The organism is Rouxiella badensis (genome assembly GCF_026967515.2).
Classification (GTDB): domain Bacteria; phylum Pseudomonadota; class Gammaproteobacteria; order Enterobacterales; family Enterobacteriaceae; genus Rouxiella; species Rouxiella badensis.
Map to the genome: position 1 here is coordinate 1,830,776 of NZ_CP114062.1, position 115,343 is coordinate 1,946,118.

General features: G+C 52.3%; 113 protein-coding genes (1 of these 113 cut by a window edge). 48 read left to right on the plus strand and 65 right to left on the minus strand.

Features of this window, described 5'->3' with window-relative positions; translation table 11 throughout:
- Window positions 1-163, plus strand: partial view of a hypothetical protein gene (locus O1V65_RS08550; protein ID WP_017493662.1) — the 3' portion only. It extends 260 nt beyond the left edge of the window; 163 of the gene's 423 nt are visible here — the last part of the coding sequence; the start codon falls outside the window, past its left edge; it ends in the stop codon at window positions 161-163.
- 75 nt (window positions 164-238) lie between these two features.
- Here the strand turns inward: O1V65_RS08550 and ycjG are convergent, their stop codons facing one another.
- Window positions 239-1,219, minus strand: a complete 981-nt coding sequence (ycjG, locus tag O1V65_RS08555; RefSeq protein ID WP_017493661.1) for an L-Ala-D/L-Glu epimerase — start codon at window positions 1,217-1,219, stop codon at window positions 239-241.
- A 493-nt stretch (window positions 1,220-1,712) separates the two neighbouring features.
- Here ycjG and tpx point away from each other — a divergent pair, with 493 nt between their 5' ends.
- Complete coding sequence (gene tpx / locus O1V65_RS08560) at window positions 1,713-2,216, plus strand: thiol peroxidase (RefSeq protein WP_017493660.1); 504 nt, start codon at window positions 1,713-1,715, stop codon at window positions 2,214-2,216.
- Between the two features lie 84 nt (window positions 2,217-2,300).
- Here tpx and O1V65_RS08565 read toward each other — a convergent pair whose 3' ends face one another.
- The 10 genes from O1V65_RS08565 to ilvD form a co-directional block, all read right to left on the minus strand.
- The gene (locus tag O1V65_RS08565; protein ID WP_269130424.1) at window positions 2,301-3,989 is read right to left on the minus strand and encodes a thiamine pyrophosphate-binding protein; all 1,689 of its coding nucleotides are present in this window, start codon (window positions 3,987-3,989) and stop codon (window positions 2,301-2,303) included.
- Window positions 3,986-5,053, minus strand: coding sequence for a DUF6421 family protein (locus tag O1V65_RS08570; RefSeq protein WP_017493658.1), 1,068 nt, complete (start codon window positions 5,051-5,053; stop codon window positions 3,986-3,988). The genes O1V65_RS08565 and O1V65_RS08570 overlap by 4 nt, the downstream gene beginning before the upstream one ends.
- Window positions 5,054-5,152: 99 nt before the next feature.
- On the minus strand, window positions 5,153-5,674 hold the full coding sequence (locus tag O1V65_RS08575; RefSeq protein WP_017493657.1) for a gamma-glutamylcyclotransferase family protein: 522 nt from the start codon (window positions 5,672-5,674) through the stop codon (window positions 5,153-5,155).
- Window positions 5,675-5,723: 49 nt separating this feature from the next.
- A complete protein-coding gene (locus O1V65_RS08580; RefSeq protein ID WP_017493656.1) occupies window positions 5,724-5,990 on the minus strand; it encodes an acyl carrier protein in 267 nt (88 codons plus the stop codon).
- 80 nt (window positions 5,991-6,070) lie between these two features.
- Window positions 6,071-6,724 (minus strand): glutathione S-transferase family protein, encoded by a 654-nt coding sequence (locus tag O1V65_RS08585; RefSeq protein WP_084912095.1) that lies wholly within the window; start codon window positions 6,722-6,724, stop codon window positions 6,071-6,073.
- A 132-nt stretch (window positions 6,725-6,856) separates the two neighbouring features.
- Complete coding sequence (locus O1V65_RS08590; protein ID WP_017493654.1) at window positions 6,857-8,017, minus strand: mandelate racemase/muconate lactonizing enzyme family protein; 1,161 nt, start codon at window positions 8,015-8,017, stop codon at window positions 6,857-6,859.
- A 44-nt stretch (window positions 8,018-8,061) separates the two neighbouring features.
- Window positions 8,062-9,255 carry a benzoate/H(+) symporter BenE family transporter gene (locus O1V65_RS08595; protein WP_269130425.1) on the minus strand — a complete coding sequence of 398 codons (1,194 nt, stop codon included), beginning with the start codon at window positions 9,253-9,255 and terminating at the stop codon, window positions 8,062-8,064.
- 140 nt (window positions 9,256-9,395) lie between these two features.
- Entirely contained in the window at window positions 9,396-10,715 is a 1,320-nt protein-coding gene (locus tag O1V65_RS08600; RefSeq protein WP_084912096.1) for an LLM class flavin-dependent oxidoreductase, read from the minus strand.
- 30 nt (window positions 10,716-10,745) lie between these two features.
- The gene (gene metC, locus O1V65_RS08605; protein WP_084912097.1) at window positions 10,746-11,945 is read right to left on the minus strand and encodes a cystathionine beta-lyase; all 1,200 of its coding nucleotides are present in this window, start codon (window positions 11,943-11,945) and stop codon (window positions 10,746-10,748) included.
- Complete coding sequence (ilvD, locus tag O1V65_RS08610; protein WP_026110410.1) at window positions 11,942-13,783, minus strand: dihydroxy-acid dehydratase; 1,842 nt, start codon at window positions 13,781-13,783, stop codon at window positions 11,942-11,944. Before ilvD ends, metC begins: the two co-directional genes overlap by 4 nt.
- A gap of 114 nt (window positions 13,784-13,897) precedes the next feature.
- On the opposite strand from ilvD, the gene O1V65_RS08615 reads away from it, so the two are divergent.
- On the plus strand, window positions 13,898-14,800 hold the full coding sequence (locus O1V65_RS08615) for a LysR family transcriptional regulator (RefSeq protein WP_017491019.1): 903 nt from the start codon (window positions 13,898-13,900) through the stop codon (window positions 14,798-14,800).
- Between the two features lie 422 nt (window positions 14,801-15,222).
- Here O1V65_RS08615 and tyrR read toward each other — a convergent pair whose 3' ends face one another.
- A complete protein-coding gene (gene tyrR, locus O1V65_RS08620; protein WP_192503638.1) occupies window positions 15,223-16,794 on the minus strand; it encodes a transcriptional regulator TyrR in 1,572 nt (523 codons plus the stop codon).
- A 250-nt stretch (window positions 16,795-17,044) separates the two neighbouring features.
- On the opposite strand from tyrR, the gene xthA reads away from it, so the two are divergent.
- Window positions 17,045-17,854 carry an exodeoxyribonuclease III gene (gene xthA, locus O1V65_RS08625; protein ID WP_017491017.1) on the plus strand — a complete coding sequence of 270 codons (810 nt, stop codon included), beginning with the start codon at window positions 17,045-17,047 and terminating at the stop codon, window positions 17,852-17,854.
- Complete coding sequence (locus tag O1V65_RS08630) at window positions 17,851-18,258, plus strand: pyrimidine (deoxy)nucleoside triphosphate diphosphatase (RefSeq protein ID WP_084912098.1); 408 nt, start codon at window positions 17,851-17,853, stop codon at window positions 18,256-18,258. The genes xthA and O1V65_RS08630 overlap by 4 nt, the downstream gene beginning before the upstream one ends.
- 6 nt (window positions 18,259-18,264) lie before the next feature.
- Here the strand turns inward: O1V65_RS08630 and O1V65_RS08635 are convergent, their stop codons facing one another.
- A complete protein-coding gene (locus tag O1V65_RS08635; RefSeq protein WP_017491015.1) occupies window positions 18,265-20,193 on the minus strand; it encodes a DNA topoisomerase III in 1,929 nt (642 codons plus the stop codon).
- Window positions 20,194-20,527: 334 nt separating this feature from the next.
- The gene (locus O1V65_RS08640; protein ID WP_017491014.1) at window positions 20,528-21,079 is read right to left on the minus strand and encodes an NAD(P)H nitroreductase; all 552 of its coding nucleotides are present in this window, start codon (window positions 21,077-21,079) and stop codon (window positions 20,528-20,530) included.
- 185 nt (window positions 21,080-21,264) lie between these two features.
- On the opposite strand from O1V65_RS08640, the gene sppA reads away from it, so the two are divergent.
- From sppA to O1V65_RS08680, 8 genes are all read left to right on the plus strand, one after another.
- A complete protein-coding gene (gene sppA / locus O1V65_RS08645; RefSeq protein ID WP_017491013.1) occupies window positions 21,265-23,121 on the plus strand; it encodes a signal peptide peptidase SppA in 1,857 nt (618 codons plus the stop codon).
- Window positions 23,122-23,284: 163 nt separating this feature from the next.
- Window positions 23,285-24,295: an asparaginase gene (ansA, locus tag O1V65_RS08650; RefSeq protein WP_017491012.1), complete on the plus strand. Its 1,011-nt coding sequence runs from the start codon at window positions 23,285-23,287 to the stop codon at window positions 24,293-24,295.
- Between the two features lie 9 nt (window positions 24,296-24,304).
- Window positions 24,305-24,952 (plus strand): bifunctional nicotinamidase/pyrazinamidase, encoded by a 648-nt coding sequence (pncA, locus tag O1V65_RS08655; protein WP_192503635.1) that lies wholly within the window; start codon window positions 24,305-24,307, stop codon window positions 24,950-24,952.
- A gap of 65 nt (window positions 24,953-25,017) precedes the next feature.
- Window positions 25,018-25,800 (plus strand): type I methionyl aminopeptidase, encoded by a 783-nt coding sequence (map, locus tag O1V65_RS08660; RefSeq protein ID WP_269130426.1) that lies wholly within the window; start codon window positions 25,018-25,020, stop codon window positions 25,798-25,800.
- Between the two features lie 327 nt (window positions 25,801-26,127).
- Window positions 26,128-26,373 carry a hypothetical protein gene (locus tag O1V65_RS08665; protein ID WP_269130427.1) on the plus strand — a complete coding sequence of 82 codons (246 nt, stop codon included), beginning with the start codon at window positions 26,128-26,130 and terminating at the stop codon, window positions 26,371-26,373.
- Between the two features lie 133 nt (window positions 26,374-26,506).
- Window positions 26,507-27,652 carry an efflux RND transporter periplasmic adaptor subunit gene (locus tag O1V65_RS08670; protein ID WP_017491008.1) on the plus strand — a complete coding sequence of 382 codons (1,146 nt, stop codon included), beginning with the start codon at window positions 26,507-26,509 and terminating at the stop codon, window positions 27,650-27,652.
- On the plus strand, window positions 27,649-29,625 hold the full coding sequence (locus tag O1V65_RS08675) for a MacB family efflux pump subunit (protein WP_269130428.1): 1,977 nt from the start codon (window positions 27,649-27,651) through the stop codon (window positions 29,623-29,625). The genes O1V65_RS08670 and O1V65_RS08675 overlap by 4 nt, the downstream gene beginning before the upstream one ends.
- 29 nt (window positions 29,626-29,654) lie before the next feature.
- Entirely contained in the window at window positions 29,655-31,001 is a 1,347-nt protein-coding gene (locus O1V65_RS08680) for an efflux transporter outer membrane subunit (protein ID WP_269130525.1), read from the plus strand.
- A gap of 87 nt (window positions 31,002-31,088) precedes the next feature.
- On the opposite strand, the gene O1V65_RS08685 is transcribed toward O1V65_RS08680, so the two are convergent.
- Window positions 31,089-31,364, minus strand: coding sequence for a YeaC family protein (locus tag O1V65_RS08685; protein WP_017491005.1), 276 nt, complete (start codon window positions 31,362-31,364; stop codon window positions 31,089-31,091).
- Between the two features lie 130 nt (window positions 31,365-31,494).
- Entirely contained in the window at window positions 31,495-31,908 is a 414-nt protein-coding gene (gene msrB, locus O1V65_RS08690) for a peptide-methionine (R)-S-oxide reductase MsrB (RefSeq protein WP_017491004.1), read from the minus strand.
- Between the two features lie 345 nt (window positions 31,909-32,253).
- Here msrB and gapA point away from each other — a divergent pair, with 345 nt between their 5' ends.
- Together gapA and O1V65_RS08700 are read left to right on the plus strand one after the other, a co-directional pair.
- Window positions 32,254-33,252, plus strand: a complete 999-nt coding sequence (gene gapA / locus O1V65_RS08695; protein WP_017491003.1) for a glyceraldehyde-3-phosphate dehydrogenase — start codon at window positions 32,254-32,256, stop codon at window positions 33,250-33,252.
- A 117-nt stretch (window positions 33,253-33,369) separates the two neighbouring features.
- Window positions 33,370-34,236 (plus strand): D-hexose-6-phosphate mutarotase, encoded by an 867-nt coding sequence (locus O1V65_RS08700; RefSeq protein WP_227956085.1) that lies wholly within the window; start codon window positions 33,370-33,372, stop codon window positions 34,234-34,236.
- 61 nt (window positions 34,237-34,297) lie between these two features.
- On the opposite strand, the gene O1V65_RS08705 is transcribed toward O1V65_RS08700, so the two are convergent.
- Together O1V65_RS08705 and O1V65_RS08710 are read right to left on the minus strand one after the other, a co-directional pair.
- Window positions 34,298-35,152: an aldo/keto reductase gene (locus O1V65_RS08705; RefSeq protein ID WP_017491001.1), complete on the minus strand. Its 855-nt coding sequence runs from the start codon at window positions 35,150-35,152 to the stop codon at window positions 34,298-34,300.
- 203 nt (window positions 35,153-35,355) lie between these two features.
- A complete protein-coding gene (locus O1V65_RS08710) occupies window positions 35,356-36,105 on the minus strand; it encodes a MipA/OmpV family protein (protein WP_017490999.1) in 750 nt (249 codons plus the stop codon).
- Window positions 36,106-36,578: 473 nt separating this feature from the next.
- On the opposite strand from O1V65_RS08710, the gene yeaG reads away from it, so the two are divergent.
- From yeaG to O1V65_RS08730, 4 genes are all read left to right on the plus strand, one after another.
- Entirely contained in the window at window positions 36,579-38,513 is a 1,935-nt protein-coding gene (yeaG, locus tag O1V65_RS08715; protein WP_017490998.1) for a protein kinase YeaG, read from the plus strand.
- Between the two features lie 52 nt (window positions 38,514-38,565).
- On the plus strand, window positions 38,566-39,840 hold the full coding sequence (locus O1V65_RS08720; protein WP_017490997.1) for a YeaH/YhbH family protein: 1,275 nt from the start codon (window positions 38,566-38,568) through the stop codon (window positions 39,838-39,840).
- Between the two features lie 290 nt (window positions 39,841-40,130).
- On the plus strand, window positions 40,131-40,463 hold the full coding sequence (locus O1V65_RS08725; protein ID WP_017490996.1) for a hypothetical protein: 333 nt from the start codon (window positions 40,131-40,133) through the stop codon (window positions 40,461-40,463).
- A gap of 897 nt (window positions 40,464-41,360) precedes the next feature.
- Window positions 41,361-41,705: an MFS transporter gene (locus O1V65_RS08730; RefSeq protein WP_139802848.1), complete on the plus strand. Its 345-nt coding sequence runs from the start codon at window positions 41,361-41,363 to the stop codon at window positions 41,703-41,705.
- A gap of 897 nt (window positions 41,706-42,602) precedes the next feature.
- Here O1V65_RS08730 and O1V65_RS08735 read toward each other — a convergent pair.
- Window positions 42,603-43,367 (minus strand): DUF481 domain-containing protein, encoded by a 765-nt coding sequence (locus O1V65_RS08735; RefSeq protein WP_017490993.1) that lies wholly within the window; start codon window positions 43,365-43,367, stop codon window positions 42,603-42,605.
- A 488-nt stretch (window positions 43,368-43,855) separates the two neighbouring features.
- Between O1V65_RS08735 and nadE the strand changes: the two genes are divergently transcribed.
- On the plus strand, window positions 43,856-44,680 hold the full coding sequence (gene nadE / locus O1V65_RS08740; protein ID WP_084913204.1) for an ammonia-dependent NAD(+) synthetase: 825 nt from the start codon (window positions 43,856-43,858) through the stop codon (window positions 44,678-44,680).
- A 153-nt stretch (window positions 44,681-44,833) separates the two neighbouring features.
- Window positions 44,834-46,027 (plus strand): multidrug effflux MFS transporter, encoded by a 1,194-nt coding sequence (locus O1V65_RS08745; protein ID WP_026110408.1) that lies wholly within the window; start codon window positions 44,834-44,836, stop codon window positions 46,025-46,027.
- A gap of 26 nt (window positions 46,028-46,053) precedes the next feature.
- On the opposite strand, the gene dadX is transcribed toward O1V65_RS08745, so the two are convergent.
- The 3 genes from dadX to O1V65_RS08760 all read right to left on the minus strand — a co-directional run bounded on the left by dadX (window position 46,054) and on the right by O1V65_RS08760 (window position 49,915).
- The gene (dadX, locus tag O1V65_RS08750) at window positions 46,054-47,124 is read right to left on the minus strand and encodes a catabolic alanine racemase DadX (protein ID WP_192503632.1); all 1,071 of its coding nucleotides are present in this window, start codon (window positions 47,122-47,124) and stop codon (window positions 46,054-46,056) included.
- A 94-nt stretch (window positions 47,125-47,218) separates the two neighbouring features.
- Complete coding sequence (locus O1V65_RS08755) at window positions 47,219-48,517, minus strand: D-amino acid dehydrogenase (protein WP_017490989.1); 1,299 nt, start codon at window positions 48,515-48,517, stop codon at window positions 47,219-47,221.
- A gap of 429 nt (window positions 48,518-48,946) precedes the next feature.
- Complete coding sequence (locus tag O1V65_RS08760) at window positions 48,947-49,915, minus strand: helix-turn-helix domain-containing protein (protein WP_227956141.1); 969 nt, start codon at window positions 49,913-49,915, stop codon at window positions 48,947-48,949.
- A gap of 114 nt (window positions 49,916-50,029) precedes the next feature.
- Between O1V65_RS08760 and O1V65_RS08765 the strand changes: the two genes are divergently transcribed.
- Both O1V65_RS08765 and O1V65_RS08770 read left to right on the plus strand, forming a co-directional pair.
- Window positions 50,030-51,553 (plus strand): MFS transporter, encoded by a 1,524-nt coding sequence (locus tag O1V65_RS08765; protein ID WP_165429678.1) that lies wholly within the window; start codon window positions 50,030-50,032, stop codon window positions 51,551-51,553.
- Between the two features lie 239 nt (window positions 51,554-51,792).
- On the plus strand, window positions 51,793-53,328 hold the full coding sequence (locus O1V65_RS08770; RefSeq protein ID WP_017490985.1) for a SpoVR family protein: 1,536 nt from the start codon (window positions 51,793-51,795) through the stop codon (window positions 53,326-53,328).
- 78 nt (window positions 53,329-53,406) lie between these two features.
- Here O1V65_RS08770 and fadR read toward each other — a convergent pair whose 3' ends face one another.
- Window positions 53,407-54,126 (minus strand): fatty acid metabolism transcriptional regulator FadR, encoded by a 720-nt coding sequence (fadR, locus tag O1V65_RS08775; protein ID WP_017490984.1) that lies wholly within the window; start codon window positions 54,124-54,126, stop codon window positions 53,407-53,409.
- Window positions 54,127-54,466: 340 nt separating this feature from the next.
- Between fadR and dsbB the strand changes: the two genes are divergently transcribed.
- On the plus strand, window positions 54,467-54,997 hold the full coding sequence (gene dsbB / locus O1V65_RS08780) for a disulfide bond formation protein DsbB (protein WP_017490983.1): 531 nt from the start codon (window positions 54,467-54,469) through the stop codon (window positions 54,995-54,997).
- A 67-nt stretch (window positions 54,998-55,064) separates the two neighbouring features.
- Here dsbB and O1V65_RS08785 read toward each other — a convergent pair whose 3' ends face one another.
- Complete coding sequence (locus O1V65_RS08785) at window positions 55,065-55,661, minus strand: short chain dehydrogenase (protein WP_084913202.1); 597 nt, start codon at window positions 55,659-55,661, stop codon at window positions 55,065-55,067.
- Window positions 55,662-55,759: 98 nt separating this feature from the next.
- Between O1V65_RS08785 and O1V65_RS08790 the strand changes: the two genes are divergently transcribed.
- The 3 genes from O1V65_RS08790 (at window position 55,760) to O1V65_RS08800 (ending at window position 57,402) form a co-directional block, all read left to right on the plus strand.
- A complete protein-coding gene (locus O1V65_RS08790; protein WP_206023959.1) occupies window positions 55,760-56,647 on the plus strand; it encodes a LysR family transcriptional regulator in 888 nt (295 codons plus the stop codon).
- Window positions 56,648-56,875: 228 nt separating this feature from the next.
- A complete protein-coding gene (locus tag O1V65_RS08795; protein WP_017490980.1) occupies window positions 56,876-57,007 on the plus strand; it encodes a hypothetical protein in 132 nt (43 codons plus the stop codon).
- A 203-nt stretch (window positions 57,008-57,210) separates the two neighbouring features.
- Window positions 57,211-57,402, plus strand: coding sequence for a hypothetical protein (locus O1V65_RS08800; protein WP_017490979.1), 192 nt, complete (start codon window positions 57,211-57,213; stop codon window positions 57,400-57,402).
- Between the two features lie 325 nt (window positions 57,403-57,727).
- On the opposite strand, the gene O1V65_RS08805 is transcribed toward O1V65_RS08800, so the two are convergent.
- From O1V65_RS08805 to O1V65_RS08820, 4 genes are read right to left on the minus strand one after another with little or no spacing between them, the layout of a single operon-like run.
- On the minus strand, window positions 57,728-57,934 hold the full coding sequence (locus O1V65_RS08805) for a hypothetical protein (protein ID WP_081601392.1): 207 nt from the start codon (window positions 57,932-57,934) through the stop codon (window positions 57,728-57,730).
- On the minus strand, window positions 57,906-58,172 hold the full coding sequence (locus tag O1V65_RS08810) for a hypothetical protein (protein WP_017490978.1): 267 nt from the start codon (window positions 58,170-58,172) through the stop codon (window positions 57,906-57,908). The genes O1V65_RS08805 and O1V65_RS08810 overlap by 29 nt, the downstream gene beginning before the upstream one ends.
- Window positions 58,173-58,213: 41 nt before the next feature.
- Window positions 58,214-58,408 carry a helix-turn-helix domain-containing protein gene (locus O1V65_RS08815; RefSeq protein WP_017490977.1) on the minus strand — a complete coding sequence of 65 codons (195 nt, stop codon included), beginning with the start codon at window positions 58,406-58,408 and terminating at the stop codon, window positions 58,214-58,216.
- Between the two features lie 12 nt (window positions 58,409-58,420).
- Window positions 58,421-58,579: a hypothetical protein gene (locus O1V65_RS08820; protein WP_017490976.1), complete on the minus strand. Its 159-nt coding sequence runs from the start codon at window positions 58,577-58,579 to the stop codon at window positions 58,421-58,423.
- A gap of 326 nt (window positions 58,580-58,905) precedes the next feature.
- Here O1V65_RS08820 and O1V65_RS08825 point away from each other — a divergent pair, with 326 nt between their 5' ends.
- The 6 genes from O1V65_RS08825 (at window position 58,906) to O1V65_RS08850 (ending at window position 61,532) form a co-directional block, all read left to right on the plus strand.
- The gene (locus tag O1V65_RS08825; RefSeq protein WP_084913180.1) at window positions 58,906-59,586 is read left to right on the plus strand and encodes a LexA family protein; all 681 of its coding nucleotides are present in this window, start codon (window positions 58,906-58,908) and stop codon (window positions 59,584-59,586) included.
- Window positions 59,587-59,970: 384 nt separating this feature from the next.
- Window positions 59,971-60,237: a transcriptional antitermination N peptide gene (locus O1V65_RS08830; RefSeq protein ID WP_017490974.1), complete on the plus strand. Its 267-nt coding sequence runs from the start codon at window positions 59,971-59,973 to the stop codon at window positions 60,235-60,237.
- Window positions 60,238-60,346: 109 nt separating this feature from the next.
- Entirely contained in the window at window positions 60,347-60,583 is a 237-nt protein-coding gene (locus O1V65_RS08835; protein WP_017490973.1) for a hypothetical protein, read from the plus strand.
- A 60-nt stretch (window positions 60,584-60,643) separates the two neighbouring features.
- Window positions 60,644-60,841, plus strand: a complete 198-nt coding sequence (locus tag O1V65_RS08840) for a hypothetical protein (protein ID WP_017490972.1) — start codon at window positions 60,644-60,646, stop codon at window positions 60,839-60,841.
- Entirely contained in the window at window positions 60,834-61,049 is a 216-nt protein-coding gene (locus O1V65_RS08845) for a hypothetical protein (protein WP_017490971.1), read from the plus strand. Before O1V65_RS08840 ends, O1V65_RS08845 begins: the two co-directional genes overlap by 8 nt.
- 273 nt (window positions 61,050-61,322) lie before the next feature.
- Window positions 61,323-61,532 carry a hypothetical protein gene (locus O1V65_RS08850; protein ID WP_017490970.1) on the plus strand — a complete coding sequence of 70 codons (210 nt, stop codon included), beginning with the start codon at window positions 61,323-61,325 and terminating at the stop codon, window positions 61,530-61,532.
- Between the two features lie 775 nt (window positions 61,533-62,307).
- Here the strand turns inward: O1V65_RS08850 and O1V65_RS08855 are convergent.
- A complete protein-coding gene (locus O1V65_RS08855) occupies window positions 62,308-62,469 on the minus strand; it encodes an Arc family DNA-binding protein (protein WP_081601391.1) in 162 nt (53 codons plus the stop codon).
- 6 nt (window positions 62,470-62,475) lie between these two features.
- On the opposite strand from O1V65_RS08855, the gene O1V65_RS08860 reads away from it, so the two are divergent.
- Entirely contained in the window at window positions 62,476-62,799 is a 324-nt protein-coding gene (locus O1V65_RS08860) for an Arc family DNA-binding protein (RefSeq protein WP_227953452.1), read from the plus strand.
- Window positions 62,800-63,150: 351 nt separating this feature from the next.
- Here O1V65_RS08860 and cspE read toward each other — a convergent pair whose 3' ends face one another.
- The 5 genes from cspE to O1V65_RS08885 all read right to left on the minus strand — a co-directional run bounded on the left by cspE (window position 63,151) and on the right by O1V65_RS08885 (window position 67,868).
- Window positions 63,151-63,363 carry a transcription antiterminator/RNA stability regulator CspE gene (gene cspE, locus O1V65_RS08865; RefSeq protein WP_017490967.1) on the minus strand — a complete coding sequence of 71 codons (213 nt, stop codon included), beginning with the start codon at window positions 63,361-63,363 and terminating at the stop codon, window positions 63,151-63,153.
- Window positions 63,364-65,071: 1,708 nt separating this feature from the next.
- Entirely contained in the window at window positions 65,072-65,521 is a 450-nt protein-coding gene (locus O1V65_RS08870) for a YcgN family cysteine cluster protein (RefSeq protein WP_017490966.1), read from the minus strand.
- Between the two features lie 122 nt (window positions 65,522-65,643).
- Window positions 65,644-66,300: a fumarylacetoacetate hydrolase family protein gene (locus O1V65_RS08875; protein ID WP_017490965.1), complete on the minus strand. Its 657-nt coding sequence runs from the start codon at window positions 66,298-66,300 to the stop codon at window positions 65,644-65,646.
- A gap of 48 nt (window positions 66,301-66,348) precedes the next feature.
- Window positions 66,349-67,431 (minus strand): lytic murein transglycosylase, encoded by a 1,083-nt coding sequence (locus O1V65_RS08880; RefSeq protein WP_017490964.1) that lies wholly within the window; start codon window positions 67,429-67,431, stop codon window positions 66,349-66,351.
- Between the two features lie 164 nt (window positions 67,432-67,595).
- The gene (locus tag O1V65_RS08885; protein WP_017490963.1) at window positions 67,596-67,868 is read right to left on the minus strand and encodes a YcgL domain-containing protein; all 273 of its coding nucleotides are present in this window, start codon (window positions 67,866-67,868) and stop codon (window positions 67,596-67,598) included.
- Window positions 67,869-68,004: 136 nt separating this feature from the next.
- Here O1V65_RS08885 and minC point away from each other — a divergent pair, with 136 nt between their 5' ends.
- From minC to minE, 3 genes are all read left to right on the plus strand, one after another.
- Window positions 68,005-68,700: a septum site-determining protein MinC gene (gene minC, locus O1V65_RS08890; RefSeq protein WP_017490962.1), complete on the plus strand. Its 696-nt coding sequence runs from the start codon at window positions 68,005-68,007 to the stop codon at window positions 68,698-68,700.
- A gap of 61 nt (window positions 68,701-68,761) precedes the next feature.
- The gene (gene minD / locus O1V65_RS08895; RefSeq protein ID WP_017490961.1) at window positions 68,762-69,574 is read left to right on the plus strand and encodes a septum site-determining protein MinD; all 813 of its coding nucleotides are present in this window, start codon (window positions 68,762-68,764) and stop codon (window positions 69,572-69,574) included.
- Window positions 69,575-69,577: 3 nt separating this feature from the next.
- Window positions 69,578-69,853 (plus strand): cell division topological specificity factor MinE, encoded by a 276-nt coding sequence (gene minE / locus O1V65_RS08900; RefSeq protein WP_017490960.1) that lies wholly within the window; start codon window positions 69,578-69,580, stop codon window positions 69,851-69,853.
- 302 nt (window positions 69,854-70,155) lie between these two features.
- Here minE and O1V65_RS08905 read toward each other — a convergent pair whose 3' ends face one another.
- The 5 genes from O1V65_RS08905 to O1V65_RS08925 form a co-directional block, all read right to left on the minus strand.
- Window positions 70,156-70,413: an immunity protein gene (locus tag O1V65_RS08905; RefSeq protein ID WP_269130429.1), complete on the minus strand. Its 258-nt coding sequence runs from the start codon at window positions 70,411-70,413 to the stop codon at window positions 70,156-70,158.
- A gap of 4 nt (window positions 70,414-70,417) precedes the next feature.
- The gene (locus tag O1V65_RS08910; protein WP_269130430.1) at window positions 70,418-70,618 is read right to left on the minus strand and encodes a hypothetical protein; all 201 of its coding nucleotides are present in this window, start codon (window positions 70,616-70,618) and stop codon (window positions 70,418-70,420) included.
- An 85-nt stretch (window positions 70,619-70,703) separates the two neighbouring features.
- Window positions 70,704-72,059 (minus strand): carbohydrate porin, encoded by a 1,356-nt coding sequence (locus O1V65_RS08915; protein ID WP_084913006.1) that lies wholly within the window; start codon window positions 72,057-72,059, stop codon window positions 70,704-70,706.
- Window positions 72,060-72,145: 86 nt separating this feature from the next.
- Complete coding sequence (locus tag O1V65_RS08920; RefSeq protein WP_084913023.1) at window positions 72,146-73,573, minus strand: glycoside hydrolase family 32 protein; 1,428 nt, start codon at window positions 73,571-73,573, stop codon at window positions 72,146-72,148.
- 21 nt (window positions 73,574-73,594) lie between these two features.
- The gene (locus O1V65_RS08925; protein ID WP_269130431.1) at window positions 73,595-74,836 is read right to left on the minus strand and encodes an MFS transporter; all 1,242 of its coding nucleotides are present in this window, start codon (window positions 74,834-74,836) and stop codon (window positions 73,595-73,597) included.
- Window positions 74,837-75,111: 275 nt separating this feature from the next.
- Here O1V65_RS08925 and O1V65_RS08930 point away from each other — a divergent pair, with 275 nt between their 5' ends.
- Window positions 75,112-76,107, plus strand: a complete 996-nt coding sequence (locus tag O1V65_RS08930) for a LacI family DNA-binding transcriptional regulator (protein ID WP_017492879.1) — start codon at window positions 75,112-75,114, stop codon at window positions 76,105-76,107.
- 7 nt (window positions 76,108-76,114) lie between these two features.
- Here the strand turns inward: O1V65_RS08930 and O1V65_RS08935 are convergent, their stop codons facing one another.
- The 7 genes from O1V65_RS08935 to O1V65_RS08965 form a co-directional block, all read right to left on the minus strand.
- On the minus strand, window positions 76,115-77,794 hold the full coding sequence (locus O1V65_RS08935) for a glycoside hydrolase family 13 protein (protein ID WP_227977876.1): 1,680 nt from the start codon (window positions 77,792-77,794) through the stop codon (window positions 76,115-76,117).
- Window positions 77,794-79,449, minus strand: a complete 1,656-nt coding sequence (locus tag O1V65_RS08940) for a glycoside hydrolase family 13 protein (RefSeq protein WP_084913010.1) — start codon at window positions 79,447-79,449, stop codon at window positions 77,794-77,796. The genes O1V65_RS08935 and O1V65_RS08940 overlap by 1 nt, the downstream gene beginning before the upstream one ends.
- Window positions 79,446-80,582, minus strand: coding sequence for an ABC transporter ATP-binding protein (locus O1V65_RS08945; RefSeq protein WP_051040084.1), 1,137 nt, complete (start codon window positions 80,580-80,582; stop codon window positions 79,446-79,448). Before O1V65_RS08945 ends, O1V65_RS08940 begins: the two co-directional genes overlap by 4 nt.
- A 65-nt stretch (window positions 80,583-80,647) precedes the next feature.
- Window positions 80,648-82,009 (minus strand): family 4 glycosyl hydrolase, encoded by a 1,362-nt coding sequence (locus tag O1V65_RS08950; protein ID WP_017492876.1) that lies wholly within the window; start codon window positions 82,007-82,009, stop codon window positions 80,648-80,650.
- Window positions 82,010-82,046: 37 nt separating this feature from the next.
- The gene (locus O1V65_RS08955) at window positions 82,047-82,892 is read right to left on the minus strand and encodes a carbohydrate ABC transporter permease (RefSeq protein ID WP_017492875.1); all 846 of its coding nucleotides are present in this window, start codon (window positions 82,890-82,892) and stop codon (window positions 82,047-82,049) included.
- The gene (locus O1V65_RS08960) at window positions 82,892-83,875 is read right to left on the minus strand and encodes a carbohydrate ABC transporter permease (protein ID WP_017492874.1); all 984 of its coding nucleotides are present in this window, start codon (window positions 83,873-83,875) and stop codon (window positions 82,892-82,894) included. Before O1V65_RS08960 ends, O1V65_RS08955 begins: the two co-directional genes overlap by 1 nt.
- A 44-nt stretch (window positions 83,876-83,919) precedes the next feature.
- Window positions 83,920-85,185 carry an ABC transporter substrate-binding protein gene (locus tag O1V65_RS08965; protein ID WP_269130432.1) on the minus strand — a complete coding sequence of 422 codons (1,266 nt, stop codon included), beginning with the start codon at window positions 85,183-85,185 and terminating at the stop codon, window positions 83,920-83,922.
- Between O1V65_RS08965 and O1V65_RS08970 the strand changes: the two genes are divergently transcribed.
- From O1V65_RS08970 to O1V65_RS08980, 3 genes are all read left to right on the plus strand, one after another.
- Entirely contained in the window at window positions 85,184-85,321 is a 138-nt protein-coding gene (locus tag O1V65_RS08970) for a hypothetical protein (RefSeq protein ID WP_192504487.1), read from the plus strand. The two genes, O1V65_RS08965 and O1V65_RS08970, sit on opposite strands and share 2 nt — an antisense overlap.
- Window positions 85,308-86,243 carry a LysR family transcriptional regulator gene (locus O1V65_RS08975; protein ID WP_017492872.1) on the plus strand — a complete coding sequence of 312 codons (936 nt, stop codon included), beginning with the start codon at window positions 85,308-85,310 and terminating at the stop codon, window positions 86,241-86,243. The genes O1V65_RS08970 and O1V65_RS08975 overlap by 14 nt, the downstream gene beginning before the upstream one ends.
- A gap of 88 nt (window positions 86,244-86,331) precedes the next feature.
- Window positions 86,332-87,465: an endo-1,4-beta-xylanase gene (locus O1V65_RS08980; protein WP_269130433.1), complete on the plus strand. Its 1,134-nt coding sequence runs from the start codon at window positions 86,332-86,334 to the stop codon at window positions 87,463-87,465.
- On the opposite strand, the gene O1V65_RS08985 is transcribed toward O1V65_RS08980, so the two are convergent.
- Complete coding sequence (locus O1V65_RS08985; RefSeq protein WP_269130434.1) at window positions 87,462-88,118, minus strand: O-methyltransferase; 657 nt, start codon at window positions 88,116-88,118, stop codon at window positions 87,462-87,464. The genes O1V65_RS08980 and O1V65_RS08985 overlap by 4 nt on opposite strands.
- A 125-nt stretch (window positions 88,119-88,243) precedes the next feature.
- On the opposite strand from O1V65_RS08985, the gene O1V65_RS08990 reads away from it, so the two are divergent.
- Complete coding sequence (locus tag O1V65_RS08990; protein WP_084913014.1) at window positions 88,244-88,876, plus strand: TetR/AcrR family transcriptional regulator; 633 nt, start codon at window positions 88,244-88,246, stop codon at window positions 88,874-88,876.
- A gap of 177 nt (window positions 88,877-89,053) precedes the next feature.
- Complete coding sequence (locus O1V65_RS08995; protein WP_269130435.1) at window positions 89,054-89,983, plus strand: FUSC family protein; 930 nt, start codon at window positions 89,054-89,056, stop codon at window positions 89,981-89,983.
- Window positions 89,984-90,073: 90 nt separating this feature from the next.
- On the opposite strand, the gene rnd is transcribed toward O1V65_RS08995, so the two are convergent.
- The 6 genes from rnd to O1V65_RS09025 form a co-directional block, all read right to left on the minus strand.
- The gene (gene rnd / locus O1V65_RS09000; RefSeq protein ID WP_227977865.1) at window positions 90,074-91,195 is read right to left on the minus strand and encodes a ribonuclease D; all 1,122 of its coding nucleotides are present in this window, start codon (window positions 91,193-91,195) and stop codon (window positions 90,074-90,076) included.
- Window positions 91,196-91,368: 173 nt separating this feature from the next.
- Window positions 91,369-93,066, minus strand: a complete 1,698-nt coding sequence (gene fadD / locus O1V65_RS09005) for a long-chain-fatty-acid--CoA ligase FadD (RefSeq protein WP_017492866.1) — start codon at window positions 93,064-93,066, stop codon at window positions 91,369-91,371.
- Window positions 93,067-93,589: 523 nt separating this feature from the next.
- Window positions 93,590-93,859 (minus strand): hypothetical protein, encoded by a 270-nt coding sequence (locus O1V65_RS09010; RefSeq protein ID WP_017492865.1) that lies wholly within the window; start codon window positions 93,857-93,859, stop codon window positions 93,590-93,592.
- A gap of 308 nt (window positions 93,860-94,167) precedes the next feature.
- Window positions 94,168-94,770: a Slp family lipoprotein gene (locus tag O1V65_RS09015; protein WP_084913016.1), complete on the minus strand. Its 603-nt coding sequence runs from the start codon at window positions 94,768-94,770 to the stop codon at window positions 94,168-94,170.
- Window positions 94,771-94,831: 61 nt separating this feature from the next.
- Window positions 94,832-95,548, minus strand: a complete 717-nt coding sequence (gene tsaB / locus O1V65_RS09020; RefSeq protein WP_227977864.1) for a tRNA (adenosine(37)-N6)-threonylcarbamoyltransferase complex dimerization subunit type 1 TsaB — start codon at window positions 95,546-95,548, stop codon at window positions 94,832-94,834.
- A 131-nt stretch (window positions 95,549-95,679) separates the two neighbouring features.
- Complete coding sequence (locus tag O1V65_RS09025) at window positions 95,680-97,581, minus strand: DNA repair helicase YoaA (RefSeq protein ID WP_017491109.1); 1,902 nt, start codon at window positions 97,579-97,581, stop codon at window positions 95,680-95,682.
- A 143-nt stretch (window positions 97,582-97,724) separates the two neighbouring features.
- Here O1V65_RS09025 and O1V65_RS09030 point away from each other — a divergent pair, with 143 nt between their 5' ends.
- Complete coding sequence (locus O1V65_RS09030; protein WP_017491108.1) at window positions 97,725-98,069, plus strand: RidA family protein; 345 nt, start codon at window positions 97,725-97,727, stop codon at window positions 98,067-98,069.
- Window positions 98,070-98,145: 76 nt separating this feature from the next.
- Here the strand turns inward: O1V65_RS09030 and O1V65_RS09035 are convergent, their stop codons facing one another.
- From O1V65_RS09035 to zwf, 3 genes are read right to left on the minus strand one after another with little or no spacing between them, the layout of a single operon-like run.
- A complete protein-coding gene (locus O1V65_RS09035) occupies window positions 98,146-98,787 on the minus strand; it encodes a bifunctional 4-hydroxy-2-oxoglutarate aldolase/2-dehydro-3-deoxy-phosphogluconate aldolase (RefSeq protein WP_269130436.1) in 642 nt (213 codons plus the stop codon).
- A 20-nt stretch (window positions 98,788-98,807) separates the two neighbouring features.
- A complete protein-coding gene (pgl, locus tag O1V65_RS09040) occupies window positions 98,808-99,503 on the minus strand; it encodes a 6-phosphogluconolactonase (protein WP_017491106.1) in 696 nt (231 codons plus the stop codon).
- 40 nt (window positions 99,504-99,543) lie between these two features.
- A complete protein-coding gene (zwf, locus tag O1V65_RS09045) occupies window positions 99,544-101,019 on the minus strand; it encodes a glucose-6-phosphate dehydrogenase (RefSeq protein WP_017491105.1) in 1,476 nt (491 codons plus the stop codon).
- 426 nt (window positions 101,020-101,445) lie between these two features.
- On the opposite strand from zwf, the gene O1V65_RS09050 reads away from it, so the two are divergent.
- Window positions 101,446-102,315, plus strand: coding sequence for a MurR/RpiR family transcriptional regulator (locus O1V65_RS09050; protein WP_269130437.1), 870 nt, complete (start codon window positions 101,446-101,448; stop codon window positions 102,313-102,315).
- Between the two features lie 297 nt (window positions 102,316-102,612).
- Window positions 102,613-104,055, plus strand: coding sequence for a pyruvate kinase (gene pyk, locus O1V65_RS09055; RefSeq protein ID WP_017491103.1), 1,443 nt, complete (start codon window positions 102,613-102,615; stop codon window positions 104,053-104,055).
- Between the two features lie 88 nt (window positions 104,056-104,143).
- On the opposite strand, the gene lpxM is transcribed toward pyk, so the two are convergent.
- The 9 genes from lpxM to aspS form a co-directional block, all read right to left on the minus strand.
- Window positions 104,144-105,118 (minus strand): lauroyl-Kdo(2)-lipid IV(A) myristoyltransferase, encoded by a 975-nt coding sequence (lpxM, locus tag O1V65_RS09060; protein ID WP_017491102.1) that lies wholly within the window; start codon window positions 105,116-105,118, stop codon window positions 104,144-104,146.
- Window positions 105,119-105,278: 160 nt separating this feature from the next.
- Entirely contained in the window at window positions 105,279-106,613 is a 1,335-nt protein-coding gene (gene mepM, locus O1V65_RS09065) for a murein DD-endopeptidase MepM (protein ID WP_084913017.1), read from the minus strand.
- A gap of 19 nt (window positions 106,614-106,632) precedes the next feature.
- A complete protein-coding gene (gene znuA, locus O1V65_RS09070; protein ID WP_376783505.1) occupies window positions 106,633-107,571 on the minus strand; it encodes a zinc ABC transporter substrate-binding protein ZnuA in 939 nt (312 codons plus the stop codon).
- A 428-nt stretch (window positions 107,572-107,999) separates the two neighbouring features.
- Complete coding sequence (gene ruvB, locus O1V65_RS09075) at window positions 108,000-109,004, minus strand: Holliday junction branch migration DNA helicase RuvB (RefSeq protein WP_017491099.1); 1,005 nt, start codon at window positions 109,002-109,004, stop codon at window positions 108,000-108,002.
- A gap of 8 nt (window positions 109,005-109,012) precedes the next feature.
- The gene (gene ruvA, locus O1V65_RS09080) at window positions 109,013-109,627 is read right to left on the minus strand and encodes a Holliday junction branch migration protein RuvA (RefSeq protein ID WP_269130438.1); all 615 of its coding nucleotides are present in this window, start codon (window positions 109,625-109,627) and stop codon (window positions 109,013-109,015) included.
- A gap of 104 nt (window positions 109,628-109,731) precedes the next feature.
- A complete protein-coding gene (ruvC, locus tag O1V65_RS09085; protein ID WP_017491097.1) occupies window positions 109,732-110,253 on the minus strand; it encodes a crossover junction endodeoxyribonuclease RuvC in 522 nt (173 codons plus the stop codon).
- Window positions 110,254-110,433: 180 nt separating this feature from the next.
- On the minus strand, window positions 110,434-111,177 hold the full coding sequence (locus O1V65_RS09090) for a YebC/PmpR family DNA-binding transcriptional regulator (protein ID WP_017491096.1): 744 nt from the start codon (window positions 111,175-111,177) through the stop codon (window positions 110,434-110,436).
- Window positions 111,178-111,264: 87 nt separating this feature from the next.
- The gene (nudB, locus tag O1V65_RS09095; protein ID WP_017491095.1) at window positions 111,265-111,702 is read right to left on the minus strand and encodes a dihydroneopterin triphosphate diphosphatase; all 438 of its coding nucleotides are present in this window, start codon (window positions 111,700-111,702) and stop codon (window positions 111,265-111,267) included.
- Window positions 111,702-113,495 (minus strand): aspartate--tRNA ligase, encoded by a 1,794-nt coding sequence (gene aspS, locus O1V65_RS09100; RefSeq protein ID WP_017491094.1) that lies wholly within the window; start codon window positions 113,493-113,495, stop codon window positions 111,702-111,704. The genes nudB and aspS overlap by 1 nt, the downstream gene beginning before the upstream one ends.
- Window positions 113,496-113,787: 292 nt before the next feature.
- Here aspS and O1V65_RS09105 point away from each other — a divergent pair, with 292 nt between their 5' ends.
- Together O1V65_RS09105 and O1V65_RS09110 are read left to right on the plus strand one after the other, a co-directional pair.
- A complete protein-coding gene (locus O1V65_RS09105) occupies window positions 113,788-114,363 on the plus strand; it encodes a hydrolase (protein WP_017491093.1) in 576 nt (191 codons plus the stop codon).
- A gap of 81 nt (window positions 114,364-114,444) precedes the next feature.
- Window positions 114,445-115,263 carry a DUF72 domain-containing protein gene (locus O1V65_RS09110; protein WP_192503618.1) on the plus strand — a complete coding sequence of 273 codons (819 nt, stop codon included), beginning with the start codon at window positions 114,445-114,447 and terminating at the stop codon, window positions 115,261-115,263.
- The last annotated feature ends 80 nt before the right edge of the window (window positions 115,264-115,343 follow it).

Here is a 115,343-nt window from a genome sequence, read left to right on the forward strand (position 1 = left end):
GGACACTAAAACTTTCACGCCAGACCCGTCAAATACCACCATCCTGTTCGGTATTGACGAGGCGCCAGCGGGTACCAGCGGTGCCGAGCTCTATCATTTGACGATGGCTGGCCAGCAGTATAACTGTACCGCCTATACGGTCTTTAACCCGCTAGAGAAATAATCCCCTTCTCTGGACGCGTTAATCAAGCCCCTGTAGCCCACCGCTCAGGGGCTTGATTCGTTTTATGGAACCCCGTTAGTCCCCCGTGGCCTGCAAATCAATGACGCCACAGTGAAACGCCAGACCGGGTACCACGTCTTTTTCAAGCCAGGTCGGCCCATCGAGGTCAATAAACTTTGCGCCTGTAGTTAATGGCAGCGCGGCCCGCACCGCTCGCGAGGTGCAAAGCATGCAGCCGAGCATAATCTCCATTCCTCGTTCTTTGGCAGCCGACGCCAGCGCCAATGCCCCGGTAAGTCCCCCCGTTTTGTCCAGCTTGATGTTCACCATTTGATAGCGGCCAACCAGCTGCGGCAGGCTCTCGACGGTATGGCAGCTTTCATCGGCGCAAATCGGCAATGGATGAATAAAATTGGCTAACGCATCGTCTTGTCCCACCGGCAGGGGTTGTTCAAGCATCAATACGCCTAAGTCGGCCAGCAGCTGACAGCGTGCCGCCAGCCCTTCGCTCTGCCACGATTCGTTGGCGTCGACAATCAGCGAAACATTCGGTACCGCACTGCGAATCGCCACCATGCGCTCGGTGATGAAATGATCATCGAGCTTAATCTTCAGCAGGGTTGCGCCATTTTGCTGATTGGCGATAGCGGCCTGTGCCATCGCTTCGGGTGTATCAATGCTTAGGGTCTGCGCCATGCTGATGGAAGGCAGCGGCGTGGTGCCAGTGAGCTGCCACAAAGTTTGACCGCTCTGCTGCTGTTCAAGATTCCACAGCGCAGAGTCCAGCGCATTCCGCGCCGCCCCGGCGGGCAGCAGACTTTGCAGTTCCCACCGGCTGGTGCCCTGCTCGATAATCGGCGCAGTGGCACCGAGCTGCGCCATGACCGAAATTTCACTTTCCCCAAAATGCGGATACGGGGTGCATTCACCGACGCCGATCACACCGTTCTCTTCAATTTCAACCACGATGACCCTTGCTTCGCTGCGGCTGCCGCGGGCTATCACAAAGGCCGTATGCAGAGGCCAGGCTTCCGGATAAAAGCGTACACGTCTCATTCACCGCTCCATAAAAGCGCCTTCGGGCAGAATGCAGGGAGGCTGTAGTTATTATAGACAGGGGGGGGCTTTTAATTACAAATAGGCTTTTAATTGCAAATTTTTTGGGGGAAGGTCAAGGACTTTTGGATCAAGAGTGGAAAGCGCCACCTCTTGCCTCTCTGCGCCTTTTATCCATCTTGATACGTGTCGCCGCTCATGTTTGGAGTGCTTTCCAGTGGCACGAAGCGTGGCGTAGGCCGCTGAAACAAACTCATCGGCTGGCAAGACACATGCACCGATAACAAGGCGTGGGGTTCCAAGGGGCCTTGGCTGGTCTGGGTCAGCGCCCAGCGTGCAGGGCACGTGCTTTTGACCCAAAAGCGAATAAGGGCCGCTCTGCCCTCCCCCCGCCCTAATTGAAAAGTTCCCTACCAAACAAATACTTGTTAACTTACACTGTGGAAGTTCGCAAAAACTTAATAACCTGGCTTAATAGCACAAAGGACAAATCATGACTCAGACCGTACATCTTCAGGGTAACCCCGTTAGCGTTGCTGGCCAGCTGCCGCAAAAAGGCGATGTTGCCAAACCTTTCACACTGGTTGCCAAAGACCTTTCCGACGTTGCGCTGAGCAGCTTCGTCGGTAAGCGTAAAGTTCTGAACATCTTCCCAAGCGTTGACACCGGTGTTTGTGCCGCGTCCGTGCGTAAATTCAATGAAGCTGCGGGCCAAATCGACAACACCGTCGTGCTGTGCATCTCTTCCGACCTGCCGTTCGCCCAGTCACGCTTCTGCGGCGCAGAAGGCCTGTCTAACGTCGTTACCCTGTCCACCCTGCGCGGTGACGAGTTCAAACTGACCTACGGCGTTGCTATCACCGACGGTCCTCTGGCTGGCCTGACTTCTCGCGCAGTCGTGGTGCTGGATGAGCAAGACAACGTGCTTTACAGCCAGCTGGTCGGTGAAATCACCGATGAGCCAGACTACGAGTCTGCCCTCGCGGCTCTGAAGTAATTTCGACCAAAAAAGCCCCGTCTGAAAACGGGGCTTTTTCCTGGCAATCGGGCATTGCTGCCGCGGCAATACTGATATCAGCTATCAGCCCGCACTCACGATTATCTCAATTAAGTTAGGCTTCTCGCTGGCAATCGCCGCCTCAATCGCCGGTGCAATATCCTCGGCACGTCGGATCTGCCTGCCGCTCAATCCCATCGACTGCGCCAGCGCCAGATAATCAATACTTGGATTCACAATATCCATCGCGATAAACGTGTTGCTCTGCGACGAAGAGTAATGCGCCTGATTACGCATGAAATTCTTCAAAATATTGTATTCCTGGTTGTTCATGACCACGTAAGTGATCGGCAGGTTCTCGTGTGCCGCAGTCCACATTGCCTGCGGCGAATACAGGGCGGCGCCGTCACCGACCAGACAGACCACGGGTTGCTTGGCCAGACCCAGGGAGTAGCCGATAGCCGCCGGCATTCCCCACCCCAATGCACCGCCGCGCATAAAGGCGTACTGGCCTGAATGATGGCTGTTAAGGAACTTGCGCATCAGCGATGAAACGCACAGTGCCTCGTCGACAATCGCCACGTCTGGCCCAATCGCCCTGACCACCTCATGAGCGGCAACAATCGGAGCTATCACCGGTAACGAGAATTTTTCGGCGACGCTGGCCTCAAGCTGTTCGCGGGCATATTTTCGTTCATCAGCCGCGCGGCTAATCAGCGCAGCGTAACGCGACCGATTTGCCGCCGTGGCCTCTTTTAACGCCGGTATAAGCGCCTTGAGTGAGGCACTGATATCACCGACGATCGACAGCTTCGTCGCATATGAACGCCCCAAATCGTTGACGTCCGCCGACAGTTGATAGACCGTGCAACCCTCAGGAACTGCGGGTCCTTCGCTGTAAAGGATAGTGATTAGCGATTTGCCGCCCAGCGCGAAAATGGCCTCGTAGTTTTTGAGAATTTCGGCGATGCTGGCCGCCGTCGTCGGCATGTTGCCCCGCCACAGCGCATGTGAGGTCGGATAAGGGATACGTGAGGGCCAAGAGGACCCATAAACGTGCGCGCCCAGCAGCTCCGCTACCGCAATGGTTTCCTTCGCCGCCTGACTGTGATGAATTTCGTCACCGGCAATAATCGCCAGCTTGCCGGGCGAGCACTGCGCCAACGCCTGCGCCAGTCGTGGCAGTGAACCGCCTATCGCCTTGCGGTCTATCTCGGAGCGTTCGCCAATATCAACTTCACTGAGTTGGTCCATGATGTCCATCGGCAGTGAAAGAAACACCGGGCCACTCGGTGCGGCGTTGGCATCGTGAAACGCGCGACGCAAAAGTACCGGAAGTTGCGACGCATTGGAGACATCCTGCGCCCATTTGACCGCCGGCTCCGCAATGCTGACCAAATCGTCATACAGCAGCGGATCGCTTATCGAATGGCGGGTATCCTGCTGCCCCGCCGTCACCACCAGCGGCGTTTGCGACACCTTGGCGTTGAGCAGATTGCCCATCCCATGCCCCAGCCCTCCCGCCGTATGCAGGTTGAGGAAACCAGGCTTACCGGAGGCCTGTGCGTAGCCGTCGGCCATTGCTACGGCGCTGGCTTCCTGAAGCGCCAGAATATATTTCAGCGACGGATTACGTAATAGCGCGTCCATCAACGGCAATTCCGTGGTCCCTGGATTACCAAAAATGTACTCGACGCCCTCGCTGTGCAGCGTTTCAAGCAGTACGTCGGCACCCCGTCGATTGTGTAGACTGTTTGCTCGGGTTACAGTCATGACAGTAACTCCCAACGATTATTGTTTTTAGCCAAATCTGGCAACAGGAAGGACAGTTTCTTTTTGCGATCGTCCGCCGGTGACTGACTAATACGATATTCCAGCGCAGTAATCTTGACCAGTATAGATCTCAACGCTTCGCCGAGTCTTGCGTAGCCGCCCACAAAATAGAACCTTCCGCCTTTACGGCCGATCACGCCATGTCGTTGTAAATATTCAAAGAGTGCGACGGATGAACGCGCATCATAGTTCTCTTTCGGCGGTGCCTGCAGGGGATAACGAATCAAACGTTCTGCAAGAATGTACTGAATCGAGGCACGCAACACGGGGTCGTTGGCGTGTAAATCCAGCAGCGCCAAAATGGACAGGATATCCACCCGCAGCTCCTCCGCGCCCGCGCCATTACGAGAGCTTTTTTCTTTGAGATGTTCAGGCAGCGGCAGATAGCCCGTTCGGTGATAATACTCATGCAGGTGCACCCATATCGCACTGGCGCGGGTGAGTAAATCATCGTCGGCGGTGATGACATCGGGAAACGCGGTCGGTGACCACGCCGCCTCGATAGCAGGTCGGGTATAAGATTTAAAGCGGTCGACAAATTTTTCTATCAGGTAATAGGCTTTATGGTAGGGCTTAACCTCGGCATCGCGAAAGTTTTCGGCAAAGATGGCAACCGATAGCGGATTTTTAAACCCATCAGAACAGCAGTGAAGCAATACCGGCAACGCTTCCGATTCAGGAACAATATCTAGCACGTTTTGTGGAATCGCAATGGCTTCAACGAAAGCGGCCTCAAGGAAGGCGTCCGGGTTATAAGGCACCTCAAAAAAGCCCAAAATAAAGTCAGGATCGTCGGTAAACGTTAATTCCAATAAATTATTCGAACCTAATTGATGATTTTCCATATTCTCTAATAAAAGCTTTACGTGCGCGTTATCACTATGTCCCTCAAGGGTTTTCCGTACGCATTGTGCGATACGAACAGGGTCCGAGGATGCGCCCTCCGAGAGAATTTCTAGCCGACAATGATTTATCTCTTCAACTATTTTTATTTTATGCTGCATCTTCTCGTTCCTTGCTGTGAAATTAAAATCATTCATTGCTTTTAAATAGGCCTTTATAAGCCTTGGACTTTGTTTTTTAAGAAGGTGTCGGCCCCTGCGTCACGGAATGTTCATTAGCCGTTCGGGCAATGAATCAAGATGTTGACGCAGGGATAATTTATATCTGCTGGACACTCTTGCATCGTACAATCCCTGAAGCAGCAGGTCGCGATAACGAATACTCGGCGCCGCCTCATCGTTTAACGTGACCAGACCAAAATAGGCAAACGCGGTGGTATCCTGCCCCTCGGTAAGCGTTGTGACACCTACCCGTTGTCGCTTGTAGCGTCCCAGCGGTACACCTTCTCGGGCATCAATAATGTCGAGAAATCGAGTCGGGAGTCGATACAGCGCGCCCTCCACTCGATGACCGTAGTCAGGCCGAATATTGGCGCAACAGACAGGCTCGTTTAATGAAGAATAATTAAATATCAACCGATGATGGGCCAACAGTGCTGGCCCGATAAAATAAGCTTTGGCATCCGTTAATAACGTTTTTGAAAGACTTTCATGGTTCATACAGGAACCATAGGCGAACAATTGGAAATACTCGTCCTTTAGAAAGCAGGAATCATTAGGCATCTCTTTTTTCTCACGGATAGATTCACCAGGATGTGTGTCTCTCTTCGGGCTATGGCCTGTTTAATGACTCCAGCACATAGTTGTCATAAATGGCCCCTACGGTTTTAATCGAATTCAATTCAAAATCGCCAATAGGGATCTCCCGGCTTAATACTTCCTCAAGAAAAATAACAAAATGCACAACCGACAATGAGTCGAGAAAATCATTATCAATCAGGTTAGTATCAACCTCTATGGGGTGACACTCACCCTTGCCGTGCTTAATAAAAAACCCGTTAACGTTGTCGACTAAATTCCCCAGACTGATTAATGCCATAAATCCCCCAGATTTCTTCGGATGATGCGTTTATATGAAATAAATACCTGCACTCAGCCAGCTATGGTCCTGCCCGGGAATTAATTCCCGATGACAATCTCTTCCGTGGCTAGCGCTTTCTGAACGGCAGGACGTTGAAGCATGCGTTGAGTATGAGCAGCCCAATGACTAAACTGATTCATATCAAGCTCTAATAACGTTCCCCACCTGAAGTAAATTAATACCACGGGATCGACTATCGAATACCCCTCCTTTAGCGCCCATTGATTCTCGGCCAGTCGATGATTAATCTGCTCGAAAACCTTGATAACCTCGAGACGCCCGCGCGCCTTAATACCGTTGAAAGATTCGACCTCATCGGTAAAACGCGAAGGATGAAAATTGAGCGCAATAACGCCCGTTAACATGCAACTTAACCAGTTGAGCCACTCAATGGCTCTGGCGGCGCCGACGGGAGTCGGCGGGAGCAGCCCGCTTTCCGGATGAGACAGCGCGAGATAAAGCAAAATAGCCGAGGACTCGGTGAGAATTTCATTCTCGGTGATTAACACCGGGACCTTGCCTTTCGGATTTAGCTTCCTGAAACTTTCCCGCTGAGTATCGCCCGCTTTTATAGAAAGACGAGCAAGTTCGAAAGGCTTGCCCAACTCGTTTAACACGACGTGAGGGGCAAAAGAGAGGTGTCCGGGACAATAATATAAAGTGGGATACTTTTTCGGTTTTATTATATTCATTACAAGGCTGCCTTTTTATTTACGCTATTGCCATTGCCCCCAAAGACCCGCTCATGTCATCCTTGACATATCAATAAAATCCATAATAAAAAACGCCACTTCTGGAGACTTCCGATGAGTTAATTAACTCAATCAGGCTTTACCGTGCCCTAATGAGAATGGACCTTTAGAAAATTCACCGAGCGCTTCCTTGTTGAGTTCAAAACCCAGCCCCGGCGCCGTGGGCAGGGTTAATTTTCCATTGTCCCAATCGGGTAATCCTTTAAAGAGTTTCCGGCAGATATCAATCACCACAACGTGCCACTCGACCATTCCGCCGTTGGCAACTCCGGCGTGCAAATGCATATTTTGGAAAGGGAACGTCCCGCCATTGTCGATGGGAACACCAAAGGACCTTGCGAGGCTTGCGGCACGAAGTCCCGCCGAGTATCCACCGCAGATACAGACATTTGGCTGCAAGATATCGACAGCGCCGCGGGTTAACATGTCGCGAAAACGGAACAGCTGCCCTTCGCTCTGCCCGGCGGCAACGGGGATTGAAATTCTATTGCGCAGATCGGCAAGTTTTAGCGGATCGTTGTCTGCAATCGGCTCTTCAAAAAAGGCGATATTACAATCGGAGATATTCTGTGCCAGACGCAGGGCGTGATAATGATCCAGGCCACAGTTGGCATCGATGTAAATTTCCACCTCATCGCCAACGGCTTCGCGCACCGCACGCACTCGACGGGCATCGTCATGAATAACATCGTCCAGCGAACGGCCCTGGTCGCGCCGCGCCAATGCGTGATAGCCCACCAGCATTTTAAGACGCTTATGCCCCGCTTTTACCAGGCCCGAAGCGGCATGCGCGAGCTGCTCTTGATCAAGAGAGCCAAAACCGAAAGTGGTATATAACGAAACCTCTGAACGCGCCCCGCCCAGCAATTGCCACACCGGCAGCGTGGTCGATTTGCCGATAATATCCCAGATCGCGATATCAATGGCTGAAATGGCATGGCTTGCGTAGCCGGTTTGGCCGCGTGGGGTGAGTAACCAGTAAAGTTTTTCCGAGATGGCCTCACGATTAATGGCGTCCATGCCTAATAAATTCGGTGTCACGACAGAGCGAATAATAGCAGCGATGACTTCTTCATCGGTCACCGCGGTAAAACCGTGTCCGATAATACCGCCAGCCGTTTCAATCTCAACGATAACGCCCGAGAGTTTTCCGGCAATGGTTAATCCCGCAACGTCAACCTCGCCCGGTACAAAAACAGGCGTTGCCTCGATTCGAATGATCTTGTGTAACATACGTCGCTCTCTTATATTTTTTGAATAATTAACGTTTAAAAGATTTAATTGCGCTCAGCGTTAGCTTTAAACAGGTAAAGCATGGCGATCCCCACCAACAGGCCCCAGAACGCACCGCCAATACCGAAAAATGCGTGACCGCCAATGGTTACCAAAAAGGTCACGATTGCAGCATCACGACTATTTTTATCGTTCAGGGAATTAACCAGTGAATTTCCCAGCGCTCCCATTAATGCAAGCCCTGCCACTGCCTCGATAAATACCGGCGGTGAGACGGAAATCAGTTGCGTAGCGGCACCGGCGGCCAGGCCGTAAATAATGTAGGCCGCACCGCATACCACGCCGGCCCAATAGCGCCGGGCAGGATCGTCTCCCGCCTCTTCTCCGGCACAAATCGCTGCCGTGATGGCTGCAAGACCGATAGCCGGGCCACCAAATGGCGCAGCCAGCAGACTACACAGGCCGGTGCTGGTAAATAATGGCGTAGCGTCGGGTTTATAACCATTGACGTTTAGCACCGTGACACCGGGAATATTCTGTGAAGCCATGGTGACAATAAAAAGAGGTATAGCAATGCTCACCAATGAAGAGAGATTAAATACCGGTGATGCCAGCATTAAATGTGGCAAGATACTGCCCCGCGTTATATGGCTCAGGTCTGAGGTCAGATAAATAATTACCAGCGTCGCAATGGCGGCACACGGAATAGCCAGAATCCTCTTCACTTTGAGCATAATTAGCCAAACCAGCAGCACGGGCGCGAAATAAAGCGGGTATTGTGCCATGGCATGAACAGGCGCGACGCAAAGGTTAAGAATAATGCCCGCCAGCATGGCATTGGCCACCGAAGAAGGAATTTTGGAAATTACCCGGCCGAGAGGTTTACATAAACCGGCCAGAGTCAGCATGACCCCGGCCATAATGAGCGCGCCAATGGCAGCAGGAAAGCCTCCTTTGACCGCGCCAATGCCTAATAATAGTGCTGCACCTGGCGTTGACCAAGCCACGCTAACCGGCATTTTATTCTTGATACTTAACGCAATACCCGCGACCCCCATCGCGATAGACACCGCCATGAGTCCTGAGGCCGCTTCTTTCTGAGTCGCGCCGACGTTTACCAGCGCCTGAACGATAAGTGTAAAGGTTGACGCAAAGCCAACAAAAGAAGACAGCAAGCCTGCCCCCGCAGCATGCCATGAAAAATCGGCTTTATTTTTTCTGATTACTATATTCGTCACCGTAGAGACTCCTGAAATAAACTTTGCTTAATCCATTTTCAATAACACTGTCTTTGCCCAGCGATGAATAAGGGGATCCCCCTCATCAAATAACAAGGTAAAGACATAACGCGATATCAGTATTCAAAGGAGGACAGTAATTAGTTATCTAACGGGCTGTTGGGCCTTGGCAAACCGATATTTTCCCTTAGCGTATTCCCGGTATATTCTGTTCGCATCAGGCCGCGACGCTGTAATTCAGGAACAACCATCGTTACAAAGTCGTCATAGCCATCGGGCACGGTGTGAAATACGATAATGAATCCGTCACAGGCACCGGTCATTAACCACTCCTCCATTTGGTCGGCAATCTCACTCGGTGTGCCCACCATTTCGCCGGTCCCCGACTCCGCTGCCCTTTTCGCCAGCTCACGCACGGTGAGTTTTTCCCGGCGTGCGAGAGCCACCCATTCACGCTGATTTCCTTGCCCCTGTTCCGTCACCGGCAGTTCGGGTAAAAGTTTGTCAGGGTCGAATTTGGAGCAATCGACACCGAGACGAATGGAAAGGTTGGGAATATTGCTTTCAACGTGAACCAGGTCATCCATGCTGCGTTTTTTAGCGATTGCCTCTGCGCGGGTATGTCCCACATAAACCTGATTAGCCGGAAGAATTTTAATATGGTCGGGGTTTCGTCCAAACGCCACGGCGCGAGATTTCATGTCCTGATAAAAACTGCGCCCGGTCTCGATACTGCGGGCGTTGCCAAATACCAGGTCTGCCGACTTAGCGGCCATCTGCCGCGCACCTTCCGATGCTCCGGCCAGCGCAACGACCGGCCACCCTTGCACGGGGCGCGCAATATTCAGCGGCCCTTTTACCGAGAAATACTTGCCTTTATGATTAATCGGCCGGATGCGCTCTATGTCTGAAAACACTCCGCTCTCTTTGTCCATTTTCAGCGCATTGTCCGACCAACCGTCCCACAGCTTGGTCACCACCTCAAAAAACTCGTCGGCACGCTCGTACCTTTGTGCATGCCTCAGCGCCGTTTCCAGACCGAAGTTCAGCGCGGCTTCGGGATTCACGGTGGTCACAATATTCCATCCGGCGCGACCGTTACTCAGGTGATCGAGCGAGGCGAAACGCCTTGCCAGCAAATAAGGGTCTTCGTAACTGGTTGACCCGGTCGCTATCAGCCCAATACGGTCGGTGCAGGCCGCAATGGCCGAGAGCATCATCAACGGGTCAAACGAGGTGACCGTCGCGCTTCTCTTTAACGCTTCGGGCGGCATCGGCATCAGGGCAAGATGGTCAGCGGTAAAAATGGCGTCAAAGCAGGCCCGCTCGAGTTTCTGAGCCAAAGACTTGATGACCGGCCAGTTAAAATTGGCGTCAGCGGGGGCTTCGGGATGTCGCCACCACGCCGTGTGTAAGCAAATCGGGCGCATAAAGCCCCCAAGACAAAGTTGTTTTGTCATCTATGTTCATTCTTGTTGGAAATGGAAAGATCAACGCGCATCCCATGCCGCGTTGAAGCGCACAAATCCAGCCTCAAGATCGGCTGTTAAATCATTAACATCCTCAAGACCAATGTAAAAACGCACACAGGGGCCGACGGGTTTTCGTGATGAGGCGCTGCGATAGGCGGTGCAGTCAAAGGGCAGCACCAGGCTTTCAAAACCTCCCCAGGAATAACCCAGGCCGAAATAGCGTAATCCTTCCAGGAAGGCAGACACCGCCTTGTTCGATGCGGGCTGCAGTACTACGGAAAACAGGCTCGAGGCTCCGGTAAAGTCCCTCGCCCACAGGGAATGGCCAGGGTCGCCTTCGAGTGCGGGATACCAAACGCATTGCACCTCGGGTCTGGTGGCTAGCCAGGTGGCAATGCGCAGCGCATTCTCCTGATGCTGGCGAAGGCGTACGCCCAGGGTGCGTAAGCCGCGAAGCGTCAGCCAGGCATCATCCGGGCTGACGCACATACCGATTTCTCGATAGTACTTTTGCAGCTGCGCCAGCGCGCGCGGCGAGGCTGAGACCATGCCAATCATCACATCCGAGTGCCCACAGATATATTTCGTGCCCGCCTGCACCACCAGATCTGCCCCGTGCCCGATAGCATCAAAGAACAGCGGCGTTGCCCAGGTGTTATCCATGATGACCAGAAGATTAAACTCGCGCGCTACCGCCACTATTGCGGCAATGTCAGAGACCTCCATGCTCTGTGAGCCGGGAACCTCCAGATAGATGGCTCGCGTTTCCTGTCGGATTAACCGGCGCAATGCCTCGCCGCTCAGTAAAGGGTCAAAGTAGGTTGTTTCAACGCCACTGCGCCGCAGAACGCCCTCGCAGAGCGTGCGCGCTGGCCGATAGGCTGCGTCCGTCATCAACAAATGATCGCCCGCGGTCAGGCACGACATCAGCGCGGTCGAAATCGCCGCCAGGCCGGAGGGACACAGTACCACTCCGGCACTGTTGTCCAACGAACGCAGGGTTTCCTGCAATGCCACTGTCGTCGGACTGCCGAGGCGGCCATAAACGAAGGGCTGACGATAGCCCAGTAAGTCATCGACCGTCGGCGCAAGGACGGTTGACCCACGGTAAAGCGGCGTATTGACGAACCCCTGATTCGCCGCGGGACAGCGCCCCGCGTGAGTTAGCCGGGAGTCGATGCCCGGCGCAGCGTCCGTTTCTCCCAGGCAACGTTTCATTCATCCTCCTCGATGATGCGTACCGCCCCTTTGGCGGCGCTGGAGGTCATTGCCGCATAGGCTTTGAGCGCAGAGGAAACGCGGCGTTTGCGCGCCCCCGGCTTCCAGGCCTGACGCCCGCGCAGCTCCATTTTTTCACGGCGCAGCGCGAGTTCAGCCTCTGTCACCTTGAGTTGAATCGAGCGGGACGGGATATCGATTTCAATCAGGTCGCCATCCTCAATCAGGGCAATATTGCCGCCCTCGGCGGCTTCTGGCGAAGCATGGCCGATAGAAAGCCCTGAGGATCCGCCCGAAAAACGTCCATCGGTGATCAAGGCGCATTTCTTGTTTAACGCCTTGGACTTCAGATAGCTGGTCGGATACAGCATTTCCTGCATACCCGGTCCGCCGCGAGGCCCCTCGTAGCGGACAATCACCACGTCGCCCGCTTTGACAACGCCGGAAAGAATGCCCTCTACTGCTTCGTCCTGCCCCTCAAATACTTTCGCGGTGCCGGTGAAGCAAATCATGCTTGGATCAACGCTTGCCGTTTTCACAATGCACCCCTCTTCGGCGATGTTGCCAAACAGCACGGCAAGGCCGCCATCGCGGGAGAAGGCGTGCTCTGCATCACGCAGACAGCCGGTGCGTCGGTTGGTGTCCAACGCCGGATAGAAGTTATTTTGGCTAAAGGCCACCTTAGTACGCACACCGCCTGGCGCAGCGCGATAGAACTGCCTTACGCTGTCCGAGGTGGAGGTTTTAATGTCCCACAACTTCAGCGCCTCACCCAGGGTGGCAGAATGCACGGTCGGCAGGTCAGTGTGGAGCAGGCCAGCACGCGCCAGTTCGGCCAGAACGCCCATCACCCCTCCTGCACGGTGTATATCCTCCATGTGTACATTTTCAACCGCCGGTGCGACCTTGCACAGAACCGGCACTTTTCTCGACAGACGATCGATGTCAGCCATCGTGAAATCAACTTTGCCTTCATAGGCGGCGGCCAATAAATGCAGCACGGTATTGGTGGAGCCGCCCATCGCGACATCCAGCGCCATGGCGTTTTCGAAGGCGCTGACACTCGCGATGGCGCGCGGTAACACGCTTTCATCCTTCTGCTCATAGTAGCGGCGGCACAGCTCGACGATTTTACGTCCTGACTCTAAAAACAGTGATTTACGCAGGGCATGCGTCGCCAGCATTGAACCGTTACCCGGCAACGCAAGCCCCATTGCCTCGGTCAGGCAGTTCATCGAGTTGGCGGTAAACATGCCCGAGCAGGATCCGCAGGTTGGACAGGCGGCCTCCTCGACGGCTTTCACCTCTTCGTCGGTCATGCTGTCGTCGGCGGCAACGACCATGGCATCAATCAGATCGAAAGAACGCTTTTCACCGCGCAGCGTCATCTTGCCCGACTCCATCGGCCCTCCTGACACAAAAATAGTGGGAATATTTAAGCGCAACGCCGCCATCAGCATGCCTGGGGTTATTTTGTCGCAGTTGGAAATACAGACCATGGCATCGGCACAGTGTGCGTTAACCATATACTCGACGCTGTCCGCAATCAGTTCACGCGAAGGAAGGCTGTAGAGCATACCGTCATGCCCCATCGCAATCCCGTCATCGATGGCAATCGTATTGAACTCTTTGGCAACGCCACCGGCCTCTTCAATTTCTCTGGCAACCATTTGCCCAAGATCTTTTAAATGCACATGCCCTGGGACGAATTGCGTAAAGGAATTCACGACGGCAATAATTGGCTTGTCAAAGTCGCCATCTGTCATACCTGTGGCTCGCCATAAACTTCTTGCGCCTGCCATATTACGGCCGTGGGTTGAGGTGCGTGAACGATACATTTATAAGTTGCCCTGTCTTAATAATAAAGATTATGTGGAACTCATATTAGAATCGACAAAACTCCCTGTGAAATATATTCTGCTATAGCAATTAAGTTACTGGGGATATTAGTCATGGACACGAGACAGCTGAAACATTTCGTTACCGTCGCCGAGACACTGCATTTCGGTAAGGCCGCCGAACGTCTGAATATGACGCAGCCTCCGCTAAGCCAATCAATAATGGCGCTGGAGAAAGAACTTGGCGACGCACTTTTTTTGCGTACCAAAAGAAATGTCTCGCTGACCCCTTTCGGAGAACAATGGCTATTCCACGTCAAAAGCGTTTTGAATAGTATGAACTCATTGCCTGAGATAGCCGACAGATTGCGTAAGGGTGAATCAGGACAGCTCATGTTATCGTTTATTAGCAGCGCCGGTTACAATATCCTTCCCCAGCTAGTGAGCCATTTCAGAGAGCGATATCCGGCGGTCGAACTGGTATTAACGGAAGCGACCACCGATGTGCAAACCACCGCGATTATCAATGAAAAAATTGATGCCGGGATCATCATCCCGCCCGCTGACAAGCAGTTCCCTGCTATTTTGAGCTACAAAAAAATCATGTCGGAACCGCTGATTGCTGCCGTTCCGGCCTCATGGCTGGCCAAGGATAGAATCCATCTTACCCAGGGTAAGCTGTGTCCTAATATGGTTATAGATTCACCGCTTATTATTTTCCCTCAGCAGGTTGCACCGTCTTTTTACGCCCTGGTCATGAGCTATTACGCCTCGCACGGCGCCCAGCCAAATATCATTCAGCAGGCTATTCAAATGCAAACGATAATAAATCTCGTTGCATCGGGAATAGGTATTGCATTAGTCCCTTGCTCTCTGCGCCATTTAGCCAGAACCGGGGTTGTTTATCTTGATTTACTTGAAACGCCGCCTCAGCTTGAGGTTGGGATAATGTGGCGAGAAAACAATAACTCCGCCATTCTTCAAAACCTGATAAAAATAGCCACTGAAACGGAGTGATTCATAAATATCAAAACTTCGTTTCATTAAAATAATTATTGGGTGCAGGGGTTAATACCGACTCTCGCGTGAAATGCTTTGAAATATTTTATGGGAGAATATCCTATTCCTTATTTAATTAACTGAAACATCAGGAGGGTTTATAAACGCAGGCAGATTATTTTAATCAACTTAGTTCCTATTATCGGGAGATAATTGAAATAACGCTCGTTTCTGCACACTTGCTGTTTCCAGCTTTCCTGACAGGGTCAATCTTATAGAACATTGCTAGCGATGCCCGTGAAACGGCTTTTATGCAAAGAATTTGGCAGATACTGCCAGCCGCCCTTCGTGCTCAAGAGGCCTTATCGATTTCAGATTATGACAGCGCGCACATGATGTGCGCCGGTCACAGGCCTCGTAGTGAAAAGACAAAGGGGGGCTTACTCGTCAGAATCGCCCTCAGGCTTGCGGGTACTCAAGCCGTATTCGCGCAGCTTGTTAGCAATGGCGGTATGCGAGACGCCCAAACGTTTCGCCAGTTTGCGGGTGCTCGGATAAGTGCGATACAGCCGCGTCAAAACCGAACGCTCGAAGCGCTTGCTGATATCGTCGAGCGAACCATTGAGCGCTTCTTCACCCAGCGTAACCTCGACGTCAAAGTCCGGCAGCGCCAGATCCTGCGGGCGAAGCTCATTGCCTTCCAGCTGGGTTAACGCACGATAAATCGCATTCTTCAGTTGGCGCACGTTGCCCGGCCAACCGTAGTGCGTCAGATAGCTGCCCAGCTGCGCGTTCAGCTTCGGACGCGGCATGCCCTGTTCGTCGGCAAAGCGCGCCACAAATAGCTCGGTCAGCGGCATAATATCGGACGGACGTTCGCGCAGCGGCGGCAGTGTCACGGTCAGCACGTTGAGACGGTAATAAAGGTCTTCGCGGAATTCGCCGCGCTGCACCAGTTCGACCAGATTCTTCTGCGTGGCGCAAATGACGCGCACGTCAACCCGCACCTCATGCTCCTCACCCACCCGACGGAAGGTGCCGTCATTGAGGAAACGCAGCAGTTTTATCTGCATTCTTGGCGACATCTCGCCAATCTCGTCGAGCAATACCGAACCGCCGTTGGCCTGCTCGAAGAAGCCTTTCTTGCCTTCAAGCGCGTTCGGATAAGCCCCTGGCGCGTAACCAAACAGCTCACTCTCGACCACGTCGTCAGGCAGCGAGGCGCAGTTGAGACCGAGGAAAGGATTCTTGCCGCGTGAACTGCGCAGGTGACAGGCGCGGGCCAGTAAATCTTTGCCGGTACCGGTATCGCCAACAATCAATAGCGGGGCGTCGAGCATCGCCAGCTTCTTGGCCTGATCCAACACCTGACGCATCTTCGGACTCACCGCCACGATGTGGTCAAACTCGCGTTCGTCGTTGATGGTTAAATCTTGCAGCTGACGACCCATACGCGCCGCCGATTTCAACATCACCACCGCACCAACCACTTCGCTGGCCTGATTCTCGTCATCGAGTTTGATAGGGGTGAGATCCATCAGGAAGTCCTGCCCCTGAATCACCACCCGTTCAGTATGCGGTTTGTCACTGTCGTGATCCAGCCAGCGGGTGAAGTTGTAGCCGCTGATGAGACTTGCCGCGGTATGATTGCGGATTCGTCCTTCATCCAGTTCGAAAAGGCTTTGAGCGGCAGGGTTTGCCTGCTCGACTTTGCCTTTCATATCGATGGAGAAAACCGGTTCTGGCATCGACACCAGCAGCGCACGCAGGGCGCGGTGCTCACGTTCGGAGGGCATAAATGGCACGGTTCGGACGTCGGTCACGCCTTCAATGCGGCGAATTTCGGCCATCAGTGCGCGGAAGGTGTCAAAATCCAGCTGTGAAAAGTTGAGGTAGATACGGCCAATCGACGCAATTTCTATCCCATGCAAATCAATACTGCGCAGCACTAATAAATCGAGCAATTCTCGGGCAAGACCCAGACGGTCCTCACAAAAAACTTCCAGGCGCATCAGTTTTGACCTTATTCAGAAAACGCAAAAATTCTTGCACTTATAATACCCTGTCGCGACCACTGTAAAAAGAGACTGTCACAAAATGTTGACAGAAAATTCTCTGCCTGCCGAATTCGTCACCAAATCAGCGCCATCCCGCCTTGTAAGATGCTGTTAACCTGGGTTCACAGGCCCCTCTTCGAGTGACATCGTTGACAAAACTCTGCTAACATCACTGCCTGATTTCAACGCCAAATGGTTCCCGACTATGAAGTTCGTCTCTTTTAATATCAACGGATTGCGTGCCCGTCCCCATCAGCTTGCCGCGATTATCGAACAACATCAGCCAGACGTCATCGGCCTGCAGGAAACAAAAGTCCACGACGACATGTTCCCGCTCGAAGAGGTCAGCCAGTATGGCTATCACGTCTATTACCACGGTCAAAAGGGTCATTATGGCGTTGCGCTGTTGACCAAAGAAGAGCCGGTAGCGGTGCGTCGCGGTTTCCCAACCGACGAAGAAGACGCGCAGCGCCGTATCATCATGGCCGACATTCAAACGCCACAGGGTCTGTTGACCGTGATCAACGGCTATTTCCCGCAGGGCGAAAGCCGCGACCATCCCACCAAATTCCCGGCCAAACAGCGTTTCTATCAGGATTTGCAGGACTATTTACAGCTGCAAATGTCGGTAGAGAACCCGGTGCTGGTGATGGGCGACGTCAATATCAGTCCGACGGACCTGGATATCGGTATCGGTGAAGACAGTCGCAAACGTTGGTTGCGTACCGGTAAGTGCTCGTTCCTGCCGGAAGAGCGCGAATGGATGGAGCGCCTTAAGGGCTGGGGTCTGGTTGACACGTTCCGTCACGCCAATCCTGAAGTCAACGACCAGTTCTCATGGTTCGACTATCGTTCAAAGGGTTTTGACGACAACCGTGGTCTGCGTATTGATCTGGTGTTAGCAAGCACGCCGCTGGCGGCTCGCTGTAAGGCAACCGGCATCGATTATGCGATTCGCGGAATGGAAAAACCGTCGGATCACGCACCGGTGTGGGCAGAGTTCGACCTGAAGTGAACGGCTTAAAAACGGTCGTTGTGGTCGCCGCGATAATAGAACGCGACGGCCGCATTCTGCTGGCCCGACGCGATGCCCAGAGCAGCCAGGCGGGTATGTGGGAGTTTCCCGGCGGTAAGGTTGAATCGGGTGAAACGCAGCCCGAGGCACTGCGCCGCGAACTGCTTGAAGAGCTGGGCATTGAGGCGGAGATTGACCAGTGGATTGCCAGCAACGACTGGCAACAGGCAGAACGCATCATCGAGCTGCATGCCTGGCGGGTTGGCGACTTTCGGGGTGAGATAACGTTACACTGTCACAGTGACGTGCGTTGGGTCTTGCCGCAGGAGGCGCTCGAGTTTGCACTGGCGCCTGCCGATATTCCTCTGCTCGACGCCTACATCACTCAGCTTTCCTCCCCGTAGTCCTCGCTATTCCCCGGTTTGCGCCGCCTTTGACGGTGGGCGTTTCCGCTTACCTGCCGCCGCAGCTTTCGGCTTCGACGGCAGGCTGCGGAACATCGGCGAGACGCGATTCTGTCTGGCCTGCACGATCAGGTCCTGCAACGTAGTGACCAGCGGCTGCATAAAGTCCTGATAACGGCAGTTTTTCTCACTGATACGCGTCAGCGTTGATTCCCAATCGGCAGTCATGTCGGGTCTGGCGGCAATATCGGGAAGCGAGTGAATCAATGCCCGACCGGTATCACTCGAATGAATGTAACGTCCTTTTTTGTACAGAAACTCGCGGCGGAACAGCAGCTCGATAATCCCGGCGCGCGTCGCCTCAGTGCCCAGCCCATCAGTGGCACGCAGGATCTTCTTCAACGCCTTGTCCTGCACGAAACGTGCAATGCCGGTCATCGCCGACAGCAGCGTGGCGTCGGTAAACGGCCTCGGCGGTTGAGTCTGGCGCTCGACCACTTCACCGCGTTCACATAAAAGCTCATCCCCCTTGGCGACCACCGGCAGCGGCGTCCCTTCGTTTTCCTCGTCACGCTCTTTGCTGCCCAGCAGCGTGCGCCAGCCCGCCTCGGCCAGAAAACGCGCCTTGGCAACGAATTTTCCACCGGCGATTTCCAGGTCGATCACGCATTTGCGAAATACTGCGTCGGCGCAGAATTGCATCAGATATTGACGCGCAATGAGGCCATAAATTCGGCTTTCATCTTCGGTCAAATTCACCTTACTGCTGCGCGCGGTAGGAATAATCGCGTGGTGAGCATCGACCTTTTTGTCGTCCCAGCAGCGGTTGCGTTTATCGACATCGAGTGCGGGCTGCGGCAGCAGATTGGGCTGATGAATACCGATAGCGTTGAGCACCGAATGACGTCCGGCGAAGTGCTCCTCTGGCAGGTAACGGCTGTCGGAACGTGGATAGGTAATCAGCTTATGTGTCTCATACAAACGCTGACAGATATCGAGTATTTTCTGTGCGCTCAAACCGAAGGCTTTTGCGCCTTCGATTTGCAGCGTGGAGAGCGAGTACGGCAGCGGCGCAACTTCAGACTCGCGCTTGTCGTTATAGCCAGTGACGATCGCCGGTTGGCCCCCTATCCGCGCGACAACGTGGTCGGCAAGCGGACGATGCAACAGGCGGCCCTCTTCATCCTGATAAGGTTCACAGGACTCACTCGGCTGCCACAGCGCCACAAAACGCTCGTCGGCGGGGGTTACGATGTGAGCCTTCACCTCGAAGAAATCTTTCGGCACGAAGTTTTCAATCTCTTCGTCACGACGAACCACCAGCCCAAGCACCGGTGTCTGCACACGGCCGACCGACAGCACGCCGTTATAACCGGCGTTGCGACCGAGAATGGTGTAGGCGCGCGTCATATTGATTCCGTAGAGCCAGTCGGCGCGGGAACGCGCCAACGCCGAGACGCAAAGCGGGATGAAATCGCGGTTGTCGCGCATTCTCGAGACCGCACGCTCTACCGCCTGCGGATTAAGGTCATTCACCAGACAACGTTGCACCTGCTGGCGCTTTTGCGGATTCAGCTCAAGGTAGTCGAGCACTTCATCGACCAGCAGCTGCCCTTCTCTGTCAGGGTCGCCTGCGTGCACAACCTCACTGGCTTCAAGCAGCAGCCTCTTTATTACGTTCAGCTGTTTCGCCACCGACGGACGTGGTTGCAGCTGCCATTTTTCAGGGATAATTGGCAGGTCTTCAAGCGCCCAGCGCGCATAGCGGCTGTTATAAGCGTCGGGCTGCGCCTGCTCCAGCAGGTGCCCAACGCACCAGGTCACCACGTCCTGATTGCCACAGGCAATAAAACCGTCTCCGCGCTTATGCGGTTTAGGTAATACATCAGCGATTGCTCTGGCAAGGCTGGGTTTTTCGGCAATAAACAATCGCATCAGGCATGGCTCACAAACAGGGGGCGACAACTTGTCCTTTAGTTTACCTATGTTAGCCGCTAGGCAGAGAATTGATAAGTCGCTATCGCCAATCAGCCGGGACGTTCGCTCACAAAAACGGCGAAAAAGGGAATTATCGGATAAATCAGGCCACGGTAGCGCCTTCGATAAGCGGATAAACCACCGCCGCGATGAGCGCCTACCATGGCCTGTGGTGTTGAAACCGTCTGTTTCCAGACGCGACGCCGCCTTGCTCTCCAGCAGCCCCTGGGGGATTCAAGTTTGATGAGCGTCGCGGCAATGCCGTTTCTTGCTTCCTGAACGGCACGCCTGTTTAGAAGTAGCTGACAAACGCAGCGCTGTCGGCAGGAATAACCTGGGTATTGGATTTCAGCTGTGGCGTACCCAGGTACAGGAAGCCCACAATTTGGTCGTTCTCGGCGCAGCCAAAGGCGTGTCGTACTGCGGCGTGCTCGGTCCACGGGCCAGTTCGCCAGATACCGTTGAAGCCCTGAGCCAGTGCGGCCATCTGCATCGCATGCACGGCACAACCGGCGGAAACGACCTGTTCCCACTTCGGTACTTTCGCACTTTCTTTATAGTCTGCAATGACGGTAATAATCTGCGGGGCGCGCATCGGTGCTAGCGTGGCTTTCTCAATGGCTTTCTCGTCCAACCCGTCTTTCTCGGCGGCGCTTTTCAACAGATGGCTAAAACGCGTCAGGCCGTCGTTCTCGACGATCACGAAGCGCCACGGCTGAAGTGCGCCGTGGTCCGGGGCACGCATACCTGCATTAATGATATTCTGCAAAACCTTGCCAGACGGCGCAGGTGCCGTGAGGCGTGAAGCGGAGCGGCGGTTAAGCAGCAGGTCCAGAGCGTCCATAATTCTCTCCTGATAATGAGTTGTATTCACCTTACGTTAACATAACCCCCTGTATTGTGGCTATCAGACAGGGTTAAGGCTATGGGGTGCCTGAGCCGCCTGCCAAATTATGAAATGATTTAAAGCTGACATTTTTCTGGCAGGTCATTAGGATAGCAGCACTAGTCGCTCTAAATGGAGAGAACATGCGCATACTGTGGCGAATCATCGCCGGATTTCTTAGGTGGACCTGGCGTCTGCTTAATTTTGTCAGAGAATTTATTCTTAATCTTTTCCTGGTGTTGATCATTTTGGTCGCCGTCGGGATTTATTTCGAGCTGCAATCCAAGCCTGTCGAGACACCGACCAAGGGTGCACTGTTGGTGAACCTGAGCGGTTCGGTGGTAGATAAACCCACGGTCAACAACAAGGTTCGCCAGATTGGCCGCGAGTTGCTGGGTACCTCGAGCAATCGCCTGCAGGAAACCTCGCTGTTTGACCTGGTTGACACTATTCGTGCCGCCAAAAACGACAGCAACATCACCGGTATGGTGCTCTCGCTGACCGATTTCACCGGCACCGATCAGGCCTCGCTACAGTATATCGGCAAGGCGCTGCGCGAGTTCCGTGACTCTGGCAAACAGATTTACGCCGTGGGTGATAGCTATGACCAGTCACAGTATTATCTGGCCAGCTTCGCCAACAAGATTTATCTGTCGCCGATGGGGACCGTTGACCTGCACGGTTTCGCCACCAACACGCTTTACTACAAGACGCTGCTCGATAAGCTGAAAGTGACCACCAATATCTTCCGCGTGGGGACTTACAAATCAGCGGTTGAACCGTTAATGCGCGACAACATGTCGCCTGCGGCGCGTGATGCGGATACCCGCTGGGTCACCGGCCTGTGGAACAACTATCTGAATACCGTGTCTGCCAACCGCCAATTGACACCGGAACAGCTGTTCCCGGGCGCGGCGGGCATGCTGACCGGTCTACAGCAGGTGGACGGCGATACTGCCGAATACGCGTTGAAAAACAAGCTGGTTGATGTACTGGCCTCACGCGGCGAAGCTGACGATGCGATGATTAAGGCCTTTGGCTACAACAAGCAGAAGAAAGACTTCAACTACGTGAGCCTTGACGACTACTCGCCAAAACAAAAGCAGGATGATAACGCGCCACAAATCGCGGTTATCTTTGCCAACGGTGCGATTGTAGACGGCGAAGGTCAGGCGGGCGACGTGGGCGGCGATACCACCGCTGAGCAAATTCGTCAGGCGAGACTCGATCCTAAAATCAAAGCCATTGTGTTCCGGGTTAACAGTCCGGGTGGCAGCGTAAGCGCCTCAGAGGTTATCCGTTCCGAACTGGCTGCTGCCAGAGCGGCGGGTAAACCGGTGGTGGTCTCTATGGGCGGAATGGCGGCGTCGGGCGGTTACTGGATCTCCACACCGGCCAACTATATTATCGCCAGTCCGAGCACCCTCACCGGCTCTATCGGCATCTTTGGGGTGATCAATACCTATCAGGACACGCTGGGTCAGTTTGGCGTGCACACCGACGGTGTAGCAACCTCCCCGTTGGCCGATATCGCGACCACCAAAGCGCTGCCTGCGGAGTTCTCGCAGATGATGCAGATGAACATTGAGCACGGCTACAAGACCTTCATTGGCCTGGTTGCCAAGGCGCGCAACAAGACGCCTGAGCAGATTGACCAGATTGGGCAGGGCCACGTGTGGATCGGTACCGATGCTAAAAACAACGGTTTGGTCGATCAACTGGGTGATTTCGATGACGCAGTCAAGAAAGCGGCCGAGCTGGCAAAATTGCCAAAATGGCAGCTTAACTGGTACGTCGATCAGCCAAGCCTGACCGATATGGTGTTCTCGCAGATGAACGCCTCCGTTCATGCGATGCTCCCGGCCGTCGCGCAGGCTTATCTGCCTGCTCCGGTTGCCGACGTGGCGTTGAAAATGAGCTCACAGGCGGACCTGTTCAATAATCTGAACGATCCACAAAATCGCTATGCGATGTGTCTCACCTGCGGTGACGTGAAGTAATTCACCCACGCAATAACGCTTAATTTCTGAACGAAAACCCCAAAATGGCCTCTTTTCTGAGGCCATTTTTTTAATCAATTCGCATTCACATTTTATTCCTGCCCCAGTCGCTTTATAATCGCCCCACCTGGCCTGTCTGGCTGATTAAAAAAGAATTGTTCAAATGACTAAAAAATCGATTTACGTTGCTTACACCGGCGGTACTATCGGCATGCAGCGTTCAGAACAGGGCTACATTCCTGTATCCGGCCATTTACAGCGCCAGCTGGCGTTGATGCCCGAGTTCCACCGTCCTGAAATGCCTGATTTCCATATTCAGGAATATTCACCGCTGATGGATTCGTCGGACATGACGCCGGAAGACTGGCAGCACATCGCCGACGACATTCAGGCGCACTATGACCAGTACGACGGTTTTGTTATCTTGCACGGCACGGATACCATGGCGTTCACCGCCTCTGCGCTGTCTTTCATGCTAGAGAACCTCGACAAGCCGGTAATCGTCACCGGTTCGCAGATCCCGCTTGAGGCTTTGCGCTCGGACGGTCAAATCAACCTGCTCAATTCCCTGTATATTGCCGCTAACCACCCGGTTAACGAAGTCACGCTGTTCTTCAACAATCGCCTGTATCGCGGCAACCGCAGCACCAAGGCGCACGCCGATGGTTTTGATGCCTTTGCGTCTCCGAACATGGCACCGTTGCTCGAGGCCGGGATTCATATTCGCCGTCTCGCTACGCCGTCTATTCCGGCAACCCACGGTCCGCTGCGCGTGCATAACATTACGCCGCAACCGATTGGCGTGGTCACGATTTATCCGGGCATTTCTGCTGAAGTGGTGCGTAACTTCCTGCAGCAGCCGGTGAAAGCGCTTATTCTGCGCTCTTACGGCGTTGGCAATGCGCCGCAGAAAGGCGACCTGCTGAAGGAGCTTAAAGAGGCCTCCGAGCGCGGCATCGTGGTGGTAAACCTGACCCAGTGTATCTCCGGCAAGGTGAACATGGGCGGTTACGCAACCGGTAATGCGCTGGCGCACGCGGGCGTTATCAGTGGTTTTGACATGACCGTGGAAGCCACGCTGACTAAGCTGCACTACCTGCTGAGCCAGCCGCTTTCGCCGGAAGAGATCCGCGAACAGATGCAGCAAGACCTGCGCGGAGAGTTAACTCTTTAAGGGGATAAGATGAAATCTGCGCTGTTGCTTATCGATCTGCAGAACGATTTTTGCCACGGCGGTGCCTTGGCCGTGGCCGAAGGCGATGAAACGGTCAACATCGCCAATCTGGCTATTGCCGCCTGTCGTCATGCCAATATCAAGGTCGTGGCCTCGCAGGACTGGCACCCGGCAGATCATCGCAGTTTTGCCCTAAACTCCTCGGCCGAGCCGTGGACGGTCGGCGAACTCGAAGGCCTGCCGCAGGTATGGTGGCCGGTACACTGCGTGCAGAACACGCCAGGCGCAGACTTTCACCCCCAGCTCAACACTGCCGGACTGGACTACATTGTGCATAAAGGTCAGGACGCAGCGATTGACAGCTACAGCGCCTTTTTCGATAACGGTAAGCGAGCGGCAACCGCGCTGCACCCCTGGCTGCAACGCGAGCAGGTTGAGCAGCTGATTGTTATGGGGCTAGCGACCGATTACTGCGTCAAGTTCAGCGTGCTCGATGCGCTGGCGCTGGGATATCAGGTGACGCTGTTAAGCGACGGCTGTCGCGGCGTTAATCTTCAGCCCGATGACAGCAAGCGGGCAATCGAAGAGATGCAGCAGGCGGGGGCCAAGGTACAAAACCTCTCTCAGCTGGTCAGCAACCTGCACTTTACCCTTTAAAATTCACGACGTCGGGTGACGGCCCTTTCCCGCCCCGATTCACTACCAAAAGAAGTCGATTAACTATGACTGTAAAGATTCATACCCAGCAGGAAATCGAAAAGGCGCGCATCGCCGGTAACACGGCGGCAAAAGTGCTCGAGTTCATCAAGCCTTACGTCAAAGTCGGCATCACAACCAATGAAATTGACCAGCTTTGCCACGACTATATCGTCAACGAGCTGAAGGTAACGCCCGCTAACATCGGCTACCACGGCTACACCAAAACCTCGTGTACCTCGGTGAACCACGTGGTTTGCCACGGCATTCCGGCCGATAAAAAACTGAAGGACGGCGATATCGTTAACATTGACGTAGCCATTATTCAGGACGGGTGGTACGGCGATACCAGCCGCATGTACTACGTCGGCAAACCGACCATTCGCGGGCAGCGTCTGGTTGAGGTGACCTATCAGTCGATGGTGGCAGGGATTAAAGCGGTGCGCCCAGGTGCCACGCTAGGCGACGTCGGCGCAGCGATTCAGCAGATTGCCGAGAGCAACGGTTTCTCTGTGGTGCGCGAATACTGTGGCCATGGCGTGGGCGAGGAATACCATACCGAGCCGCAGGTACTGCACTACGGTCGTCCGGGCGAAGGTCTGGTGCTTGAAGCGGGAATGATTTTCACCATCGAACCGATGATCAACGCAGGCAAAGCGGCAACCAGCGTCCTGTCTGACGGCTGGACCGTCGTCACCAAAGACCGCTCGCTGTCGGCACAGTGGGAGCACACCATTGCCGTCACTGAAACCGGTTATGATCTGCTGACTCCGTGGCCAGAAGGTACCGGCGATTACGACGCCCTGTAACGGCATCGCCATTCTTTCTCCTGCTTAAATAAAAGCAGGAGAAAGAATAATTCATAAATAATACCCCACCCAATATTTATATATATTCAGACTGGAAATACTTAACGAAATAAATAAAAAACCTAACTCATAAAATTACGACGCCGATCAAGTTCTGATTAAAAAAACCAATAAATCACTCACTAAATTCTACGCAATGGGCTAGTTTTGATTTCGCCAAACTTAATAATTATTTTATTTTTGGCATGGTGAGTTAACGACAGGAAATAACCTTCTGCTTACGTTAACTCTGAAATTATTTTCCATTAAGGATTAAGGAAACTTCCATTGAATAAATTCAAATCGCTCGCTGCCGTAGCCGTATTGTTTAGTGCCGTTGGTTTCAGCTCTGCGGCTAACGCCGACCTGCTGCCTATCCCACCGATTACTTCCCCAGATATTTGCTCCACGCTGCACAGCCTGGTGCCGGCGGGCACTCCTGCCGACCAAATAGATGCTGGGGAAATTCTTAAGGCTTTGGGACTATTGCCGGCGGATACCACCGTCGGACAAATATTTGCATGTTATAATTAAATTTCACCCCCCCTCCTGCTTTTGGGAGGGGGGTTATTTATAATCTTCAGCAATATTTCAATATTAATAATTCACCCAATAAATATATAAGCCAGAGTTATTACAAAGCGCACCTTGAAGGATCTTATAAATAATGCCACCGCGCCTACCGCCTAAAAAAAACATAAAATATAAAAAAGAGATTGGCGTAATTATTTTACTGCTGTTGTTAGCCTTTTTATTCTGGGGAGATGGGGAAGCGTTTACCGCGTCTCCTGCTCCGCCGCTGACCGTCAGGGTCACCCGGCAAACGCTCGAACTTACCGTCATGGCCAGCGGCATTCTCCAGCCGATTAAACGCATCGACGTCGGTTCTCAGGCCTCGGGGCAGCTTAAAACCCTAAGCGTCACGCCCGGAGACTTTGTTCATCAAGGTCAAGTGCTCGGCGAGATTGACCCTACCCTGTCCCAGAATACCCTGCAGGATGCCGAGGTTGCGCTCAACAGTTTACTGGCGCAAAAGAGGGCTAATCAGGCGCTGGTGAAGCGCTCTGCCCTGTTGCTCAAACGCCAGCAGGCAATGTATACGCAAAGCGCGGCCTCGCAGCAGGACGTGGAGTCGGCCGAGGCGGATATCGCGGTGCAGCAGGCACAACTCACCTCGATGAATGCACAAATCCACCAGCAGCAAATTCGCGTCGATACCGCCAAGACCAATCTTGGCTACACGCGGATTATCGCGCCGGTTAGCGGCACGGTGGTGTCGGTCAATACCCAAGCTGGCCAGACAGTCGTGGCCTCCTACCAGATACCGGTTATTTTACAGATTGCTGACCTAAGCATCATGACCGTACGCGCGCAGATCCCCGAGGCAGACATCAGCCGGGTAAAACCTGGCCTGCCGGTGTGTTTTACCACCCTTGGAGCCGACACTCGCCCGTTATGTAGCACGCTTCGCACCCTCGAACCCGCGCCGGAGACCATTAACAATGCCGTTTTTTATAATGCCCTGTTTGACGTCGCCAATCCGCAGGGCACGCTTAGGCCTGAGATGACTGCGTTGGTCAGCGTTGTGCTGCAACGCGCCGATAACGTGCTCACGATCCCCGTCACCGCCCTTGGCCCGCAGATTGACGCCAGCCACTATCGGGTCAACCTGATGGGCACCGAGGGGAAAACGGTCGCACGAACCATCCTGACCGGCATTGACGACGGTACGAGGATTGAGGTCAAGGAGGGTTTACAGGACGGGGAGGCGTTGGTGATAGCGAGCCTGCCGCCGAGCGAGACGACGAAATGACGCCGCCACTGCTCTCTCTGACCGCTATTAGTCGCCGTTTTCAGAACGGAAACGCGGAAGTCACGGTGCTCAATAACCTTTCTTTGGATATTCATGCCGGCGAGATGGTGGCGATTATGGGGCCGTCTGGCTCGGGAAAGTCCACGCTGATGAATATCCTTGGCTGCCTGGACCGGCCGAGTGACGGGGCTTATCGCATCGATGGGCGAGACGTTCAGCATTTTGACAGCAACGCCCGCGCGCGCCTGCGCAGAGAGCGGTTCGGGTTTATTTTTCAGCGTTACCATCTGATCCCGTCGCTGTCGGTAGCCGATAACGTCGAGGTCCCTGCTCGTTATGCCCGTCATCCGCGCGCGCTGCGGCGTGATAAAGCCTTGCGTCTCCTGAGTCAGTTGGGTCTGAGCGGCCTGGAGACACGCGGCGTCACTCGCCTTTCTGGCGGCCAGCAGCAGCGTGTCAGTATTGCCCGAGCCCTGATTAACGGCGGGGAGATTATTCTGGCCGATGAGCCGACGGGCGCACTGGACAGCCAAAACGGCCGTGATGTGATGCAATTATTACAGCAGTTACATCGTCAAGGGCATACAGTCATTATCATCACCCATGACATCGAGGTGGCACGCTATGCCGGGCGTATTCTCCGGCTCTGCGATGGACAGCTCTGCTCAGACCAACCCAATCAGGCCGAAAAATCGGAATACGTTGAAAAATCGAAAGACGTTAATGCGCCCCCTTTAGTTACTGGAACCCAGGGAGAGACGCCTCACCGGCGGCTCACTCGCTGGGAAGCCATCACCGATAATCTACTCGGCGCCTGCCGCACGCTCTCGGTTCACAAGATGCGTTCCGGCCTCACGCTGCTGGGCATCGTGATTGGCATTGTTTCCGTCGTCTGTCTCAACGCCGCCGGTGAAGGGGCAAGACGCTACGTTCTGGATACGCTCGCCACGCTGGGCGGCAACGTCATCACGCTGCATCCGGGCAAAGGTTTCGGTGATGATGAGGCCGCAAGCCGACGATCGCTCGGCCCGAGAGATCTCAAGCTACTGCTGGCCCAGCCCTGGGTAAAAGCCGCAACGCCCAACGTCAACGCCAGTCTGCGTATTCGCTGGCAGCGCGCAGACACCAACGCCAGCGTCAACGGCACCAGTGCAGAATTCCTTGAAACCAGCAATCTTGAGACGCTGGCAGGCCGCAGCCTGCTGCCGCGTGACGTGGCGCAAAACGGCTCTGTGGTTATCATCAATCAGGCCTTGCAGCAGAAACTTTTTCCGACGGGTATAGACCCGCTGGGTCAAATTATTCTGGTCGGCACACAGCCGTGCCGTATCGTGGGCGTCATGCGCAGTACTTCAGCCTACAATAACGGGGCGCTAACGCTGTGGATGCCCTGGACCACCGCCAGCAGCCGGCTTCTCGGTCAGAACTGGTTCAGTTCAATAGCCGTTTCATTGGAAAACGGCCTCACGTCAGAATCGGCAAAAAAAGCGATACAAAGCCTCCTGACTCGTCTGCACGGGCGGCAGGACTTTTATATGCAGGACAGCGCGGCTTTCGTGAGTTCTATTGAAAAAACCAGTTTTGCGCTAACGCTGTTTTTATCGCTGATCGCCCTGATTTCACTGCTGGTCGGGGGTATTGGCGTGATGAACATCATGCTGGTCTCAGTCACTGAACGCACCCGAGAAACGGGGGTACGTATGGCGGTCGGTGCGCGTCCGCGCGATATCCAATGGCAATTCCTGACCGAAGCCGTGCTGCTCTGTCTGATAGGTGCCGCGATTGGCGTTACGGTGTCACTCGGCCTCGGCGCTGTGCTGGCGCTGTTTATACCCTCGTGGCAGATGGTATTTTCGTTGAAGGCCATGCTGATTGCCGTGGGCTGTGCGGTCGTGGTCGGCATGCTTTCGGGTTGGCTTCCTGCCTGGCAGGCCGCCCGCTTAGACCCCGCAGAAGCGCTGGCTCGCGAATGAGAAACCTGCGCAGGCTTATGCTGTTGAGTATGTTAATCCCGTTAAGCGGCTGCGGCCTGCTGCGAAGTTCTCCGCCCACGCCGCCGCAGCTCCCCACGCACTGGAGTATGCCGTCCCCTGCGACGAAAGAGCAGACCGATTTTTGGGCCTCTCTGGGTGACGCGGATCTGCCCGCAGTATTGGCGCAGGCGCTGCGTCAAAACGACGATATTAAGCTTAGCGCGCTGCGGGCGAAGCTGGCACAGATTCAGTCGTCATTAAGCGGGCTTTCACGCTGGCCCTCGGATTCACTGGGATTCAATGCCGGCGTCAGTCGCCCAATGAACTCCCCCGAGGGTTTTGCTCCTTCCACTTCGCGCTTTGCGGGGGGAAATTTCACGTTGAGCTATCCGTTGGACATCTGGGGGACAGCGATGGCGCAGCGCGAAGCGGCCGAACTCGATGCACAGGCGAGCGAAAACGACTGGCGGGCGGCACGTCTGGCGATTTGCGTTGCCGTTGCGCAGACGCGTTGGCAGCTTGGTTATTTGCATCGTCTGCGCACCCAGGCGTTCGCCGACCTGCATGACGCGCGCAGTACTCTGGAGCTAACGCAGATTCGCTATCGCGCTGGGGCAATTTCGGGAGGGGATCAGGTATTTGCCCGGCAGTCGGTAGTCAGCCAGCAGGCAACGTTATCGCAGCTTGAGCAGCAAATTGTCGAGACCAGACATGCGTTTGCGCTACTGATGGGCGCGCCACCGGAGTCACCACAGCCCGAGCTTGATGACTTGCCGGACACTGTCTTGCCTGTCCCTGCGGCAGGATTACCGGTGGACCTGCTCTCACGGCGTGCCGATGTTCACGCCGCAGAACTGAGGGTGCGCAGCAGTCTGGCGGATGCCGATGCCACGCGTCTTAGTTTTTACCCTTCCCTGACCTTGACCGGCAGCTATGGCACCTCGAGTCCCACGCTGACGCAGTATCTGGCCAACCCCATAGGGCAGTTGGCCGCCGCGCTCACCCTGCCATTCGTTCAGTTTAATACAGCCCGGCTCAGCAACCAGAGTGCTCGCGTGGCCTATGAAGCCGAGTCGGTCAGTTTCAGAAAAACGCTGTATCGCGCGTTGCAGGAAACAGAAGACGCGCTCTCCGCCCGCATCCGTTTGAGCGAACAGGCACAGTATCTCAATGAAGCGCTGGCCCTGACGCAGGAGGCTGAACGCGTGACCTTCTCACGCTGGCAGCTTGGGCGCACAGACATTCAACCTTGGCTCGACGCAAAAGGCGCTCGTCGACGAGCGACGTTGAACCTGATGCAAAATACGCTGGCGCGCCGAAATAATGCGGTCCAGATCTATGCTGCGCTCGGCGGGGATTATCACCAGCGCCAATGACCTCGCCATGTGAACAATTAAGGGTTGGGACTCGTCCGGTGCCAGCCCCTGTCTCTAGAGATTGGTTAGAGGAACACCGGTTTACTGTCAGGAACCATTCTTAATCTTGATCAAGCTTTCCTGGAGAAACTGGTGCTTAAGCTCTTGCTTACTCTTTGTGACTATCTGACCATCGGTACCCACCGTCATATGCTGGGCGTCAACGTTATGGCGTGCCTGATAGAGCATGACGACCTGAAGGCTGTGCTCTTTTTGCTGCTCGGTCAAACGGACGCCGTCCGGCCATTTGCCCAACTCGACGGCCAAGGCGAGACGTTGGTAAATTTCAGGGGTCATGACGTCGACAAGTTCACGAATTTCCATTCAAAACACTCCCACGCTTCACAGAATTATTCCAGCTTGATGAATAAATGGCTGAATCGATTTTGTTAAATGTTTTTAATATTTCCCTGCGGCAGACCCGGCGCGGAACTTGCCGGGTCTGCCGAAGAAATTAGCCTGCAGTCTTCTCGCCGTTCTCGCCATCAATGAAGCTCATTGACGCGGAATTCACACAGTAACGGTCACCTGTAGGCTCTGGACCATCAGGGAAAACGTGGCCCAAATGCGCGTCACAGTTGGAACAGCGGATCTCTACGCGCTCCATCCCATGAGAATTATCGGTAAGATAGCGAATAGCATCATGCGTCACCGGTTGATAGAAGCTCGGCCATCCACAGCCCGCATCAAACTTGGTGTCCGAGTAAAACAGCGGCGCATTACAGCACAGGCAGTGATAGATGCCGTCACGCGTATTGTGCAGCAATTTTCCGGTGTAGGGGCGCTCCGTGCCGCGCTCTTGCGTCACATAACGTTGAATTTCAGTAAGTTCTGGATTTTGAGGGGTATCTTTGAATTCGTTGGCCATGGGTGCCGTTCTCTTCGAGATGAAAAAATCAACTAAAATAACAGTTAATAATAACAAAAAAGTAACAACGAGTCAGCCGGTTTTGGCTTAAACTCTATGCCATTGGTGCGGGGCGCAGACATGTGTGATGGTGATCACATATTTGATCTGCGGCAGTTTAAACCCCGTAAATACGCCCCAATATGCGTAACAGCTGATAATGAAACGGAACGTACAATAAGCGAACAATAGTAGGTGCAAGGTTTGACTTACCGCAACAATTGTTGCGATTCCGCTTGACGCTCACCAAGGTTTTTGTAATTTTACAATCAACCTTTATTCACTGAAAAATAGCTGGTGGAATATATGACTATCAAAGTAGGTATCAACGGTTTTGGCCGTATCGGCCGTATCGTTTTCCGTGCTGCGCAGGAACGTTCTGACATCGAAATCGTTGCTATCAACGACCTGTTAGACGCTGACTACATGGCATACATGCTGAAATATGACTCTACTCACGGTCGTTTTGACGGCACCGTTGAAGTAAAAGACGGTCATCTGGTTGTTAACGGCAAAACCATCCGCGTTACCGCTGAGCGTGACCCAGCTAACCTGAAATGGAATGAAGTGAACGTTGACGTTGTAGCGGAAGCTACCGGTATCTTCCTGACCGACGAAACCGCACGTAAACACATCGAAGCTGGCGCTAAGAAAGTTGTTCTGACTGGCCCTTCTAAAGATGACACTCCTATGTTCGTGATGGGCGTGAACCACAACTCTTACGATGGTCAGGAAATCGTTTCTAACGCTTCTTGTACCACCAACTGCCTGGCGCCACTGGCTAAAGTTATCAACGACAAGTTCGGTATCGTTGAAGCGCTGATGACCACTGTTCACGCAACGACTGCAACTCAGAAAACCGTTGATGGCCCGTCTCACAAAGACTGGCGCGGCGGCCGCGGCGCATCTCAGAACATCATCCCTTCTTCTACCGGTGCAGCTAAAGCAGTAGGTAAAGTTATTCCTGCTCTGAACGGTAAACTGACCGGTATGGCTTTCCGCGTACCTACCCCTAACGTTTCCGTTGTTGACCTGACTGCGCGTCTGGAAAAACCAGCTTCTTACAAAGAAATTTGTGCAGAACTGAAACGCGCTTCAGAAAACGAGCTGAAAGGTATCCTGGGCTACACTGAAGATGAAGTGGTTTCTACCGATTTCAACGGCGAAAAACTGACTTCTGTATTCGATGCTAAAGCAGGTATCGCTCTGAACGACAACTTTGTGAAACTGGTTTCCTGGTACGACAACGAAACTGGCTACTCAAATAAAGTTCTGGACCTGATCTCTCACATCGCTAACAAATAAGTTAACGTTGTGTTGGACTGACAGAGGGCGACGATAAGTCGCCCTTTTTCGTTTAGCCCAACGTCTGTCAGTTCTTCCCTGTCGTAGTTTTCACTCGATATTGCACAGGACTACACCATGAGCGAACAATTTTTCACGCTTCCCGTGACCAAACAAATCTCTCCTTCTATCAGCCAAAGCCAAATTGCAGACCTGCCATTGCTGGTTATCACGCATCCGAAGGGTCGTGCGGCCATCACGCTTCAGGGCGCACATCTGGTGAGCTGGCAACCGACTGGCCAGAAACCGGTCATCTGGCTGAGCAGCGAAACTGCCTTCGAGCCGGGTGTTGCCATCCGAGGCGGCGTTCCCGTGTGTTGGCCCTGGTTTGGGCCCGCAGGTAAACCCTCTCACGGCTTCGCACGCAACCTACCCTGGCAGTTAACCGCGCACAGCGAGAATGATTCGGTGGTCAACCTGACCCTTACGCTGAAAGACAGTGAAGAGACGCGCAAATATTGGCCGCACGCCTTTACCTTGCATGCACATTTCTCTTTCGGCGATCAATGCTCCATCGAACTCGAGTCGCACGGCGACTTTGAGACCACCAGCGCCCTGCACGCCTACTTCGAGATTGGTGACATTAGCGAGGTGAAGGTAGAAGGTTTAGGCCAGCCTTATATCGATAAGGTGGCCAATGGCGAAACCGCGTTGTTGCAAGGCCCACTGACGTTCAATGGCTTAACGGATCGCATCTTTACCGATCCCGAAAAAGAAAGCCTGATTGTCGATCCGGTGCTCAAACGTACCCTTAGCGTTAAACATCAAGGCAATAGCGACGTGGTGAGCTGGAATCCGGGTGCGGAGAATTCCGCATCGATGAAAGACATGGCCGATGACGGCTATAAAACCATGGTTTGCGTCGAGACCGCGGCTATCTCACATTCCCAGATAAGCACCGCCGCGGCACCCGCGAAACTGGCGATCGTCTTTGGTATTAAATAAAAGCCTTAGGTTTTAAATAAAAGGTAGCGCCAAAAAGGGACGACCTCTGTCGTCCCTTTTTTTAAACGATATCCAGTGGAGTCTTTTGATTCGGAGCGGGGAACGCCTGGTCGATAAGCGCAAGTTCGTGTGCGTTGAGACGCAGGTTAAGTGCGGCGGCATTCTCTTTGACGTGGTCAGGCTGTACGGCTTTCGGAATAGCAATCACGTTATCGAAACGCGTTACCCACGCCAGCGCGATTTGCGCACTGCTGACGTTTCTTGCCCTCGCCAGCTGTTGCATAATGGGATGATGCAACACCTCCTGACGGAGATTACCCGCCTGTGCCAGCGGACAATAAGCCATAATCGGCATCTCATGGTCGCGACACCAGGGCAGAAGTTGGTGTTCAATCCCGCGAGAAGCAGCATGGTAAAGCACCTGATCGGTCATGCACTTCTGTCCCCCCTGCACCTGCCAGAGCTCGTCGAGATCATGGGTGTCAAGATTCGAGACACCCCACTGTCGAATTTTACCGGCTTTTTGCAATAACTCCATGGCAAGCACGGTTTCTTCCAGTGGGATCGATCCACGCCAGTGCAACAGATAGAGGTCGATACAGTCCGTTTTAAGACGGTGCAAGCTCTGTTCACAGGCTTTCACTGCGCGAGCGCCCCCTGCGTTCTGCGGATAGACTTTCGAGACCAGGTAAACTTTATCCCTGCGACCGGCAATCGCCTCACCCACCACTCGTTCAGCCCCACCGTCGGCATACATTTCTGCGGTATCAATCAGGGTCATCCCCAGGTCAATCCCCTGCTGTAAGGCATTGACTTCAGAGCGAAAGGCCGACTCTCGCTCTCCCATAAACCAGGTACCCTGTCCAACGGCGGGTACCCGTGTTCCATTAGGAAATTCTACGGTTTTCGCGTTCATCATTTGCTCCTGTCCAGGTCATTATTATTCGGTGTGAAAAGCGTTAAGAGTGTGCAAAGCCTCTTCACCTTTAATACTGTGAGGCAGTTCTCAAAATCAATGACCACGTCGCCGCTGCCCTCCAGACGTGCAAATGGGGCGAAACGCCCCATTAAGTAGCAAAATAAGCACCAAATTAGTGCACCTTGATGCTTATGCCGTCATTAGAAGGTATAGCTTACTCCGGTCATCAGGACGCCAGTATAAGATTTATCTACCATAGGGCTGTCTTTGATTTCATCAGCCAGGCGGATGTAGCGACCGGTCACGAACGCCTGCCACTGTGGGGCAAAGCTGTAACGTGCTGAAACTTCAACATAGGGGTTAACGCTGTCGCCAGGCTTGTAGCTGTTCAGGCCGCTACGGTGAGACTCGCTACTGTTAATGCCGTAGTAGTATTTGTTCTCGTTAGCACTGTCCCACATCACACCCACGCCAGGGACAACGGCCCATTTGTCGCCATGGAAGGTATAAAGATAAGCCAAATCGCCGACAATGCCATTGCTGTAGTTCAGAGTATCGCCGGTCAGCATGGCACGAAGGGTGCCCCACTCCGCATCATGATTATAGGCTACGCCGGCCATCAGTGTGCCGCGACGACGGTTTAGACGTTTCATCTGGTCGTCGTCACTGTCGCTCGGTTTAAAACCGAAAGGATTATAACCTGCTACCAGACTCAGCTGATTTTGCTTGTCTTTCCACAGATAGTATCCTCCCATCAGCGAATGGAAGTAGAAATTGTCTCCTTCGTAGTCGATAACAGGGATCGGATAAACTTTAGTGTCGTATCCGCGATAAACGCTGGAGCTGCCGAGCGCAGCTGCGCCCAGAGACAGGTCACCCGCATAGGCGGACTGGCAGAGCATTGCTGCAACGGCAGCGAAAGGCAGAGCCTTGAGAAAGACAGTTTTCATTACATTCATCCGTAAGTTTTGAAATCGGCGACAGTGTAAAACATCTGTAACGAAGCGTCAGGGAATTCGCACAAAAACCTAAAGCAACCGAATAATTTATATGCGGATTATGAAATAATTATGACTAAAAAATGCTCATTATTCCTGCACCCCACGTCCTGCAAGGCCTGAAAGCGGTATTCCAATAACTGAGTCCTTGATATGGCTTAAAAAACTAACATTTCGCACAGGAAATTTTTGCAAGGTCAAACTACGCTTATATATAGGAGAAAAAACTTGCTGAGGATGTAACCTGTACGTGTTGCTCATGACTGACCATGACTCTACTTAAATTAAATAGAGCAACAATAAGTTGGCATAAGGGTTGCTAAATCTTTAACAGATAGTCAGTAAGGGGAATTTTCTTCCGGGAGCTGTATCACCGCTTTATTGGCTCTCTTTAACCTGTGCTAAATAACGAAGGACGGGCATCTATGAACATATTTGACCATTATCGCCAGCGCTATGAAGCTGCCAAGGATGAAGAGTTCACACTGCAGGAATTTCTTACCATCGCTCGGCAAGATCGCAGTGCTTATGTTAATGCCGCGGAACGCCTGTTGATGGCAATAGGTGAACCCGTCATGGTCGACACCGCGCTTGAACCACGCCTGTCGCGTTTATTCTCCAACCGTGTTGTCGCACGCTATCCAGCCTTTGAAGAATTCTATGGGATGGAGGAAGCAATCGAGCAAATTGTCTCTTATCTCAAACATGCCGCTCAGGGCCTGGAAGAGAAGAAACAGATCCTCTATTTACTCGGCCCAGTCGGCGGCGGTAAATCATCCCTGGCTGAAAGACTAAAAGCGTTAATGCAAAGGGTTCCGATTTACGTCTTGAGCGCCAACGGTGAACGTAGCCCGGTCAACGACCATCCTCTGTGCCTGTTTAATCCGCAGGAGGATGCCCATATTCTTGAAAAAGAATACAACATTCCAACCCGCTACCTCGGCACTATTATGTCGCCCTGGGCGGCAAAACGTCTGCACGAGTTTGGCGGCGATATCACCAAGTTCAAAGTAGTTAAAGTCTGGCCGTCAATTCTCGAACAGATTGCGATAGCCAAGACCGAACCCGGTGACGAAAACAATCAGGATATTTCGGCGCTGGTGGGTAAGGTCGATATCCGCAAACTTGAAAACCACGCGCAGAACGATCCTGACGCCTACGGCTATTCAGGCGCACTGTGCCGTGCAAACCAGGGTGTGATGGAATTCGTCGAGATGTTCAAGGCGCCAATTAAGGTCTTGCATCCGCTGTTGACCGCGACCCAGGAAGGTAACTATAACGGGACTGAGGGGATCTCTGCCCTGCCGTTTAACGGGATTATCCTGGCACACTCCAACGAATCTGAGTGGGTGACCTTCCGCAACAACAAAAACAACGAAGCCTTCCTTGACCGCGTCTATATTGTGAAGGTGCCTTACTGCCTGCGCGTGTCGGAAGAGATGAAGATTTACGACAAACTGCTTAGCCACAGTGAACTAGTGCATGCACCATGCGCACCGGGAACCCTTGAAACCCTGGCGCGGTTCTCTATCCTTTCACGCCTGAAATCACCTGAGAACTCAAGCATTTTCTCCAAAATGCGGGTTTACGACGGTGAAAGCCTGAAAGATACCGACCCGAAAGCCAAGTCGTATCAGGAATACCGTGACTACGCCGGCGTTGATGAAGGAATGAACGGCCTGTCTACGCGTTTTGCCTTCAAAATTCTGTCTCGCGTATTTAACTTTGACCATGCAGAAGTGGCGGCCAACCCGGTTCACCTGTTCTACGTACTGGAACAGCAGATTGAGCGTGAACAGTTCCCGCAGGACGTGGCAGAGAAATATCTCGAGCACCTGAAAGGCTATCTGATCCCTAAATATGCCGAATTCATCGGTAAAGAGATCCAGACCGCCTACCTTGAGTCGTATTCGGAATACGGACAGAACATTTTCGACCGTTATGTCACCTATGCCGACTTTTGGATCCAGGATCAGGAGTATCGCGACCCGGATACCGGCCAGCTGTTTGACCGTGAGTCCCTGAATGCCGAGCTGGAAAAAATTGAGAAACCGGCAGGTATTAGCAACCCTAAAGATTTCCGTAACGAAATAGTCAACTTCGTTCTGCGAGCCCGTGCTAATAATAGTGGTCGTAATCCGAACTGGACAAGTTACGAGAAGTTACGCACGGTTATTGAGAAAAAAATGTTCTCAAATACCGAAGAGTTGCTGCCAGTTATCTCCTTTAACGCCAAGACGTCGACCGATGAGCAGAAAAAGCACGATGACTTTGTCGACCGAATGATGGAAAAAGGATATACACGTAAACAGGTTCGCCTGCTTTGTGAATGGTATCTGCGCGTGAGGAAATCATCGTAACAAGCACTCGGAGTTAAAGCGGGGATCGTTGGCAACGTTGTTTGGGGGCTATATGACGTACTTTATTGACCGTCGACTGAATGGCAAGAATAAAAGCGCGGTTAACCGCCAGCGCTTTTTGCGCCGCTATAAGTCGCAAATAAAACAGTCGATCGCCGAGGCCATCAATAAGCGTTCGGTTACCGACGTTAGCAGCGGGGAGTCCGTGTCGATCCCCGTTGAAGATATCAACGAACCCATGTTTCATCAGGGCCGCGGTGGGTTACGCCACCGCGTTCATCCTGGCAACGATCACTTCGTGCAGAACGACCGCATTGAGCGCCCTCAGGGCGGAGGCGGTGGCGGCAGTGGTCAAGGCGATGCCAGCCAGGATGGTGAAGGTCAGGACGAATTCTCTTTCCAGATATCGAAAGACGAATATCTCGACCTGCTCTTTGAGGATCTGGCGCTGCCGAACCTGAAGAAAAACCAGTATAAGCAGCTTACTGAATACAAAACGCACCGCTCGGGCTTCACCTCCAACGGGGTTCCGGCCAATATTAGCGTCGTCCGTTCTTTGCAAAACTCGTTGGCGCGCCGGACGGCGATGTCGGCAGGGAAAAAACGAACGCTGCGTGAGCTGGAAAGTAACCTTGCCGAGGTTGAGAACAGCGAACCTGCCCAGCTGTTAGAGGAGGAACGGCTGCGAAAAGAAATTGCAGAGTTGAGGCAGCAAATTGCCAAAGTGCCTTTCATTGACACCTTCGACCTGCGCTACAAGAACTATGAACGTCGCCCCGAGCCTTCGAGTCAGGCGGTGATGTTCTGTTTGATGGACGTATCCGGTTCGATGGATCAGGCCACCAAAGATATGGCTAAGCGTTTCTATATCCTGCTCTATCTGTTCCTGAGCCGTACCTATAAAAACGTCGACGTGGTGTATATACGTCACCATACTCAGGCGAAAGAGGTCGACGAACAAGAGTTCTTCTACTCTCAGGAAACGGGGGGAACCATTGTCTCCAGCGCACTGAAGTTGATGGATGAAGTGATTCAGGAACGCTACGACCCTGCTCAGTGGAACATCTATGCGGCGCAGGCGTCGGACGGCGATAACTGGGCCGATGACTCACCGCTGTGCCACCAGCTTTTGGCGCAGAAAATTCTGCCGATGGTACGTTATTACAGCTATATCGAGATTACGCGTCGTGCGCATCAGACGCTGTGGCGTGAGTACGAGGTTCTGCAGCAGCATTTTGGCAACTTTGCTATGCAGCACATCCGTGAACAGGAAGATATTTATCCTGTATTCCGCGAACTGTTCCACAAGCAGACGACAGAAAACTAATCTTCATTGCTTATTAAAATCACAGCCGGTAATTAACCTTACTGGCTGTTTTTTTGTAATTCAACCTGGAGTGTTACTCTGCCGTCAGTAACTCATAAATATAATAAACGATACAATGTCACACTCAGGGTGTAGTCTATTGATCAGGCTATTTTGGATCATCCCGGTCAGCGCGTCATTCTCATCCCTCTGACAGCATTTGAGGTAAGCACCCTCGTTAGAATGGGAGTTCCCATGGATCCGACAAGGTTTATTTCATTCATTCACGCACACGAGCGCGGTATCAATAAATGAATACTGATCTTACACCAGAAACAGAAGTTTGCCCCTTTTGCCACACAAATTTAGAAGAGAAATCAGACAGATGTAAGCAATGTGGTGCCGAGAGAGTCGTTGGCCACATCAATGCCCAGCAACGTAAAAAGCTCAATTTATTCCGTGCTGCATTATTCATTATTCTCTGCGGGTACTTTTATTTTCAACTGCAGGAACCCGGTAGTATTGTCCTGTTAGTCAGCGTATTTATCGTCGGAATAATACTGATCGTTATTGTTCCACACCTTTATTACAGGTTTAAAAATAAAAATAACATAATCTGGAAAAGGAAAAGCAGCCCGACGTAAACATGATAATGCCTCTTTTGAGGCATGTTTACCCTCTCCCTCTCGTCATACTTCCCTCTTCATCCCTTAAGGTATGTCTCTCTACAGCGTGCGAGCTCTGCGCGCGCCTGCGTGCCTCCTTCAAAACAGGGTCTTAAAAGCCCATCTCGGATTTTTTTTATGTTTTAGGTTTGCTATAAAGCGCGCTGGTGTTCTAAACTATTGACACAATAAGAGTATTTAATTACATAGCTTTACTATTAATAATCATTTTACTCCATGCCAGCGTATGGAATGCTTTTAACAGTTCAAACTTACGACTACGAAGCGGTATAACGAATGAATAATAAACTCAGGTCCGATACTAACACCTGCTCTATTTGTAATACGGAAATGCCTGCAGACGTGACGCATTGTTCAAACTGCAAGGCTCATATGATAAAAGGTTATATTGATGCATCTGCAAGAAAATCGAGGCGGATGGCTGTGATTACTCTTTTAATTGCAAGCGCACTGACTTTCTACTATTTGTATCCTACTACCAGTAATCCTCCGATGCTTTTCCTGGCATTTGCCTTATCTATTGTGCTTTCATTCATATTTCCCTATATCTATTACAGAGTAAAAAATAAAAACAACATTATCTGGAAGCGTAAAGCACTCTAGATAATCAACTCTTCGATGGTACGGGGATGGCGTTGCCTCCCCACGCTCATTGCTTATCTCAAACGCCTCATGCCCGCTGCTTTTTAGGACTAAACCTAAATCACCACCACTTCTCAACCTATTGATTAAAATAATAAAAAATCAAAAAAAAGCACGAATAGAACCCACTTCGTTCAAGTTTAAGCAAAATCCTATGCCGCGGTTGTGAAATACTCATGCCGAGTACTTATACTAATAAATGCGGTAACTTTTATGAACAACATGACGAACGAATCTTTTTCACCAGAGAAAAATCATTGTCCTTTTTGCGAGAGCGAACTTGTTAAACAACAAGACCGCTGCATTCAATGCGGTGCGGAAAGAGTTAAGGGACACGTGAGTGCTTCAGAAAGAAGGAAAATACGCTACCTGAGAATTGTGCTGGTCGCGATTTGGGCGGTCATTTTTTCTGCTTTTTATCCTGCCTCAAGCAACTTTGCGCTTAAAGGGCTACTGTTCATCGTCGCCATTGCGGCGTCGCTGATTATTCCCGCTTTATACTTCAAAATTAAAAATAAAGACAATGTCATCTGGAAAAAGAAAGCCATTCCCTGGTAAAAAAAGAATCCTAGGCATTAGCTAAAGATTTCTTGTAATTTTCGAGAAAGTGACCTGCTGAGACTGATGACTAATGGCGTTAACCCATTATGCTTTATCATCAGGATGCTTAGCAGGTCCTTAGTCGTGTTGCCTTTCCTTACTTATGCTGTTTGGGGTAGATTCGTTTTCAGTGAATGGCGGCATACAAGCCAGCGGCAGCCAGCGACATCCAGAACAAGGTGCACACTGCAAATATCCCTAACCAAACCTTTTCATTGTAAGTCATCATAGTCTTTCCCCCACTTATTGCCTGTTCACAACTTAATCACGCCTCGTTAAATAAATGTTGTCATAATATAGTTATCAAAATAGTGATGAAAATCTCATACTTAAAAAGTGAGAGGACACTAAATGGAGGGGATTTAAAAAAAGGTGATGAAAATCTCATAATTTAGCGTTTGAAATCCCGAATGGATTAATAATCAACCAACCGTTAACCTCTTTTCTAATACTCTGTCCCCTAAAATATTGCACAAAAGGAGTGCAATATTAGCTATCTTCATACTCCATGATTTATATACTGGGCAATTAACAGACTTTGATATCCAACAATATGAATTAAGGTTTAATGACTCGAGGTGATGCCGTACTCTCACTCATATCCATGTTCTTTCCCTCTGTGCTCTGTGATTCATCCACACGATAAAATCAGTTTTTTAATAATTCGATTACAGGATCCTGACATTCCGCCGCTCTACCCCGTGTTACCTTAGAGACGTGCTATCTAAGCATGTATGTGTAAATATTGGATTTTCTTTTAGCTCGCCACCATGGCGGGCTTTTTTTTGGACAGTAGAATGAAGGGTAAAAAAAAAGCCAACCCTGAGGCTGACTTTTTTAATTAAAAACTGAAACTTACAGACCGTAGACCAGGTTAATTGAGGTCACGGTGTCGGTTTTATTAGGCGCGCTTGAAGGCGGCTTGGTGTTGTAAGTCACGTCATAAGCCACTTTCAGAGAGAAGTCCTTGTTAATAGCAACTGACAACGCCGTTTCGGAGTTCACGGTCGTATCGTCTGCCGCTAAAACAGAAACACCTTCGCTAAATTTCGCGGTATCGCTTATCTGGTATGAATAGGTACCAGACGCATAGGCGATAGCTTTAGTGGTATTGCCACCTGCGGTGAATTCATCATGACGAACGCCCGGACCGGCTTCAAGGTTCAGGGTATGAACTGGGCCATTCCAGATCTGACGACCATAACCCAGGGTCGCAGTATCACGCGCGTGATAACCGTTGAAACGGTCAGTCAGCCAGTTAGCCTGACCAAACAGGTAGTTCACATCAGAAAGGTTGTAACGTGTACGCCCCCCCGCCTGATATTTTTCTGAAGAACGAACGCCTGAAGAAGAGGTGTTAACCGCTGAGCCCCAAATACTGTAAGCCGTATTAGGCTGGAACCAGGTCATAGTGGTATTGGCATTGAGGTTATTGCTACTGCTATTCCCCGTTTGCGCGCTATAACCGGCCTGAACGTTACCGTCGAAATTTTTCTTCGCGGTGGCTGGGTTATCTAACGCGGTGAAGACATCAGTATCAGCAAGACTTGAAACACTAAACAGCGCAGCACCACATACGATGGCACAAGCGGGTAAACGACGAACAACCCTGAAAAACATTTGGTTTCCCCAATAGATTTAGGCGAATAAAGGCTAATAGCCAGTGGAATAATTATGCCCATCACTGCATTTGCATATATGCCTTTGCAGTTTCTACTGCTCAGCATTCTGGCATATTACTAAGTCAACAAATATACAACACCAAGCCAGTAATATCCCTGCCACCGCTGGTTTTTTAGAGCATTCTTAGGGTTGTATATTTCCTGAAATATATACATACAAAAACATTACGCTTCGGTTCGTTGATTTCATACTTTCAACGGTTACGCGAAGGAAATACGCGTTGTTTGACTCCGCCCTTCGATCTGCATCTTCACTACTGTCCTTCTCGCCCTCAACAGCGCAGATAAAATGCTGTTGCGTTCGCAATTTCCTGCTAACCCTCGTCGAACCTTGTCCTTTTCTCCGGCGCGGGTTAGTTTTAAACTATGTTTTAAAACATAAGTCTTTGCCGCGGTTTTCGCTGGCAGCCTTCAGGAGGAATGTTCATGGCACTTCAGCAAGAGATAATCCAGGCTCTGCACGTCAAACCACAAATCGACGTGGAGCAGGAAGTTCGCGTCAGCGTCGATTTCCTAAAAAGTTACCTGCGTGCTCACCCTTTTATTAAGTCTTTGGTACTTGGCATAAGCGGCGGGCAGGATTCTACTCTTACCGGCAAACTTTGCCAAACGGCAATTAACGAATTACGCAGCGAATCTCCGGATGCAGGCTATCAGTTTATTGCCGTACGCCTGCCGTATGGCGTTCAGGCAGACGAGTCAGACTGCCTCGACGCTATCAATTTTATCAAGCCTGACAGTGTGTTAACCGTAAATATCAAAAACGCCGTGCTGGCAAGCGAGGCAACGTTACGTGATATTGGCATCGAGTTAAGCGACTTTATTAAAGGTAATGAAAAAGCACGCGAGCGTATGAAAGCGCAGTACAGCATTGCCGGTATGAAATCTGGCGTGGTGGTCGGCACTGATCATGCGGCCGAAGCTGTCACCGGATTCTTTACCAAATACGGTGACGGTGGCACCGATATCAACCCTATCTTCCGCCTAAATAAGCGCCAGGGTAAAGCATTGCTGAAGCATCTGGGTTGCCCGGCGCATCTTTACACCAAGGCTCCGACGGCCGATCTGGAAGACAATCGCCCCGCTCTTCCCGATGAAGCCGCACTCGGCGTGACTTATGAGCTGATTGACGACTACCTTGAAGGCAAAACCATCGAGCCACAGTATGCGAAAATTATCGAAAACTGGTACCTGCGGACCGAGCACAAACGTCAACCGCCGGTGACCGTGTTTGATGACTTCTGGAAATAATCCCCTGCAATAACCTCAATTCGTTCGGGACATCGCCAGCGGTGTCCTGATTATTTTCCAATTTTCAGTACACCTCATTCACCGCGTCTCTTTCTATTTAGTAACGAAATCATTACTCTTGTACCCTTTTTTAGAATGGATGCGCGCAACGCAATGCAAAAATTCCTTTTCTTATTATTAACTCTGGTTTTGCTCGGCCCCTTGGGTATCGACCTCTATCTGCCTGCGATTCCAGCAATTTCCCGCGGACTGGACAGCAGCGAGAGCGTCATTCAATCGTCGATCTCGCTGTTTATTCTGGTGCTGGGCCTTGGGCAACTGCTCGCCGGACCGCTGGTTGACCGCTACGGCCGTCGCCCGATGGCGATTGCCGGTATTTTGCTGTACATGATAGGCGTCAGCGTCGCCGCCACCTCGGTTAACGCTGCGATGTTTATGGCTTCCCGCGTTGTGCAGAGTCTCGGTGTTTGTTGTACCTCAGTGGTGCTGTTCAGCAGCGTGCGCGACAGACTTTCAGGCGATGACGCCGCGCGCGCCTTTGGTTTCCTCAACGGTACCCTGAATATCGTGCCCGCTCTCGCGCCGTTAATCGGCGGGCTGATTGCCCAATATTACGGCTGGCGCGCGCCTTTCTGGGCGCTGCTTGGCTATACCACCGTAACCCTGCTGCTGGTGCTGGCCTTCCTGCCGGAAACTCGCCCTGCGCATACTCGACAGGTCGGCAGCCTGCCGTTGCGTCAGTATTGGCGCATCCTTAGCGACAGCAACTTTCTTATCTTTGCTTTGGTCAACGCAGGGGCAATGGGCATGGCGCTGACCTACGTTTCCCTTGCGCCAAACGTGTTGATGACCACTGGCGGGCTCTCTCCGCTGCAATTTTCGCTGGTCTTTGGCGCTAACGGCTTCTGGATTATGCTCATGAGCTACATCGCCAACCGTATTATCCGCAAGGTTGGCCGTCCCGTTTGTCTTGCGGCCGGTGGCGTATTTATGCTGTTGGGCGGCACGGCGCTGTATGCCGGTATCGCATTTTTGCCCGCACAAACTCAGCTGGAGACCTGGGTATATATGCTGCCCGTAGCGAGCGCCTGTACCGGATTGGCTTTCGTCATTGGCCCGGCGACCAGCTACGCGCTTGAGCCATATTCGAGCGAGGCGGGAATTGCTTCAGCATTGGTAGGATTCGTGCAGATGGCGGGCGGCGCGGGCCTCGGACTGCTGGCAATGGCCTTACCGATGCAGCCTAAGGCCTGCTTGGGCGTAGTCATGCTGACGGCTTTCGTGCTGGCCTGGTCAGCGAAACGTCGCAGCAAAAAGCTTAAAACAATCCTCACCGCCCATTCATGATAACTGGCCCTCAGGGGCCAGGCAGTCTATTTCACGATAACCGGGACGCGAGGCGCAAGCGCGGTCAGTAGCTCATATCCCAGCGTTCCCGCCGAGGCGGCAACGTCATCAATCGGCAGGTTATCGCCCCACAACTCAACCCCGGTACCAATCTGCGCATCGGGGCACGGCGTCAAATCCACCGCTAGCATGTCCATCGACACCGTCCCCAGCGTCACCGTTTGCACGCCGCCCACCCTAACCGGTGTCCCACTCGGCGCATGACGTGGATAACCATCGGCGTAACCGCAGGCCACCACGCCAACGCGATGTTCACGCTCAGCGCGGTAGCGTCCGCTATATCCGACGCGGTCGCCCGCCACCAGTCCCTGCACCGCGATAATCTCACTGCGCAGCTGCATCACAGGCTTAAGACCCGTATTGGCAATGTCCTGCACGCTACCGCTCGGCGACGCGCCGTAGAGAATAATACCCGGGCGCACCCAGTCGTGATGGGTCTGCGGGTGCCATAGCGTCGCGGCAGAGTTGGCAAGCGAACGGGGACCAGGGATCTGCTGCGTCCCTTTCTCTATATTATCCACCTGCCAGTTCACCCCCTCGGGACTGTCGGCAGTCGCGAAGTGGCTCATAAGCGTGATTTCACCGACCTGTGGCATGGCGCGAAGCTGACCCCAGACATCAGCGGCCTCGTTCGGGTGAAAGCCCAGACGGTTCATGCCGCTGTTGATCTTCAGATAAATATTGACAGGCTTGCTGGCCTCAAAGGTAGACAATGCCGCCAACTGCCAATGGCTGTGAACACTCGTAGTCAGACGGTAGCGATCGATTTCCTTGAGATCGCCGGGGTTGAAAAATCCTTCGAGCAGCAGAATAGGCCCCTGCCAACCGGCCTCCCTCAGCAGCACCGCCTCGTTGAAGTCGAGCAGCGCGAAGCCGTCGGTACTTTGCAGACTTTGCCAGATACGGGCGATACCGTGCCCGTAGGCGTTGGCCTTTACCACCGACCAGACTTTGCTGTGCGGCGCGTGGCGACGAACCACCTGTAGGTTATTATCTAAAGCGGACATCGACAGGGTGGCAGAAATCGGGCGTGGCATGAAAACTCCTGGAGTAAACCTCACTAATGCCCGCCGCTCGTTGAAGGCGGGCATCTGCGTCTTTTATTATGGTTTTGAGGGATTTCCCGGCGTATTAGCCGACCGGGTGCATCTTGTGAGTGTCAGCCTGTGGCACAAATCCTGCGCTGTAGCGCGCGACCGACAGGTCGTCAGACGGGATAGCCGGCGTCACGCCAGACATAATGTCGGCAAGTAGCTGGCCAGAACCGCAGGCCATCGTCCAGCCCAGAGTGCCGTGCCCCGTGTTCAGATACAGGTTTTTCAAGGTAGTCTTGCCAACGATCGGCGTGCCGTCTGGCGTCATTGGACGCAGGCCGGTCCAGAAGGTCGCGTCTTCTACTCTGCCACCGTTTGGATAAAGGTCCTTAACGACCATCTCCAGCGTCTCACGGCGAGCCTTTGCCAGCTGGGTGTTGAAACCAACAATCTCGGCCATGCCGCCTACGCGAATACGCTGGTCAAAGCGGGTAATGGCAATTTTATAGGTCTCATCCAGCACGGTGGAGAACGGTGCAGACGCCTCGTCGGTGATGGGAATAGTCAATGAATATCCCTTGAGCGGATAAACCGGGATCGACACTAAATCTGCCAGCAATGCGGTTGAGTAAGAGCCGAAAGCAACGACGTAGGCGTCGGCCTTGACGACTTCGGTGCCGCAGAGCACGCCGGAGATCTGACCGTTGTCCACCAGCAGGCGGTCAACGCTCTTGTTGAATTCAAAGGTCACACCGGCCTGTCTTGCCATGTCGGCCAGCTGACGGGTAAACATCTGGCAGTCGCCGGTTTCGTCATTTGGCAAACGCAGTCCACCGGTCAGCTTGTGAGCTACCTGAGCTAGTGCCGGTTCCGCATTGGCGAGCTGGCTTGACTCCAGCAGCTCATAAGGTACGCCCGCCTCTTTGAGAACCTCAATATCCTTATAGGCGCTGGCAAACTGCTGCTCGGTGCGGAACAGTTGCAGCGTGCCCCCCTGACGCCCTTCATACTGAATGCCAGTATCTTCGCGCAGCGCTTTCAGGCAGTCACGGCTGTATTCGGCGATGCGTACCATGCGGCTTTTATTAGTCTGGTAGTGGCGCATGTCGCAGTTGCGCAACATTTGCCACATCCATTTGAGCTGGTTACTGGTGCCGTCGAGGCGAATAGCCAAGGGGGCATGGCGCTGGAACATCCACTTAACGGCCTTCAACGGGACGCCTGGAGCTGCCCACGGCGCGGCATAGCCGGGTGAGATCTGTCCAGCATTACCCGCGCTGGTCTCTTCAGCCGGGCCGGCCTGACGATCGATAACCGTCACCTCATGCCCGGCCTTTGCCAGATACCACGCACTGGCGACACCCACTACACCACTGCCTAAAATCACCACTCGCATACTCGACTCCAGTTTGACGCCATATAAAGCATAATATTCTGGCGCAGAAGTTAACCTGACAGCGGCAAGATACCAACTTTCACCGCCAGAATTGTGAAGAATTTCACAAACATTTATCGTTGAAACTGAATAACTTTTCAATAGGGGCGATTAAATAACGATATAACGCAACATTTCATGCTGATTGGAAGAAATTAAACGGATTTTGATAGCAATGCTATCATTGCTATCACTCAACTCTGAGCCAGAAACACCGCCCCAATAAACAGGCATTAACACTGCACTTTTGGGGTGAAATCAGAATATTACTCCAATAAAAACCAGCAAAGGAAGATTCTCTGTTTTAGCTTCGACTAACGTGGCTTTGCCGCTTTGGAGAATTATAATTCTAATACTCTGCTAACACGGCACAGCCTGACAAACTCTCGCCTAGGCTTGCCGGCGAAATTCGCTTGGCGTGGTCCCTAAACGCCGCCTGAAATGATGACGTAACGTTTCCGCTGAACCAAAACCAGACTGCTCGGCAACGTGCTCTATGCTCAACGTCGGATTTTCGAGCAATCGACAGGCATTTTGCAGCCTGATCCCCAGCATCCACTCGCCCGGACTGGTACCGGTAGACTCCTGAAAACGACGAAGAAAGGTGCGGCGACTCATTCCCGCTTCGCTGGCCAGCTCGGCAATAGCCAGTGGCCTGTCGAGCGTTGCGCGTAATCTGTCGAGCAACGGAGAGAGACTTTTACCCTGCCGCGCGGTGACCGGCTGTGCAAGATACTGCGCCTGTTCGCCCTCACGGTGCGTCGAGGTCACCATCCTGCGCGCCGCGCGATTTGCGACCTCGGCCCCGAAATCACGTCGAATGACGTGCAGACATAAATCAACGCCTGCGGCACCGCCCGAAGAGGTAATAATGCTGCCCTCATCGACGTAGATAACGCCATGACTGACCTGAATTTTCGGATAGCGGCGAGCCAGTGCTTCGGTGCTATTCCAGTGTGCGGTGGCGCGTTTTCCGTCAAGTAATCCTGCCTCTGCCAACACAAAACTGCCCGCGCAAATTGACACTATCCGCGAGCCGTTTGCATGGGCACGGTGCAGCGCGGTAATCAGCTGCGGCGATGGCGGTTCATCAATACTGCGCCAACCAGGAATAACAATCGTGCCCGCGCCGTCGAGCAGCTCTAATCCGCCGTCGACGACGAGGCGAATCCCACCCTGCGCGCTAAAAATTCCGCTTTCGACCGAGGCGACCACCATCTCATACAGCGGTTCGCCGGTGACCTCATCAGCACGGCCAAAGGCTTCGACGGCGGTACCAAACTCGAAGGTACAAAGGCATTCATAAGCGAGAAGCACCAGGCGTCGATTCAACGCAGGCGCGCCTGAAAAAGTTGGCATAAATCACACTCTTTAAGTTGGCATAATATTGACGATATATGGCACGGGCGCATATTTCCAGCGCGGAGCAGATCTTTCATGCTGGCTGCCTCTAAAGTGACATAGGACTTTCTTATGGCCGTTTCCCCGACCACCAAAAACAGATTGGCATTAACCGCCGTATGCCTCGCAGCCATGATGAGCGGACTCGAGATATCCAGCGTACCGGTCATCCTGCCAATTCTGGAAAAGCAGATAGGGGCCAGCTTTGCCCAACTGCAATGGATCATGAATGCTTATACTCTCGCCTGCACCACGGTACTGATGGCGACCGGCACGCTAGCGGACCGCTTCGGACGTAAGCGACTCTTTCTTATCAGTATTATCGGCTTCGGCGTCACTTCATTAATGTGCGGCGTCGCACAAACGGCCTCGGTGATGATAGTGGGTCGGTTTCTTCAGGGGTTAAGCGGCGGTGCGATGCTGATTTGCCTGATTGCCATCCTCTCGTCGCAGTTTACCGAGGGTAAAGCCCGCAGCCGCGCCTTTACCGCCTGGGGAATGGTGTTTGGCTTTGGTCTGGGATTTGGCCCTATGATTGGTGGGATTATCGTGACGCAGGCCAGCTGGCAGTGGGTCTTTCTGGTACACGTTTTTATTGCGATGCTAACCTGGTTACTGGCTCGCAGCAATGTGCTCGAGTCGCGTGACACGGAGGATAAAAAGCTGGACGTCGGCGGACTCGTGACGCTGTCACTTACAGTGCTGGGCGCTACCTTCTATATTACTCAGGGCGGGCAGATGGGTTATAGCAGCTTAAACGCCCTAAGCATTCTCGGCGGTGCGCTACTTTGCGCCATTATCTTTGTCATCATTGAACGGCGTCACCCGCATCCGATGTTTGATTTTTCGGTTTTTAAGAACCGTTCTTTCTTTGGCGCATTATTGGGCTCGGCCGGCATGAACTTCAGCTTTTGGCCCTTTATGATTTACCTGCCTCTCTATTACCAGAGCGTGCTTGGCTTTGACATTATCTCGGCGGGCGGATACCTGCTTGCCTATACCCTGCCCACGCTGCTGATGCCGCCGGTTGCAGCACGACTCGTTCATCGCTTTGGTGCCGCCAGAATTATTCCCGCAGGCTTATTCGGCATCGGCATCGGGTTTCTGCTGATGAGAGTCGGCATCAGCCAGGCGTTCGGATTACTGCCCGGTGCCCTGCTGGCCGGTGCCGCGCTCGGACTGACCAATACACCCGTCACGCACACCACTACCGGCTCACTACCGGTCAGTCGCGCGGGGATGGCGTCAGGGATGGACATGAGTGCGCGATTGATAACCTTGGCCATCAATATCGCGGTTATGGGCAGTCTTCTGGTTGCCGGCATCGGTCATTATTTGCGTGATAAGTTGCCCGCTCGGCTCGATGCTGCACACTGGCAAACGCTGGCGGAGCGTATTGCTGGCGGCGAGCAGCTCGCGGGCGCGCCAGACACGCCATTCGTCTCAACGGCGCTGGCACGCGAGGCGCTTACCGCAGGCTTTAGCAACGTCCTGTTGTATGGCGCGCTGGGGGTTTCTCTGCTGGCGCTGGCGAGCCATCTTGTCTTCGCCTCGCGCAGCCGCACACCGATTTGTGTCGCCCCCTCGAAATTATAAAAGATGTTTATGGATAGAAGGTGCGCAGGGTGATTGACACCCTATCGCGGAAGGCTTATTAATTGAAACAGAGGGGCGAATATTCGCGCCTTCTGTGGCCCCGGAAACAATCATTAAATCGTTAACGCAGTAAAATTGTCTTGAAAAACATGATGCACGGTTAAGATTGAACTACGATTAGCAGTGGATGCATATTTTCTCAAACTATGTTGCGTCCGTAACTGACTGAGGGTGCGCTGATGACGACAAAGACCCAGGAACACAAAACTGAAGACAAACGTTTGAGTGATGGACCAGACTGGACGTTTGAATTACTTCAGGTTTATCTGGAAGAGATTGACCGGGTTGCCAAGAGTTATCGGCTGGAAACCTACCCGCATCAAATCGAGATAATTACCTCCGAGCAGATGATGGATGCCTACTCCAGCGTCGGCATGCCTATTAACTACACGCACTGGTCGTTCGGTAAGAAATTTATCGAAACCGAGCAGCGCTACAAACATGGCCAACAGGGCCTGGCCTACGAGATTGTGATTAACTCCAATCCTTGTATCGCCTATCTGATGGAAGAAAATACCATCACCATGCAGGCGTTGGTGATGGCACATGCCTGCTATGGGCATAACTCCTTCTTTAAAAACAACTATCTGTTCCGCAGTTGGACCGACGCTAGCTCAATCGTCGACTACCTTATCTTTGCACGGCGCTACATCAGCCAGTGCGAGGAGCGCTATGGCGTAGAAGAAGTCGAGCGCCTGCTTGACTCCTGTCATGCGCTGATGAATTACGGCGTTGACCGCTATAAACGCCCTCAAAAAATTTCTTTGGCAGAAGAGACCGCACGTCAGCAAAGCCGTGAAGCCTATCTGCAAAGTCAGGTAAACACACTGTGGAAGACGCTGCCGCGCCGCGACAAAGAGGATGCGCCGGAGCAGGTCCGTCGCTTCCCTTCCGAACCACAGGAAAACCTGCTGTACTTTATGGAAAAAAATGCGCCACTTCTGGAGCCGTGGCAGCGCGAGATTTTGCGTATCGTGCGTAAAATCAGCCAGTATTTTTATCCGCAGAAACAGACGCAGGTCATGAATGAAGGCTGGGCGACGTTCTGGCACTACACCATCCTTAATCATCTGTACGATGAAGGGAAAGTGAGCGACCGCTTTATCCTCGAGTTCTTGCACAGCCACACCAACGTGGTGTTCCAGCCGCCGTACAACAGCCCGTATTACAGCGGAATCAACCCTTACGCGCTGGGTTTCGCCATGTTCCAGGACATCAAGCGCATCTGCCAGTCGCCGACGGAAGAAGACAAATACTGGTTCCCGGACATCGCCGGTTCCGACTGGCTGGAGACGCTGCATTTTGCGATGCGCGACTTCAAGGACGAAAGCTTTATCAGCCAGTTTTTATCACCGAAAGTGATGCGCGATTTCCGTTTGTTTACGGTATTGGATGACGATCACAACAACTATCTTGAGATCTCCTCAATACACAACGAGGCGGGTTATCGGGCCATCCGTCAGGAGCTGTCTGCGCAGTACAACCTGAGTAACCATGAGCCGAACATCCAGGTGTGGAACGTTGACCTACGCGGTGACCGCTCGCTGACGCTGCGCTACATTCCGCAAGACCGAGCCCCGTTGGACAAGAGCCGCCGTGAGGTAATGAAACACATTCACCGCCTCTGGGGCTTCGACGTCTACATGGAGCAGTTGAACGAGGATGGTAGCATCGAAATGCTCGAACGCTGCCCGCCGCGCCCTTCCGCTCTTTAAGCGTTGCTCCATTGAAAAAGGGCGCCTCGGCGCCCTTTTTTATTGTTACTTTTGAATGTTTAATCAGTGCTTATTCTCTCAACGACGCTGATCGGTCAGGTCGTGAGGTACGCCACTTTGCATGCTGTGCCAAATAGCGCCACTGTTTTTACCGTAACTGCGTACGCAGTCAACGATGCGATCAAACTGCTTCTCTTCACAGATGTTTGACAGCGTCTTGTAAAAATCGACCGCCAACTTACGTGCTTCTGGATTAGAGAAATAATAACGTCCTACGCGAGTATAAAGCCCACGCAGGCCATTGATAATCAGCCCATAAATCGGGTTGCCGGAGGCAAAGGCCAAACCGCGGAAGATGCCGTAATCGAGTTCGGTGAAGGCTTCTGAGGTGTCGTCGGCAACCTCGGCCTTGGCCAGAACTTTTTGAGTCTCTTCTGGGTTCGAACGCATCGCTTTGCGGATAAAAATAGTCGCAATGTTGGTACGCACGGAGAGGAGGTTGTCGATGAGCTGCGGGACGCTCTCGTGATCCAGGCGGGCGAGCGTTTCGAGAATATTAAGACCGGACGTTTCCCAGAAGTTGTTTACCTTGGTCGGCTTACCGTGCTGGATAGTCAACCATCCGTCACGCGCCAGACGCTGCAACACTTCACGCAGGGTGGTACGGGTCACGCCAATCAGTTCAGAGAGCTCTCTTTCTGCTGGCAAAATAGACCCCGGCGGAAATCGACTGTTCCAAATACTTTCAATAATATATTCTTCGGCAAAACCGGCAGGACTCTGTGCCTTAATAACCATGTTTGTGGCTTTCCGTAACAGCTTCTACAAGCTGCCTATTCAGAAGTTATAATTCGGCTCATCATACCAGATGAAAATCACAGGTTATAGCGTCTGTTTAGTCGATATGTTGAAAATGTGCATGCCTTTGCAATTTTATGTATTTTCAATCATTAAGATGCTTCATCGCTATTTTAGTCATGTTTAAGCACTGTTTCACCGGTTAGATTCATATTAATAAAAATCGCCAGATTATCGACTTAAATGCTCTTTTTGGCGGAATTTTTCCTTAACCTGCTGGCACTTGGGATATTTTGGTTTACACTGCCAGTCGATAGCTTACTGCATGGAAAATAAACCTATGTTGCAATATCTTAACCGATGCTCGCAGGGGCGCGGCGCATGGCTCTTAATGGCACTGACCGCGTTAGTCCTCGAGTTGGTTGCGCTCTATTTCCAACACGTTATGTTGCTAAAACCTTGTGTAATGTGCATTTATGAGCGCTGCGCACTGTTCGGCATTATGGGTGCAGGCCTGGTGGGCGCAATTGCCCCGAAAACTTGGCTGCGCTATGGCGCAATATTGATTTGGATTTACAGCGCCTGGGAAGGTATCCGCCTGTCGTGGGAGCACACCATGATCCAACTCCACCCGTCACCTTTTGCGACCTGCGACTTTGCGGCCCGTTTCCCGAGTGGGTTACCGCTGGATAAATGGCTGCCAAGCGTCTTTGTTGCCACCGGTGACTGCGCAGAGCGATCCTGGACTTTGTTCAACTTGAGCATGCCACAGTGGTTAGTCGGCGTCTTCGGCGTGTTTATGCTGATAGCCGTTCTGGTTGTGATTGCCCAGTTCGTAAAAACCCGACGTCGCGAGCTTTTCGCGCGCTGATAGGTCAGGACATACCCGATTGCGTAAAAGGCTTCTCCGTTGAGAGGCCTTTTTCGTTTACGGCAAGTTACCAGACGCGGAATACTTTCCCGTTATCAATTCCGTCAACGCTTCGCCGATAGGCCAGCGCAACCCGACTCGCAGACGCACTTTCAAATCCTGGGAAAAACGGCGCATATTTATCCAGCGCCTCGGTCACCACGGTTGGGCTAACCGCATTAATACGCAGGCCTGCAAGTTCATTCGCGGCGGCAAGCACAAATCCCTCCAGCGCCGCATTGACCGCCGTCGCATTCACACCGGTACGAATGGGCTGATGCGTCAAAATGCCGGTGGTTAAGGTAAATGAACCGCCCGCATTAAGATGTTCTTTACCTATTAACACCAGCCTGACCTGCCCCAACAGCTTGTTCTGTAAACCCTGGTTAAATTGCTCTGCGGTCATCTCCGCCAAGGGTCCAAAATGAACGCTGCCCATGGTAGCGATAATCGCATCAACTTTACCGCTGCGTTCAAACAGCGCCTTCACGCTTGACTCCTCGGTCAGGTCAACCAGCAGATCGCCACGGCTTTTGCCGACACGAATAATTTCATGATCCTTTTCGAGATTTTCTGCCACTGCACGTCCAATAATGCCGCTGGCACCGATTATCATCACTTTCATCGTATTCTCCTCTTTGAATGAGATTTCATACTGACACGTTGCAATCAGGAGAAAAATGCGCAAATAATTTACACATTAATAACTAAAAGTTAGTAATCATGAATAAGATACGTTGGATGGAAGTGTTTGTGGCGATCGTTGAGACGGGCAATTTTAGCGAAGCGGCCAAAAGGCTCGATATCTCCTCGGTAATGGTCGGCAAAATGGTGGCGCAAATGGAAACCCATTTGCAGGCCAGTTTGCTAAAACGCAATACGCGCCGACAGACGCTAACGCAGGCCGGTAAGGCCTGGTACGAAGAGAGTTTGCATGTACTCACTGCCCTGCGCAGTGCGGAAAGCCGTATTGCCAGTCTGAGACGCTTTCCGGCCGGAAGCCTGCGGATATCCGCGTCGACAACGCTGGGGAGTTGTGCCATCGCCAGACTCTGTAGCGAGTTTCAGTTGAGCTTTCCTGACGTTGTGATTGAGCTCGACCTCAGCGAGCGTTTCGTTGATATCATTGCCGAGGGGTTTGACTTCGCTTTCCGTATCGGCGATTTGCCGGTCGACACGCCTCATGTTGCCCTGCGTCTGGGAGACTATCAGATGACTATCGCGGGCTCACCGGCTTATCTCGCACAATACGGCGAACCACGAAGCCTTGAGGAATTAGCCTCTCATCGCTGCCTGCGCTATAGCAACTGGAACAAACGCAACGCCTGGCGCAGCGGAGACGCCTTAATATGGCCGGCGAGTGCGACGTTCAGCTGCAACGATGGGCAAGCACTGCGGCAGTCTGCACTAAGCGGTACTGGGTTGATTTTTCAGCCTCGCCTGCTTTTAGCTGAAGACATTGCGGCGGGAAGGCTTAAACCTCTCCTGGCCGACTGTTTACCTGCGCCACGGCCCATTCACCTCATTTGGCCACAAGACCTGCACTTTAGCGCCAAACATCGCAGCTTTATAAGCTGGATCACTGAATTTGGGCCTCCTGCAATGGCATGAATTAATCTCGTGTCTTTGATGAACGCTTACACAATTCCTACACTGGCGATAATAACGCGAGGATATGATCACAACCGCTATCATTAGCCTATGTGTGTAAATTTTAGATATTATTTCTGCCCGTCTCCTTGGTGGGCTTTTTTTATTCTTATTTTTTTAGGATAAGGTTGATAGATTAAATCCGGAAACTGCCGGATACTTACCTTATTAAAGAAATGGAGGTAAGGCATGAAAAATACATTAAAGATGCTTAGCATTCTTGCAGTCGTTGTTTCGCTAAACGGCTGTATCTGGCCTGGCTATTATCACCATGACCACGGCTATCACGGCGGTGGTGGCTACTACCATCGCGGACCATAATCCCACTCAATAGAGTTAGGCAATCAGTGTGCTACAACCTGTTGAGATAGCGTGTAATAACTAAAACCCATCTTTGATGGGTTTTTTTATATTCAGCGTCATGCCTATGGTTCACTTTATTATAATCACTTGACCGATTGTTAGGATTGGGTAAGCTTGTTACTGAGTGTATTTAATGCATTCAATAACTCAAGAGAACATACATGAAATTAGATAACGATGATGCGTTCAAACTTGCGTCCAAATATATGGATAGCCAAGCTGAACAAATGACCGACGTTGGCTATTTTGTTAAATTTATCGAAGCTTATTTGCGATTCGAAGAATGGTTAGCAGCAGAAGATCCGATTGAAGCGGCGAAAAAGGCCAAAAAGCCTTTTAGGGTTGGACTCTAACAACCTGTTTTTTAAAGCTTCTTTATAAAACCAAAGCTCACCTCCTGGTGAGCTTTTTTATGCAGCCCGTCGCATAATCATGTTCCCTTGAAAGATAATTTTGACTCTGTAGGTGAGTGCCGAATACCGCATATCCTGAGATTTTCATCGCTACGACGCAAGATCGGCAGTTTTAACACCATAGGTAAGGTATAAAGTGCATCTTGCTTTCTCATATATTTCCCCAAATATTCTAAATTTTTAGTTAATGCCTTGAGATTGAGGAGCCTTTCCGACTCCTTCTTTATCTGTAAGAGGTGACAACCGAGAACGTTGAATCACTGCATCAGGTCAGTCTCCCGAGTGCGCTCTGCCAGCGAGTGCTGGACTGAGGCCGACGCCTGCGTTCTTCGAGATAGGCTGAAACGCACCATGAGAGACGGTCTGGATTAAGCTGCTTGCGGGTCTGGATATGACGGGCGTGGTACTGGAGGATTAGCTGTTCGGCTTCGTCGGTGCTGAGGTTATCGTGTAGAAACCAGCTTCGCTTCATGCTGCCTCCGACACCAATACGCACAGGTTGAAATCGGTACCCCGGTGATGGCCACAATCTGCCGATAGGACTTGCCCTCGCCCTTGAGTCTGACTACCTCGTTGACCGACGCCTGAGTGTGCTGATTGTTAGGTCCGCGGCTAAAATAGATGCCGTTGCGGCTTGCGAAAGCCATCAATGCGGCTTTGGTTCTGTTCAGAGTGTCTGCAATTTCCTGCGGAGAATACTGACCGGCCATCTCTTTAATCTTCTTGATGTCGCCGGTGGTGTATTCCCGCTTTATAACTTTTTTACCTTGTCCCTCTGACTGATGGTCATCAGAACGCCATTAATCACGGCATGTTCCTCAGCCTTTCGGTCATTAACATATTTCTTGAGAGTTAGACGACTAACGCCCAGGATCCTCGCCAGTTGAGCCTGATTACCTCTGGTCGATACCAGAAGGTCGGGAATTGTTTTTACGTTGATGTCCATACATTGCTCCTTCTAGAGTTGTCGTGCCCAGCGAAGATAAATCTCAACCACTTCTTCACTGCGCCTGATAATTGCGGCACACCGCTCTGCGGTGCTGACACGAGAGATCCAGCTACGGTCATGGTTGGAATAGATGTCGATGACCAGGAAGTCGGTAGAGGTGATTTTCATAAGGCGCCCCTTAGGCCATGTTTGGCTCGAAGTTCAGCGATTTTGTTGAGTACTTAACTGCGTAGTGTGAGAGTCTCTTCACGGACGGAATGCATCCCATTGGCATGCTGACGGGCAATATCCTTGATAGATATCACCCTAACTCTCTGATATTCATTAATTCGCTTTGCAGCGACGTAGGACAGTACGTCCATTGTGAAAAGAGCAAGATGTCTTCGGTGGCTAAGCAGATTTGTAATTAAACGCTGAAAGCCCTTCCTTTTCGTACTTTCAGTACATATTATTATTGAACTGAAAGTTTTTGCAAGTGGTTTACTATCGTACTCATGGTTCAAACTGAAAAACTGCGTGAAGAATTTGCTCAGAGGCTGGCGCAGGCCTGTAAAGACGCTGGGCTTGATGAACATGGACGTGGGATAGCCTTATCCCGCGCGACAGGTTTGTCTTCAAAAGGCGTGAGCAAGTGGTTAAACGCAGAATCGTTGCCGCGCCCTGCCGTCATGGCAGAGCTGGCCAAGTTTCTCAAGGTTGACCCCGTCTGGCTGCAGCTGGGAATCATCACCGGTGAAGGCAGCAACGTGTCCAACCCAAGGCCTTACACCCGAGGTACCCAATATCCGGTGATAAGCAAGGTCCAGGCCGGTGCCTGGAACGAAGCCATTGAGGCTTATAGCCTAAAAGATATCGACCAATGGCTTGAGTCTGACGCGCATATTCAGGGCGAGGGATTTTGGTTACTGGTTGACGGTGACTCGATGACCGCCCCCATGGGGCTCAGCATTCCTGAAGGGACCTTTGTCCTATTTGACACCGGCAAAGAGGCCACCAACGGCAAACTAGTGATCGCCAAACTGACCGATGCCAACGAAGCGACGTTCAAGAAGTTAGTGATAGACGGTAACCAGAAATACCTTAAGGGGTTAAATCCCGCCTGGCCGATGGTTCCGATCAATGGCAATTGCCGCATCATTGGCGTCGCCGTCGAGACTAAGTTCAGACTGCCATAATCCGCGCTATTAGATTAACGATACCGCCTAAACCCAGCCTTGCTGCTGGGTTTTTGTACCTGCCGTTCATTTTCATCCTCCTCCCCCGTTATTTGTTCAACCAATGACATCAAATATTTTTGAAATAAATCTCTTTACCCCTCAACAATTTAAACCAAAAGTACGAATTTTCCATGCGATTATGTACTTTTAATTCTTGCGAAACTCGTACCACTAGTTCAATATTTATTTTCAAACCGGCCTGGAAGAACGCGACTATAGAATCCTGTGCTGCCCGCTCTTTACAACGGTGCCTGACGCACCTACGTGGCTGAAAAGCCGATGAAACCCCGCTTGAACCTGGGCATATTGATAAATAGTGCCCGCCACATTCAGGAGACAGGTATGACACGCAGAACGCCTTTTAACGGAACCGCTGCCACGCGCCGTCGCGAAGCGCGCCAACATTTACAGACGCTCGCGGTCAATGACTTCAGCAAAGAGCTGGACGTAACACCCGCGCGGCCAAGTCGGGTCGAGCTAAGCTGCAAACGCAGGCCGGTCAGTCGGGTAGACAAGGCACTGTCGGTTCGTGAAACGCGCTACTACCCAAGCGGCGATAACCTTTGCCTGCCACAGGTCGCGCTATTTGCCGTCTCGCCTCGCAAATAATGCGGTATTGCAGTCCCAGACATCCGCACAAACTTAAAAACCTTTAAGCCGCCTCGCGCGGTTTTTTTACGCCCACATTTTACGTCGACACAATGATGAGGATGGAACTATGAGTACGGACAACGGTGGTCAGGCCTTTCCCCGCCCTTACAGCAAGGACGACTGGCTGGAGGAGCATAACTACGCGCAAGACGGTATGAGCCTACGCGATTTTCTGGCAGCGAAGGCCATGCTGGGATTGGTTATTTCCGAAGGTAGCGCCAGCGCGGCCAACGGTTACGCCGATCTGAGTACGGCATCCTATGCCCTGGCTGATGCCATGTTGGCCGAGAGGAGCAAATCATAAAAGAACATCATCGGGCCTCGTTAATACGGGGCTTAATCCCCTTTTAGAATCGAGGTTCGTATGAGCAAATTCGATGATTACATGGATGAATACGTTGAGGATATTGCCGGTATGGCAATCAAGAGAAGACACACGATGAGCCTGCCCCGCGTCGATTACATCAGAAAGATCTTTGATGAAATCTATCAACGCGGTTATGACGAGGCAATGGAAGAGACAGCATATAACAAGCAACCCAGGAGGCAGCACAATGGCTGATATCATCGACCAAGCAATGGAAGAATTTGAACACCACCTCAACGCAGCAATCGCCAACCGAGCCAAACCTGTCCCCCCTTCGCTGATTTGTAAAAACGGCGATTGTGGGCAACCCTCGCTTAATGGCACCCGCTATTGCAGCTGCGAATGCAGAGAAGATCACGAGAAAGAAGTCTGGTCGATAAAAAATCGAAAAATATCACGCTAATTGCTAGCCAAATTTTACCCGTGACCGTAAAAATGCATTTATTTACTCACGGGTAGTTATTTTTATTTTAAAAAATTACTTCAAAGCTCGAAATTAAATAATTTAACTTATAGCGTGCAATGGGTTTTAAGATTAATTAATAAAAACCTAAGCCAAATCTCATTACCCCCGCATTACTTTGACAAAAATTGCTATCAATCGCTAATTTGTTAGGCTTTCTCAAGAATTAAGGCTAAGTTAATCCCGCTTAAAATTCATAAAAGGGATGTTTTAATGAGTAAGGTTCAGGTCAAGAGCTTTAGTGAAGCTCAGGAGTTACTGTCTATCGGTGACGAAATCGATATCGAGCTGGCGTTTGACGTTACCACCGACGAGTTTTTCACCCTCGCCAAAGAGTGGTGCTGTGAAGGAGTAAAAATTAAAAAAGGCGATAAATTCTTTATCGTATCCAGAAAAAACTTCTTTATTCCCGCAATGAGTTAATGCCTGATTGACGGCATAACTTATCTCTCTACCTCGATGATTTAACGGGCTTCAGAAAATAGCGTGAAGCCCCGACTTTGGACATTCATTTCTGCAAAAGCTTCATATCAACAACAAAAAACCGCCCAAATGAGGTTCTAAATTGCTCAATATGAATCACTAACCCAATAAAATACATTTTCTAGCTAATTACCCAGCCACTGAGAATTATTTAAAATAAACATTATTTTCAATAAGATGCAGCATTGAGTTAGCAAGACCCACGATCATCTCATCGCTTTTGCCGCATTTGAAGTGTTTTTTGATGAGCTGATGCAAAATACCGTTCCCCAAACAGACTAGTTATACTGAGTTATAACTGAATGCCTCTATTTTGAGCCCAAACATACCCGATAAAAGTCAATGTCAGGCGCGTTCAAAAAGAGACGTGCTTTCACAACGGCATTGTTGCCTTTAAGAGGCTGGGAAAAACGATGATTGAACTCAATATAGTTTCGCTTAACGCCATATTACAACAGGGGCTTTGAGTAGGTATTTTTAGGGGGAAATTATACGACTATCCAAGAGGGGCTGAGATCCAAACGAAAGAGGAAAAACTTAATAGACTAACAGTAAAAATATCACTAACCCCATTCGGGCGAAATAAGCTGCTGCGTGGTAGCAAGATACCATGGCTTATTTTTTGATAGCCAAGACGGTTTTTTGGGGAAACAGCAAACATCTAGTGATGTTTAAAACACCGAGATTGTAAGATAGTTGGATAATGAATTATTTTTTAGACTCTTTCTTCTCTCAGACAACGAGCCAATCGCTTAACGATTGCTGAATTGATGGAAATTCCATCCATTGCAGCCATTCGCATAATTTCTTCTTTCATTCTTTCGGGCAAGCGAATCATAAACTGTTCACTTTTACTTTGCGTATGCAATAGGCTCATATATTTATAGCTGATCGAGCCAAAGTGAACGGCAGGTCAATGAATTCTGAAATATTGCAAATGATTGACGATAGTATTTCAGGTGCCTCTCAGACCGCTGAAACGGTAAAGCACTATGATGAACACTCCAGGATCATCATCGATCAGCAAAGAAAAATGTTAGCGGATCAGAATGCGCTATCCCGTTATCTGATGGGGGAAGTGACAGCAATACTCAAAGGGCTGATGCCAGACGCTGCAATTACAGAAAAATACAAATCTGCCCTCAAAGGGCTCGAGGATAATCAGGTGATTTTTGATAAAGAAATGGAGAAAATCACCCAAAGATAACCTCCGGAAATACACATCTCACAAGCGGCTAAAAACCTCTCTCCTATTGACCATTAAATAAATATTATTAAGATCTTTAGGTTGAAGAGACTGATGTTAAGGAGGCGAGGTGATAGGTTGGAAATTACTTGTGAGCCTGCTGGCTTTCGCGGTCGTTGGACTTGCACTATTTGGCTTTATTTTTTCATTTCTGCAGATCAAGTAAAGCGAGCAAACTGTATTTTTAGTCGTTGATTTACCTATTCCCTATAACAAAAAACCCGCTCAAAGCGGGTTTTTTTATCACTGTCACTTATCTGCTCAGGCTCAGGCCTTCATCGCTATCGTAAGTGCCAGCGAAATTATCGACAATTAAAGTCCGATAACATTAGCAGCAGAAGGACCCTTCGCGCCGTTCTCGATAGAGAACTCCACTTTTTGACCTTCGTCTAAAGTCTTAAAATCGCTGCTCTGGATAGCGGAGAAGTGCACGAACACGTCCTTGCTGCCATCTTGAGGAGTGATAAAACCGAAGCCTTTCTCAGGGTTAAACCATTTTACTAAACCAGTCATTTTGTTAGACATAGAGACTTCCTTTCATTTTTTTGAGCCACTTGCGTAGCGAACATGGCATGTTTTTCAGCATGTTACTTATTGGGCACTTAGGAGGAGGCTCATGAAGAAGGGTATCTAGTGATAACACTTGAAATGAGGACTGCTTTACTAAAACTGCTTTCATAAGGTCTGTGTTACAAACCGATAACAACATAATAGACCTGGTTTGATTTATTAAGCAAGGTTTAATTTTATTGATGTTTAAATGAGCCACCAAGGTTCCTTGAGCCAAAACATGCGTAATGGGGTGCTCCAGACCCTTATCATTGAGACATAAACAATAAAAGCCCTGACCATTGCAGTCAGGGCTTTTAAGGTACTACAGACTTAATATTTAACATTAATGGACTTAATCATTATTACTGCTAATGATACTGCATTTAAATGTACACGTTTACTAAAGATAATATCGGGTATTGATTTTTACTAAAGCCTCCCTAAATTTACCGTTAAGTTTTCTAACAACCCGATGATGCAATTCAAAAATAGCATCTTAAACAAGTACACTCCCCCTCGCGACATAGACTCTTGATGCGTGGCCTTACTTTCGTTGCGATTATCACACTCAATTAATCACGAAACAATATCGCAAACAATCACTTGTGTATCATGGCCTTACATCGTCGCGCTAACATCACTACTTTGCGATGACAAATACCGACTACATGGCCTTAAAACATTACCAATATTAAAAGAGCTTACTCTTAAAATCGGCAATCCCATACAACACACTTCGTGGCCTTTATCGCAAATACATCTTCAACTTAATTGATCTATCCAATTTAAACAGCAACATTGCCGCTGTTGAGTTCTAATTTACGGATTTAAAAAAAAGTGTCAATACTGTTTTTAATAACATGTTTTTATTACCAGTGCTCACAAATACTATCGCTTGAAACCTGTCATTAGAATATCTCCATTGCACAATCTTCTAATAGACTTAGCGACGTAGGCTCTGATAAATGACTATAGAGAGTAGTGCCAGGACAATAGATTCACAGCCTGCTGTAAATTCAAACAGTGTCAGAGAGTCTGATGCTAACTCTAAGACATCTTAAATGGCCTAATTTTATACGAATTTTATGATTAATTATTAATAATCAGAGGGTTAACCCATAATCACGCGGGTGGTTTATAAATTTTCAAAAAAATTATTAAAAAATCGATTTAAATCTAACTCTTTTTGATTACTTAACAATGCTATAGTCATTTTTGTGCTAAAAGCACATGTGTGTAAATATTACTGATTTGTTTGCCCATCTCTTGATGGGCCTTTTTCTACATCAACGGCAATCACAAAACTCTTCCCTGCACGCTTTGTTGATGATGTCTAAGGCTTGAAGTCACCCACTTTCAAGCTGGGCACGGGTATGAGCAGCCATTGAGGCATTGCCAAATAGCGTTAACAAGATATAGAAGAATAACCAAAGCTAGCAGTACACATCTGGAGTGGTGGAGAGGGAAAACTCGAACTGATGAGCGCACTATCGTATTTGTAGCGCGGCTGCCCATCAAATGGGCCATACTTCAGCCCAGAGGATTTATGACCTTTACGGCAAATGGATGAGCGAAAACAACTCAGACCAATGTCGGTTATGAATTCTGGTTTCAATCATTCTGTCCCAGATATGCCTCAAGCCCCAAAAATTTGAGTCACAAAAGCTTATACTTCAGAAACCTACCTGGCCCACTGCGGCTTATTCAAGATATGATCCTGCCAGTCAACAACGTCGTCTTCGCGTACCGCAATATTACGCACCGAGATGCGGGCGGCGTGCATGGCTGACTTGGACTCTTTATGCAACAGAGGATGCCATGGCAGCAGATCCTTGCCCTCACCAATCAGGCGATAGGCGCAGGTCGGCGGCAGCCAGTCGAACTTGGTCAGGTTCTCACGGGTCAGCTTGATGCAATCTTCTTCGAGCGCAAAACGATTCTCGTAATTGCGACACTGACAAGACTTGATGTTCAACTGGTTGCAGGCAACGTTGGTGAAGTAAATCTCGTCCGTGTCTTCATCGATTAGCTTATGTAAACAGCATTGCCCACAACCGTCGCACAGTGCTTCCCATTCATTATCGGTCATTTCAGACAGCGTTTTTTGCTGCCAAAAAGCGGGTTGAGACATAGTGACATCCGGTTTTAATAAAAATGAGGCTGACTATATAGACGCTTTAGCCTCGAGATGCAAGCAAAGCGACCCATAATAGCAGCCGCGTTGTGGTTGCGCCCTGTCATTCAACCCGCCTGTCAGATGACGCGGGTCGTAATTGCTTTGCCGTTGAGAAAGATTTCAAGAGCGTCACCGGCAGCTATTGGCCCTACGCCATGCGGCGTGCCGGTAATGATGATGTCGCCGGCGCGCAGTGTGAAGAATCGGCTCATGTAGGCAATCAGCGGCAATATTGGGGTGAGCATGTCGCACGTGTTGCCCTCTTGCCGCACCTCACCGTTGACCACTAATTTTAGTTCAGCCTGCTGTGCATCACCAAACTCGCTGGCAGAAATAAATCCCGACACTGGGCAGGAACCATCGAAGCCTTTAGCCTTATCCCAGGGCTGCCCGTGCTTGATAAATTCGCTCTGCAGTTCGCGCAGAGTCAAATCGAGCGCAACGCCATAACCTGCAATCGCCTCACTCACCCGCTGCTCGTTCGCCTGCTTTAAAGGTGAACCGATTAATACGGCAAGCTCTACCTCGTGGTGAACCACGCCGAAATCCTTGGGGATGGCGACGGGTTGCAAAATATCGCACAGCGCGGTTTCCGGTTTGATAAACACCAAGGGCTCTGTCGATGCTGCGCTGCTCATCTCTTTGATATGTTTTGCATAGTTATTACCTACGCAAACCACCTTACTCACGGGATAATCCAGAAACGCGCCATGCCAATCACGATGCTGATACATTGGGCTCTCTCCCTTGCCAGCCGGTTGTTGCTGGCTAAAAATAGGTCGCTATTGCACGGAGGCTCCGGCGATATCATCTGCCATCATGCCAACGCTGATAGCGAAATAGTAAGAGCGATTCCAGTGCATGATGGTCCTAAAGTTATCGTAAACCATAAATGCGCGCCCCTGATCGGAGTCTGGCGTAATAATCCAGGCACGCGTCACAGAAGCAGGTAAAGGTTTACCGTCCAGCGACAGCACGCCCTTTTGCTGCCATTCTGCGGCGCTGTGCGCCTGATCGTTTTTCAAACCAACCTGCGTGGTGTCAAAACCGGCGGGTAATTTGACCTCCATTCCCCACCCCTGATTTGCCTTCCATCCTTCAGATGACAGATAGTTCGCCGCAGAGGCAAAGACGTCGGAGGTATTGTTCCAGATATCAATCTTGCCGTCACCGTCACCGTCAGCGCCATACCTCAGGTAAGAGCTAGGCATAAACTGCGTCTGCCCCATCGCGCCGGCCCATGAACCTTTCATCATCTCACTGGTTGCCTTACCTTGTTCAACAATAGTCAGTGCTGCGATTAATTCATTGGTGAAAAATGCTTCCCGGCGACCTTCAAAGGCCAGCGTCGCCAGCGCCGAGAATGCGTCATCTTTGCCCTGTATCTTTCCGTAATTACTTTCCATGCCCCACAGCGCGACAACATACTGTGGCTGTACAGCATAGCGGTCACTGACTTTTTGCAGTTCGGCCGCGTGTTGTTGAGCCAAAGCCTGGCCCTGCTGGATTTTAGAGGTAACAAGTACGCGGCGCAGATAGTCGTCGAGGGTTATCTTGTTTTCAGGCTGATTTTGATCGAGGCTGATAGCTCTGTCGACGAAATGCACGTTGGCAAATGCGCTATCGAGGGTTTTCTGGCTTATACCCTGCTGTCTGGCCTTTTGTTTAAGCTGTTCAACGTAGGCAGGAAACTCTGCAGGATTGCGTCCCTCGGCGGCTAAGGTCGTTTGGGCAGGTTTGGCGGCAGCAGGCGCCACAGTGGCAGCAGGAACGCTTGCAGGGGCAGACTGGGTCTTATCGTTCGCGCAGCTGCTTAATGCCACAGCGCCCATCGCCAGGGTGATAACCGATAGTTTTAAGCTCATCGCGTGCTTCCTTTTCTTGGCAACCTTTATGGCAATGCTTCATTGCAAATGCATTGTGCTTCTCATAAGGGCTAACGTGCAGGAGCGCGAGGATGAATGCAAGACTCCCGCCTCTCATTTTCATAAAAGACGGGATATGTCAGATTTTCCCTAGAATAATCTGATTATTTATTGTCTGAGCCGAGGTGGATATTTAATAGACTCTCGGTCGGAGGTGGCACCTGCAGGTAATAGCCGCGCTCGGTCAGCTCTTGTTTAACTTTTTCAATATCTGCGGTCGCAAGCTTCTCGCGCGTGCCCAGGTTAACCATCATAGAAAACACCGGCTTGCCGAAACTTTTCATCAGTTCTTCAGGAACCTGAGTGAAATCGTCTTTTTTTTCGACATACAGGTAGGTTTGATCACGTTTATTACTTCTATAAATTGCACAAAGCATTTTTTTAACTCTATTTTATTGGAACGGTGGCTTGCCTAGATATAGCTGTAACTATACCATGCATAACGTACATCGGAATATCGCCCCCCGTGTGGTATTCCGGGGATTTAAAGATGCTGAGACTGAGTCAGGATAGATGTCACAATCGCCAATAGAACTAAAAGGCAGCAGTTTTACCTTATCGGTTGTTCATTTACACAGTGCACAACCCGAGGTTATTCATCAGGCATTACAAGAAAAGTTGGAGCAAGCTCCTGCATTTCTGAAAAATGCCCCTGTTGTTATCAATGTTGCAGCACTCACCGGTGATGCAGACTGGAAAAAAATTCAACAGGCTGTCGTTTCTGCAGGCTTTCGCGTTGTAGGCATCAGTGGGTGCAAAGATGAACAGCAAAAGCGTGCGCTTTCGCTTACCGGTTTACCGCTGCTAAGCGAAGGACGCGTCAAGCGTGCCCTTGCAGAGCCGCCGGCCCCGGTTCCGGTGATACCGGATAATGCCCCTGCCAAAACGCGGATTGTCAGTACGCCAGTCCGTTCAGGTCAACAAATTTATGCCCGTAACAGCGATCTTATTGTAACCAGCAGCGTGAGTGCCGGTGCCGAGCTTATTGCCGACGGCAACATTCATATTTATGGCATGATGCGCGGTCGTGCATTGGCCGGCGCTGCGGGTGATACGAATTGTCAGATATTTTGCACGCATCTTGGCGCTGAGCTAGTCTCTATCGCAGGCCAGTATTGGCTGAGCGATCAAATCCCGTCCAACTATTTTGGACAGGCTGCGAGACTTCGCCTCCAGGATAACGTGTTAACCGTACAACCTTTATATTAAGTTTCTGCGCCTCTTTTACCCTCTGGGGCAGACACTACGACCTTTGACAAGGAATCTTTACATGGCACGCATAATTGTTGTTACATCGGGTAAAGGGGGCGTTGGCAAGACTACTTCAAGCGCAGCCATTGCTACCGGCCTTGCCCAAAAAGGCAAAAAGACCGTCGTCATTGATTTCGACATCGGTTTGCGTAATCTCGACCTGATCATGGGTTGCGAACGTCGCGTTGTGTATGATTTTGTCAATGTTATTCAGGGTGATGCCACGCTGAATCAGGCACTTATCAAAGATAAGCGCACCGAAAACCTCTACATTTTACCGGCATCACAAACGCGTGACAAAGACGCGTTGACCCGTGATGGCGTTGAAAAAATCCTGAAAGACCTGGCCGATATGGACTTTGATTTCATCGTCTGTGACTCTCCGGCAGGGATCGAAACCGGCGCGCTGATGGCACTGTATTTTGCCGACGAAGCCGTCATCACTACCAACCCTGAAGTCTCTTCTGTTCGTGACTCCGACCGCATTTTGGGCATTTTGTCTTCAAAATCCCGCCGTGCGGAACAGGGTCAGGATCCTATCAAAGAACACCTGCTTCTTACCCGCTACAACCCTGGCCGCGTTAGCCGTGGCGACATGCTGAGCATGGAAGACGTGCTGGAAATCCTGCGCATTCCACTGGTTGGCGTGATCCCTGAAGATCAATCGGTGCTGCGTGCGTCCAATCAGGGCGAACCGGTTATTCTGGACCAGGAGTCTGACGCAGGTAAGGCATACGATGACACGGTCAGTCGTTTGCTGGGTGAGGAACGTGCGTTCCGTTTTATTGAGGAAGAGAAGAAGAGTTTCCTGAAACGCCTGTTTGGGGGATAAGCCATGGCATTGTTAGATTTCTTTTTGTCCCGCAAAAAATCGACAGCCAACATAGCCAAGGAACGGCTACAGATCATCGTAGCTGAACGGCGTCGAGGGGACAGTGAACCCGCCTATTTGCCTGACCTGAAGCGTGATATTTTAGCGGTCATCTGTAAGTACATTCAGATTGACCCTGAAATGCTCCACGTGCAGTTCGAGCAGAAAGGCGACGATATATCGGTGCTTGAATTGAACGTGACGCTTCCTGAGTCAGAGTCGGAAGAAGCACCAAAATGATCGGCTTTGAGTAACCCTCCCCTGTTCCTGGAACAGGGGATGATTTTTTCCGCCCGTTGACGTTCTGACGGTAGATATTCACGACTTTTACTTTTTGAAATGACCAGAATGCTTGAATAATTGTATTCAGGTATGTGACCTGAAAAATAACAGGCAGTGGTTTTGAGGTAGGGTCATTGAATAGATCGAAATCCTGTTCGGAATTAGGAGCAGTTTCCCTTTCTAACCGCCAAATAAAACGTCCAACAAACCCTCGGTTGCTGAACGTTGCTTAAAATGGATTTATCAGAAAGCGCTAGCGATTATACGATACCGTATTTTTTCTCAGTTACAAATTTAGATTCTTTCCAGTTCGGGCCTTTTACGATTTTCCCATTTTGATCAGTTAGTACACCTTTTCTAAATAACTCATCGTATTTAGATGAAAGCTCTCCATAGGTAACTACACCATATCGGTTGTATGTAAATAACTTATCTAACTTTGGATAGTCAGACGTTGGTCCTAAAAATGTTAATATATCCTCTACACTTTCATTTTTGATTATATCTTTTAAAGACATTGAATTATCCTCCCAAGGCACCTTTTAGTTCCTGTTCACAATCGGCTTGTAGGGTCTCATCAGTATAAAGGCTCAGTTCTCTTTCGTTTATTTTATAATCCTCTAGAGTTGCAGTATGGGTATTATCCCATTGTTCTTTTCGCCTAGAAATGCTTTGAGAAACTTCGCCATCTTTGATCCGCTGTATAGCTATCGCTGTTTCCAAGACTGCATAAGACCCCCCTGTTTTTATCCAGGGGAGTCTTTATCTGATTGGCAGCAAGGCTAGCGGAGAAAAAGACCGCCCTGTCTTAAAACAGATATTTGAATCTCAGCCGTGCGCCATAACGAGGTTGATGATTGCCCTGCTCTTCAGAGGAGGCATTTAGCCAGGACGTGTAGGCACCCAGATAAATATTGAAGTTAGGCATTGCCATAATATCAGGAAGCTGCCAGGAAGTATGCAGAGTGTGAATATCATAATTACCCGGCGCCAGAATCGAACATTCATTATCACAGCTTTCATTAACTCCAGAAATATTAAACTCGGAAATCTTGTTGTGAGCATAAATATATCCCAGCTCGACGCGATGCCAGAGCGCATTAACGCCCGCACTGAAGTCCTTCTCCTCTTTCGCATTCATCATGGCGGTGTTGAGGTTAACGACCATCCCATTCTCGAGATCGTTTTTCAGCGTATTCCACGTCATGGTTAAGCCATAGCCCGTGCGCCTGGACTGATCGTTCCATTTCCCGTTGCCGTCGTTATAACCATAGGCATTCTTGACCAGATTGCTTTCCATCGCCGCCGCAACGGAGTAAATACCGGATTGCCACGCCACAACCGGACGTGTGTACACCACATTTTTTTGATTTTCCAATTCCGTGCCGTGGTAGCGGCTGTCGACATACAGAGAACTGCCATCCTCGACCAGGTTATTGAGCTCAAAATACCAGTTGCCAAGGGTTTTGCTGACCAACAGGTTGCCACCGCTGTTGCTGCGGCCGCGTGCCTCTTTCATCATGTAAATATAGCCGTAGCCGTCGCTGTAGAGATTGTTTGCGGTATTACCGGAATACTCGACAAAAGTGTCCTGATTCAGCGGGAACATATCGTAGGCCTCAAAACGCCCGACTTTCATCTGCCAATCGTTTTGTTGGCCAAAGAAGAATACCGCATCGTCAAGATTCATCTTGCCATTCATATCCGCCAGCGGCTGAACGTTGAATCCGGCGTAACGGCCAGCGGTCGACCTTTGCATCCCTTCCAGACCTAACAATATACGTCCATTAATATCCCAACGCTCCTTATTACCCGGTGCCCAGTTTTTATTAGCGCTAGTTTTTAACGAAGTTAAACTGCCCGTACGGCTTGCGCCATCGAGATTAAATTCAACGTCACCATAGAACTTTAGTTCTGCATTAGGATTTGATTTCACTAAAGGGGGACTTTCTCTTTTAACCACGGCGACGATATTCTCTTTTATTTCACCCGCCCCTTGCTTTAGCTTTATAATTTCCGCCTCAGCTTTATCCGCGCGTTTTTCTGCGGACTGTAACCGCTGTTCGAGTAACGCAAACCGCTGCTCTAATGTGAGAGAGGATTGTGCAAGAAGATCACCAGAGAAAATACTGAAACACAGCACCAGTCCGACTTTTTTATTCATCGAATTAATCCTTGCCGAAGGGTTATATTTTATTATTAATGTGAGAAACCCGCCCGTTTATTACGGGCAAGGTCATTATTTACAAATTATTTTAAATACCAGGCACCACTTTCATTGAGCACGGCTTTACCTGACCAGGCAAAGATATGCAGCTTTCGTTGGTCGGGATAAATACGACTGCTCAGGCAGGCTTCCCCATCATTAACAAAAACCTCAACGGAGGACTTGTCGAAAAAGACCCGAAGTGACAATGCTGCCGTCTGCGGTAATGGCACGCTGCGTTGGCCACAGAGTCCAAACTGCGGATAATGACGTTCCAGAATCAGGCGTTGGGCCTGGTTATCAACATACAGCCGCATCCCCTCCTCCAGAGCAATACCGTACTGCTCTGCATCACTCCCCACCCTGTCCCACTCGAGAATCACCTCCGTCGTTTCGCAGTGGTCCATCACGCACAGCGCCTGATTATCCAGAGTCTGCGCCGACCAGCTTGAGAAATCCTGACGCATTGCTTCGACCTCTTTTACGGGTCGCATTTGCAGACGATTTTCCGCCGTCAGGGTAAGTTCACGAGGTAAAGAGAGCATTCCCGCCCATCCGTCACGCTGTTCCGGCATCGGTGATTCCCACATGGCCAACCATCCAATCACAATGCGTCGACCATCGGGTGCCAGGAAACTTTGTGGCGCATAAAAATCGTGCCCGTGGTCTAGCTCCTGAAACGCGACTTCTTGCACAAAGTTTTCTCCCGGTTGCCAGTGCCCCACGATAGACCCGCTCTGGAATAAGTTCCGATTCGAATATCCCTCGGCTTGCATACCTTGCGGGGAAAACATCAACACCTGTTTGCCCCGCAGCGTGAAGAAATCCGGGCATTCCCACATGAATCCCATGCCTTGCGGGGCGACAGCAAGCACCCCTTCATCATGCCAGTGGCGAAGATCCTCTGAGCGATAGAGCCTTACCATGCCGGTATCTTCGGTGCGTGCGCCGACAACCATGTACCAGCTCTCGCCCTCTTTCCAGACTTTAGGATCGCGGAAATGGTGCAGTCCGGCCGGCGTATCGAGCACCTGTCCCTGTCGATTAAAATGAATGCCGTCCTCGCTGGTTGCCAGGCATTGCACCTGATAAAGGTTATCGTCGCTCGCAGGACAGCCGTGAAACTTATGCCCGGTATAGACGAGGGCTAGCTCGTTACCGTTGACAACCGCAGAGCCTGAGAAGCACCCGTCTTTATCTTCCGGTCCTTCTGGCGCGAGCGCGACGGGCAGATGTTCCCAGTGCAGTAAATCGCGGCTTCGTGCGTGGCCCCAATGCATAGGCCCCCACTGCGTGGAATAAGGATGATGCTGGTAAAATGCGTGATACCAGCCCTCAAACCAGACCAGGCCATTAGGATCATTCATCCAGCCTGCTCTTGCCGCCAGATGATATTCGGGGTACCAGCGCCTGTTCAGCTGTTCACCTTTAACCCTGAGTGCTTGTTCGGCTTTGTCTATTAATAACGTCATATTCATTCACTCTTATTTCATTCAAACGGCAGAAGGTTGTGACAATAAATCTTCTGGAGAGGGCTTATTGCTGCGTAAAAGAAAGATTGAGATAAAGGTGGTGCTAAATACCATCAGCCCCATGATGAGATAGGATTGGGCAAATCCATATTTTTCATAGCTATAGCCGGCCAGCGGAGAGAGGACCGTCGCAATCACCGAGCTGGTGCAGGCAAAGCCAACAAGATAGAGGGTTGAGGAGAGACGTTTATCGAAGTTGAGACTGTTATATTTAAAGATGGAAACCAGCAGAACGGGGAGTTCTACGGCATGCAGCAGTTTGGTGACGGAAATGAGCAGCGGCCCTTCCACCAGCCCCGAGGCAATCATGCGCAGAGCCATCGTCATGCCAGCAAAGATCAATCCGTTTTTGGCCCCCACGCGATTCACCAGCCATGGGGCGCAGAACATCCCGGCCGCCTCCAGGAAGACCTGGAACGAATTGAGATAGCCGAACATCGCATTCCCCTGATGCAGGGTGGCAAACTGAGAGGCAAAATAAACCGGAAACTGCTGGTCGTAGACGCCGTAGATGCAGGTTCCAACCACAAAAAACACCAGTTTCCAAAAGCGCGATAAGGTCAATAATCTCAGCGCGTCTTCAAGCGTGACTTTCGCCATCCCCAGTTCGAGTTTCTCAAGGCTCGCTGGCGTATTCACTTTTAAACGTGCCAGCAGACCAAAGAACACCAGCCCGGAGCATGACGCCACCAGAAAGTTGAGTTTTGGATTGATATTGAACAGAATGCCGGCAAAGAAGGTCGCCACTGCCCAGCCCAGCGACCCCCACATGCGAGCCCTGCCAAATTCAAAGGTGCTTTGACGCGCCACCCGCTCGGTGTAAGACTCGAGGACTCCAATCCCCCCGTTAAAGGTCATTCCGACAAACACGCCACCGAAAATACTGCCCAGCAAAATATTGATACCGAGCAGATAACCGAACAGCAGATAGGCTGGCCCGGAAAGGAACAGCAGCGCGGTGATGTACCACAGCAGGTTCTTGCGTAAACCGAGCCGGTCCTGAATAAAGCCATAAAAAACCTGGGCACAGAGCGCCGAGACTGACATTACGGAAAAAATAATCCCGGTATCCATGGCTTTCAATCCCACCTCCTGATGTAACCAAATGGAAAGCAAAGAGCCGGAGGATGACCAGCTCACAAAAAAGAAGAACAACAGCGCACTTAAAAGCGAGTAACTGCGAGAATGATGTTTTTTCATCATAACGATCTCTATGAGGGATAATGATGAAATGGTAACGTTAACAAATCATCACCCTCACCTGCTTTTGCGGCGATACATGATGTTAATCACACAAGTTAACGTTAACATAGTGCAATTGGGAGCATGATCAAATTTTAACGTCATGTTTAAAGACTCCTCAGGGAGATGACGGTGAACAAAAATATCGCCGCATCCTTTTACATCATAAAGTGAGTTGTATAGCCTGATGCAGACAGGGGCATTGGCCAGACACTTTCCAATCAAGACAGGTACTCATGGCGTCGTTAAAAGATGTGGCAAAGCGGGCAAACGTATCGTTAATGACGGTATCGCGGGCCTTAAACAGTCCAGAAAGGCTCAGACCTGACACGCTTGCCTGCGTACAGGCCGCAATTAACGAATTAAATTACGTCCCCGATTTGTCGGCCAAAAAAATCCGTGGTGCACGCGCCACGCCCAAAACGATCGGTGTGCTGGCGCTGGACACGGTGACAACCCCCTTCTCGGTTGAGATAGCCTTATCCATTGAAGAAACAGCCCGCGCCCACGGATGGAACAGCTTTGTGGTCAACATGTTCTCCGACGACAGTCCGGAAAAGATTGTCGATCTGCTGCTCTCCCACCGCCCGGGCGGGATAATTTACACCACCATGGGCCTGCGACAGGTCCCGGTTCCCGCCAAGCTCCTGACGCTGCCCTGTGTGCTGGCAAACTGTGAAAGTCTGCACCAGCCGGTGGCCAGCTATATTCCTGACGATGAGCAGGGTCAGTATGAAGGTGTCAAAGCGTTGCTGAAGGCGGGTTATCGTCGCCCCCTGTGCCTGCACCTGCCCTTTGCCCGTCTGGCAACCGTTCGTCGCCAAAAGGGGCTGACTCGCGCCGGTCTCGAGGCGGGTCTAAATCCCGAGACGTGGATACATTGCTATATGCAGGACGGTGACGCTCACTACCAGGACATTCCGGCGATGATCGAGGCCCAGATGCCGCAGGGCAAACCGACCTTTGACTGCGTAATCTGTGGCAACGACCGTATCGCCTTCCTGGTTTATCAGACCTTGCTTTCACACGGCATCCGTATCCCCACCGATGTCGGCGTGCTGGGCTATGACAATATGGTCGGCATTGGCGACCTTTTTCTGCCGCCGCTGTCGACCGTACAGCTCCCCCATTATGAGATTGGTCGCCTGAGTGCGCTGCACATTATCAACGGAGATAGCCATCGCGAGACGGTCCGCGTGGCGAGCCCCTGGCTGCATCGCGCATCGATTTAAGGCTTATTTAGCGGAGTTCGGCCGCTTCATGCCGCTGGTAAATCCTTGCCTCATAAGGCCGCAGTTTTTGGCTTTCTCCCTGATTCGAATAATTCCCCAGCAGCGGCTGCCAGCCTTCCAGCGCTAACTGATTCGCGTCAACATCCTGAGTCAAGGCACTGATATTGCACAGCACCAGCACCCGTTGGTGGTCCAGACTGCGGGTATAGGCGTAGAGATAAGGATGATCGGCCAGCAGAATTTCATAGCGGCCATAAACCAGCACCGGCTTCTGGCGACGCAGGCGTATCAGCGCACGGTAGAAATTGAGTACTGAATCGGCATCTTCTCGCTCACGCGCAACGTTAATTTCACGATAATTGGCGTTCACCGGGAACCAGGGCCGGGCGGTGCTGAACCCCGCGTTAACGCTCTCATCCCACTGCATCGGCGTGCGCGAGTTGTCGCGCGCATTGCGGCTCAGGAACGACAGAACCGCCTTCTCATCGATCCCCTGCCTGAGCATTTCAGTGGCACGCCTTCTGGCCGCAACGTCGTTAAAATCATCCAGACTGGCAAAATGCGTATTGGTCATGCCCAGTTCCTGCCCCTGATAAATAAAGGGCGTCCCCTGCATCAGGAAATACATCGCGGCAATTGCCGTCGCACTTTCCCGCCGATAACGCGACACCTCGCCCCAGCCGGAAACTACCCGCGGCAGGTCATGATTCTCAACGTACAGCGCATTCCAACCTTTGTTTTCGAGCAGCGTCTGCCAGCGGGTAAAGATGTTTTTCAGACCGCGAACGTCCAGCTCCGGCTCGCGCAAGCCTCCCTGGCTGTCCTGCCAAAGCTTGACGTGCTCGAACTGGAAGATCATGTTCAGCCTGCCACGCGCCTCGCCCACCCAGTCTTCTCCCTGCTCGGCCGAGGCGCCGTTCATTTCCCCTACCGTCACGATGTCATAACGTTTGAACACCTGCTCACTCATGTCGTCGACGTAATCAAGCAGCCCGTCGTAGTTGAGGTGGCGTTCGAATGAGGGCACGAAATGCAGCCCCAGCGGGTTGGGCATGTCGCTCATGGCCGGTTCTTTTTTCATGTGGCATATCGCGTCGATGCGAAAACCATCAATGCCTTTGTCCAACCACCAGCGCATCATCGCGTATACGGCCGAACGGACCTCCGGGTTCTCCCAGTTAAGGTCCGGCTGGCGTTCGGAGAACAGGTGGAGAAAGTACTGTCCGGTCTCCGGACTGTGCTTCCAGGCCGAGCCGTTGAAAATGCTCTCCCAGTTATTCGGCTCTGCGCCATTTTTGCCGTCACGCCAGATGTACCAGTCACGCTTCGGGTTATCACGCGAAGCGCGTGACTCGATAAACCACGGATGTTCGTCCGACGTATGGTTGACCACCAGGTCGATGATCAACCGCATGCCGCGGGCGTGAACCTGCGCAAGCAGGCAGTCAAAATCCGCCATCGTGCCGAACTCGGTCATGATGTCCTGGTAATCGCTGATGTCATAGCCGTTGTCATCGTTAGGCGATTTGTACATTGGGCAAATCCAGATAAGGTCGATGCCCAGATCCTGTAGATAATCGAGCTTCTCGGTGATGCCGTTCAAATCGCCGATGCCATCACCGTTGCTGTCTTTAAAGCTGCGTGGATATATTTGGTAGGCCACGGCCTCTTTCCACCAGTTCGCCATTACGACCTCTCCAGTAATAAAGCAAAAGATTCAAAAGGTTGCAGCTCCAGGCTGGCTGGCAGCCGCACGCGCGGTGAAGAGTTGGTGATCAGGCAGGTCCCCTGTTTTCCCTGCATCGCCTCAGGCACGTCGAGCGTGACGGGCTCGGGGGTAAAATTGTTGATGACCACCAGCGTCTGACCGTTGAACCTACGCAGCCAGCCAAAGACCTGAGGATGGTCGGCGAAGATCTGCTGGAAATCACCGTGCACCAGCAACGGCAGTTTTTTTCGCAGCGCCACCAGCTTCTGGTAGTGGAAAAAAATAGAGTCGGGACAGGCCAGCGCCGCCGCCACATTCACCTGCTGATAATTAGGATTAGCCGCAATCCAGGGTGTGCCTTGAGTAAAACCGGCATGCGGACTGTTGTCCCACTGCATCGGCGTTCGCGCATTGTCGCGCCCATTGGCGTAGATGCCTTCCATCATCTGCGCATCGCTGACGCCAGCCTCCGTCCGCTCGCGGTAAAGATTCAGGCTTTCAATATCGCGATAGTCATCAATGCTGGCAAAGCGCACGTTTGTCATGCCAATCTCTTCGCCCTGATAGATATAAGGCGTGCCTTTCAGGCAGTGAAGCGCGGTCGCGAGCATTTTTGCCGAAGCGACACGATAGCGGCCATCATCACCAAAGCGAGAAACCGCCCGCGGCAGGTCGTGATTGCTCCAAAACAGCGAGTTCCAGCCCTGATGGGCCAATGCCCGCTGCCATTTGTCGATAACCTCTTTGAAGCGCAGCAGATTGAAGGGTTTATTGCACCACTTGCCGTCATGCTCGTCCCAGAACAGTTTGATGTGCTCAAACTGAAACACCATCGACAGCTCTTCGCGTTGTTCGGCGCTGTAGAGCAGCGCATCTTCCGGCGTTGCGCTCCACGTTTCACCGACCGTCACACAGTCGCGATGCCCAAAGGTGGCGCGGTTCATCTGGTGGATGAACTGATGCAGATTCTTGCCGTTGACCATCACCTGTCTGTCAACGTCTTTACCAATCAGGTCGATAACGTCCATCCGAAAGCCACTGATCCCCTTGTCGAGCCAGCGATTCATCATCGCGTGCACTTCTTCTCGTACCTGCGGGTTATCCCAGTTGAGATCCGGTTGCCGTTTGGAAAATTGATGGAAATAGTATTCACCGCTGGCAATGTCGAACGTCCAGCCACTGCCGCCAAAGTAGGAGCGGAAATCGTTGGGCGGTCCGCCGTCTGCTGCGGGTTTGCGCCAGATATAAAAATCCCGATAAGGGCTGTTCGTTGACTTTAGTGCCTCGAGAAACCACGGATGTTCGTCGGAGGTGTGATTGACCACCAGATCCATTAGAATACCCATATCGCGCACTTTCGCCTCGGCGATCAGGCGTTCCATCTCCTGCAGGGTGCCAAACACCTCGGCGATGTCCTCGTAGCTCGAGATGTCATAGCCGTTATCGTCCATCGGCGAGCGATAAACCGGTGAGAGCCACAGGAGATTGACGCCCAGCTGCTGCAAATAATCGAGCTTGCCAATAATGCCAGCCAGGTCACCAATACCGTCACCGTTGCTGTCCATAAAGCTGCGCGGATAAACCTGATAGACCACCGCCTCTTTCCAGGCTTCCGCCGTCTTTCTATCCGTCATAGCGTGAGGGCCTCCGGGACCGATGAGTGACTTTTTACCTTGATACGCTGAAACGCCTGCCCCTGGCTGTCGAACAGATAACAGCACTCAACCGGCAGCCGCACCCCCACCGTCGCGCCCACGCGAATAGCAGAGCGTTCAGGATGGCGCACCACCCAGGGTTCGCTCGCGTTGCCGTTGTCCAAATACAGCAAGGTTTCATTGCCCATTTGTTCAACAAACTTCACTTCCCCCTGATATTCGCACTGCGCGGCGTCACCGCTGCGAATATGCTCAGGGCGAATGCCGATGTTAACGCTTCGACCCTGTGCCGACGCCGGGGTCGCGACAGGCAGCACCAGCGTCTTGCCGTTGTCCAGTTCGACCACGCTTTGCCGTTCACCGGACTGGCGCAGCGTTGCCGGAATCAGGTTCATTTTTGGCGAACCGATAAACTGAGCCACGAACTCGTTAGCCGGGTGGTCATAGAGTTCAAGAGGCGTCCCGACCTGTTCAATTTTCCCTTTGTTAAGCACCACAATGCGGTCAGCCAGCGTCATCGCCTCCACCTGATCGTGGGTAACATAAATAATGGTCACGCCCAGCCGCTTATGCAGCGCCGCGACCTCCATGCGCATCTGCACGCGCAGCGACGCATCCAGATTCGACAACGGCTCATCAAACAAAAACAAACGAGGCTCGCGGACGATAGCTCGCCCAATCGCCACGCGCTGGCGCTGGCCGCCGGACAGGTCTTTCGGCCGCCTTTCCAGCAGCTTCTCCAGCTGCAAAATGCGTGCACATTCCCGCACGCGCTGGTCAATCTCTGATTTGGAATGGCCCGCCAGCTCGAGGGCAAAGGCCATATTCTGGTAAACGCTCATATGCGGATAAAGTGCATAGGACTGGAACACCATGCCGATACCGCGTTCGGCCGGGCTGTCATCGTTGACGTAATGGCCATCGATATACATGCCGCCACCGCTTATCTCCTCAAGCCCCGCAATCATGCGCAACAGCGTAGACTTGCCGCAGCCGGAAGGCCCGACCACCACCATAAACTCCCCGCTGTTGATATGCAGGTCGAGCTGGTGGATAACCTCCGCGTTGGCACCGTAGCGTTTCTGAATTTTGTCTAACGTCAATTGCGCCATATTGTTCTCCAAATCCATGATAATGAAATGCCGGCCGTCCGCCGGCATGGGTGCAGCAATGCGGCTTATTTCAGGTAATCGAGCCAAGGACTCTGGCGCGAGATCATGACGTCCACCAGCTCAGGAATCGCCCTGCATTTGTCGTTCACCGAATCCACCAGCAGCGCCTGTATCACTAAATCGCGCGAGCCCTGAAGCACGGCCTCGGCAGTCAGGTCATGGATGGCTATCTGGTTACTGAGCAAGCCGCCGATGCCGCTCGGGATGTCAACCTTAATGCCGTGAATCCCCTTGCGGTCGACGGTAGCCGGAACCTCAACGGCAATGAATTCAGGCAGCTGTTTAATAAAGCCTTTATTAGGAATGTTGACCGCAGACTCTTCATAGCCGGAATCGGTGAGGATCCCTTCCATGATAGGCACCACTCTTTCCTTCAGTTTTAGCTCAATCTTCGGCTGTACCTGCCCCAGATAGTTGCGGTAGAAGGTGTAGAAATCGAGGATCCCGCGATGGTCGCTGACCTCGTTAGCCCAGCGAATGTATTCGCCGAAATGGCTGTCGCCAGTGATTGGCAGATGGTGGAACTTCTCAAGGATCTCTTTAAAGAGAGTTCGGTCTGCCCATGGATAGGCGCTGTCGCGGCCTCCGAGCGCGTCACGCTCTGTGCTGCCCTCGGTCTCCACCAGACGCCCATTTTTACGGGTGTAAGCCAGAATGTCGCTATAGCCAGGCAGAGTGGAGAAATAGTCTGGCGCCTTGGCGCGCACGTCAGGATAGGCATCGTAGCCGCTGTCTTTATAACGAGCCTCCAGCAGTACGCTAAAGTGGTTGAGACCGGCCGCACGCAGGGAGAGATTGTCGAATGAGGTGCCCAGCATCTCCGGCAGGTAGCGCTCAAGTGAAGCAATTTCGTGGCACATTCCCACAAAGTTTAGCTCCGGGAAGCGGCGATGTACGGTGGTGCAGATACGGCTCATCGGGTTGGAATAGTTGAATACCCAGGCGTTGGGGCAGACTTCGGCCACGTCAGCGCAGATGTCAAGGATAGGCGGAATGATGCGCAAGGAGTGGAACAAGCCGCCGGGGCCGCCGTTCTCGCCGTAAACCTGCTGAATGCCGTACTGCTGCGGGATTTGCCAGTCCAGATCCCACAGGGCAAAGCGGTCGCCTACCTCAATGGAAATAATAACGAACTCAGCGCCGCGCAGCGCCGTCAGGCGATCGGTGGTCGCCGTCAGGGTAAACGGCAGGTCCTCTGCCGCCAGAAAATCACGGGCGGTCTTTTCGGTCGCCGCCAACGCGGTTGGATTGATGTCGAGCAGCACAATCTCACTGCCATACAGCGTTGTGCTCTGGAATATCTCGCCCAGCGTGCCGTAGCCGAACTGTGCGCTGCCCGCGCCTATCAAAACGATTTTGGTAGCCATAGTTGATTCTGCTCTCCTGCAAGTTGTAATTCGGGCATCAGCCCTTGACTGCGCCATGGGTTAATCCACTGACGATTCGTCGCTGGAAAATAAGCACCAGCGCCACGATGGGTAAGGTGACTATCACCGAGGACGCCATGATGGTGCCCCACGGAAGTTCATACTGAGAGGAGCCCTGAAGCATGCCTATCGCCACAGGAACCGTGCGTTTGCCGCTGGAGATAACGAACGTCAGGGCAAACATGAATTCGTTCCAGGCGCCGATAAACGCCAGAAGTCCGGTGGTGACCAGTGACGGCCCCATGATCGGCGCAAAGATGCGACTGATAATGGTCCACGTGCTGGCACCGTCAACGATGGCGGCCTCTTCCAGCTCGGTGGGAATCGCCTTCATAAAGGTGGTCAGCACCCAGATGGTGAACGGCAGTGAAAAGGTGGTGTAAGACAGCACCAGTGCCCCGAGTGAGTCGTAGAGCCCCATGAAACGCACCAGCTCGAACATGCCGGAAAGCACCGCAATCTGAGGGAACATCGACACACAAAGGATGGTGAACAGCAGATACTTACGGCCACGGAAGCCAATGCGTGCCAGCGCAAATGCTGCTGTAATCGACACCAGCAGGCACAGCCCTACCGTCAGGGTCGCCACTATCGCCGAATTGAGAAGGCTGCGAGCGATGCCACTGTCCATCAATGCGGTGACATAATTGCCCCAATTCATCTCGTTGGGTAACCAGCCCACCCTGAACAGGTTTTGCCCCGAACGCAGTGAAGTCAGGATGGCGTAATAGAACGGGAAAAGGCAGATAATGCAGGCTAGGGCTGCGCTGGTGAAAATCAGCACGCGCTGGGCCATTTTTTGTCGTTGCAGTTTCAGGCTCATCATTTCGCCTCCCCGCTGTTACGGCGGCCAATCATCAAGAAGCAGGCAGCGATGCCGGCGACCATCATAAATACCAGCACCGAGGCGGCGGAGCCGGATCCCATCTCCTGATAGCTCACCAACAGGTCACGTGCGTAGCCGGACACCGAAAGGGTCGATTCACTGTTGGAGGTCAGGATATAGATAAGGTCAAACACCCGGAGCGCATCCATCACGCGGAAAATCAGCGCCACAATCATCGCCGGCATAATCAGCGGCAGCGTGATGCGACGAAAACGCTGCCAGGCATTAGCGCCATCAATCCGCGCGGCTTCGTATAAATCGCGGGGAATAAGCTGCAGTCCGGCCAGCAGCATCAGCGCCATAAAGGGCGTGGTTTTCCATACGTCAACGATAACCACGGCCCACATTGACAGCTTGGGTTCTGCGACCCAGGCCAGCGGCGTGCTAATAACGCCCATCTTGAGCAACAGGTCATTCACGACGCCGTACTGGTCGTGAAACATCCAGCTCCACATTCTGGCCGAGACGATGGTCGGGATTGCCCAGGGCACCAGAATGGCGGTTCGCACCAGTCCCTGACCGCGGAATTTTTGATTCATCAGTAGCGCCAGCAGCATACCGAACACCAGCTCAAACGAGACCGACAGCAGGCTAAAGCGCAAGGTGTTGCCGACGGCAAGCCACCAGAGCGGATCGGCCAGTACCCCGTAATGGTGGCCTCCCTGATTCAGGTCAAAATAGTTGGCAAAGCCCACAAAATGGTAGTCATCGGGTGCGTCCAGCATGGCGTCGGTAAAACTGTAAAACAGCGTGCGCAACAGCGGCCAGCCTGCGGTGGCTACCAGCAGAAGGAGGGCCGGTGCCACCAACAGCCAGGCAATTCGGCTACGACGCAGCCGGTAGCTTAGCTTTGTGCGTTTCGCTACGCGGCTTCCGGCCTGACTGCCGGGCAGGGATAACGAGGTGATTTCTTGCTTCATGCATCAGACTCCAAACCGTGAATTCCGTTAAGGGGGGACTGCATTCAACGCCATCCTTTGGCTTTAATGATTTCCAGCCGCTGCTGTAGCGCCACGACGGCGGACGCCCCGTCACTGTTGCCGCTCAAGACGTTGTAGGTGGTGTTGTAGATTGCATTGGATACCTGAGCGTACTGACGGCGGGTTTGCGTGGCCGGACGCGGCAAGGCGTGCATGAAAATCCCCTTAAAATCGGCAAGGAATGGGGCCTGCGCCAATACCTGAGGATCCTCGTAAAGTGCAGTGCGCGAAGGTGCCCACCCCATCAATGCCAGCGCCTTTTTCTGCGACTGAACGCTGCTGACAATTTTTAACAGTGCGATAGCCGCCTGGGGATTCTTGGTATAGGCGCTGATGGCCCAGTGCCAGCCACCCATCGCACTGACAGAAACCCCGTCATCGCTTTTCGGTAGCGGCATCACAGCCACCTTGCCTCGGATAGGACTGGTCGGGTCTTCAGCCAGGGTGTAGGCATAAAGCCAGTTGCGCATAAACAGCGCATCGCCGTTCTGGAATACCGGTCGGGACTCTTCCTCCATGTAGCCCAAAGCCCCGGGCGGCGAGATTTTGCCTATCCAGCCTGCGGCCATGTCGAGGGCCTGTGCGGCGCGCGCATTATTGATGGTGATATTGCCTTGGGAGTCAATAAACGACCCGCCGTTCTGCGAGGCCACCCACTCCAGCGCATTGCAGGTCAAGCCTTCGTAGGCTTTGCCCTGAAAGACCAGCCCCCAGAAATTTTTATGTCCCGCATCGCGTTCGCCCTGCTGAATGTGGGTCGCGATACGCGTCAGGTCGCTCCAGGTGACAGGCGGCTGTTCGTGATATTTCTCCAGCAGATCTTTGCGGTAGTAGAGCGCACCGGTATCCATATAAGCCGGAATCGCCTTAACACGACCATTGACGACATCATTTTGCAGGGCCGCAGGGAAAACCTCTGTGCGCAGACTGCTCACGCTGTCGGTCAAATCCAGCAGATGCTTGTTCAACACGCCAATCCAGACGGTATCGGCCAGAAACAGATCGATAGCCCCCGAATCTTTGGCGGCAAATAGCTGTTGAAATAAGGATAGTTTTTCGTTTGAAGCTGGCGGGAGATCGATAAATGCCAGGGTATTACCGGTCTGGGCCTCAAACTGCTGCTTAATCTCGTTGCAGAACTGACGACCTTCCTTGCTAGGTGGACATTCCATTCGCAGCGTATCAGCGTGCGTCAAACCCGACGTCAGGGCCAGCGCGGCAGCAATCAGTCCCGGGATCACTCTTCTCATGGCTTCTTCTCAGGTGATGGCGGGAATACCGTCATGCGAGAAAAATAGCGAAGCGGAGACATTGGCGGAAATTGATTTTCGCCTCTACGATATAGAAATACTCTATATCATCAAGGGAATGTGTGATCGTGGATAAAATTCTTCGGCAGTTTATCGAAGTGGCTATGTTCAAAAATGTGAGTCATGCTGCAAACAAATTATGTCTTAGCCAACCCACGCTGACGCATAACATGAAGAAATTGGAGGAAAATCTTGGCGTTCCTTTGCTAGAACGCACCTCGACCGGCGTCAAAACCACCGAGTATGGCGATCTGCTGCTTGAGCAGGCGCAAATGATGCAGAGGATTTACGACAACACCCTGGCCAAGTTGGCCATTATCAAGGCGCGCCAGGTGCAGAGTCTGCGCATGGGTACCGGCCACGCCTGGTGGCACATGTTTATGCGCGACAGCTTCAACAGCTACCGGGCGCTGCATCCCACCGTGAATATTCATATCGATCAGGGTAACCACCTCAGGCTGATGGACCTGCTGCTCGGCGGCGACATTGACTTGTTTATCGGCCATGAAATTCAGGGGCTTAATGCCAAGGCGGGGATCAGCTTCCTGCCGCTGTTTGGGGTCTCCGACAGCCTGTTTGTGCGCCGTGGGCATCCGCTGTGCAGCCGGGTGATCGAAAATTTCGATCTACAGGACTATCCTTGCGTAGAACTAACCCCGGATGAGGGGCGTTTTCAGCATATGGTTGAAGATATGCAGCCAAAGAGGCTGGCGCGTAACCGGATGCATCTGCAAGAAAGGGTTATCTGGTCGACCAACTCGATGATGGCCGCCGTGGACATGATCAACGAGTCTGATGCGGTGATGCTAAGTTATCCAAGCTGTATGGCAAGCTACTTTGCCCGATACAACATCGTGGCGCTGCAAACCACGCAGCAAAGCCCGCGCTACAACGTAGGCATCTATTTAATGCGCGAAAAGGCGGATGCCGCGCATGTGGTACAGATACAGGAGCTGATGTACCGACATATTGAGCAGATCCGCCATTTGTTGGTTTAATGCATAGACTTTATCTATGCCCTCTCTCATCGCAGTCTTTGGGCTATCAGCACCATAAGCGCCTTCGATTCTGCTCATGGAGTTAACGATGGGTTTAGGTCCCACCTCTACACAAAATTCAACCGCAAGTCGTCGCGGTTTTATTCTCGGCTCCCTGAGTTTGCTGCTCTGCGCGCCCTTTATGGGTAGCCGACTATCCTTTGCCGCCGCCCCCTTTTCACCCTTGCGCCAACTGGCGAAAGATAAAGGCATTGCCTTTGGTTTCGCGGTAGACCCGAAAAAGCTCGACGCCGATGCGACTTACCGTGACGTCGTCGCCCGTCAGGCGGACATTCTGGTCCCGGAAAACGCCCTGAAATGGCAGACCGTTCACCCGGAACCCGAGCGCTACGATTTCAGTCAGGCCGATACCCTCGCCGCCTTTGCCCAGGTCCATCAGCAACGCCTGCGCGGCCACACTTTCTGCTGGCATCGCGCACTGCCCGACTGGGTCTACAAAACCGTGACGCCGACTAACGCCGAGAGCGTGCTGAACGCACACATCACCACCGTTGCCGCCCATTATCGCGGCCGAATGGCCTCGTGGGACGTCGTCAACGAGGCCATTCAGTTGGAAGATGGCCAACCCGGCGGGCTGCGCAATGCCTTTTGGTATCAAATGCTTGGCCCGCGCTATCTCGACGTTGCCTTTCATGCCGCCCATAAGGCTGACCCCGGTGCCGTATTGTGCTACAACGACTACGGGCTGGAAAAAGACACTCACTATGGAGAAAGCAGACGTGCCGCGGTTCTGACTCTGTTACAGGGCCTGATAAAACGCGGCGTGCCAATTCATGGGCTTGGCATCCAGTCGCATTTACGCCTCGGCGACACCTTTGGGCCGGAGCTTGCGCGGTTCATCCTCGCGGTACGTGCGCTGGGGTTGGCGGTTTATGTCACCGAGCTGGACGTCGATGACAGCCAGTTTAACGGTTCGATGCAAGCCCGTGACGATGCGGTCGCGGCGACCTATAAACGCTATCTCGAGGCGGTTCTCGCCACACGCGCCGTCTCCACCGTCATTACCTGGGGCGTTTGGGACAGCCCCCATATTGCCGGTGCCGTTCAGGACCATGGACGACCGGCCCAACGGCCGCTGGTGTTTGGTCCTCAGGGCGAAATCAAGCCCGCGAGTTGGGTCGTCGAGCATGTTTTTGAAGGCGCACAGCCGCCGCGTCTTTAGCCGAGACGTATCGACACCTCAACGTCATCGCCGAACGGAACCGACAGATAACCGTTCGCCGCCGAACGCACATAGGCCAGATATTCGGCGTTGTAGCTAGCATCGTCAGCGACGATGATGGCCCCCACCCTCAGGCGACTCTCGAGCAAATCCAGGATGTCATCGTAAAGCGCCTTCGCGCCGTCGAGCACCAGCAGATCTATCTTCTCCGGCAGAGAGACCGCCAGAGTTTTCAGCGCGTCACCTTCACGGACTTCAACCAGGTCCGCCACGCCGCCCTCGACAAAGTGTGCACGAGCGCGCTGTACCTTGGACGGCTCAAACTCACTGGTAATCAGTTTTCCGCCGCCGTTATCACGCAGCGCCGCGGCCATGTGCAGAGTCGACAGACCGAATGAAGTGCCGAATTCTACAATGTTTTGCGCCTTCGAGGTCCGCGCCAGCATGTACAGCAGCGCACCGGTGTCACGCGAAACGGGAAACCACAGGTCTTTTAAACGTCCATACAGACTGAGGTATTCGGTCTTACTGTGCATCAGTCGGTCACGCTCTTTGGCAGAGACTGAGGTCAGCACTGTGCTGGTCACGCTGTCCGCTTCAGCAAACAGGCGGTCGAGCAAGGGAGCTAGGGGGGACGTTGTTAAGGTAGTCATGGTTATCCTCTTGGGGTTGAGCACCTGTGAGTCACAGGCTAAAATGTGATGAATCATTCATATTTATAATGTGATGAATTCATCACATTTTCTAATCGCATTCAGTCCAGGGTTCAGATATCACCATGACGCATCGCCCCATCCCGCGTGTTTCCTCGCGAAAACAGCCACAGCAGGCGCGCTCTACTGAGCTGGTCGCCGCCATTCTTGAAGCCGCTGTTCGCGTTTTAGCGAAGGAAGGCGCAACCCGTTTTACCACCGCACGCGTGGCAGAAACGGCGGGCGTCAGCATTGGCTCGCTCTATCAGTATTTCCCCAATAAGTCAGCAATACTGTTTCGATTACAGAGCGACGAATGGCGGCAAACCACCGAGATGCTCTGCCATATCCTGCAAAATCACGCGAAAACGCCCACCGAACGACTGCGTAAGCTGGTGCATGTTTTCATTCGTTCAGAGTGTGAGGAAGCCGAGATACGGGCGGCGCTCAGCGATACGGCACCGCTTTACCGCGATGCGCCCGAGGCGCGGGAGGCAAAAGCCACGGGAGAGAGGATTTTTAATGAGTTCATGCAGGAAGCGCTGCCGACGGTGCCCGCCGAGAGTCGGCAGCGGGTCAGCGACCTGATTGCCACCACGCTGAGTCGCGTTGGCAAGTCATTTTCCTCTACCCCACGCAGCGATAACGAAATCGAACTCTATGCCGAGGCTATGGCTGATATGTTTTGCGCCTATTTGAAACATGCGCAACATCGTTGAGACGCGGCAAATATGTTACCTTGAGCAATCATTTTCAATTTTGCGGCACGGAGTAACCCTCTTTTGATTAGCATTCCCCCAGGCCATCGGCATAACTTGCTGTTAGCGTTATGTTGTTTGCCTGCCATTATCATTATTATTGCCGTCGGTTTTTATTTGAACAAACAGGCTCCTGCGATGCTTATTGCCAGCGGCGCGCTTTCATTGGCGTTTGGGGCCAATAAGACCTGGCGAGATTCCTCTTTCGTCGTGTTATTTACCACCGCGCTGGGGCTAATGGCTGCGTCGTTTCTGGGCAGCCTGGCAGGTAATTTCCCGCTGCTTTATTTAGCGGGCGCGCTGCTGGCAACCGGGCTATATATCGTTATTTTGGATATTAACGCCAATCTGGGCTGGATATTTTTGCAATCTGCAATCGCCTTTATGGTCTCAGGGTTTTTCCCGGGGAAACTCGAGGCGGCAACTATCCGCGCCACGCTATTAGGCTGCGGCTGTATTCTACAGATATTCAGTCTGGGACTGTTCTTTAGCGGGCTGCGTTTTAATTTCCGTGAAGTGACCTCCCTGAGAAAAATTAAATTCTACGAAGGCGTAAAGCAGCTAAATCAGCAATATATTCATCTCCGGTGGTCAATATTTTTCGGGGTGATCGCCATGTGCTTAACCATTACCCTTGACCATCATTTCAATATTCAGCACAGCTATTGGGCCGAAATGACGCTGTTAATCTGCCTGCGCAGCGATTATCACGAATCTCTGCTGCGCGTGCCGGCACGCATCATTGGCACACTGGTGGGCGTATTGGCGGCGGGTACGTTAAGCACCTATCTGCACGACGATTTGCTGATAATCCTGGCGTTCTTTCTGTCGGCAGGTATCGCTATTTTTATGTCGTATTCTCTCACCTCGAAAACCTACGCCTTTTTTGCGTTCTTTATTACCATGATGATCATCTTCATGCTGTCAGGCATTGGTCTGGTACAGGGGAATATCGGCGTACAGCGGTTGGAAGCGACGACGCTGGGAGGGATTTTTGCCTTACTGACGGTGTTTATGACCCGGCTGGTGACCTATATTCACATCAAAAAGCCTGAGCCTTCGGTCTGATAACGCGCTTCATCAACCGGTTAGCATCAGTCAAAAAGGATACGCGCAATCTCTGGCGTATCCTTTTTAATGTCGTTAAATGCTTAGCGCTTAACTCTGTTCCAGCAGCGTGACTAGCCTCTCGCGAAGCAATGCCCCGCGCCATCCGCTCACCAACTCCGGTTCATGTTCCTTGGTCTTCAACTGCCAATGCCAGTTCAGCAACTGGTTTATCTGGCGACGTGACGCCAGCAGCTCTACGCTGAGCCCCGTTTCTTCACTTACCGTCTGAATCAGTGCCTTGATGTCCTTGAAGACTTTCTTGTAACCAGGCTGGTCTATCAGGTTAGCGATCGGTGCGGGCAGTGCCGACTCGTCCAGCGTTTCGGCTTCAGCGACGAGCGCCAGCAGCGTGCGGCCGTGATAGCGAATCTCAGGACCGCTCAGGCCGAGCGCTTCAAGCTCACCCAGAGAATGCGGCTGATAGCGTGCAACCTGCCACAGGTTCTCTTCACGCACCACAAAGTTGACCGCCAAATCACGCTGACGCGCTTGATTCAGACGCCACTCGGCCAGTTTCTGCAAACACGCCAACTGACGTGGACGCAGCTGCCAGGCGTTGCCGATTTCGAGGTAAGCCCGTTCCGGCTGTAGCACTTCCTGACGGCGGCGGCAGAGCGAGACACACTCGTCCAGTGCCGCGTCTATCCAGCCCGCATTAATGGTTTCCTGCTCGAGCTGACGTGCCAGCGGCAGCAGATAGAACACGTCGGCAGCGGCGTAATCACACTGCTTCTGGGTCAAAGGTCTGGCCATCCAGTCGGTACGCGACTCGCTCTTGTCGAGTTCCACGCCCGTTGTCTCGGCAACCAGACGCGCAAAACCGCAGGAGAGCGGACGCCCGCTAAAGGCCGCGAGGATCTGGCTGTCAATGAAAGGCACCGGCAGCACGCCAAAGGCATTCAGGAAGACCTCGAGATCTTCGCTGCCCGCGTGCAGAAACTTGACCACATTGGGATGGATCAATAAGTCGATAAATGGCTGCCAGGCAGTAATAGGTAAGGGATCAATCAGCGTTAAGGTTTCACCATCAAAGAGCTGGATCAGGCCCAACTGCGGATAGTAAGTACGGGTTCTGACAAATTCGGTATCCAACGCAATCTGGCTAAACTGTTGCGCCTGCTGACAAACCTTTGCCAGATCTTCATTGCTAACGATCAACTGATAATTCAAAGCTTTTTCTCTTTTCGCTGTTAAAAACCGGATCGGCCTGCATCCTGCCGCCGGGCATTAGAAAACAAAGACTACTGCTTCGCGTTACGCGCATTATAACGTGAAAACGCCGGACTTAATCCGGCGTTGAATGAAGGAGGCCTTCAGTTGATGAAAAATACAGCATTATTGGTTCAGGCTGCGTTCTGCCGGTCGGGCGCGTTGGCCTTTACGGCCTCGTCACGCAGCTCCCTGCGCAAGATTTTACCGACGTTCGATTTCGGTAGCTCATCACGGAACTCGACAATCTTAGGCACTTTATAGCCGGTAAGATTGCGACGGCAGTGATCGAGTATTTCTTCTGCCGTTAAAGAAGCATCGCGCTTAACCACGCAGATTTTGACCTTCTCGCCGGTAGACTGACTCGGTACGCCTATGGCTGCGACCTCAAGCACTTTCGCATGCTGCGAGACGACTTCTTCAATTTCATTAGGATAAACGTTAAAACCTGACACCAGGATCATATCTTTCTTACGATCGACGATGTGCAAGAATCCCTGCTCGTCCACTGTAGCGATATCTCCGGTCGAGAGCCAGCCGTCTTTTAACACTTCATCGGTTGCATCAGGACGTTGCCAGTAGCCCAGCATGACCTGCGGACCTTTCACCAGCAGCTCTCCGGCCTCGCCCTCGGCTACATCGTGTCCGTTTTCATCGACTAAACGAATGTCGGTCGATGGCACCGGTAAACCGATGCTGCCGCTGTAATGTTTGAGGTCGTAAGGGTTGCCGGTCACCAGCGGTGAACATTCGGTCAGGCCATAGCCCTCGAGGAGATGCAGCCCGGTGAGCGCCTCCCAACGTTCCGCAACGGATTTTTGTACCGCCGCGCCGCCGCCTACGGAAAGACGCAGGTTGGAGAAATCGAGTTTTTTGAAGTCTTCATTGTTGAGCATCGCGTTGAACAAGGTATTTACGCCGCTCAACGCCGTGAACGGATAACGTGAAAGTTCTTTCACCAGGCCAGGAATGTCGCGCGGATTGGTAATAAGCAGACTGCTGCCACCCAGCTCGATAAAGAACATGCAGTTAATGGTCAGCGCAAAAATATGATAAAGCGGCAGCGCGGTGACCACCAGCTCCTGCCCCAGACGCAGCAAAGGCCCATAGGAAGCTTTGGCCTGCTCGAGGTTGGCCTGCATATTGCGGTGGGTGAGCATTGCGCCCTTGGCGACGCCGGTGGTCCCCCCGGTATATTGCAGGAAGGCAATGTCATCGTTAACGACGTTGGGTTTCACATACTTCATGTGCCGTCCCTGATGCATTACCGTGCGAAACGATACCGCGTTCGGCAAATGATATTTCGGTACCAAGCGCTTGATGTATTTCACCACGAAGTTGACCAGAGTGCCCTTCGCAGCGGAAAGCTCGTCGCCCATGCGAGTCAAGATAACGTGCTTAACCTGCGTATTGTGTACGACCTTTTCCAGGGTATGGGCGAAGTTTGAGACGATGACAATGGCCGAGGCACCGCTGTCGGTAAGCTGGTGTTCAAGCTCTCGTGGGGTATAGAGGGGATTAACGTTGACGACCACCATACCGGCGCGCAGCACGCCAAATAGCGCGATGGGATACTGCAACAGGTTAGGCATCATCAGCGCCACGCGATCCCCTTTCTTCAGCCCAAGCTCGTTCTGCAAATAAGCAGCGAATGCGCGGCTGCGTTCTTCAAGCTTGCGGAACGACATCACCTCACCCATGTTGATAAACGCCGGATTGTCTGCGTAACGCAGTGCCGCGTTCTCAAACATCTCAACCAACGAGCTGTAGCGGTTCGGATCGATGTTTTCTGGAACATCCGCCGGGTAACGTTTTAGCCAGACCTTTTCCAAGGTTACACTCCTGATATCATTATCTCACGCGCTCTCAATAACGCACTTTTACCACACCCTTAACAATATTTTAACTCATCTTACCAGCTAAGCTTTAAACAATGTTTAGGTTGAGAGGCAGGTCACTAATTTCACTCACTAACCTCTACGGCACAATAAAAACGCCATCGAACCAAAATCTATAAAGTCTGATAAATCATTTATTTATTGAAGTATAGCGGCTAAATTCTTTTGATGCCATGACAGACGCCCTGGCAAAAATTCATTATCAGGCATGCCAACATAATAACCTTGAGAAACAAAATTTCATTGCCACTGGATATAAACCCTTACGAATAACGTATTAACGGCCTTAACTCACTCGGCGCACTCATAATTAATCCGTGAAAATGAAACAAATAAAAGGCGGCCAAATGCCGCCAAAGAGAAACAGCTCTATATTTAATTATATTATTAGGTATGTTTATATCATGCCAATCAATAAAGACGGTTAGCATTTACTAGAAAGCGTAACAAAAATAAATTAGTGATTTACCATACCAAACGGCGTATAGGTTCCGCTTTCAATATAGGTTAACCAGGTCTGGAGATTCTCAATCATTATTTTGGCCGTAGAGATATCAAGCGTCACGATGATATCTTTCGCCGAGGGCAGTTTTTCCCCTTCATCAAGACGATATTCGAAGTGCAGTCCCAGGAAAAAGTCCGTTGCGTTTTGAGTATCTTCCGGCGAAACACTTACCGTACTCCATGAGACAGGCAGCATCATATGTTTGAATGTATTTTTATTCATTTTCACGTTCCTGTGAGAGAGGATGAGGGCCTGTATTATTCCAGACATTAGCAGGCGCAGGTTTATTATTGCAGAAAACAGGAAATAAACGCGAAACGAAAGTGAGAAGTTAATTAAAGCTTGATGAAGGTCAATATTAACGAGTGCATAACCTACGGAGCCAGGCTGCCGTAGGTTAATGCTTCGCCTACTTTCTCGCAGGCGGAGGGGGGAGCATAGGCACCGTATGTGACGGATGATTCTGCACGGGTGGTGAGGCGTGCGGCGGTGGCCCCCCACGTGGAGGCGGCGCGCCGTGCGGCGGCGGGTTATTCCGTAACGACGGTCTCGACTCTGGCCGGGCCCGGGTCAAATCCCCATGCCGGGCCGAAGCCTCGCCCCCAACGTGGATCATAGGGGCCTCCATATCCCCAACCCCATGGTCCCATAGGCTGTGGCGGCATCACCACTTCCTGCACCTCGCGCCAGCGTTTGAAACTGTTCACGCTGACAGTAACAAAACGATAAGGCGTTTGGCCGATGCTGCCGTTTTCAGCGCCGGTGATCGGCCCCACCACGGTTATTAGCTGATTTTTGAAATCAACCGGGTCGAGGAAGCCGTTGTAATAGGCCGCAAGGCGTCCAATAGAAGGTTCACCCAGAATTGGCGAAGCGCTTGAGTCTAACGGCATCGCAGCTATCTCGAGACGCGTGCGGCTGCCTTCATTGGTCACCGAGACGACACGTCCACCAAATCGCGCTTCCTGACCGACATAAATCTGCGGTGCGCCCTGAACCGCCACCAGGTTCATCTGCGGTGTTGCCGTCGTGCCGCGGATAGCGGTCGGCACCGTGACGCATCCTGACAGCAACAGCACGCTTAACCCCACCGCCAAGGCCACACTTTTCTTACTTGTGAATATCTTACGCATGGTAAACACCCCTGGGTACATTATCTATTTCGACAACTTTTTCTTTCACAAGTTGCCGTTTTTATCGGCCAGGCAGCTTCTTCCAGGTTACCTCATTACGTAAGTAAGTCGGTTCCGCTTCTGCGGCATTGACTCTCACCCCACGCTCCCACGCGGCAATGGCAAGAGGTAACATATCTTCGGCCTGTGGCAGCAGCATATTACCGTCCACAAGTTCAACGGCTGTTGAACTTAGCAGTTGAGGATAGGTTTGCCAGCCGGTACCCACCGTGAACCAACGGCCCTGAATCGCGGCTTCGCGCTCTGCCAGCTGTTCAGGCTTCAGCACGGCCTCGCTGGACTCCCCTTCCCACACGCCCTCGGATTGACGGGTGAACTGCCCCCAGTAAACCTCACCCATGCGGGCGTCAATCGCCGCGAGAACGCGTTCTGCCCCCGTCTGACGGTAGGCACCCTGTGCCATAGTCTGTAGCGTAGAAATAGGCAGCAGCGGCAGATCGGCACCAAAGGCCAGCCCCTGAGCGATACCAATACCGATACGCACGCCGGTGAAGCTGCCAGGACCACGACCAAAGGCCAGCGCATCGAGCTGATTGAGCGTGAGGCCGGCCTCTGACAGAATTTGCTGAACCATAGGAAGAATACGTTGGGTATGCTCGCGGGCGCAGAGTTCAAAATAAGCCAGCTTCTCGCCGTTTGCGGCCGACGTTGCCGTGTTATATAGCGCAACGGAACAGGCTTCGGTTGCCGTATCAATTGCTAAAATTCGCGTGGACATGCCAAACCTCAGGCGGGGAATAAAAAATAGAAACAGTTTGCGGATAATAACATAGTTGGCGTTGCTATCGAAAAGAGTCGTTACGCTGAATAGCGGCCTGCTTCGCCAATACGGCGATGCAGGCTGAAATGTTAACTTTTCTGCAAGAACGCCATCGCTTCACTGATGGAACGCGTACGCGGCGTTGGCGGCAGACTGTTGAGAAACACTTCGCCGTAAGGTCGCATGACCAGTCGGTTGTCGCAAATGACCATTACGCCTCGATCATCGGTATCGCGGATAAGCCGCCCCACTCCCTGCTTGAGCGTGATGACCGCATCAGGCAGTTGCACCTCGTTGAAGGGATCACCGCCGCGCAGTCGGCAGTCTTCAATCCGCGCTTTGAGCAGCGGATCGTCTGGTGAGGTAAACGGCAGCTTGTCGATGATAACCAATGACAGCGTTTCACCGCGTACGTCTACTCCTTCCCAGAAGCTGCTGGTCGCCACCAAGAGCGCATTGCCCGCCTCGACAAACTGCGCCAGCAGCTGACCTTTGCTGGTCTCACCCTGGACCAGCACCGGCAGCGTCATGCTGGCACGAAATTCTTCAGCCAGCTCGCGCATCATCTGGTGTGAGGTACAGAGGAAGAAGCAGCGCCCCTGGTTAGCCTCGATAAGCGGGCGCAGCATCCGAGCCAGCTGGCGCGAACCGCCGCGCTCGTTGGGTGAAGGCAGATAGCGTGGCACGCAGAGCAGCGCCTGATTGGCGTAGTCGAACGGACTCGCCAGCAGCAGCGTTTGCGCGCCGTCCAGCCCTAGCCGCTGGGTAAAGTGCTCGAGCTTTTCGTTAACCGACAGCGTGGCCGAGGTAAAGACCCATGCCCCAGGTTTATCGTCCATCAATTCACGAAACTTATCGGTCACCGACAGCGGCGTCAGTGCCAACACGAAATGACGTGAGTTACACTCATACCAATAGCTGTAGCCTGGAACGCTCACCTCTTTTAAGCGCTTCAGGCGGTTGCGGTACAGCGTGGCGCGCTCGAAGGCGGCATCAAGCAGCGCCGAACGCCCCAGTGAAAGCTTCATAACGTCGTAGCAAAGCTCGAGAGCGTCGTCGAGCAGCAGCAGCGCGCGCTGGATGTTGGTGTCGGCCAATACGTCGCGCAAATTGCCGCGAAAACCGGGTTCGCCAAGCGCCAGACGAAAATCCTGCGCACTCTGGCTCAGGCGGTCAGCGCTTTTTTGCAGCTGCGCTGAATCACGCACTTCGGTGCGATAGGCGATGGTGATATCTTTGGACAGATCGAGCAATTGGCGGCTCGAAAGCTGCTGCCCAAAATATTGGCTAGCAATGTCGGGGATTTGGTGCGCTTCGTCGAAAATCATGACATCGGCGGTCGGAATAAGCTCGCCGAAGCCGCTCTCCTTGACCACCATATCGGCCATGAAGAGGTGATGGTTGACTACCACCACGTCGGCGTCCATCGCCTTACGGCGCGCCTTGACCACAAAGCACTCTTTGTACATCGGACAATCACTGCCGAGGCAGTTGTCATTGGTGCTGGTGACCAGCGGCCAAACGTAGCTGTCTTCAGCGACGACGTTGCAGGTGCTAATATCACCCTCTTCGGTTTTGGCCGACCAGCTGCGCAGATGCGCGAGGTCACTGAGCGACTGGCTGGCCAGTTCACCGCCCGCCATCGATTGTTGATCGAGGCGTTCGAGGCACAGGTAGTTGGAGCGCCCTTTCAGCAGCGCCAGCTTGCCTTTGAATTTTAGCGCGTTGGCTACCTTGGGCAGGTCACGGGAATAGAGCTGGTCCTGTAACGCCTTGGAGCCGGTTGAGATAATGACTTTTTTGCCAGAGCGTAACGCCGGGGCCAGATAAGCATAGGTTTTACCGGTTCCGGTTCCGGCTTCTACCACCAATCCCTGCTTATTTTTAATTGCCAGAGCCACCGCATTCGCCATCAGACGCTGGGGTTCACGGGGTTTGAAGCCCTCAATTTTTTGCGCCAGTGCGCCGTCTGTTGCGAAATCGTCTATCACGCTAAACCCACATTAATTGAATCAGCGCTGATTATGCCAATCCTTGCCGCCGCGTACCACCACCATCTGTCGGTCCATTGTCGGCTCACGATGTGTTACCCTGTTGCCTATCATTAAAACAGTGACTTTCAGGAGCACTCTTTATGTCAATTCAACGCATTAGACCGGAGCCACGGATGTCGGATATCGTTGTCCACAATGGCACCGTTTATTACACCAGCGTTCCGGAAAACCTCGACGCCAACGCCAAAGATCAGACCGCCGAAACGTTGGCGATTATCGATGCGGCGCTTTTGGAAGTCGGTTCAGACAAAAGCAAAATTCTGGATGCGACCATCTTCCTGGTTGACGGCGATGACTTTGCCGCGATGAACGAAGCCTGGGACGCCTGGGTTTCACCGGGCAATGCGCCGGTTCGCTGCACTGTGCAAGCTAAACTGATGAACCCGAAGTACAAGGTTGAAATCAAGGTTATCGCCGCGCTTTAAGTCTCGGCTGGATAGGCCATAAAAAAAGCCTCCTGACGCAAATCAGGAGGCTTTTTCTTTACCTTTACATCAACAATCAGGCTTTCGCGCCCGCCACCGCTTCACGCGCCAGCTCGGTGATACGGGCATAATCACCTTGCTCTAGCGCATCCGCAGGCACCAACCAGGAACCGCCGATACAAAGCACGCTTTTCAGCGCCAGATAGTCACGGTAGTTGCCCGGAGTGATACCGCCAGTTGGGCAGAAACGCACCTGTGGGAAAGGCCCCGCGATGGCTTGTAGCGCCTTGACACCGCCGTTAGCCTCCGCAGGGAAGAACTTGAATTCGCGCAGACCGGCATCCAGTCCCAGCATCAGCTCCGACACGGTGCTAATCCCTGGGATAAGCGGTATTGGACCCTCATTGGCCGCCCTTAGCAGCGGCTCGGTCAGGCCCGGGCTGATAGCAAACTGCGCGCCCGCCGCGGTCACTTCCGCCAGCTGTTGCGCATTAAGCACGGTTCCTGCACCGATAATGGCGTCCGGCACCTCATGAGCGATTGCCTTGATGGCATCAATCGCACAGGCAGTGCGCAGCGTCACCTCAAGCACGCGAACACCGCCCGCCACCAGCGCTTTGGCCAAGGGAACGGCATGTTCCAGTTTGTTAATCACAATGACCGGAACGACCGGACCCGAGGTCAGGATCTGTTCTGCGCTTGTTTTCCAGTTCTTCATCTTTGTCTCCATTCATCCCGCTAAGCGGTCCAGTAAACCTCTACCGGAGTCTGTTGTTGATGCAATACTGCCCTGACGGGCATGTTGTTTTGATCGGTGCCTTTCTCCGCACGCTCGTAAACTTCGCGTTTGGATTCACCGGCCAACAGTAAATAGATTCGCCGACTGTTGAGCAGTACCGGCAACGTCAGCGTCATGCGCTCAAGTGGCGCGGTCAGCGGCGTAATCGCTACGCAGCGCCGCGTCGTCTTGAGGTCAAGCGCCCTGGCAAGATTGACACTGCCGGGAAACAGAGACGCGATATGTCCGTCGTCCCCCATGCCCAGCAGCGTGATGTCCGCAGGCAGTTGCAGTGCGGCCAGCGCCGACTCAGCCGTCGATTCACCCTCGGCGGCAGTCCCGGCACCGTTCTTGAGGGCAATAAAGGTGGCTTTCGCCACCTCACCCTGCAACAAACTGTTTCGCACCATTTTCTCGTTGCTGGAGCCGTTGTCGTTGGTAACCCAACGTTCATCGGCCAAGGTAATGGTCACGCGACTCCAGTCGAGCTCCTGGCGAGACAGCTGCCTGAAAAGTTCGAGCGGCGTTCTCCCCCCCGAAACAATCAGCGTTGCCTGTCCTCGGTCCGCAATGGCGCGGCGCAATGCGTCAGCCATTTTACCGGCCAGATTTTGGTTGAGCGCCGCTGCACCGGAAAATTCGACGAAATTGGCCATCTGTTGCCCCTTACCTGACGTGCCGTGAAACTACGGTGGATTAGCCGAACTCATTCCATGAACGGCCATCACGGGTAATCATCGCCACCGAGGCAACAGGTCCCCAGGTACCCGCCTGATAAGGCTTAGGTGCTTCGTTTTCTGCGGCCCAGGCGTTGATGATGCCATCAACCCATTTCCAGGCTTCTTCCACTTCGTCACGACGAACGAACAGTGCCTGAATACCGCGCATGGTTTCCAGCAGCAGACGCTCGTAGGCATCGGCAATGTGTTCTTCGTGGAAGGTCTCAGAGAAGCTGAGATCAAGCTTAGTCGTTTGCAGACGGTGCTTGTGCTCAAGACCAGGAACTTTGTTCAGAACTTCGATTTCGATCCCTTCATCCGGCTGTAGACGAATGGTCAGCTTGTTCTGCGGCAGTTGCTGGTAGGAATCACTGAACAGGTTCAGGGCTGGAGTCTTGAAGTAAACGACAACTTCGGAACATTTGGTTGGCAGACGCTTACCGGTACGCAGGTAGAAAGGCACACCCGCCCACTGCCAGTTGTCGATGTCCACGCGAATGGCCACGAAGCTCTCGGTGCTGCTGCTCTTGTTCGCGCCTTCTTCTTCAAGGTAACCAGGAACTTTTTTGCCCTGCACGAATCCCGCCGTGTACTGACCACGAACGGTGGTTTCGCGCACGTTGGTCTGGTCAATACGACGCAGAGAACGCAGCACTTTCACTTTTTCGTCACGGATACGGTCGGTGCTCAGATCCGCCGGTGGAGACATCGCGATCATGGTCAGAATCTGCAACAGGTGGTTCTGAATCATGTCACGCATCTGACCGGCTTTGTCGAAGTAACCCCAACGTCCTTCGATGCCCACTTCCTCGGCCACGGTAATCTGCACGTGATCGATAGTGCGGTTGTCCCAGTTGGAGGCAAACAGGTTGTTGGCAAAGCGCAGCGCCAGCAGGTTCAATACGGTTTCTTTACCCAGGTAATGGTCGATACGATAAACCTGGCTTTCATTGAAGTACTGCGCCACACCGTCGTTGATTTCCTGAGAAGACGCCAGGTCGGTACCGAGCGGCTTTTCCATGACAACGCGGGCTGGCTCTTTATTCAGACCCGCTTCGCCCAGACCTTTACAGATAGCTGAGAAGGTGCTCGGCGGCATGGCGAAATAGTTGATGGTGGTACGTTTTGACGTATCCAGCATCTTGCCCAGGCGGGTGAAGTGCTTGATGTCGTTAACGTCCAGATTACAAAATTCCAGACGGGCGCTGAGTTTTTCCCACAGTTCAGGATCCAGCTTTTCTTTCATAAAGGTGGTTAGCGCTTCTTTTACCACTTCGGTATAAGCCGCTTTGTCCCACTCGGCGCGACCTACGCCGATGATCTTGGTGTCGTCGTGAATGTGTCCAGCTTTTTCCAGCTGATACAGGGAAGGCAACAGCTTACGGCGTGCAAGATCGCCTTTAGCACCGAAAATAACCAGGTCACACGCCTGGGCTGGTTGGTTTACCGCCATGTTCTTCTCCTTAGAGCAGGATTTACCCTTTTTGCCTGGAAATGCAGCGCCGAAGCGTTTGCATCTCAAACGTTTAGGTAGATTGTAATTTTATTTCAGCAGGTTTTGCGTTTCCGCCACAATGTACTCTGATTAGGCAGAGTCAGTAAACCAAGATCTAAGGCATTAATAAATGAATAAAAAACCACATAATTTGTCATGATTGTTAAATCGGCTAAGCTTTACGCTAACCCTGATGTAATTTTATGACAAATTTGAGCATTAATTACCATATTGAAACTTAGATCTGGCTCATGTTCTGGAAAAAAAGCTTGGATTTCACCAGATTGTCCCTGCCACCTCATTCAGCGCCGTAGTATATTTTCATCAAACTGACATGATTTCTCCTTTTCGTTGAAATCGATGAAACCTATTGAGTAGCCGCCCATGAATACGCTGGAAAAAATCCTCAGCTTTTTGGACATCCTCAGCAAATCTGAAAAAAAAGTTGCTGAAGTTATCCTTGCCTCACCACAAACTGCCATACATTCCAGCATCGCGACATTAGCCAAAATGGCGGACGTCAGTGAACCTACCGTCAATCGCTTCTGCCGCCGCCTTGAAACCAAGGGTTTTCCTGACTTCAAATTACAGCTTGCCCAAAGTCTGGCTAATGGAACGCCATACGTAAACCGCAACGTCGAAGAAACTGACAGCGTTGAGGCTTATAGCGCGAAAATCTTTGAATCGACGATGGCCAGTCTCGAGCAGGTGAAAAATACGCTTGATATTTCGGCAGTTAACCGCGCTGTCGATCTCCTGACCCAGGCGAAGAAGATCTCGTTCTTCGGACTTGGTGCGTCAGCAGCCGTTGCACACGACGCTATGAACAAGTTTTTCCGCTTTAACATCCCTGTTATCTATTTCGATGATATCGTAATGCAACGCATGAGCTGTATGAATTCGGGCGAAGGTGACGTCGTGGTGTTGATTTCTCACACCGGCCGCACGAAAAACTTAGTCGAGCTGGCGCATCTTGCCCGCGAAAATGACGCAACGGTCATTGCTATCACCTCCAAAGACACACCGCTGGCTCATGAAGCGACCCTTTCCCTGCTGCTCGACGTTCCTGAAGACACCGACGTTTATATGCCGATGGTCTCGCGTTTGGCGCAGCTCACGCTGATAGACGTGCTGGCGACAGGATTTACTTTGCGTCGCGGGGCTAAATTCAGAGATAACCTGAAGCGAGTCAAAGAATCATTACGCGATTCGCGTTTTGATAAAGGGGTTTCTGCCCCCCCCCCCACGATTTGAATAAATCCGTAAATTGACGGATGTTTTTATGCTGTCACGTTTGTTACAATGTTGTTAAATACTAGGGGTCTGGCCGTCAGGAGTGGGCTTTCAATCCTCTCCGACAAGAGCCAGACAAAATTGCCCGGATAACATTTATTGGGATAACAACGAGTGTCGAGCAGGCCACGCGCCTTCTCTCTCATGGGTGCAACAATTTTGTATTAAAATTACAATCAACCTCCCTTATGTTGTTATCCCGTAACACGTTATTCAGGTTTAGCAGCGCAAATGCTTCACAAGTCAACGGAGTAATGCATGTCCAGACGGCTCAGAAGAACCAAAATTGTCACCACCCTCGGCCCGGCAACGGACCGCGATAATAATCTTGAAAAAATTATTGCCGCCGGTGCAAACGTCGTCCGCCTTAACTTCTCTCACGGCACCCCGGAAGATCACCAGCTTCGCGCCGATAAAGTTCGCGAAATTGCGGCTAAACTCGGTCGTCACGTGGCTATCCTCGGCGATCTCCAGGGCCCAAAAATTCGCGTTTCCACCTTTAGGGAAGGCAAGGTTTTCCTGAATATCGGCGATAAGTTCCTGCTCGATGCCAACATGAGTAAGGGCGAAGGCGACAAGGAGCGCGTTGGGATTGACTACAAAGGCCTGCCTGCCGACGTGGTCCCCGGCGATATCCTGCTGCTCGACGACGGACGTGTGCAGCTCAAGGTTCTCGAAGTTCAGGACGCGAAAGTGTTCACCGAAGTTACCGTTGGCGGTCCGCTGTCGAACAATAAAGGCATCAACAAACTGGGCGGTGGACTTTCGGCTGAAGCGCTGACCGAAAAAGACAAAGCCGATATTCTGACTGCGGCAAAAATTGGCGTCGACTTCCTTGCCGTCTCTTTCCCACGCACCGGTGAAGACCTGAACTATGCACGCCGACTGGCGCGCGATGCAGGCTGCCATGCGAAAATCGTCTCGAAGGTTGAGCGTGCAGAAGCGGTTGCCAGCGATGCGGCAATGGATGACATTATTCTCGCCTCTGACGTGGTCATGGTGGCGCGTGGAGATTTAGGCGTCGAGATTGGCGATCCTGAGCTGGTGGGCATTCAGAAGAAGCTTATCCGCCGCGCTCGTACGTTGAACCGCGCCGTGATAACCGCGACCCAGATGATGGAGTCGATGATTACCAACCCGATGCCGACCCGAGCGGAAGTTATGGACGTCGCTAACGCCGTGCTCGACGGTACCGACGCGGTGATGTTGTCAGCAGAAACGGCGGCGGGTCAATACCCGGCAGAAACCGTGGCGGCGATGGCACGCGTTTGTCTTGGCGCTGAAAAAATCCCTAGCATTAACGTTTCGAAGCACCGTCTTGACGTCGAGTTCGACAACATTGAAGAAACCATTGCTATGTCCTCAATGTATGCGGCCAACCACCTCAAGGGCGTCAGCGCGATCATCTCACTCACGGAGTCAGGCAGAACGCCGCTCATCATGTCGCGTATCAGCTCTGGCCTGCCTATCTTCGCGATGTCTCGCCACGAACATACCCTGAATCTCACGGCGCTTTATCGCGGCGTGACGCCGGTATTCTTTGACAGCAACAACGACGGCGTCGCCGCGGCTGTCGACGCGGTTAATCTGCTGCGTGACAAAGGCTACCTGCTGTCCGGTGACATCGTCATCGTGACCCAGGGTGACGTGATGAGCACCACCGGCACGACCAACACCACGCGCGTTCTGACGGTTGAATAAGCCGTTGACTGAATCGTGACACTCCGCGGTCGCACTTAGAGTAGAACGTAAAAAACCGGCCTTGGCCGGTTTTTTTGTGCCTTACCCCTTAGCGTGGGTAAAGTTCGTCACGGGTGTACGGCTCCTGCTCGCCCGGCTTGCGGGTTTTAAGCAGTTTAAGGATCCAGGTGTACTGCTCGGGATTAGGCCCAACCAATACCTCGACCTCTTCGTTCATACGACGCGCGATGGTAGCATCATCAGCCGTTGCCAAGTCGTACATCGGCGGGCGGATATGGATATCAAGACGATGTTTTTTGCCATCATACACCGGGAAAAGCGGCACGATTTCAGCGCGGCACACTTTCATCAGCCTACCGACCGCCGGCAGCGTAGCCTTATAGGTTGCAAAGAAATCGACAAACTCGCTGTGTTCCGCGCCGTGGTCCTGATCCGGCAGATAATAGCCCCAGTATCCCTGACGAACCGAGCTGATAAACGGTTTTATCCCGTCATTGCGCGCATGCATACGGCCGCCAAAACGACGTCGTACGGTATTCCACAGATAGTCACTCAGCAGGTTCTTCTGGTTATGGAACATCGCCGCCATCGGCTGACCGGTCGCCGCCATCAGCATGGCAGGAATATCCACCGCCCAACCGTGAGGCACCAGAAAGATGATGTTCTTCCCTTCTGCTTTCAGGCCATCAACTATCTCCTGATTGTGCCAGTGAACGCGTCCAAGCAGCTTTTTCGCATCGCCACGGCAGGCCAGTTCGGCCATCATCACCATCGACTGCGGCGCAGCGGCAAACATGTCGTCAATTATCTCTTCACGGCGTGCTTCGGGCAATTCAGGCAGGCAGTAAAGCAGGTTGATGCGCGCACGGCGACGGGCCCCTTTCGCGAACTTTCCTGCCAGACGACCGAGTCCGCCCAAAATCGGGTCACGAATCGGTGCCGGAACGTAAGCCATTGCCGCCATTGCGCCAACGCCCAACCAAATGCCCCAGTAACGCGGATGATAAAAGGCTTTTTGGAACTGCGGGATAAACTCAACGTTCGATTTTTTTTCTGATTGCATGCGTTAACTCATAAACTTTTATACTAATTATAAAATTCAATCGTCCAATGATAGGTGCAGTGAATTATTTTGCAATGAATAGTGTCGCCCGCAACGGCAGACGACGCTATTCAACCAGAAGAAAACGAAGAGATTTTATTCGTTGCGTCTATGGGACACCTCAGAGTTTCAGCTGCGGCATCACTTCACGCACCGTAGACAGATAGTCTTTCAGGTCCTTGCCGCTGAGGCCTTCGGAGCGCGGCAGCTTGGCGGTCAGCGGATTGACGGCGACGTTGTTGATCCACACTTCAAAGTGCAAATGCGGCCCGGTTGAACGCCCGGTATTCCCTGACAGTCCAATACGTTGACCACGCTTCACTTTTTGTCCCGGCTTAACCAGCACCCGGCTGAGATGCATATAGCGGGTCATATACTGACGCCCCTGACGAAGCGCAACGTAGTTACCCGCCGCGCCGCCGTTCTTGGCGACGATCACCTCACCGTCACCGACGGCCAGTACCGGCGTACCGATAGGCACCGCAAAATCGACGCCGCGGTGTGGCGCAATACGGCCGGTGACCGGATTAAGGCGACGTGGGTTGAAGTTGGAGGAAACGCGGTACTGTCTGAGGGTTGGGAAACGCAGAAAACCACGCGCCAGCCCGCTGCCCGAACGGTCATAGAACTTTCCGTCTTCGGCGCGAATGGCATAGTAATCTTTACCGCCGCTGCGCATATGGACGCCGGCGAGTTCGCTCTGCTGGCTCTTGCCGTCGAGCATTTCGCGCGACATCAACACCGAGAACTGATCGCCTTTACGCAATTTTTTGAAGTCCATCTGCCACTGTAGGGCTTTGACCACCGCGCCGATTTCGGCATTAGAGAGACCGGCTTCCTTAGCGCTGCCGACGAAACTGCCGCCGACGGTGCCTTTGAGCACCTGGTCTTGCCATTCGCCTTTCAACATTTCGGTTGAGGCCTTGAAGCCGTTGCCGCTGCGGTCAAAAGTCACCGTCTCACGGCGCGACTTTTCCCAGGTCAGACGCTGTAAATCACCGTCGTCGTTAACCGTCCAGGACAGCTGCTGGCCTATCTTCAGATTACGCAGGTCACTGTTTGAGGTTGCCAGCGCGGAGATATCAGACATGTCGATACCGTACTGATTCAGAATGCTGCTGAGCGTATCGCCGGTAGAGACCACATACTCGTGAACGCCCTTTTCGTTCTCGGTTTTATCATCGAGTTCATCTTTAGGGATATCCGCGGCGGGTGGCGAGTCACTGTCGTCGAGAGGTTCGCTCGCCTCAGGCAACAGGGAACGCACCTGTTGCGCGTCGAGAAGGATTTGTTTGGCAATAGGCTTTTGGTGATAACCGTCGTCATCATTATGATATACAAAGGGTTTTGATATCGCCATGGCCAGAGTTAGCGCGGTCAGTGACCCCAGCATGATACGGTGGGGTCGTGGAAGACTGTTGAGCGCCAGAGCGATCGATCGGGGTAGTAGCTGCACTTAAATGGATCCTTATAGCTTACTTCAGGCAGCTCACGTACTGAGAAGTCAGATGTGACAGGAAGTTCACATAGCTGTCCTTGGTCAGTGCGATACCGCCTCCCAGCGGATCCAATGTGCTCGTACGCACTGTTGTTCCCTGGGCAACGGCATTAATTATGGCCGGCCTGAACTGTGGTTCAGCAAAAACGCAGACCGCTTTCTGCTCAACCAGCTGTGTTCGAATTTGATGTAATCGCTGTACTCCAGGCGGGATTTCAGGATTCACAGAGAGGCGCCCCATCGGCGACAACCCGTAGTGTTTTTCAAAATAACTGAATGTATCCTGAAAAACAAAATATCCCTTTCCCTGAACAGGTTGCAGCATCTTACCAAGCTTTATGTCAGTTTTTGTCAATCCGGCTTCAAACTGGCGCAAGTTGGCATCTAATTGGTCCTTCTTTTGCGGCATTAGTTCCAATAATTTTGCGTGAATTGCGATAGCGGTCAGTTTCGCAATATCCGGGGAAAGCCACACCGACATGTCGTAGACGGCAGTTTGCTGATCGTCGGCGATTTTATTATGCGCACGAATGTCATGTTCACGCTGTTCTTGGTTATCCGCCGCCATAAGTAGGGGTTTCACTTCCGGGATTGCCGAGAGGTCGACGACGCGATTAGGCGGTAATTGCGCCACCGATTTGCTCATAAAGCTTTCCATGTCCGGTCCTACCCACACCAGCAGATCGGCACTACGCATGCGTTGCAGGTCGGAGGGATGCAAAGAATAGCCGTGGGGAGACTGACCGTCCGGCAGCAGGACATCCGTTGGCGTAACGCCATCGGCAATAGCGGCGGCGATAAAACCGAGCGGGCGCAAAGACGCCAATACTGCCGCCTGAGCGGTGGTGACCACGCTTGCGGTCAATAATGATGCGGCCATCACGGCGCGGATCAAGAAGGATTTTTTCATTTTGATCATTTTTTCTGTTTCACAATAGGCTTATCGTTTTTATCGTTCTTAAGCCTGTTTTCAGACTAAGCATTTAGGTATTGCAGCAGTCTAGAATACTGCGCCCGCAGCCTGCCTGTCGGCAAATAGCTGAGAGCAAAAGAGAACTTTTGACTGGAGTTATCATTATTTTGTCAGAGGGGCGGCATTATACCATTGGAATTGAGTTTTAATTTCAAATTTGATCTTTTTAGGGGAGTACAGCGGGGACGGGAGGAACAAAATGGAAAAAAGGCGCAGAGAGGCAAGAGGTACTGACTTCCCCCTCTTGCCCAGGTTCGCTGCGGTGGCCTATCGAAGCCGATAAGCCATAAAAGCGACTCGGCGTAGATTGACGTTGGCCTTAAAGACAATCTCCACAAACAGCGCCCCGGGCCACCAGCCAAAAAAACCTTTTACTCAGGCCGGGTCATCCCAAAATGCCGGTAAGCATGATGGGTCGCCATACGCCCACGCGGTGTACGTTGAATGAATCCCTGCTGAATGAGGAAGGGTTCAATGACGTCTTCAATGGTTTCGCGCTCTTCGCCAATCGCCGCCGCGAGGTTGTCCAGTCCAACCGGGCCGCCGGTAAATTTGTCGATAATTGCCAGCAACAGCTTACGGTCCATGTAATCAAAGCCCTCGGCGTCGACGTCAAGCATGTCCAGTGCGCCGTTGGCAACGTCACCGTTGATGGTGCCGTCGCCTTTGACCTCCGCGAAGTCACGCACACGGCGCAGCAGTCGGTTGGCGATACGCGGCGTACCGCGTGAACGGCGAGCAATTTGATGCGCGCCCTCCTCCGACAGCTCAAGCCCCAGACAAGACGCGCTGCGCCCCACAATGTGCTGCAAATCGGCAACCTGGTAAAACTCCAGGCGTTGCACGATACCAAAACGGTCGCGCAGTGGAGAGGTCAATGACCCCGCCCGCGTCGTCGCACCGATCAGCGTGAACGGCGGCAGATCGAGTTTGATAGAGCGCGCAGCCGGGCCTTCACCAATCATGATATCCAGCTGATAGTCTTCCATTGCCGGATACAGCACCTCTTCGACTACCGGTGAAAGACGGTGAATTTCATCGATAAACAGCACGTCGTGAGGTTCGAGGTTGGTCAGCATCGCCGCGAGGTCACCCGCCTTTTCCAACACCGGACCCGACGTGGTACGCAGGTTTACGCCCATCTCGTTGGCAACAATGTTGGCTAGCGTAGTTTTACCCAGTCCGGGAGGACCGAAAATCAGCAGGTGATCCAGCGCGTCGCCGCGCTGTTTGGCCGCCTGAATGAAGATCTCCATCTGCGAACGAACGTGCGGCTGCCCAACGTATTCGGACAACAGTTTAGGACGAATCGCTCTGTCGATAACTTCTTCTTCGCTGATAACACCAGCAGAAATAAGACGGTCAGCTTCTATCATCTGTTACCTCACAGAGCCGCGCGAAGCGCTTCTCTAATCAATGTCTCGCACTCTGCGCCGGGTTTGGACACTTTACTGATCATTCGGCTCGCCTCTGGCGGCTTATAGCCGAGAGAAATGAGTGCGGCAACCGCTTCGCCTTCGGCGTCAGACTCTTTCGCCTTCGACGCAGCAGCAGGCAGGTTAATATCGACCGGATTGTTAAACAGGTCGCCGTTGAGCCCTTTAAAGCGGTCCTTCATTTCAACCACCAGACGTTCGGCGGTCTTCTTGCCCACGCCAGGCAGCTTGATAAGCGAGGTGATTTCTTCTTTCTCTACCGCACTCACAAACTGCTGCGCAGACATGCCAGAGAGAATAGCCAGCGCCAGCTTCGGCCCTACGCCGTTGACCTTAATAAGCTCGCGGAACAGCGCACGTTCCTGTTTATCATTGAAGCCGTAAAGCAGCTGCGCATCTTCACGCACGATAAACTGGGTGAAGACCACCGCTTCTTGCCCCAGCTCCGGCAGTTCGTAAAAACAGGTCATCGGCATGTGCACTTCATAACCCACGCCGTTGGTTTCCAACAGCACTAACGGGGGCTGTTTTTCCAGAATAATGCCTCTGAGACGACCTATCACTTTTACCTTCCTTTGCCGATGAATCCGCCAGCAAGGCCAGCGGAATGACGAAAATTTTTATGGTTTATATCATAGAAAAGAGCTGGATAAATATCCAGCCTTAATTAACGCATTCTCCCCCGCGCCAACTGGAGCCTGTCGCTGCTTAAGCGAATCGCATTTTGGCTGACGTGACAATGAGTTATGGCAATAGCCAGCGCATCGGCGGCGTCCGACTGAGGATTGGCAGGCAGCTTGAGCAAGGAACGCACCATGTGCTGCACCTGACTCTTTTCCGCCGCACCGGTACCGACGACGGTCTGCTTGACCTGTCGCGCCGCATATTCAAATACCGGCAAATCCTGATTAACCGCCGCCACTATCGCCGCGCCGCGCGCCTGACCCAGCTTGAGCGCCGAGTCGGCATTCTTGGCCATAAACACCGATTCAATGGCAAAAAAGTCCGGCTGAAACTGGGTGATAATTTCGGTAACGCCCGCATAAATCAGCTTCAAACGCCCCGGCATGTCATCGACCACCGTGCGAATGCAGCCGCTGCCCAAATAGCTGAGCAGCCTGCCCTGCTGGCGGATAATGCCATAGCCTGTGACGCGTGAACCGGGGTCAATCCCCAGAATGATAGCCATCGCTTATTAATACCTTATCTTATGATAACGCTGAGCCTGTCCGGGCAGAGGACCGGTTGGCGTATGAAATGTTCTGTTGGCAAGTTTGTCTTGAATTGAAGGAAAAAACAAACCGGACTGAGGATGTCCGTAAAGCCGGGCGAAAACGCGAGCCTGTCGCGCCTTCGCCCGTGAGGAAGATTACAGGGTTTCTGCGATCTCGTCGGAGATTTCACCGTTGTGGTAAACCTCCTGCACATCATCACAGTCTTCCAGCATGTCAATCAGACGCAGCAGCTTAGGCGCGGTCTCGGCGTCCATATCGGCCTTGGTAGAAGGGATCATGGTGACTTCAGCCTGATCGGCCACGAAGCCAGCGGCCTGCAACGCGTCTTTTACATCGCCCAGGCTTTCCCATGCGGTGTAAACGTCAATTGCGCCGTCGTCATAGGTCTGGATGTCATCAGCACCCGCTTCGAGCGCGGCTTCCATGATAACGTCTTCGTCCTGGCCTGGAGCAAAGGTGATTACGCCGGTTTTGGTGAACAGGTAAGCGACGGAGCCGTCGGTCCCCAGGTTACCCCCGGTTTTGCTGAAAGCATGACGCACTTCAGCAACGGTACGGTTACGGTTATCACTCAGACATTCAACCATCACGGCGGTGCCGCCCGGGCCGTAGCCTTCATAGATGATAGTTTCCATGTTGGTGTCGTCATCGCCGCCCACGCCGCGCGCGATGGCGCGGTTCAGGGTATCGCGCGTCATGTTGTTTGACAGCGCCTTGTCGATGGCCGCACGCAGACGTGGGTTGGCACCCGGATCGCCGCCGCCCAGTTTCGCAGCGGTAACCAGCTCGCGAATGATTTTGGTGAAAATTTTACCGCGTTTAGAGTCTTGTGCTGCTTTGCGGTGTTTGGTGTTGGCCCACTTACTGTGACCTGCCATAAAAGATCTCCATTAGCCTTATACAGGCTGAACTCATTTTAGATAATCAACGGCCTTGCTCCGAGACTCAATGACTCTGAGACCGGCCTAATAAATAACAAATTCTTCAATCGCCTGCTGATTGCTCGGTGACTTGGTCAAAGCGGCCGCGGCCGCTTTGTCCAGCCAACGATAGGCGTGGTGTTCGGTCAGAACAATGCTTCGCTCTTCCGGCAATGCCAGACAGAACCAGTGCTCTTTGTTCCAGCTCACGCCAGGGGCATAGCGATAGCGCAGGTGCGCAAACAGTTCAAACTCGACGCAGCGGCCGCAGTCCTGTAACAGCAGATTTTCGGCAGCGATATCGATGCCAACCTCCTCCAGAACCTCACGTTGCGCAGTTTGCGCGGGTGACTCGCCGTCTTCCAGGCTGCCGGTAACCGACTGCCAGAACTCCGTATCGTCACGCCGCTGGAGCATCAGCACCCGGCCGTTGTTTCTGGCATAGATGACCACCAGTATCGACTCAGGACGCTTGTAGCTCATCAGTTATTCTCTGAATCTGTGTCTGGGGTCGCTTTTTTAGCGATAACGCTAATCCCTAGCTCAACCAGAGACGCCGGATTGGCGAAGTTAGGTGCTTCGGTCATCAGACAGGCTGCCGCCGTGGTTTTCGGGAACGCGATAACGTCACGGATGTTATCGGTGCCGGTCAGCAGCATGACCAGACGGTCAAGACCAAACGCCAGACCCGCATGCGGAGGCGTGCCGTATTTCAGCGCATCAAGCAGGAAGCCAAACTTCTCGCGCTGCTCGTGTTCAGTAATACCCAGAATGCTGAATACCGCCTGCTGCATCTCACCACGGTGGATACGTACGGAACCGCCACCCACTTCATAGCCGTTGATAACCATGTCGTAGGCGTTGGCGATAGCGGAGGTTGGGTTCGCGGTCAGCTGTTCCGCCGTCATTTCTTTCGGTGCGGTGAACGGGTGATGCATGGCCGAAAGTCCGCCTTCGTCGGTGTCTTCGAACATTGGGAAGTCAACCACCCACAGCGGCGCCCAGGCGCTTTCGTTGGTGATTTTCAGGTCGCGACCCAGTTTCAGACGCAGTGCACCAATGGCATCGGTGACAATCTTGGCACTGGCGGCGCCGAAGAAAATCATATCGCCATCCTGTGCACCGGTACGCTCTATCAGCGCACTCAGCAGTTCTTCGTTCAGGAACTTGGCAACCGGGCTCTGGATACCTTCGAGGCCTTTAGCCACTTCGTTGACTTTAATGTAAGCCAGACCCTTGGCGCCGTAAATTTCGATAAACTTGGCGTATTCGTCGATCTGCTTACGGCTCAGCTGGGCAGCACCCGGCACGCGCAGCGCGGCAACGCGACCTTTCGGGTCGTTAGCCGGATCGGAGAACACTTTAAACTCGACGGACTTGAACAGGTCAGCAACGTCGACCAGCTCCATCGGGTTACGCAAATCAGGCTTGTCGGAGCCGAAACGACGCATAGCATCGGCGTAGGTCATGATCGGGAAATCACCCAGATCGACGCCTTTAACCTCCAGCCACAACTCGCGCGCCAGCTTCTCCATGACTTCGCGAACCTGCTCTGCGGTCATGAAAGAGGTTTCAACGTCAATCTGAGTGAATTCAGGCTGACGGTCGGCACGCAGGTCTTCGTCACGGAAACATTTAACGATTTGGTAATAACGGTCAAAGCCAGACATCATCAACAGCTGCTTGAACAGCTGTGGGGACTGCGGCAATGCGTAGAACTTACCTTTATGTACGCGGCTTGGCACCAGATAGTCGCGCGCGCCTTCCGGCGTGGCCTTGGTCAGCATCGGCGTTTCGATGTCGAGGAAGTCATGGGTGTCCATGAAACGGCGTACAAAGCTGGTGATGCGTGCGCGAGTTTTCAGGCGGTTGGCCATCTCAGGGCGACGCAGGTCCAGATAGCGGTATTTCAGACGCGCTTCTTCGGTGTTGTTGTGGTTGGAATCCAGCGGCAGCGGTTCTGAACGGTTGATGATGTTCAGCGCGCTGGCAAAGACTTCAACTTCACCCGTTGCCATGTCTTTATTAAACTGGCTTTCAGGACGCGCACGAACGGTACCGGTTAACTGCACGCAAAACTCATTACGCAGTTCTGACGCCAATTCGTACGCTGCGCTCTGATCCGGATCGAAAAATACCTGCACGATGCCTTCGCGGTCGCGCAAATCGATGAAGATCAAACCACCCAGGTCGCGGCGGCGGTTAATCCAACCGCACAAAGTCACTTCCTGGCCAACGTTGGACGAATTCAGCTTGCCACAATATTCAGTACGCATAACGGTATCCCTTTGATCTCACTGCCTGTGAGCATCGGATTAATATGGGTCGAAAAAAGGCGGTCATTATAAAGGAATTTCGTTCGCAGGATAAGTGCGAACACGCAGTTGATGCACCTGAAATTCGCTTTGGCGCGCCCTCACATATAATTTAACAAAATTATCAACAAACCCTACCCTAACCTGGATTAGACTCTTACGGACTATTAGTGCCCTAAGTAATTGCCGTCGCACGGAGGCTGCGCAACGACCGTGGGTTATTTAAACTTATAAAATCGCGAGCCTACCTATTATGTCTCTAACACTTGATCCTAAAACAACTGCTCTGGTGCTGATCGACTTGCAGAAAGGTATTCTGCCTTTTGCCGGGGGGCCACATACCGCTCAGCAAGTCCTGGATAAAGCAACTGAACTGAAAACCCGCTTCAACAAACTTGGCGCGCCGGTATTTATGGTTCGCGTAGGCTGGTCTGCAACCTTCGACGAAGCGCTGAAACAACCTACCGACATCTCTGCCGGTGGGGGTAGCCTGCCTGAAGACTGGTGGGAATTCCCAGAGCAACTTAACGTTACCGATAAAGACCTGCTGGTAGTAAAACGCCAATGGGGCGCGTTCTACGGTACCGACCTCGAGCTGCAACTGCGCCGTCGTGGTATTAAAACCGTCGTTCTTTGCGGCATCTCTACCAACATCGGCGTGGAGTCCACCGCGCGTAATGCGTGGGAGCTGGGCTTCGAACTGGTGTTCGCTGAAGACGCATGCAGCGCACACAATGCTGACCACCACGGTTCAAGCATCAACTTCATTTTCCCTCGCATCGGTCGCGTTCGCTCCACTGACGAGGTACTTGCTGCCATCGCCGAGTAAGGTTACCCTGCCGATATCAGCCAACGCCGCCTATGGGCGGCGTTTTTCATTTTAGAAACGGAACAACAATAGGGAAACGGCATGTATATTGGACTTCCCCAATGGCACCACAGTGCATGGAACAGCATCGGCCTGCACGATTTGGCCGATTACGCCCGTTACTTCAACTGCGTGGAAGGCAATACGACATTTTACGCATTGCCCAATGCCGAGGTTGTTATGCGCTGGCGCGACATGACCCATGATGATTTCCGTTTCTGTTTCAAATTTCCCCAAACCATTAGCCACAAGGCCGCGCTGCAAAACTGTCAGCGGGAAATCGATGCCTTCTATCAGTGCATCGCGCCGCTGGGGAACCGCATCGGCCAACTGTGGTTACAGTTACCCTCCACTTTCTCACCTCAGCATCTCGACCGCCTGTGGCAGTTTCTTGATGCCTTGCCTACCGGCTTTGATTACGGCGTAGAAGTCAGGCACTCACAGTTTTTTGAGAAAGGTGAGGAAGAGCGCGCATTGAATCGCGGTCTTCATGAACGTGGCATCAACCGGACCTTGCTCGACAGCCGTCCGGTGCATCACGCCACCAGCACCACCCACGCGGTGCTTGAGGCGAAAAGAAAGAAACCGATGCTGCCGGTGCACGCCGTGGTCACTGCCACGCATCCGATAGTGCGCTTCGTCGGAGGGGACGACATTAACGTCAATCAAAAATGGTTCTCGCAGTGGATAAAAAAGCTGGTCGACTGGCAGCAACAGGGGCATTCCCCTTACCTGTTTATTCACTCTCCCGACTGCAGCGATGCTCCGCAGCAGGCACAGGTCCTTTGGCGAACGCTGAGAGGCCATCTTCCGGCGCTGCCGCCTGAGCCCGATTGGCCCGAGCAAAACTCGCTGTTTTAACAACCGGGACCCGGCACGCGGTGCTTAGGCTGATATTTTTCGAGTATCCAGCGGGCGGAATCTGCTAAACTCCGCCCCCA

Coding starts and splice junctions, on each gene's coding strand:
- O1V65_RS08765 (WP_165429678.1), top strand. CDS start 50,030: ATGGCCGTTTCCCCGACCACCAAAAACAGATTGGCATTAACCGCCGTA.
- O1V65_RS08760 (WP_227956141.1), bottom strand. CDS start 49,915: ATGCCAACTTTTTCAGGCGCGCCTGCGTTGAATCGACGCCTGGTGCTT.
- O1V65_RS08670 (WP_017491008.1), top strand. CDS start 26,507: ATGCCACCGCGCCTACCGCCTAAAAAAAACATAAAATATAAAAAAGAG.
- O1V65_RS08575 (WP_017493657.1), bottom strand. CDS start 5,674: ATGCCTAATGATTCCTGCTTTCTAAAGGACGAGTATTTCCAATTGTTC.
- O1V65_RS08940 (WP_084913010.1), bottom strand. CDS start 79,449: ATGACGGATAGAAAGACGGCGGAAGCCTGGAAAGAGGCGGTGGTCTAT.
- O1V65_RS08830 (WP_017490974.1), top strand. CDS start 59,971: ATGACACGCAGAACGCCTTTTAACGGAACCGCTGCCACGCGCCGTCGC.
- O1V65_RS08925 (WP_269130431.1), bottom strand. CDS start 74,836: ATGATGAAAAAACATCATTCTCGCAGTTACTCGCTTTTAAGTGCGCTG.
- O1V65_RS09105 (WP_017491093.1), top strand. CDS start 113,788: ATGTCTCTAACACTTGATCCTAAAACAACTGCTCTGGTGCTGATCGAC.
- ycjG (WP_017493661.1), bottom strand. CDS start 1,219: ATGAGACGTGTACGCTTTTATCCGGAAGCCTGGCCTCTGCATACGGCC.
- minD (WP_017490961.1), top strand. CDS start 68,762: ATGGCACGCATAATTGTTGTTACATCGGGTAAAGGGGGCGTTGGCAAG.
- O1V65_RS08675 (WP_269130428.1), top strand. CDS start 27,649: ATGACGCCGCCACTGCTCTCTCTGACCGCTATTAGTCGCCGTTTTCAG.
- O1V65_RS08980 (WP_269130433.1), top strand. CDS start 86,332: ATGGGTTTAGGTCCCACCTCTACACAAAATTCAACCGCAAGTCGTCGC.
- pncA (WP_192503635.1), top strand. CDS start 24,305: ATGAAATCTGCGCTGTTGCTTATCGATCTGCAGAACGATTTTTGCCAC.
- sppA (WP_017491013.1), top strand. CDS start 21,265: ATGCGCATACTGTGGCGAATCATCGCCGGATTTCTTAGGTGGACCTGG.
- O1V65_RS08825 (WP_084913180.1), top strand. CDS start 58,906: ATGGTTCAAACTGAAAAACTGCGTGAAGAATTTGCTCAGAGGCTGGCG.
- cspE (WP_017490967.1), bottom strand. CDS start 63,363: ATGTCTAACAAAATGACTGGTTTAGTAAAATGGTTTAACCCTGAGAAA.
- ruvC (WP_017491097.1), bottom strand. CDS start 110,253: ATGGCTATCATTCTGGGGATTGACCCCGGTTCACGCGTCACAGGCTAT.
- O1V65_RS08905 (WP_269130429.1), bottom strand. CDS start 70,413: ATGTCTTTAAAAGATATAATCAAAAATGAAAGTGTAGAGGATATATTA.
- O1V65_RS08725 (WP_017490996.1), top strand. CDS start 40,131: ATGAATACTGATCTTACACCAGAAACAGAAGTTTGCCCCTTTTGCCAC.
- O1V65_RS08580 (WP_017493656.1), bottom strand. CDS start 5,990: ATGGCATTAATCAGTCTGGGGAATTTAGTCGACAACGTTAACGGGTTT.
- O1V65_RS08815 (WP_017490977.1), bottom strand. CDS start 58,408: ATGGACATCAACGTAAAAACAATTCCCGACCTTCTGGTATCGACCAGA.
- O1V65_RS08635 (WP_017491015.1), bottom strand. CDS start 20,193: ATGCGATTGTTTATTGCCGAAAAACCCAGCCTTGCCAGAGCAATCGCT.
- nadE (WP_084913204.1), top strand. CDS start 43,856: ATGGCACTTCAGCAAGAGATAATCCAGGCTCTGCACGTCAAACCACAA.
- O1V65_RS09030 (WP_017491108.1), top strand. CDS start 97,725: ATGTCAATTCAACGCATTAGACCGGAGCCACGGATGTCGGATATCGTT.
- O1V65_RS08755 (WP_017490989.1), bottom strand. CDS start 48,517: ATGCGAGTGGTGATTTTAGGCAGTGGTGTAGTGGGTGTCGCCAGTGCG.
- O1V65_RS08960 (WP_017492874.1), bottom strand. CDS start 83,875: ATGAAGCAAGAAATCACCTCGTTATCCCTGCCCGGCAGTCAGGCCGGA.
- fadR (WP_017490984.1), bottom strand. CDS start 54,126: ATGGTTATTAAGGCACAGAGTCCTGCCGGTTTTGCCGAAGAATATATT.
- O1V65_RS08700 (WP_227956085.1), top strand. CDS start 33,370: ATGAGCGAACAATTTTTCACGCTTCCCGTGACCAAACAAATCTCTCCT.
- O1V65_RS09090 (WP_017491096.1), bottom strand. CDS start 111,177: ATGGCAGGTCACAGTAAGTGGGCCAACACCAAACACCGCAAAGCAGCA.
- O1V65_RS08570 (WP_017493658.1), bottom strand. CDS start 5,053: ATGCAGCATAAAATAAAAATAGTTGAAGAGATAAATCATTGTCGGCTA.
- O1V65_RS08870 (WP_017490966.1), bottom strand. CDS start 65,521: ATGTCTCAACCCGCTTTTTGGCAGCAAAAAACGCTGTCTGAAATGACC.
- O1V65_RS08955 (WP_017492875.1), bottom strand. CDS start 82,892: ATGAGCCTGAAACTGCAACGACAAAAAATGGCCCAGCGCGTGCTGATT.
- O1V65_RS08590 (WP_017493654.1), bottom strand. CDS start 8,017: ATGTTACACAAGATCATTCGAATCGAGGCAACGCCTGTTTTTGTACCG.
- O1V65_RS08680 (WP_269130525.1), top strand. CDS start 29,655: ATGTTAATCCCGTTAAGCGGCTGCGGCCTGCTGCGAAGTTCTCCGCCC.
- O1V65_RS08930 (WP_017492879.1), top strand. CDS start 75,112: ATGGCGTCGTTAAAAGATGTGGCAAAGCGGGCAAACGTATCGTTAATG.
- map (WP_269130426.1), top strand. CDS start 25,018: ATGACTGTAAAGATTCATACCCAGCAGGAAATCGAAAAGGCGCGCATC.
- O1V65_RS08640 (WP_017491014.1), bottom strand. CDS start 21,079: ATGGACGCTCTGGACCTGCTGCTTAACCGCCGCTCCGCTTCACGCCTC.
- O1V65_RS08585 (WP_084912095.1), bottom strand. CDS start 6,724: ATGAATATAATAAAACCGAAAAAGTATCCCACTTTATATTATTGTCCC.
- O1V65_RS08840 (WP_017490972.1), top strand. CDS start 60,644: ATGAGCAAATTCGATGATTACATGGATGAATACGTTGAGGATATTGCC.
- O1V65_RS09035 (WP_269130436.1), bottom strand. CDS start 98,787: ATGAAGAACTGGAAAACAAGCGCAGAACAGATCCTGACCTCGGGTCCG.
- tyrR (WP_192503638.1), bottom strand. CDS start 16,794: ATGCGCCTGGAAGTTTTTTGTGAGGACCGTCTGGGTCTTGCCCGAGAA.
- pyk (WP_017491103.1), top strand. CDS start 102,613: ATGTCCAGACGGCTCAGAAGAACCAAAATTGTCACCACCCTCGGCCCG.
- O1V65_RS08995 (WP_269130435.1), top strand. CDS start 89,054: ATGCTTATTGCCAGCGGCGCGCTTTCATTGGCGTTTGGGGCCAATAAG.
- ansA (WP_017491012.1), top strand. CDS start 23,285: ATGACTAAAAAATCGATTTACGTTGCTTACACCGGCGGTACTATCGGC.
- pgl (WP_017491106.1), bottom strand. CDS start 99,503: ATGGCCAATTTCGTCGAATTTTCCGGTGCAGCGGCGCTCAACCAAAAT.
- lpxM (WP_017491102.1), bottom strand. CDS start 105,118: ATGCAATCAGAAAAAAAATCGAACGTTGAGTTTATCCCGCAGTTCCAA.
- O1V65_RS08915 (WP_084913006.1), bottom strand. CDS start 72,059: ATGAATAAAAAAGTCGGACTGGTGCTGTGTTTCAGTATTTTCTCTGGT.
- O1V65_RS08800 (WP_017490979.1), top strand. CDS start 57,211: ATGAAATTAGATAACGATGATGCGTTCAAACTTGCGTCCAAATATATG.
- O1V65_RS08820 (WP_017490976.1), bottom strand. CDS start 58,579: ATGAAAATCACCTCTACCGACTTCCTGGTCATCGACATCTATTCCAAC.
- ruvB (WP_017491099.1), bottom strand. CDS start 109,004: ATGATAGAAGCTGACCGTCTTATTTCTGCTGGTGTTATCAGCGAAGAA.
- O1V65_RS08945 (WP_051040084.1), bottom strand. CDS start 80,582: ATGGCGCAATTGACGTTAGACAAAATTCAGAAACGCTACGGTGCCAAC.
- O1V65_RS08795 (WP_017490980.1), top strand. CDS start 56,876: ATGAAAAATACATTAAAGATGCTTAGCATTCTTGCAGTCGTTGTTTCG.
- O1V65_RS08850 (WP_017490970.1), top strand. CDS start 61,323: ATGAGTAAGGTTCAGGTCAAGAGCTTTAGTGAAGCTCAGGAGTTACTG.
- O1V65_RS08855 (WP_081601391.1), bottom strand. CDS start 62,469: ATGAGCCTATTGCATACGCAAAGTAAAAGTGAACAGTTTATGATTCGC.
- O1V65_RS08730 (WP_139802848.1), top strand. CDS start 41,361: ATGAACAACATGACGAACGAATCTTTTTCACCAGAGAAAAATCATTGT.
- O1V65_RS08990 (WP_084913014.1), top strand. CDS start 88,244: ATGACGCATCGCCCCATCCCGCGTGTTTCCTCGCGAAAACAGCCACAG.
- O1V65_RS08770 (WP_017490985.1), top strand. CDS start 51,793: ATGACGACAAAGACCCAGGAACACAAAACTGAAGACAAACGTTTGAGT.
- O1V65_RS08565 (WP_269130424.1), bottom strand. CDS start 3,989: ATGACTGTAACCCGAGCAAACAGTCTACACAATCGACGGGGTGCCGAC.
- O1V65_RS08805 (WP_081601392.1), bottom strand. CDS start 57,934: ATGAAGCGAAGCTGGTTTCTACACGATAACCTCAGCACCGACGAAGCC.
- O1V65_RS08970 (WP_192504487.1), top strand. CDS start 85,184: ATGGCTTCTTCTCAGGTGATGGCGGGAATACCGTCATGCGAGAAAAAT.
- O1V65_RS08720 (WP_017490997.1), top strand. CDS start 38,566: ATGACGTACTTTATTGACCGTCGACTGAATGGCAAGAATAAAAGCGCG.
- tpx (WP_017493660.1), top strand. CDS start 1,713: ATGACTCAGACCGTACATCTTCAGGGTAACCCCGTTAGCGTTGCTGGC.
- O1V65_RS08615 (WP_017491019.1), top strand. CDS start 13,898: ATGGACACGAGACAGCTGAAACATTTCGTTACCGTCGCCGAGACACTG.
- minE (WP_017490960.1), top strand. CDS start 69,578: ATGGCATTGTTAGATTTCTTTTTGTCCCGCAAAAAATCGACAGCCAAC.
- dsbB (WP_017490983.1), top strand. CDS start 54,467: ATGTTGCAATATCTTAACCGATGCTCGCAGGGGCGCGGCGCATGGCTC.
- O1V65_RS08935 (WP_227977876.1), bottom strand. CDS start 77,794: ATGGCGAACTGGTGGAAAGAGGCCGTGGCCTACCAAATATATCCACGC.
- O1V65_RS08875 (WP_017490965.1), bottom strand. CDS start 66,300: ATGTATCAGCATCGTGATTGGCATGGCGCGTTTCTGGATTATCCCGTG.
- msrB (WP_017491004.1), bottom strand. CDS start 31,908: ATGGCCAACGAATTCAAAGATACCCCTCAAAATCCAGAACTTACTGAA.
- O1V65_RS08685 (WP_017491005.1), bottom strand. CDS start 31,364: ATGGAAATTCGTGAACTTGTCGACGTCATGACCCCTGAAATTTACCAA.
- xthA (WP_017491017.1), top strand. CDS start 17,045: ATGAAGTTCGTCTCTTTTAATATCAACGGATTGCGTGCCCGTCCCCAT.
- O1V65_RS08785 (WP_084913202.1), bottom strand. CDS start 55,661: ATGAAAGTGATGATAATCGGTGCCAGCGGCATTATTGGACGTGCAGTG.
- metC (WP_084912097.1), bottom strand. CDS start 11,945: ATGAAACGTTGCCTGGGAGAAACGGACGCTGCGCCGGGCATCGACTCC.
- aspS (WP_017491094.1), bottom strand. CDS start 113,495: ATGCGTACTGAATATTGTGGCAAGCTGAATTCGTCCAACGTTGGCCAG.
- O1V65_RS08600 (WP_084912096.1), bottom strand. CDS start 10,715: ATGACAAAACAACTTTGTCTTGGGGGCTTTATGCGCCCGATTTGCTTA.
- O1V65_RS08735 (WP_017490993.1), bottom strand. CDS start 43,367: ATGTTTTTCAGGGTTGTTCGTCGTTTACCCGCTTGTGCCATCGTATGT.
- O1V65_RS08790 (WP_206023959.1), top strand. CDS start 55,760: ATGAATAAGATACGTTGGATGGAAGTGTTTGTGGCGATCGTTGAGACG.
- O1V65_RS08880 (WP_017490964.1), bottom strand. CDS start 67,431: ATGAGCTTAAAACTATCGGTTATCACCCTGGCGATGGGCGCTGTGGCA.
- O1V65_RS08985 (WP_269130434.1), bottom strand. CDS start 88,118: ATGACTACCTTAACAACGTCCCCCCTAGCTCCCTTGCTCGACCGCCTG.
- O1V65_RS08705 (WP_017491001.1), bottom strand. CDS start 35,152: ATGAACGCGAAAACCGTAGAATTTCCTAATGGAACACGGGTACCCGCC.
- ilvD (WP_026110410.1), bottom strand. CDS start 13,783: ATGTATCGTTCACGCACCTCAACCCACGGCCGTAATATGGCAGGCGCA.
- O1V65_RS08810 (WP_017490978.1), bottom strand. CDS start 58,172: ATGGCCGGTCAGTATTCTCCGCAGGAAATTGCAGACACTCTGAACAGA.
- O1V65_RS09015 (WP_084913016.1), bottom strand. CDS start 94,770: ATGCGTAAGATATTCACAAGTAAGAAAAGTGTGGCCTTGGCGGTGGGG.
- yeaG (WP_017490998.1), top strand. CDS start 36,579: ATGAACATATTTGACCATTATCGCCAGCGCTATGAAGCTGCCAAGGAT.
- O1V65_RS08965 (WP_269130432.1), bottom strand. CDS start 85,185: ATGAGAAGAGTGATCCCGGGACTGATTGCTGCCGCGCTGGCCCTGACG.
- O1V65_RS08950 (WP_017492876.1), bottom strand. CDS start 82,009: ATGGCTACCAAAATCGTTTTGATAGGCGCGGGCAGCGCACAGTTCGGC.
- zwf (WP_017491105.1), bottom strand. CDS start 101,019: ATGGCGGTAAACCAACCAGCCCAGGCGTGTGACCTGGTTATTTTCGGT.
- tsaB (WP_227977864.1), bottom strand. CDS start 95,548: ATGTCCACGCGAATTTTAGCAATTGATACGGCAACCGAAGCCTGTTCC.
- O1V65_RS08710 (WP_017490999.1), bottom strand. CDS start 36,105: ATGAAAACTGTCTTTCTCAAGGCTCTGCCTTTCGCTGCCGTTGCAGCA.
- O1V65_RS08835 (WP_017490973.1), top strand. CDS start 60,347: ATGAGTACGGACAACGGTGGTCAGGCCTTTCCCCGCCCTTACAGCAAG.
- gapA (WP_017491003.1), top strand. CDS start 32,254: ATGACTATCAAAGTAGGTATCAACGGTTTTGGCCGTATCGGCCGTATC.
- dadX (WP_192503632.1), bottom strand. CDS start 47,124: ATGCCACGCCCGATTTCTGCCACCCTGTCGATGTCCGCTTTAGATAAT.
- nudB (WP_017491095.1), bottom strand. CDS start 111,702: ATGAGCTACAAGCGTCCTGAGTCGATACTGGTGGTCATCTATGCCAGA.
- O1V65_RS08920 (WP_084913023.1), bottom strand. CDS start 73,573: ATGACGTTATTAATAGACAAAGCCGAACAAGCACTCAGGGTTAAAGGT.
- minC (WP_017490962.1), top strand. CDS start 68,005: ATGTCACAATCGCCAATAGAACTAAAAGGCAGCAGTTTTACCTTATCG.
- O1V65_RS09050 (WP_269130437.1), top strand. CDS start 101,446: ATGAATACGCTGGAAAAAATCCTCAGCTTTTTGGACATCCTCAGCAAA.
- O1V65_RS09110 (WP_192503618.1), top strand. CDS start 114,445: ATGTATATTGGACTTCCCCAATGGCACCACAGTGCATGGAACAGCATC.
- O1V65_RS09010 (WP_017492865.1), bottom strand. CDS start 93,859: ATGAATAAAAATACATTCAAACATATGATGCTGCCTGTCTCATGGAGT.
- O1V65_RS08845 (WP_017490971.1), top strand. CDS start 60,834: ATGGCTGATATCATCGACCAAGCAATGGAAGAATTTGAACACCACCTC.
- O1V65_RS08745 (WP_026110408.1), top strand. CDS start 44,834: ATGCAAAAATTCCTTTTCTTATTATTAACTCTGGTTTTGCTCGGCCCC.
- O1V65_RS08885 (WP_017490963.1), bottom strand. CDS start 67,868: ATGCTTTGTGCAATTTATAGAAGTAATAAACGTGATCAAACCTACCTG.